We start from the raw sequence: 113,369 nt of genomic DNA, 5'->3' as shown, positions 1-113,369 counted from the left end.
GGTTACGTCGCCGAGCGCGTGAAGCTGGACGGCGCCGAGGTGCTGGACGTCGGCTGCGGCGGCGGGCTGCTGTCCGAGGCGCTGGCGTCGCGAGGCGCTCGCGTCACTGCCCTCGACCTGTCGCCTGAAGTGCTGGAGGCTGCGCGTCTGCACCTCTACGAATCGGGCCTCAAGGTCGACTATCGCGAACAGTCGGTGGAGTCGCTGGCCGAGGAGTGTCCCGCGCGCTTCGATGTCATCACCTGCATGGAAATGCTCGAACACGTGCCCGATCCCGCCTCCGTGGTCGAGGCCTGCGCGCGCCTGCTGAAGCCCGGCGGCCGGCTGTTCCTGTCGACGCTCAACCGCACGCCTGCGGCCTTCGGGCTTGCGATTGTCGGCGCCGAGTACGTGATGCGCCTGCTGCCGCGTGGCACCCACCGCTATGCGCAGTTCATACGCCCCTCCGAGCTGGCCGGCGCGATCCGCGGCGCCGGGCTGGAGCTGGAGGACGTGAGCGGCCTGCACTACAACCCGCTCACCCGCTCGGCGACGGTGGGCGGCCACACCCAGGTCAACTACCTCGCCTGCGCCTTCACGCCGGAGGCCGGCCGTGGCTGAGCGTGGGGCGGTGCTGTTCGATCTTGACGGCACCCTGGTCGACAGCGCGGCCGATCTTCTGCACGCGGCCAACGTGCTGCGCGCCCGGCGCGGGCTTGAAGATTTCTCGATGGCGCCGTTCCGGCCCTTCGTCTCGCGCGGCGCGCGCGCCATGCTGGGTGCTGCGCTGCCGGGATTCACGCCGGAGGATGAGTCCACGCTGGCGGAGTTCCTCGGCGTGTACGCCGAATCCGTGGCCGCGCATTCGCGCCTGTTCCCCGGTGTGGCGACCCTGCTCGATGCGATCGAGGCACAGGGCCTGCGCTGGGGCATCGTCACCAACAAGGCCGAGGGCCTCGCGCGCCCGCTGTGCGAGGCACTGGGCCTGTTGCCGCGCTGCGCGGTGCTGATCGGCGGCGACAGCCTGCCGCAGCGCAAGCCGCATCCTTTGCCCCTGATCGAAGCCTGCCGGCGCATCGAGGCCGCGCCCGCCGCCAGCCTCTACCTGGGCGATGACCCGCGCGACATCGAGGCCGCCCACGCGGCCGGCATGCGCGGCATTGCCGTCGACTGGGGCTATTACGACCCGGCGCATCCGCCGGCGGCCTGGGGCGCGCAGCGGGTGATCAGCGCGCCCGCCCACCTGCTCGACGAGCCCCTGCTGCGGGAGCGCGCGGCATGAGCGAGGCCAGCCTGCAGGCGCAGCTCCAGAAGCTGGAGTCGCGCCGTCCCGAGCTGGCCCTGCAGATGATCTTCCTGCCGGCCGCGCAGCGCGATCGCATCGCGCTCTGGTACGCGCTGCAGGACGAGATCGAGGAGGCCTGCTTCGAACTCTCCGAGCCCTTCATCGCCCAGACCAAACTCGGCTGGTGGGCCGAGGAGCTGGAGCGCGGCGCCCGCGGCGAGGGGCGTCATCCGCTGGTGCAGGCTTTCTTCGACCTGCCGTCGGCACGCGCGGCCGATGCCGCGCTCTGGCGCGGTCTGCCGCGTGCCGCGCTGGAGCTGGTCGAGCGCGAACTGGCGCCCGGCTCGGTCACGCAGGCGCTGGCGGCGCTGCGCCCCTTGGCGTCCGCCTTCGATCAGCTCGAGCGCGCCATGTTCGGCGGCGACAGCGCGGAGTCGCTGATCGCGATCGAACTGCTGCTGCGTCGTCAGCAGCGCGCGGCCATCGGCCATCACGCGCAGGCGCGCCTGCCGCGCAATCTGCTGGCCCGCCATGGGCTGGCGCCGGCGCATCTGGCCGAGCCTGACAAGCGCGCGCCGCGCGCTGCCTTCGCCCGTGACTTCGCGGAGGAGTTGCGCGCTGTGCAGCCCTCGGTGCGCCCCCGCAGCGCACGGCCGCGGGCTCTGCAGAGTGCGGTGCTGGGCTGGCAGCTGGAGCGACTGGTCCGGCATGGCGAGCCGGCGGCGCCGCGCGGTTTCGGCCTGATGCTCTCCCTGTGGCGCGCCGCCCGCGGCAGTGCGCCGCTGCCGGGTTGAGCGGGCTTCCCGCGACACACTGTTGTCGCGAGCGTGCGCGAGCACTCAGCTTGGGGCGGGTATAGTCGTCCGCAGTCCCTGGTACGCCGATCCTGCCCGGCGCCGTGGTGCCTTCCGATCCGCGCCAAATGTGCATGCACGATCGTGAAGGCTTGACGTGAAGGCGACAGCCCCCCACCTAAGGTGCAGCCGGCCAACCCCATGACCGATTACGAGGAGACACCTGTGTCCCCACCCATTGCAGACAACGCCGTACGGGCGATGCCCGACATCGCCTCCGAGGCCAAGCCCGCCGTTGCCGGCGTGCTGGACTGGGTGGGTATGGGCCAGATCGAAGTGCCGGTGAGCATCGCCGCTGCCGACGGCAAGTCGGTGACCAGCGGCGCACGCGTCACCGCCTTCGTGAATCTCAAGCGCCCCGACGTGCGCGGCATCCACATGTCACGGCTTTACCTCCACGTCGACAAGACCCTGTCGAACGAGGCGCTGTCGCCGACCAGCCTGCGACGGCTGCTGAAGGATTTCCTGGAGTCGCACGCCGATCTGTCCGACCGCGCTTTCGTGCGCGTCGAGTTCGAGCACCTGGTGCGCCGGCGCGCGCTGAAGAGCGACAACTCCGGCTGGAAGAGCTACCCCTGCGTGATCACCGGCCTGATGGAACACGGCCAGTTCCAGGTCGAGCTGTCGGTGCAGATCCCCTACTCCAGCACCTGCCCCTGTTCGGCAGCGCTGGCGCGGCAGCTGATCCAGGAGCAGTTCCAGACCGACTTCCCGGCCGGTGCCGGCGTCGAGCGCGAAGCCGTGCTGGCATGGCTTGGCACCGAGCGCGGGATTCGTGCCACGCCGCACAGCCAGCGTTCGACCGCCGAGGTGCGCGTGCGCCTGCTGCCGTCCTTCGCCAACTTCCCGATCATCGATGTGATCGACCGCATCGAGGACGCGCTGAAGACGCCGGTGCAGTCGGCGGTGAAGCGCGAGGACGAGCAGGCCTTCGCGCTGTTGAACGGCGAGAACCTGATGTTCTGCGAGGACGCTGCCCGGCGCATGCAGGCCGCGCTCAATGCCGACGAGCGTATTGCCGATTTCTGGGTGCGCGCCTCGCACTATGAGAGTCTGCATCCGCACAACGCGGTGGCAGTGGCGGTCAAGGGCGTGCCCGGCGGCTACGCCAGCGGCCTCGACTGGATCGGCCGGCTGTCCGATCACCACTGATCGACGTTCTCAAGCACAAACGGAAAACCCCGGCTCATGGCCGGGGTTTCTGTTTTCAGCATGCGTCGATGCTCACCAGAACGGTCGCCACCACGGACCCCAGTAGGGCGAGCGATAGGGATAGGCGTAGCGCGGGTCGATGCGCTCCTCGCGCTCTTCCCACAGATAGACGACCTCGGCGTCCAGCTTCGGATACTTGAATGGATAGGCGCCGATGCTGCGTTCTTCGAAACCGCCGACTCGGCCGGTGAAGGTGACATCGCGGCCCTCGGCGAATAGCGCGGGGTCGTAGAAGCCTCCGCGGCAGGCGATGAAGCGGCCGTCGGTGACCTCGCGCTTGCGCTGCGGCCGTCCGCTCGCGTCGAGCGGACGCGACAGCACGACGAAGCAGGTGCGCGCGGACTCCGGCTCGACCGCGATCAGGCTGCCGCCCCAGCGCACGCTGGCACCTGGCGCGCCCTGCGCGCTCGCCTGTTCCGGGCTGATGGCGCTGAACTCGCCGCGGATTGGCGCGGGGCCCGTGGCGCAGGCGCCGAGGCCCAGGGCTGTGAGAAGTGGAATTGCCAATCGAAGACGAGTGCGCATGGCGATGCTCCGTGGGTGGCGCTGGGTTGGCGGTCGGATCAGCGGTTGCGCTGCGTCCGGAGTCGACGTGGCCGGAAGCTTCGCAGGGCGTGGATCAAGGCTCTGCGAGCCTGCTCATCGACTTCGGCAGCGTAGCGCTGGTCACTGTAATCCCGACTGAGTCGGCGCAGATCCTCGGCCAGAGGGGGCAGGGCCCTCGCCGCGCGCTCGCCGTACGCCAGCGGCGCTTCGTGCGGCGCACGCACCACCCCGCGCCGCGCCAGCCGCGCGCAAAAGCGCAGCCAGGCGGCGACCAGGGGGTCGGCGGGCCGATTGCCGCCGCGCAGCACCAGCCACAGGGTCGCAGCCAGCGCCAGACCGAAAGCGGCGAGCAGGGCCAGGCCGACCTCGCGCCAGTCCGAGGCGTCAACGCCAAGGCTGAGCAGCAGGCTGCGCTGGCGCGCGGCATTGAAGCCGAGGATGACCGTGTTCCAGCCGTGTCGCAGCCAGTCAACCGAGTCGAGCAGCGTGCCCAGCACGGTGAAACTACTGCGGGTGTTGCTGCCGCCGAGCCCTTCGCCGCTGCGGATTCGCTCTGGCGCCACCGCCGCCGTCGGGTCGATGCGCACCCAGCCGCGGCCCTGCATCCAGATTTCGCTCCAGGCGTGGGCGTCGGACTGGCGCACCAGCACGTAGTCACCCATCGCGTTGTGGAAGCCGCCGTGGTAGCCGGTGACCACGCGCGCCGGAATCCCGGCCATGCGCATCATCACCGTGAAGGCCGAGGCGAAGTGCTCGCAGTAGCCCTCGCGCGTCTCGAACAGGAAGTCGTCGACGCTGTCGCGGCCCAGAGGCGGAGGCAGCAGCGTGTAGGTGAACTCGCGGTTGAAGCGTTCCAGCGCCTCGCGTACCAGCTGCGCCTCGTCGAGACCGCGCGCGCGCCAGCCGGCCACCAGCTCGGCGGTGCGCGGGTTGTAGCCGCCGGGCAGGGCCACGAACTGCTGACGGAGCTGGCGCGGCAGATCGGCATCGAAGCGCGCGTCCGGCGCCGAGCGCAGGCGATGGCGGCTGAGCGCGGCCAGCGGTCGCTGGGCAATCAGGCTGCGGTCGCGGTTCAACCGCAGCGGGTTGTCGGCGGTCGCGTCGAGCGGGTCGCCCGGTACGTCCAGCGCCAGCACCCAGCGGCGATCGGTGGGCTCCTGGATCAGTTCATACTCGAGCCACTCTGCCCCGGGCTCCAGCGCCGGCGCCTCATACTGGCGCAGCCACGCCGAAACGGTCCAGGCGCGGCCGTCGAACTCGCTGAGCACGGGCCCGCGCCAGTACAGCTCATTGGGCTCCGGTCGTCGGCTGCTGAAGTTCACCCGCAGGACCGGCGTGTCGTCGATGAACAGCGCGCTGATATCGCCCGGCGCCATCGACTCGCTGAGGCCCGTACGCGCTTCGCCGGCATTGCCAGGCAGCCCCCACAGCGGCTGCGCCAGTCGCGGGAACAGCAGGAACCCGACGAACGCCAGCGGCAGCGACAGCAGCATCAGCAGCCCGGTGGCGCGCAGGCGTCGGGCGAGTCCCGGCGCTTCCGCAGGCGCGCCGGTCTCGAGTTCGCTGGCTCTTGCGAGCGAGGTCAGGATCAGCACCGCCGCGATCAGCGCCAGCACCAGGGTCAAGGGTCCCTGATCTTGCAGAAAGGCCGCCATGATCGCGAACAGGCTGAAGCTCAGCAGGCTGCGCGCGTCACGCAGGCTGTGGGTTTCCAGCAGCTTCAGCGCAAGCATCGTGGCGAGCAGGCCGGCGCCGGTGTCGCGACCGAAACGGAAGCCGTAGGTATAGAGGACCAGCCCGGCCACGCCGAGAGTCAACAGCAGGCGCAGCCAGGCGGGGATGTGGGCGCCGCGCAGGCCGGCGCCAGCACCGGCCAGGGCCAGCAGCAACAGCAGGGGGCCCAGCCAGCCCTCCAGATGAAGGCCCAGCGGCAAGAGGGCCATCAGGCCGGCGGCCGCACACCAGGCGAAGACCGCGATTGGCAGGCGCGGCCGCGGGTTGCCGCCGAGGAGCGTCCGGTTGATCCTCGCGACCAGCACGCTCACGGCAGCAGGGCCAGGGCGCGCAGGCCCGCATGCAGGTGGGCTTCGCCGCGGCCCGGGCCGATGTGCTCGCCGGGCAGGATCAGCTCCGAGCGCAGGCCGCGGCGCTCGGCCTCGACCAGCCAGCGCGCCAGACGCTGGATCCGCAGCTCGGCCGGCAGGTGCAGCAGCTGGGCGTAGTCAAGGCGGACCTCGATGCCGGCCGGGCTTTCGAACTCGCGCACGATCAGGCGACCGAGCTGGGCGCTGCGCTTCCAGGCCATCAGCCGCAGCGGGTCGCCCTGGCGGTGTTCACGCAGGCCGTGAACCTCCTCGCTGGGGCTGCGCTGCCGGCGCTGGCCGCTGAGGCTGCCGTCCCCGGGCAAGGGCGGCGCCTGCGGCTCCAGGCGCGGATACACCAGCACCTCGCCCTGCGGGTTCAGCCAGCTCCAGGCCACGAACAGGCCGAGCGGCCAGCGCGTCGACAGCTTGATGCGACCGATCGGATGCAGGCCGCGGGTCGATGTGTCGTAGGGCAGGGCTGGACTGGCGTAGCGCTCGGGCAGCACCTCGAACACTTGCCCCTGCCCTGCACGCTCGACGCGCAGGCCGCGGCGGATGCGGGAGCCCTCGCCTTCGAAGCGCAGCCGCAGCTCGGTGGATTCGCCGGCATGCACGGGAGGGGCGGACACTTCGACCAGCCGCAGGCCCAGCAGGCCCAGCCATCCGCGCAGCAGGGCGGTATGGACGCTGGAGGCGATCAGGAATACCAGCATCAGGGCCGGGTTGTTGTTGTAGTTCAGGGCGCCCACGAACATCGCCAGCAGCAGCAGGCTGAAGAACAGCCCGAAGCCGCTGGGCAGCACGTAGATCCTGCGGCGGTGGATGGCAATCGGCAGCGCCTCCGGCTGGCGCAGGCGGGTAAGCGCCGGCAGGCGACGCTCGGCCTGCGCCTCCAGGAACTGCCACAGCCGCGCCCGCACGCCGCGCACGTTCGGAGACCTCAGGCTTCGACCGCGACCGCGGCGAGCAGCCGGCGCGCGAGGTCTTCCGGGCTGCCGCGGCCAGACTCCACCACCAGCCGGTGCGCGGTGGCCTCGACGAACAGGGACTGCACGTCCTCCGGCAGGACGTGCGCGCGCCCGGCCAGCAGGGCGTGCGCGCGTGCCGCGCGCAACAGCGCCAAGCCCGCGCGTGGCGACAGGCCGACCCGCAGGCCGACGAAGCTGCGGCTGGCGGCAAGCAGACGCTGCACGTAGTCGACCAGCGCGTCCGAGGCATGTACGGCGCTCACCGCCTCGCGCAGGGCCAGCACGTCCTGTGCCGACAGCTGCGGCGCGCTGCGCTGGATCAGCTCGCGGCGATCCGCGCCGGCCAGCATGGCGCGCTCGAATTCGGCCTGCGGATAGCCCATCGACACTCGCAGCAGGAAGCGGTCGAGCTGCGAGTCGGGCAGGGGAAAGGTGCCCGACAGATCCACCGGGTTCTGCGTGGCGATGACGAAGAAGGGGTGCGGCAGCGCGTGGCAGCTGCCGTCGATGGTGACCTGCTGCTCGGCCATGGCCTCCAGCAGCGCGCTCTGCGTGCGCGGCGGTGCGCGGTTGATCTCGTCGGCCAGCAGCAGCTGCGTGAACACCGGGCCCGGGTGGAAGCGGAAGCCGCGTTGCTCGGCCTCGTAGACCGACACACCAAGGATGTCGGAGGGCAGCAGGTCGGCAGTGAACTGCAGGCGCTGGAACTCGAGGCCCAGCGTCGCCGCCAGCGCGCGCGCCAGGGTGGTTTTGCCGAGGCCCGGCAGATCCTCGACCAGCAGATGACCGCCGGCGAGCAGGCAGGCAAAGGCCAGCTCGACCTCGCGCGGCTTGCCCAGCACCAGGGCATTGACCTGGGCAAGCGCGGCGCTGAGGGCGCTGCGGCTCGCCTCGGGTAGGATCGCGGCCGTTCGGGCGGTGGCAGGCATGGGCAGTCCCTTGGAGCGGTGGCGGGAGAACAGACAAGATGTCGAGTGTAGACGCGCCGTGGTGAGCGCCGCATGCGTGTGCCTAGGCAGGTGGATCTGTCGATGAGCGCTGGGGCTGACGCGACCGAAGCGCGCATCGCGAGGCTGTTCTGGGGCCTGTGGAGCCTGCTGCTGGGCCTGCGGTTTCTGCTTTCCGCGCAGCTTCCGCTGTTCGGCGACGAGGCCTTCTATGCCTGGGAATCCCGCCACCCGGCCTGGGCTTATTCGGATCTACCGGGCTTCACCGCGGCCTCGATCGCGGTCGGGCGCTGGCTGAGCGACGACCCGTTCGGCATCCGCGTGTTCAGTCTGGTGCTGGGTGCGCTGCTGCCGCTGCAACTGCTGCGCATCGCCGATGCAGCGGGACTCGCTGCGCTGCGGTGGCGGGTCGGTCTGCTTGGCCTGCTGCTGCCCCTGCTGTCGCTGAACGGCCTGCTCGCCCTGCCCGAGCCAGCGCTGCTGATGGCTGCCGCGTTCTGCCTGCACGCCCTGCTGCGCCTGCAGGCGCTGGGCTCCGGGGTGCACTGGAAGCGGGCGTTGTGGCCGTGGGCCGAGCTGCTGCTGGGCCTTGCGCTGGGGGCCCTGACCCACTACCGCTTCCTGGCGGTGCTCGCCGCCGGCGGCCTGGCCCTGCTGTGCGTGCCCGCGGCGCAGCTGCTGCTGCGCGATGTCCGCCTGTGGCTGGTCGGGCTGTTGGGCCTGTGCGCCTGGCTGCCGCTGCTGCTGTTCGATGCCGGCGGCGAACAGGCGGGCTGGCGGTTCCAGTTCGTCGAACGTCATCCCTGGGCCTTCCAGCCGACGGCCCTCGCGGTGCCGCTCGAACAGGCGCTGATCGCCACGCCGCTGGCCTGGCTGCTGATGCTGCTCGCACTGCCGCACGCCTGGCGCGAACGCGCCCAGGCGCCGGGGCCGGCCCTGCTCGCGGTGGCGGGCGGTGGGCTCCTGCTGGGGCTGTTCCTGGTCGGCCTGTTTGCCGACCGCGAGCGGGTGTCCTTCCACTGGCCCCTGGTCGGCCAGCTCGCGCTGCTGCCCCTGCTGGCGAGGCAACTGGAGTTGGTCGGGCCGGTTCTGCGCCGCTGGACCTGGGGCCTGCTGGGTGTCGGCACGCTGTGCGCGACCGCCCTCTGCCTGGCGCTGGCTCTGCCGTCCGGGCGTGCCCTGCTCGCCGGGCACACCGATCTCGCCGACAACTTCACCGATGTCCGGCCGCTGGTCGAAGCGATCGATGCCCGCCTGCAGGCGCTGCCGCCATCGACCCGGCTGCTGGCGGACAACTTCCTGCTCGCTGCGCGGCTCGTGCAGCAGCGCGGTGGCGACGCCGGTTTCGGGGTGATGGATCACCCGCGCAACGCCAAGCACGGCCGGGCGCGACAGCTCGAGCTCTGGGGCATGGACGAAGCCGCGTGGCGGGGCCGCGATGACGCTTCCCGCCTGCTGGTGGTCGAGGAAACCGCCCTTGGCCTGCGCATGCGTCAGCCCTGGCAGCAGGCCCTGTGCGAACGCCTGCCCGGCCTTCGCTGGGTCGACGAAGTGCAGGTGCACGGCGGCACGCAGCGCTATCTGCTGTTCGAGCAGCGCCACGGAGGCGATCCGGGCTGCAGCTTCGCGCCGCTGGCCTATCTCGACCATCCGGCGGAGGGGGCGCGTCTTGGCCGACGCTTCCGCCTGACCGGATGGGCCATCCAGGACGGTGCCGGGCTCGACCGCGTCGAGGTGATGGTGGCCGGCATCGTGGTCGCACAGGCCCGCAGCGACGTTGATTTCCCGGGGGTAAAGGCGATGTGGCCGGGCTCCACGGATCCGCGGCATCCGCGGGTCGGGATCGAGGCCGAGCTGGTGGTGCCTCGGCATCTGCGCGGATGGCAGGCGCTGTCCCTGCGCCTGCATGGCCGCGACGGCCGTGTGCGTGAGTTGCCGATGGCGCGGGTCCATATCGCGCCCTGAGCGCGCTGCGACCCGCGGGCGAGCAGGCGACGCGCTCCCGGCGGAAAGGATTGGCCGTCAGGGAGGCGTCGAGGCTCCGGAGGACGCCGCGCGGTCGGCAGTGCCCGGCACGCGCGCCTGGAGCGTGGCGCGCACGCCGCCGACCGCTCAGTCGGGCGAACGGCGCAGCGCTGCGGGCTCCCGTGCGGCCTGCTCGATCGCCGCCTGGGTCGCGTCATCGAGTTCGGCGCCGGCGGTTTCCAGGCGTTCCAGCTGCGCGGCGATGGTCGCGCGGGCACGGGCGAGGGCGCCCTCGGCCTGCTTGAGTTCGTGCAGGCGTGCGGTCGCACCGTGCCGGGAAATCCACAGCCGGTGCTCCAGCAGGTCGCGCAGGGCCTGCTGCACGCGCTGGTCGGCGTCCAGCGAGGCCCGCGCCACCGCACCGATATCGGCGGGGACGCGCCCCACCACGTCCTGCATCGCGCTCATCCGCTCGCGGGTCCGCAGCAGCAGGCGCTCCATTTCGTCGGCGCCCTCCAGCAGCCGGATCAGAGCGCGCTGGCGGCTGGCGGCACGGTGGAAAGGAATCCACGCGAGCAGGCCGATCAGGCCGAATGCGGCGAACAGTGCAAGGATCAGTTCCACGCCGGAGGCGTCCGTCAGGCTGCGGGAGCGGGCCGTCGAGTCTGAACCATCGTCTTCGCCCGCGGCAACGCGGCGGGCTGTGGGGCCGCCAATGTTTGACGCTTCGGCATGCGCCGCCTATCATGGCGCGCTTATGTCCACGAACCTGCCCGAGACGGTCGATGCCGTGCGCATGCTGTCGGGTCGGCGCTGCTTCGAGGGCAGCCTGCCGATTTCGGCCTTCGCGCGCTTTGCCGAGGCGCTTGAACGCAGTGCCGGTGACGTCAGCTACGCGCTGGAGTTCGGACGCGATGCGCTGGGTGTCGACTTCCTCGATATCCGCGCGAGCTGCACGCCCTGGTTGACCTGCCAGCGCACCCTGGAGCCCTACCAGCAGCCGCTGGAAGTGGCCCAGCGCCTCGGTCTGATCAGGCGAGAAGCCGACGAGGCCGGTCTGCCGGAAGGCTACGAACCGCTGCTGCTGCCGGAAGATCGCCAGCTGCAGCTGCGTGAGCTGATCGAGGACGAGCTGATCCTGGCGCTGCCGCTGGTGCCGGCACGGCCCGACGCCGAACTGCCCGAGCAGTACGTCGAAATCGCCGAGAGCGTGGAAGAGCCGAAGCCCAACCCGTTCGCGGCGCTGGCGGCGCTCAAGAAGAACTGACGGAGCTCCCGCTCCGACACCCCGTGAAGCCGACCCATGCACGGGTCGGATTGCCCAGTAAACGTTAGACCTGAAGATTCGAGCTGGAGAGTTCCCATGGCAGTGCAGAAGAGCCGCGTCACCCCCTCCAAGCGCGGCATGCGCCGTTCGCATGACGCCCTGACCGCGAAGCAGCTGGCGACCGACCCGACCACGGGCGAGACCCATATCCGCCATCACATCACCAAGGATGGCTTCTACCGCGGCAAGAAGGTCATCAACGTCAAGTCGGCGGTCGACGCCGAGTAAGGCGTGCGGCGCCCGCTTCGGCGGGCGGTGCTGTCCAGCGTGACCCAAGGCGGCGGGCCGCGAGGCCTGCCGCCTTTGTCGTGTCCGGCGTTTGTCGGCGGTCGCTTGAAGGTCGGATGACAGCCTCGGTGGGCAATAGCTGGACTGCGCCGCGTCCGCTGCCGGTGCTGCGGCAAGTTCGCTCCGACCCGAGCGTGTCCAGCGCTGGCAGCGCTGTCGCATTGCCGTCATCATTCACGACCCGCTGAAAGCCTGACCGGCGCGATCAGGCCAAGGCCCTGAGGCCGCGCGCTCCGGCGCGATTCTGTCGCGGGGTCCACCCGCCATCCACCCAGGAGACACCGATGCCTTTTGCTCGCATTCTCGGAACGGGCAGCTACCTGCCCGAGCGCGTCGTCACCAACGACGAACTCGCGCAGCGCATCGAGACCTCCGACGAGTGGATTCGCGAGCGCACCGGCATCGGCCAGCGCCACGTCGCCGCCGAGGGCCAGACCACCGTCGATCTTGCCGAGCAGGCGGCGCTGCGTGCGCTGGAAGCCGCAGGCGTCAAGGCCAACGAGATCGATCTGCTGATCCTCGGCACCACCACGCCGGATCTGGTGTTCCCGTCCTCGGCCTGCCTGCTGCAGCACCGGCTCGGCGCCAACGGCTGCGCCGCCTTCGACGTCAATGCGGCCTGCTCGGGCTTCATGTACGCGCTGGGCACGGCCAACGCGATGATCCGCAGCGGCATGGCGAAGAAGGCGCTGGTGATCGGCGCGGAAACGCTGACCCGCATGCTCGACTGGGACGACCGCACCACCGCCGTGCTGTTCGGTGATGGCGCCGGCGCCGTGGTGCTGGAGGCCAGCGAAGACCCCGGCATCCTGTCCACGCATCTGCACGCGGACGGCGGCTATGGCCATCTGCTGGCGACCCGGGTTGGCGTGTCCAAGGGCTTCGAGCCCGGCGAGCCCAACGCTGGCCTGCGCATCCACATGACCGGCAACGAAGTCTTCAAGGTCGCGGTCAAGACGCTGGACGCGGTGGTCGAGGAGACCCTGCAGGCCAACGGGCTGGACAAGAGCGACCTCGACTGGTTGATTCCACACCAGGCCAATCTGCGCATCATCAGCGCCACCGCGAAACGCCTCGACATGTCGATGGAGCGGGTGATCGTCACCGTCGATCGCCATGGCAACACGTCCGCCGCATCGGTGCCGCTGGCGCTCGACGAAGCGGTGCGCTCGGGCAAGGTGCAGCGCGGCGAGCTGCTGCTGCTGGAAGCCTTTGGCGGTGGCTTCACCTGGGGCTCGGCGCTGATCCGCTACTGATTGGCGTGGGAGCGGCGCGGGCAAGACCCTACGCCCCGGTACAGACGGGTCGCCATACCCTTCACGTATGATGCGCGGCTTCCCACGGCCAGCCGAGCCAAACGCACGTGAGTTCCAGCGCCATCGCCTTCGTGTTTCCGGGCCAGGGGTCGCAAGCGCCCGGCATGCTCGTCGATCTCGCCGAGCGTCATCCGTCCGTCATCGAAAGCTTTGCCGAAGCCTCGGCCGGTGCCGGCGTAGATCTTTGGGCGATCGCTTCGGCGGCGGACGACGTTCGCCTCAACCAGACCGAATTCACCCAGCCGGTGCTGCTGGCCGCCAGCGTCGCCCTGTTCCGGCTGTGGCGCGCGCAGGGCGGTTGCCTGCCGGCGCGTCTTGCCGGCCACAGCCTCGGCGAATACAGCGCCCTCGTTGCTGCCGATGCCCTTTCGCTTTCTGATGCCGCCGCCCTGGTGCGCGAGCGCGGCCGCCTCATGCAGGCGGCGGTGCCCGCCGGCAGCGGTGCCATGGCGGCGGTGCTGGGCGCCGATGATGCCGTGCTCGAGGACGTCTGCGCGGCGGTTTCCTCCGCGCGCGTGGTGGTTCCGGCCAATTACAACTCGCCCGGCCAGATCGTGATCGGCGGGCATGCCGAGGCGGTGGACGCGGCGATCGCGGCGCTGGCCGAGCGCGGCGTGCGCAAGGCGGTCAAACTGGCCGTCAGCGTGCCCTCGCACACGCCGCTGATGCGCGAAGCTGCGGATGCACTGGCTGCGCGCATCGCGGCGACGCCGCTGCGCCTGCCCAGCCTGCCGCTGGTGCACAACGTAGATGCCGGCATCGCCACCGATCTCGACGCGCTGAAGGCGGCGCTCGTGCGCCAGCTCTACCTGCCGGTGCGCTGGACCGACTGCGTGCAGCAGATGATCGCCGCCGGCGCCAGCCGCTTCGTCGAATGTGGCCCGGGCAAGGTGCTCGGCGGCCTGATCAAGCGCATCGACCGCAGCGTTGAATCGAAATCCCTGGGCAGCGTCGTCGACTTCGAGGACGCGCTGAACGGCTGGGGCGGAAACTTGAGTAAGGAGAGCAACTGACGCAATCAGTTGCTTGGGCGCGTATTGTGTTCTTCGTGTTCAGGTGGTCCGCGCAGGAGATGATGATGAAGTTTCTTTCGAAGCTATCGTTGCTGTTGGTCCTACTCGCTGGGCCTGCCCACGCGTATTTTTCGGTGCCACGGACTGAGCCAATTCAACCCGTCGCTGGTCAAGAATTCGATGTTCTGATCGACGTTGGCGGGTGCCATGGTTTCGTGTTTCCTTTCCCTGGGCAGCCAGGGCCAAGGATTGAGCTGGTTGGGAGCACGATTCGCCTGTTTGAGCCGGGTGCTATTGATCTTTTCTGCAACCTTCCGGATGCAACCAAGCGAATTGGAGTGCCAGCGCTGCCCGAAGGCTCATACACCATTGAGGTTTATATGATTCGATTGCCACAACGGGAAGAGATCCTTCTGTCGACTTTGGCTATATCTGTCGTAGGGGCGCCGCCGCAGTCGCCTGCAGTAGTTCCTACCTATTCGCTTGCTGGCTTGATGATTCTTGTTGTGGCTATGGTCGCGGTAGCTCGTAAGCGCATGTTGAACGTGCTGGTGCTCGGATTAAGTGTGCAGTTATGTGGTCTTGACTTTCGCCCGGCTTACGCACAAGCAACAGCACCTCCTAAGCGAATTCTGGCACTGGTAGACTCGGGTAGCACAGTTACCGCCCAAATAATAGTTAACTCCACCGCGTTCGGGGCCGGTCAGCCTGGGCTGATTACGCCCGGCCTCGCTGTCCAGAGCCCCAGAAAAGCAAATTACCTGCTGTCCTTGCGTGCAGAAGGTCAGTTCCTGCATCACCTTCAGCTTAACCCGGAGCTCCCTCGGTCCATGTTGGAGCGGTATATAGTCATTGACTATCCCGATCAAGCAAATTTGCAGGAGGCGGTGGATGCGCTGCTGGATGATCCTACATTCGCTTTTGCTTATGTGCCCGAAGATGTTTCATTTCACTCTGGGGCAGCGGAGCCTTCCGTTGGTTGGCTATTGGGTACCCCCCAGCAGCCCTGGCGGACGATGTTGGGTTTGGAGAACGTATATAGTGTAACGGGCGGGTGGAGTGTGGTCGGTGTTATTGACAATGGGGTTCAGCCCGACCATCCGGCTCTGCGGGCTTTTTCTGCTAGCGGGCAATTTTGGGGGGGCAATTTATTGCCCGAGTTCTCTGTCCATGTCGCCTTGCGTGCGCCTTGGGGTTGGCCACAGGAATACGTTTACGATTTTGACGTTGATGAGATGCGCCAAGTTGCGGCTCCTCCCGCTTGTGATGACGGTTCAGGACTCATGCAGCCGGCGTTTGCTGGTCACGGCACTCACGTCGCTAGTCTGATTTCTGGGCGCGATGCGAACGGTTCTGGGGTTTCTGGAGTGTGCCGGCATTGCGGCATAATGGCTTGGCGGGTTTCGGAGACCGCCTGCTTTTCTAGCTCGGGCGGGCCTATCGTCGCCTCTGTCCTCGCGGACGAAAGTCGAATTGTTGCCGCCCTCACTCACCTTAGTGACATCGGTGCACAGGTCGTTAACCTTAGCTTCGGATCCGCAATCCAAGAGCGCTGCTCCAGTTCGGCGGGTCAATTGAACGCCTACTGTCTGGCGATTTCGACCGCTTCTTACCGCGGTGTCTTAATGGTCGCGTCCTCGGGGAACAACCGTCTTCCGATAAATTTCCCTGCCGAAGATCCCCGCACGGTTTCTGTGGGCGGTTCGACCGACTTTCCGTCTTTCTGGAGCGATCGAATGGATCTTCCCGGATCGATCCGAGTGGGAGAATGCCCGAACCCCGCGCTGTTTTCTCCTGGGTCGCCCGTGGGCACAGAGTGTGGTTCTAATTACACCGCTCCTGGCTCTGCGGCTCTGGCGCGTCAGGAAGTTGTCTTGCCCGCCCTGAACGTTCGTTCGGCAGTCTACGTTGGCAAAGACTGGAACCCGGTCCTCGGTTGTGGAGACTCTGCTGGCGGGGGCAGTGCAAGTGACGGCTACGGGACTTGCACTGGCACTTCAATGTCGGCGCCGATTTACAGTGGGATTGCCGGGATTGTGCGTTCAGCAAACCCCCTGCTGATGCCTGGTCAGCCGGTTCCGACTGCTGGGGCCGCGAAAGGTGTGCGGACCTTGATCGCGGAGCATTCCAGCATTCCTGGAACTTTTGCCACTTGGGATGCGCGATATGGTCACGGCATTCCTGACGCGTTCGGCTCACTCATCTCGGTGTTTGGATCGCCCAACGGGCGAATGCTTCGAAATCGGTTGACGCCCCTGTTTTCGTTCTATAACGCCAGTGCGCGTGATTGGGCTTATACCAGTACTCCACAGAGTGCGCTCGCGTTCACATTGTATTCTCCCACCACCTATACGCCCACGGGGGCGCCGATAGTGGGCTACCCGTCGTTGCCGGAATCTCCAACGATCGTGCCGCAACCGCCGCAACCGCTCGCACAAGTGTTCGTGATGACAACGCCTCAGAAGTTCTCGTCCGAACAGCCGGGCCTGATTCCTTTATATTGGATGAGTCGCGATTCTTCCTATCCTCCAGGCTGCACTGGCGGCAGTGGATGCAATATGGCGAACAAGGATCATCTGTTATTGACTCAAACCTCTGAGATTGAAACTGCCCGGTTGGCTGGGTACACCTATCGGGGCATCCAAGGCTACGTGTTCCAGCGCTGCGCACCTGAGCCGTCCTGTATGCCGCAAGGTACCGTGCGCCTGCATCGACTTTGCAAAGTGTCCGACAACGACTGCGCGGTATTTCCGGAGCAGGAGCGTCCGGGCATGTGGGCCAATGGCTTCACCACTGTGTTCCCAGGGGGCTCACAAGAGGTCATGGGCTACGCCTATCCCAATATCGATTCTGACGCTGATGGGCTGATAGACGGCTTTGAGTACGTTATTGGCACGCGTCCTGACCTCGCGGATTCAGACGGGGACGGAATCCCCGATGGTGTCGAATTCCCCCTTGCTGGCGTACAGGTGTCAGATCCATGTGTCGGGACGAACGTCCGTTGCAGCGGGCCGCCTGGCCGAATCTTCTTGAACGGTTTCGAGAGCTTTTGATGGAGTACAAGATGCACCAGCCCCTCGCAGGCGAAATCGCCCTCGTCACCGGCGCCAGCCGCGGCATCGGTGCCGCCATCGCCGACACATTGGCTGCCCAGGGCGCCAAGGTCATCGGCACTGCCACCTCGGAATCGGGAGCCGCCGCCATCGGCGAGCGCTTGGCAGCGAACGGCGGCGCGGGCCGCGTGCTTGACGTGGCGGACGGCGCCCAGGTGGAGGCGCTGATCGAGGCCATCGGCAAGGAGTTCGGCGCCATCGGCATCCTCGTGAACAATGCCGGCATCACCCGCGACAACCTGCTGATGCGGATGAAGGACGAGGATTGGCAGGCCATCCTCGACACCAACCTGAGCTCGATCTTCCGCACCAGCAAGGCGGTGATGCGCGGGATGATGAAGGCGCGCCGTGGCCGCATCATCAACATCGCCTCGGTCATCGGGGTCACCGGCAACGCAGGGCAGGCGAACTATGCCGCCGCCAAGGCCGGCATCATCGGCTTCTCGAAGTCGCTGGCCAAGGAGATCGGCAGCCGCGGCGTCACCGTCAACGTGGTGGCGCCGGGCTTCATCGATACCGACATGACCCGCTCGCTGCCGGAAGACGCGCGCAGTGCGCTGCTCGGCCAGATCGCGCTGGGGCGCTTGGGCGAAGCGCAGGACATCGCCAATGCGGTGGCCTTCCTGGCCGGGCCGAACGCCAGCTACATCACCGGCGAGACCCTGCATGTGAACGGTGGTATGTATATGCCCTGACGCGCCCTGCGCGTCCGGGTCGCAGCTGCAAGACAACGAATCGCAAGCCCGTCGGGCGCAGACGGGTGGCCGGAACCGCGCGTTGGTGCGGTCTGGCGGTTCCCACTACAATGCGCCGAGTTTTCCGTCAGAGGAATTGAACCCCATGAGCAGCATCGAAGAACGCGTCAAGAAGATCGTCGTGGAACAGCTGGGCGTCAAGGAAGAGGAAGTCACCCCTAACGCCTCCTTCGTGGACGATCTGGGCGCGGACTCGCTCGACACCGTTGAGCTGGTGATGGCGCTCGAGGAAGAGTTCGAGTGCGAGATCCCGGACGAAGACGCCGAGAAGATCACCAGCGTGCAGCAGGCGATCGACTACGTGAAGGCTCACGTCAAGTCGTAATGCCGCTGCCGCGCGAGGCCCGCGGTGCGAGCCTCGCCAGCGTTTGAAGAGGCCGCCCCCGTCGTCCGACGGGGCGGCTTTCTTTTGCGGCGATCCCGCATCCGTTTCCCGTCGGCGCGTCATGCGTCGGCCACTGAACAGCAGCCGGGCGCGACGAGCGCCGGCACGGAGCCAGCATGAGCAAGCGTCGCGTCGTCATCACCGGCATGGGCATCGTCTCGCCGGTCGGCAATGATCTCGCCACTGCCTGGGACAACATCTCCCACGGCCGCTCGGGCATCGGCCCGATCACCAGCTTCGACGCCAGCGCGTACGCCACGCGCATCGCCGGCGAAGTGCGCGATTTCGATCCTGCCGCCTACATCCCGGCCAAAGAGGCCAAGCGCATGGATCCCTTCATCCACTACGGCGTCGCCGCCGGACTGATGGCGCTGAAGGATTCCGGCCTCGAAGTCAGCGAAGCCAACGCCGAGCGCATCGGCACCATCATCGGCTCGGGCATCGGCGGCATCCTCGGTATCGAGGACACCACCGCGCGGCTGCTGGAAGGCGGCCCGCGCAAGGTTTCGCCTTTCTACGTGCCGAGCACGATCATCAACATGGTCTCGGGCCACCTGTCGATCCTGACCGGCATCAAGGGCCCGAACTTCTCGGCCGTCTCCGCCTGTGCCACCGCCAACCACTCGGTGGGCATGGCGATGCGCCTGATCCAGTACGGCGATGCCGACGTGATGGTCGCCGGCGGCGCGGAGCGCGGCAGCAGCCCGACCTCGGTCGCCGGCTTCTGCTCGATGAAGGCCATGTCCACCCGCAACGACGACCCGACCCGCGCCTCGCGGCCCTGGGACAAGGAACGCGACGGCTTCGTCATGGGTGACGGCGCCGGCGTGCTGGTGCTGGAGGAGTACGAGCACGCCAAGGCCCGCGGCGCGCGCATCTACTGCGAGCTGGCCGGTTTCGGCGCGAGCTCCGACGCCTACCACATGACCGCCCCGGCCGAGGACGGCGAGGGCGCGGCGCGCTGCATGACCGCGGCCCTGCGCGATGCCGGCATCAATGCCGACCAGGTCGGCTACCTCAACGCCCACGGCACCTCGACGCCGCTCGGCGATCTCGCCGAAACGCTGGCGATGAAGCGCGCCTTCGGCGACCACGCCTACCGCACCCTGGTCAGCTCGACCAAGTCGATGACCGGTCATCTGCTGGGCGCGGCCGGCGGCGTCGAGGCGATCTTCAGCATCCTCGCGCTCTACCACGGCCTGGTGCCACCGACGATCAACCTGGATGAGCCCGGCGAGGGTTGCGATCTCGACTACGTGCCCAACGTGGCGCGCGAGGCCAGGATCGAGGTCGCGATGTCGAACGGCTTCGGCTTTGGCGGCACCAACGGCACGCTGGTGTTCCGCCGCGTCTGACGCGCCGGAACCCCTCGCGTCGGCGCGTCCCGCATGCACTGCGTCCTGCCGCCCGCTGCGGTTGATCTGCCCGCTGTCGATCTCCTCGACCTGCATCGGGCCGAGCCGGAGTTCTTCCCCTGTCTGCTGGAAAGCGCGGCCCAGGGCGGCCGCGCCCGCTACCACCTGCTGCTCGCCGCGCCCGAGGGCGGTTTCGCGCTGGGCGCCGACGGCCTGCTGCGCGATCTCGACGGTCGAGTTCTGACGGGCGGTTTCCTCGATCAGCTCGACCGCACCTTCGCTGAAGTAAAAGCGCCTGCGCGCGACGATGGCCTGCCCTTCGGCGGCGGCTGGGCCCTGCTGCTGGGCTATGAGCTCGCCGCCGAGATCGAATCCAGCGTGCCGCGTCTCGCCGCCCCCGGCGACCTGCCGATCGCGCTGGCCCTGCGCTGCCGCGCGGCGATCCTGCGCGACCGCGAATCCGGCGACGCGTACGCCGTCGTCGAAGCCGACCATCCGCAGGCCGAGGTCCTGATCGAGCGCCTGCAGCGTGCGTGGGCCGGGGCCGCGGAGGCACCGATCGAGACCAGGGACGCTTCGTCGGCAGCGCCCGCACTGCCCGCACTGCCCGCCCATCGCATCGACGAAGCCGACGGCGCGCACTTCGAGTCCGGCGTGCGCCGCATCCTCGACTACCTGCGTGCGGGCGACGTGTTCCAGGTCAACCTGTCGCGGCCCTGGCGCGTGAGCTTCGATGCAGCACCCGCGCCGGCGGATCTGTACGCCCGGCTGCGCGCGGCCAATCCGGCGCCGTTCGCGGGTCTGCTGGCCTGGCAGGACTGGGCGGTGCTGAGCTCCTCGCCCGAGCGCCTGCTGTCGCTGCGCTCGGGGCTCGCCGAGACGCGGCCGATCGCCGGCACGCGCCCGCGCCAGCCCGGCGATGCGCTGGACGACGCGCGTCGTCGCGCCGAGCTGATCGGGCACCCGAAGGAGCGCGCCGAGCACATCATGCTGATCGATCTGGAGCGCAACGACCTGGGCCGGGTCTGCGTGCCGGGCTCGGTCGAAGTCGACGAGCTGATGGGCCTCGAAAGCTATGCCCACGTGCACCACATCGTCAGCAACGTGCGCGGTCGGCTGCGTCCCGAGGTCGGGCCGGGTCAGGCGATCGCCGCGGTGTTTCCGGGCGGCACCATCACCGGCTGTCCCAAGGTGCGCTGCATGCAGATCATCGCCGAGCTGGAGGGCGAGGGCCGCGGGCCCTACACCGGCGCGCTGGGCTACCTCGACCGCAGCGGCGATCTCGACCTCAACATTCTGATCCGCAGCCTGTGGCTGCGTGGCGCGCAGGCGGGGTTCCGCGCCGGTGCCGGCATCGTCGTCGACTCCGAGCCTGCGGCCGAACTGGCCGAGACGCGGGCCAAAGCGCGCGGCGTGCTGCGCGCCTTCGATGAACACGCACCGAGTGGCGTGCTGCGCGCAGTCGATGAGTTCGCTGCGCGCGGCGAGCCGCCCGCGTTTGAGGGGCGGGCTCCGCACGGCCCGTCGACGGAGAGCGCAGGGCTCGTCGCCCATCCTGTGGTCGAGTCCGCGGACGCGCCGCCTGCGGCCCTGTCTACTGCCGAGGCCATGGACCAAACCTCTCATCGCCCGCAGCCCGAGCCTGCGCCCGCCAATGCCGGACGCCGCGCCTGATGCGCGTCGGCGTGCTGATCGACGGCGCGCCCGCCGATGCGGTCGGCGTTGACAGTCGTGCGCTCAACTATGGAGACGGCCTGTTCGAAACCCTGCTGGTGCAGCACGGACGTGCGGTCTGGCTGGGCGAGCACCTGGCCCGCCTGCGTCGCGGCTGTGAGGCCCTGGGTTTGCGTATGCCCGATCCCGACCTGCTGGCCTTCGAGGCCGAGCAGCTGTGCGCGGGCCAGCAGCGCGCGGTGCTGAAGATCCTGCTGGCGCGCGAGGGGGCTGGCCGCGGCTACGCGCCGGAGCCCGGGGCGCGCAGCCAGCGCATCCTGAGCCTGCATGCCGCGCCGCCGCTGGTCGCGGCGGATTACGTCGAAGGCGTCAGCCTGCGCTGGTGTGAAACCCGCCTCGCCCTGCAGCCTCGGCTGGCCGGCTTCAAGCATCTGAACCGCATCGAGAACGTGCTGGCGCGCGCCGAACTGGCGAACACCGGCGCGGCCGAGGGGCTGATGCTCGACACCGCGGGTCGCGTCACCTGCGCCACCGCAGCCAACGTGTTTGCCCTGCGTGGCGGTCGCCTGCGCACGCCTTCGCTGCGCGCCGCCGGCATCGCCGGCATCTGCCGCGACTGGGTCATGACCCGCGCCGAGGTCGAGATCGGCGAGCTGCTGCCACAGGACATCGAGCGCGCAGACGGCGTGTTCGTCTGCAGCAGCCTGCGCGGTATCCTGCCGGCTGCCCGGCTGGGTGCGCGGACCTATCGCCCCCAGCCCCTGATTGCCGGCCTGCAGGCCCAGCTCTGGAGCGAGGTTCCGGCGCTGGCGCCGCAGGCCTGAAGGAGCCTTCGTCTTGAGCAAGTCCAAACCGCGGCCGCGGCGCTGGCTGCGTGCCCTGCTCGGCCTCTTTCTGGTCGGCCTGCTCGCCGTCGGCGGCGGCGCCTTCTGGCTGTGGCAGCAGTACCTGGCCTTCGTCGATGCGCCGGTGGCTGGCCTGAGCGCCGAGACCGACGTGATCCTGCAGCGCGGCGACGGCCTGCGCCGCGTGCTGCAGCGCCTCGAAGGCGTCGGGCTTGAAACCGGCCGCGAGGAGCTCTGGCGCCTGCTGGCCCGCGAGATGAACGTCGGCGGGCGCATCCAGGCCGGCGAATACCGCCTGCCGGCGAACGCCACGCCGCGTGAGCTGCTGCAGCAGTTCGCCGACGGCCGCGTGCTGCAGCGCGCCTTCACCCTGGTCGAGGGCAGCAGCTTCCGCGAGCTGCGCCTGGCCTTGACCCAGGCCGAGGCGCTTGAGCAGACCCTTCCCGGGCTTGATGAGACCGAGATCATGCGCCGGCTCGATGCCGAAGGCGTGCCGGCGGAAGGCCGCTTCCTGCCCGAGACCTATTACTACACCCGCGGCATGAGCGATCTCGATGTCCTGCGCCGCGCCAAGCGCGCGATGGACCGCGTGCTCGACCGCGCCTGGGCCAATCGCCAGCCCGATCTGCCGCTGAAGTCGGCCGACGAGGCCTTGATCCTGGCCTCGATCATCGAGAAGGAAACCGGCATCGGCGGCGAGCGCCGCGAAGTCTCGGGCGTGTTCATCCGCCGCCTGCGCATCGGCATGCGCCTGCAGACCGACCCGACCGTGATCTACGGCGCTGGCGAGAGCTACCGCGGCGTCATCACCCGCACGCATCTCGACACCGATACGCCCTGGAACACCTACACCCGCGACGGCCTGCCGCCGACGCCGATCGCCATGCCGGGTCGCGCGGCGATCGAGGCCGCGGTCGATCCCGCGCCCGGCGATGCGCTGTACTTCGTGGCCAGCGGCGACGGCGGACACGTGTTCTCGCGCACCCTGCAGGAGCACAACCGCGCGGTCGCGCGCTGGCGCCAGATCGAGCGCAGCCGGAGGGCGGGGCAGTGAGCCACTGGATCACCCATCCACATTTCGTCAGCTTCGAAGGCGGCGAGGGCGCCGGCAAGAGCACGGTGATCACCGCTGCCGCGGAGTCCCTGCGCACAGCGGGCGAGACCGTTCTGCTGCTGCGCGAACCGGGCGGCACCGCCGTGGGCGAAGCCGTGCGCGCGGTGCTGCTGAACCCCGAGCTGCGCGGCCTGTGCGCCGAGAGCGAGCTGCTGCTGATGATGGCCTCGCGCGCCCAGCTGGTGCGCGAACGCATCCTGCCTGCGCTGGAGCGCGGCGAGTGGGTGCTGTGCGACCGCTTCACCGACGCCAGCTTCGCTTACCAGGGCGGCGGCCGCGGCATCGACAGCGGGCGCATCGCCGAACTCGAACGCTGGGTCGCGGGCTTGAAGCCGGGCCTGAGCTTTCTGCTCGATCTGCCGGTGGAAACCGGGCTGGCCCGCGCCGGCAGCCGCGCGGCGCCGGATCGCATCGAGGCGGAATCCATCGCTTTCTTCGAGCGCGTGCGCGCCAGCTACCGATCACGCGCCGCCGCGGAGCCGCAGCGCTGGTGCGTGCTCGATGCCAGCCGGCCGGCCGAAGCGGTCGCCGCCGCCGTGGTTCAGCGCCTGAACATCCAGCGCGAGGTGTCGCGATGAGCGCATCCAGCTTCGCGCCCTGGCAGCAGCGCGCCTTCGAACGCGTGCTGGCCAGCCATGCGTCGCAGCGGCTGGGCCACGGTCTGCTGGTCTGCGGGCCGGCGCGGTTGGGCAAGCGCGCCCTGGTCGAAGCCATCGCCGCGCGCCTGCTGTGCACCAGGGCAGCGGCAGGTGCGCCCGCCTGCGGCCAGTGCCGCAGCTGCCGGCTGCTCGCGGCTGGCACGCATCCGGATCTGCATCGCGTCAGCTTCGCCTTGAACGACAAGGGCGAGCCGCGCAGCGTGATCGTGGTCGAGCAGATGCGCGATCTGGGCGAGAAGATCAGCCTGACCGCCCAGCTCGGCGGCGCCATTGTCAGCCTGATCGATCCGGCCGATGCGCTGAACCACAACGCCGCCAACGCGCTGCTGAAGACCCTCGAAGAGCCGCAGGACGGGCGCTATCTGATCCTGGTCAGCGACGCGCCGTATCGCCTGTCCGCCACCATCCGCAGCCGCTGCCAGCGCATCGAGCTGCGCCCGCCGCCGCAGGATGAGGCCCGCGCCTGGCTGCTCGCGCAGGGCCTGCCTGCCGCGCGCGTCGAGCAGGCGCTCGCACTCAGCGATGGCCACCCCGGCGAAGCCCAGGCCCTGCTCAGCGAGGGCGGCCTCGAACTGCGCGAGGCCGTGCAGCGCGACCTCGACGCGCTCGCCGCGCGCCGCGTCGCGCTGAGCGAGACGGTCAAGGCCTGGCTGGATGACCGCCCGCAGGAGCGCCTCACCCACGCCGCTTCACTCGCGCGCGCGCGCAGCCGCGAGCGTCTGCTGGCCGGCGAAGCCGCTGCCGTGCCCGAACTCGCCGACTGGTACGACCGCGCCAACCGCGTGCGCGCCCAGCTCGACACCCCGCTCAAGGCCGATCTGCTGCTGGGTGAGCTGCTGATCGCCTGGCGCGAGCAGCGCTGAGCCAGCCCTCGACGCGTGGCTGCGCCCCTTCTGCGCAGCTCTGCTATCTTCCCGCCCAACCCGTCCCAGACCCGCGAGCCCGTCCATGCAAGCTGCCGGAATGATGCGCCAGGGCATCCTGTCGCTGGCGATCAAGGAAAAGCAGGCGCTGTACCAGGCCTACATGCCCTTCATCAAGGGCGGTGGGCTGTTCGTGCCGACGCCGAAGCGCTACAGCCTGGGCGACGAGGTGTTCATCCTGCTCAGCCTGCTGGAAGACAAGGAGCGCCTGCCGGTGGCCGGCAAGGTCATCTGGATCACCCCGGCCGGCGCCCAGGGCAACCGCGCAGCCGGTATCGGCGTGCAGTTCAACGATTCGGCCGAGGGCGAAACCGTGCGCGGCAAGATCGAAACCCTCCTTGCCGGCCTCACCGGCGGCGACAAGCCGACGCACACGATGTAGTGCCTGCGGAAGGGATTCTCGCGAGGCCGGCTGCCGCCCTTTGGCTCTCTGGCTCTTGCGAATCCCGATTCCCGATTCCCGAATCCCAGCTCCTCAGCCAAACGGCGCCACGCCGATCAGCTTGAGATGCAGGTGCAGGGCGAAGACCGCCCACAGCACGGCGCCGACGATCACGCACAGGGCGCTGCGAACGACATTGGCCGGGGCACGCACGAGGCCGGCCGCGCGATCACGGCGGCGCGCCGCGGCAAACGCGATCACCGCCCAGGCGAGAAAGCCCACCAGCAGAACAATGCCGTGCAGCCAGCCCACTGCCAGCAGGTGACCTGCCGCCCACAGCTTCACCGCCAGCAGCATCGGATGGCCGAGCCTGGCCTTGAAGTGGTTGCCCGGCACATAGGCCGCGACCAGCAGGATGAAGGCGGGCAGGGTGAACAGCGCGACCAGATGGCGGAGCCAGACCGGTGGCGACCACAGCAAGACGGGCTCGGCGCGCGCCAGCGCGTAGCCGTAGACGAGCAGCACGAATCCGCCGATGGAGACGAAGCTGTACAGGCCCTTGTAGCCGCCAGCGCCCAGCCGTGCGATCAGCTGCGCACGCGGGCCGGGCGCCAGCGCGTGCAGGCTGTGCACGCCGAGGAAAAGCAGCAGGCCTGCGAGCAGAACGGCCATCGGTAGTTCTCCGGATCAGAGGTCAGGTGCGGCCGGCGACGCAGGCCGCGACCGATGCGCTCAAGCGCCTCGGCGAGCCTGCAGCAAGGCCAGCGACAGCGCAATCTGCAGCGGCAGCAGCAGGGCAACCCACTCCAGATGCTGCTGGGGGTAGACCTGCACCTGCGCCAGCACCACCCCCGCCACGGCGATCACGGCGAGGGCATGCGCGCCGAAGCGCAGGCGACTCTCGCGCGGGCTGCGCCGCTGTCTCCACAGCTGCACGCAGGCCGGCAGCAGCAGCAGGGCCAGCGGATTGAACAGCAGCAGGTTGCGATTGGCCCAGGCCGATTCATGCGCGGTGCCGACCCACAGCAGCAGCAGGCCGAGGCCGATCAGGCCGCTCAGGCTCCAGACGGCGAGCAGCACCGCTGCGCCGCGCGGGCCACGCGCGGCGCGCGCCAGCAGCAGCGCCAGGGCGAGCCCCAGACCGAGGGCCAACCACTGCCACGGCGGCGGCGAGGGCGGCGTCAGCGGGCCACGATGCGGCAGCAGCTCGCGCTCGGCGATCACCAGCGGCTCACCGCTTGGCGTGCGGGCGTCTCGAAGCGCCTCGGCGAGGCGTGCGGGAATGAAGCTCTGCTCCCAGATCGACAGCGGGCGATCGGCATAGGGGCCCAACCCCAGATGCATGCCGAGGTGCAGCCAGGCGATGCCGGCGCCGTGGCGCAGCGCTTCGTGGCGATAGGTGACGCCCATCGAGCGCCCGTCCAGCTGCCGCTTCAGCGCGCCACCCAGGGCCGCGTCGAGCGCATCGCGCACCTTGGTCGAGCAGTTGGAGACGAAATAGTCGTAGCGGTACTCGGCGTTCTCCGGCCGCACGTGCTCGGCCAGGGCGGCGGCGAGTGACTCCGCCTGCTCCGGCTCCAGGCGCAGCCACTGCAGGCGTGCGCCGCGGCCCTCGCTGGCGTAGCTGCCCAGATCGCTGGACATCGGCAGGGCGACCGCCAGGTAGCGCATGTCGCCGCGCAGGAAGCGCGCCAGAAAGCCCGGCTGCTCGAAGTCGAAGTAGCCGAAGTTGTAGAAGATGGGCTCGCTGCCGTCGCCGCGGTCGATCAGCAGGGCGTTGTGGCCGAAGCGCGCCCAGTAGGCCTCGCCGGGGTCCATGGTCACCAGGCCGACCGCCGGCGCGGCGAGGAGCCTCGCCGGGGCCAGCGCGAGCAGCAGCAGGACGGCGAGGGCAGCGCACCAGCCGCGCAGGCGATCAGGCGGCATCCGCCAGCCGCAGTTCGAGGGTGTGCAGACGACGGCCGTCCGACTCCAGCACGCGCAGGTGGAAGCCGCCGAGCTCGAGCTCTTCGCCGACCTCGGGCAGGTGCCCCAGCGCCGCGGTGAACAGGCCGCCGATGGTGTCGTACTCCTCGTCGGAGAGTTCGGCGCCGAAGCGCTCGTTGAACTCCTCGATCGGCATCAGGGCTTCGATTTCGTAGCGGCCCTGGCCGGTCTGCTCGACGTGTTCGTCCTCGGTCGGGGCGTCGTCGTGCTCGTCGTCGATCTCGCCGACGATCTGCTCCAGCAGGTCCTCGATGGTGACGAGGCCGGCGACGCCGCCGAATTCGTCGACCACGATCGCCATGTGGTTGCGCGACTGCCGGAACTCGCGCAGCAGCACGTTGAGGCGCTTGGATTCGGGAATCAGCACGGCCGGCCGCAGCAGTTCGCGCAGCGCCGGGGGCTGGCCGGTGGCGCAGCCGCGCAGCAGATCCTTGGCCAGCAGGATGCCGAGGATCTCGTCCTTGTCCTCGCCGTGCACCGGAAAGCGCGAGTGGCCGCTTTCGACGACGGTCTGCAGCACTTCGGGCGTGGACGAGTCGACCGGTATCGATACCATCTGGCCGCGCGGGACCATGACGTCGCCCACCTGCAGGTCGGAGACCGCCATCGCGCCTTCGATCATGGCGAGACTGTCGGCGGTGAGCAGGCCCGCCGCCTGCGCCGAGCGGATTTCCTCGAGCAGGTCTTCGCGGCTGCGTGGCTCGCCCGAGAGGGCCTGGGTCAAACGACCGAACCAGGATCGGCCGGGCGAGCCGGTGGTACTGCTTGGATCTTCGGACATTGCTCTGTGAACGTCGCCCCTGGGGGGCACCGGCGCCGAGTGTATCGCAACGCGGTGAAGGGTCTTGGCGAGGGCCTTTGGCCGACGGACTCGCCAGAAGGCACAATGCCGGATCCATCGCGCTCGGGGGAGCCATGCAGCCTCGCGTTCTTGCCGCATCCTGTCTGGCCGCGCTCGGCCTCGCCTGCCCGCACAGCCTGCTTGCCCATGGGGCGGGGCCTACGGAGGTCGATCCCAAAGCCGTTCGTTACGAGGTGCTGCGGGTGGAGTCCCGCAACGAGAGCGTGATCCGCGCCCTGGCGCTGGAGCACGGCCACCTCATCGTCGACCGCGACAAAGGCGTGGTGATGTTCGATGCTCCGGCCGGCAGCCGCACCGGCCTGCTGGCCAAGGGCCTGCGGGTCTCGGTGGATCCGGTGCTGAGCGAGGCCCTGAACGCGTCGCAGGCGATCCTGCGGGCAAAGGGCATCAGCGGCTATGCCTGCTACCGCACGGTGGCCGAAACCCATGCGCGCCTGGACAGCCTGGTCGTCGCGCACCCGCAGCTGGCGCAGGTGGTCGATATCGGCCCCAGCTGGGAAGCGCAGGCCGGCATCGTCGGCGGCGGCGAGCGCATGCGCGTGCTGAAGCTCAGCAACAGCCAGATCCCGGGGCCCAAGCCGGCGCTGTTCGCGATGACTGCGGTGCATGCCCGCGAATACACCACGGCCGAACTGGGCCTGCGCTTCGCCGAGCATCTGCTGGCCGGCCATGGCGCGGATGCCGATGCGACCTGGCTGCTGGATCATCATGAGATCCACCTTCTGGTGCAGTCCAACCCCGACGGCCGCAAGCGCGCCGAGACCGGCCTGTCCTGGCGCAAGAACGCCAACCAGGGCTATTGCGGGGCGACCAGCAACGCGCGCGGCGCCGATCTCAACCGCAATTTTCCGTTCTCCTGGGGAACGGTGGCGGGGGGCTCCAGCGGTGTCGCCTGCGAGAACACCTATCGCGGCCCGACTGCAGCGTCGGAGCCGGAGACCCAGGCCATCGTCAGCTACGTCCGCGGGCTGTTCCCCGATCGTCGCGGCGATGCTCTGAGTGACCCGGCGCCCGAGGATACCCAGGGCCTGTTCCTTGATATCCACAGCTACTCGCAGCTGGTGCTCTGGCCCTGGGGCACCACCACCCAGCCCGCGCCGAACAGTGCGTCGCTGGTCGCGCTGGGGCGCCGCTTCGCCTGGTTCAACAGCTACACGCCGCAGCAGTCGGTGGGGCTGTATCCCACGGATGGCACGACCGACGATTTCGCCTATGGCGAACTGGGCGTACCCGCTTTCACCTTCGAGCTGGGCACTGCCTTCTTCCAGGACTGCGGCAGCTTCGAGAACCGGATCTATCCGGACAATCTGCAGGCTCTGCTGTATGCCGCCAAGGTGGTGCGCGAGCCCTACCGGCTGCCGTTCGGGCCCGAGGCTCGCGAGGTGCGCGTGCAGCCCGACTTGGCCGCACCCGGCGAGCCCCTGCAGCTGGTCGCGGTGCTGGACGACAGCCGCAGCAGCGTCGTCAACGGCAGCGTGCCGGTGCAGGCGATCGCTGCCGCGCATGCGTATGTCGACATCCCGCCGTGGGCCGTTGGCGCACAGGGTCTTGCCCTGCAGGCGCAGGACGGCAGCTTCAATGCCGCGGTCGAGACCGCTGTCGCCGACATCGTGGCCAGCCGCACGGGCCGTCAGCTGGTCTATGTGCAGGGCGAGGACGCCAGCGGCGCGCGCGGGCCTGTGGGTGCGGCCCTGGTGGAGGTGCGCGCCGCATCGGAACTTGCCGAGCTGCAGGGGCGAGTGAGCCGCATTGCCGACGGCGCGGCAATCGCGGGCGCGCAGGTCCGCATCGGCGGATTCAGTGCTTCAAGTGCGGCCGATGGCCGCTATGCGCGACGCGTGCCGGCCGCGGCCAGCGTGATCGAAGTCGAGGCCGTGGGCCATGAGCCCTTGCGGATCGAAGGCCTGGCCCTGCAGCCCGCCAGCCTCAATGAACGCGATCTGCAGCTGTTTGCCTACTGCCCGCTGCTGGGCATGGACGCCGAGAGCGGCGCGCAGGGCTGGACGACCGCGCGACCGAGCGGCGGCACGCCGCTGTGGAGCATCGTGCCGAGCTCGCCCCAGGGCGGCAGCCGCGCCTGGCATGACAGCCCCGGCGGCAACTATGCGAACAACGTTGACACCCAGCTGCTGTCGCCGCAGTTCAGCGTTGCGCCCTACAGCGCGCCGCGTCTGCGCCTGCGCAGCTACTGCGACACCGAGTCGGGCTGGGACTTCGGCACCGTGCAGGTGCGCCCCTCGCCAACTGCGGCCTGGGAAACCGTCTACAGCTGCAGCGGCGACGCCAGCTGGCGCAGTCTCGACCTGCCGTTGCCGCAGCTTGAGGGCGCGACCCAGGCGCAGATCCGTTTCCGCCTGACGTCGGACACCAGCCAGGTGCGCGATGGCTGGTACGTGGACGACATCGTGCTGGAAGCCGGCGGCGCTGCGTGCCGCGCCCAGCAGCAGCCAGCGGCTGTTTTCGGGGATGGCTTCGAAGTGCAGTGACGCATGAGGAGCGGCTCGGTTCGGCCGCGGCGTCTCGCGCTCAGGCTCGGGCCGGGCCGGGCAGTTCGCTGCGCCTGACCTTCACCAGCACCAGCTCGCCGCCGCCCTCCAGCTGCACGCGGCCGCCATTGCCGAACAGCAGGGCGCTGTCGCCCTGCGCCAGCTCGATGCTGAGCGCGGCCTCACGCAGCCGCGCCTGGCCGCCGGCCAGATGCAGCAGCCAGCGTTCGCCCGCGCGTGGAAAGAACAGCATGCTGCCCAGCAGCGGGCGCTGGAACAGGCGCGCCTCGACCGCTTCGGGGCGGAACATCAGGTTGATGACCTCGCAGGGCCCGTCGAGGCATTCGGCCCGGGTGTCGGCGGCGCCATCGAATCCGCACAGCGCGTAGGGCGTTTCCAGCTGCGCCGGCTCGTGGCCCTCGACGTGCAGGCGCAGGCCGCCGCCGCGCTGGTAGATCAGCTCGCGCCGATAGCCGGGAAAGCGCGAGAACGGACCATCGGCCTCGATGCGAGCCAGCGAGACGCGCCAGTCCGGTGCCTCGCCCTCGCGCCAGACCTCGCGCGTGCTGCCGCCACCATTGCGCCAGGCCTGGCGTTCGTAGCGATGGGCGGGCAGGGCGATCAGCGGCATGGGGCGGGTCCGTGGTGCGATGCCGGTGAAGTGTAGCCAGAGCCTCGCAGGCTTCGGCGAAAGCCCCGCACAGCGAAAGGCCCCGGCGCGGGGCCGGGGCCTTTCTCCTTCCCTTGGAAGTAGCCGCCGCGCGTGCCACGCGGCGGGCTCCCCCGGGCAGACACGTCCCTGTGCCCACCCGGCGACTTGCGCTGCCGGCCTCCACGCCGGGTCGCGGGGCCTTCAGCGCGCGGGGGCCGGTGCCGCCGGAGCGGCACTGACGATGATCTTGTCGCGATTCTTTTCGACCGTGGCCAGCCCGATGCCGCGCACTTCGACCAGCTGATCGGCGCTGCGGAAGGGACCGTTCTCGGTGCGATAGGCGACGATGGCTTCGGCCTTGGCCGGCCCAACGCCGGTCAGCACGGCGGACAGGGTGGCGGCATCGGCGGTATTGATGTTGACCTTGTCGCTGGCGAAGGCGCTGGTGGCCATCAGCAGGGACAGGAACAGGGCGGCGAACAGGCTGGACAGACGATTCATGACGGCATCCTCGTAATCAGGGGTGGTTGCGAAATTCCCGGCCAAGCCCCGGGATGGCCCGGCGCGTCGGCCGGTGGAAACAGTCTCCGCCTCGACCCGCGCCGGTGGCATCGGCGATCCCCGCGCCCGCGCCTGCGAAATCACGCCGGTGAAGGGTCGGAGTTTTCCTACCCGTGTCGGCTCACTTTGGCGGCTGCGGCTAAACTCACGGGCCGCGGCCATCGGTTCACACCGGCCGCCCACGATTTTCGATTCGAGGAACCGCCATGGACCCGCAGCAGGCCGAACGCTTCGTCAATGAACTCTGGGACGACGAGATCGTCGGCCAGCTGGTCGAGTACATCCGCATCCCCAACAAGTCGCCGATGTTCGACGCCGACTGGGTCAGGCACGGCTACATGGAGGACGCGGTCACCCTGATGGAGGCCTGGGCGCGCCGGCAGCCGGTGCGCGGCATGCAGATCGAGGTGGTACGCCTGCCCGGCCGCACGCCGCTGATCTTCATCGAGATCGAAGGCAGCGACGCCGGCAACCCCGACACCGTGCTGCTCTACGGCCACCTCGACAAGCAGCCGGAAATGACCGGCTGGGCCGACGACCTCGGCCCCTGGAAGCCGGTCATCAAGGGCGACAAGCTCTACGGCCGCGGCGGCGCCGACGATGGTTACGCGCTCTACGGCTCGCTCACCGCCATCCGCGCGCTGCAGGAGCAGGGCCTGCCGCACAGCCGCTGCGTCATCCTCATCGAGGCCTGCGAGGAATCGGGCAGCTACGACCTGCCCTACTACGTCGACCACCTGGCCGCGCGCATCGGCAAGCCCTCGCTGGTGGTGTGCCTGGATTCGGGCTGCGCCAACTACGACCAGCTCTGGTGCACCACCTCGCTGCGCGGCCTGGCCGGCGGCAACCTCAAGGTCAGCGTGCTGGAGGAAGGCGTGCACTCGGGCGATGCCTCGGGTGTCGTGCCGTCCAGCTTCCGCATCCTGCGTCAGCTGCTCTCAAGGCTGGAGGACGAGGTGACCGGCCGCATCCGCGCCGAGGACCTGTTCGTCGAGATCCCGGCCGAGCGCATCGAGCAGGCCAAGCGCGCGGCGAGCGTGCTCGATCGCGAGATCTGGGCCAAGTTCCCCTTCCTGCCCGGCATGTCGCCGATGCACAGCGAGCTGCACGAGCTGGTGCTCAACCGCACCTGGCGTCCAGCGCTGTCGGTCACCGGCGTCGACGGCATGCCGCCGCTGTCGAACGCTGGCAACGTGCTGCGCCCGCATACCGCCGTGAAGCTTTCCCTGCGCCTGCCGCCCACGCTGGATGGCGACAAGGCCGGCAAGGCGCTGCGCAAACTGCTGCTCGACAATCCGCCCTACGGTGCCCGCGTCGAGTTCGAATTGGAGAAGAGCAGCACCGGCTGGAATGCGCCCAGCCAGTCGCACTGGCTGAACCACGCCATCGAGCACGCCTCGCAGGCGGCCTTCGGCAAGCCGGCCATGTACATGGGCGAGGGCGGCACGATTCCGTTCATGGGCATGCTCGGCGAGAAGTTCCCCGGCGCGCAGTTCATGATTACCGGCGTGCTGGGTCCGCACTCGAATGCGCACGGCCCGAACGAATTCCTGCACATCCCCACCGGCAAGCGTGTGACCACGGCAGTGGCGCATGTGATCGCCGAGCACTACGAGGCCAGCGCGCGCGGCGAGACCACCCAGGTCGGCGTGGCCGCGGGCGACACCCGCTTTGGCGATCACGGCTGCTGTTGAGGCATGCTGCGGCACCCGGCGGCCCAAGGCCGCCGGTCAACTCCAAACACTCGAACGAGGTGAGGCATGAGCATCCTTTGGACCCTGCTGATCGGCTTTGTGGTAGGCCTGGTGGCCCGCTTCCTCAAGCCGGGCCGGCAGAAGCTGGGCTTCATCCTGACGACGGTGCTTGGCATCGTCGGCGCCTTCGTCGGCAGCTTCCTCGGCCAGACCCTGGGCCTGTACCAGCCGGGCGAGGCCGCAGGCTTCATCATGTCGGTCATCGGCGCGATCATCGTGCTGGCGATCTGGGGCCTCGTCAGCAAGAGCAAGTAAGGCCATGAAGATCCGACAGATCGTCCTCACGCTCCCGCTGGTGACGGCGCTGGTGGCCTGCGGGCCCGCCGACAGCCCGCCCCCCGCATCCAACCCTGACAAGGCGACCGCCGTGGCCACTGAACCTGCGGCGCCAGCGGGCGCTGGGACGGCAACCGCCCTGCCGCAGCAGCTCGAAGCCCGGCGTTCGTGGACGCTGGCGGGTGCCAGCGACGCCAGCCTGCAGTCGGTGGCCGAGGCCGCCGGCATCTTCATCGAGGTGCAGGAGGGCCGCCTTGTCGGCTACGCCGGCTGCAACCGCTTCAGCGCCCCGCTGACGCGCGGCGAGGGCACGGCGATCCAGCTGGGTGCCGCGGTCGCCACCAAGCGCGCCTGCGTCTCCGATGCCCTCAACGCCGCCGAGCAGCGCTTTCTTGAGACGCTGACGGCGGTCCGCCGCTTCGAGCTCAGCGAGAAGGGCCTGAGTCTCAGCACCGCCGATGGCGCCAGCCTGTCCTTCACCGCCGGCCGCCCGGGCGGCAGCGAAGGCGAGGCCTCGCAGGCCGAGGGCACATGAGCCGCCGCATCCAGCAGCGCCGCTCGCGCATCCACGGCAACGGCGTGTTCGCCGCCGCCGACATCGCGGCCGGTACGCGCCTGGTCGAGTACAAGGGTCTGCGTCGCACCCACGAGGACGCCGATGCGCTTTACGGCGACAGCCTCGACACCGGCCACACCTTCCTGTTCACCTTGAACGACGACTACCTGATCGACGCCAATGTCGACGGCAACGTCGCCCGCTGGATCAACCACAGCTGCGCGCCGAACTGCCAGGCCGTGCTGGAGGAAGACCCCAAGGGCAATCCGCAGCGCGATCGCGTCTTCATCGAAAGCCTGCGCGAACTCAAAGCCGGCGAAGAGCTGACCTACAACTACGGCATCCGCCTGTCGGTGCCGCACACCGCCAAGCTCAAGAAGCAGTGGGCCTGCCGCTGCGGCGCGCCCGAGTGCACGGGGACGATGCTGCAGCCGAAGGGCTGATTCGCGTAGGCCTCGCGCGCCCTGCTGCGCGAGGACCCCTCACAGCTCGATGTGATCCACCCCGCGGCAGGCGTCCAGCGTATCCAGCACCGCCTGCAGCGCCGGTGTGACCGCTTCGGCGTGCAGGCGTTCGCGCTCCAGGCCTTCGATGTGGCCGAACAGGGCCTGGCGCAGGGCGTCGAGGCCGAACACGCGCTGCAGCAGGTCCGCCAGCAGGCGCTCGAACTCGCCGGGCGTGGGGCTGATCCGCAGCTGCTCGAACAGGGTGGACAGTGCCGCGAACAGCGGCAGCGCTTCCGCGCCGAGGCCGTGGTCTTCCGGCCGGTAGTCGAGGTGGGCGCGTTCGGCGTCAGTCCAGATCCGGTAGGACAGCCGCGCCAGCGAGTGGTACAGCGGGCCGTCGCTGATCAGTGCCACCAGCAGGCGTCCGCGATGGGCCAGCACGCTGCCGGCGGCGCTGGTCCATTCGCCGCTGCGGAGGAAATCGGTGAGCTTCAGCTGTTCGGCGAAGGGCGCGGCCTGCAGCTGGTCGAAGATCAGCAGGCTGCGCTCGCTTTCAGAAAACGCACAGGCCTCGGTGATGCAGCGCTCGAAGGCGGGCAGGGGAGCCTCAGGCGGCGCGAGGCTGCCATCCTCCAGCTGCACGGGCAGCAACACGGGGGCAGGCTCGATCTGGCTGAAGTCGTGATAGAGCACGTGCGGATACTCAAGCGCCGCGCCCAGGGCGTTGGCGAAGGCGGTCTTGCGCCGTCCGGCGCTGCCGTCCACATGCAGGCAGCGCACATGATCGATCTTCGCGGCGAACAGGCAGTCCAGCGCGAAGCCGTAGTCGGTATTGCTTTCGAAGCCGTGCAGGGCCAGCGAGCGGCGCAGGTTCATGGCGATCGGAGCGTTCGCGCGACGCCCGCGGAATGGGGCGGCGCGAGTCTAGCAATTGCCGCCTCGCTCGCTGCTTCGTATCGGCTGCGCCTTCAGGAAGCCCTGCCGAGCGGAGCCCACCCGTGGCTCAGCGCCCCAGGTCGGCTTCGAGCACCGCCGCCAGCAGCGCGGCGGCCATGCGCATTTGCGCTTCGGCGAGCGGTCGGCTGCGCTCGACGTAGCTGCGGTCGATGAAGCGCTTCTCGGGATAGATGCCTGCGGACTCGATCAGCGCGCAGGACTGCTCGGCCCAGCGCGCAGCGGCACCCCGGCCGACGCCGCCGTGCTCGGGCAGCGGCTCGCGCGTCAGGTGCTGGACCAGGGCGGGGCGGTCCAGCTCCAGGGTGTCGACCAGCAGGCCGTCCCACAGCGCGTGCAGGTTCGAGCCCATGCGGTTGAAGCGGATCTGGGTGTCGTTGCCGCCGCGGTCGAAACCGTAGCCGGCATGCAGCGGCTGGTGGATGTCGCCGACGAAGTGGGTCACGAACTTGAGCGCCTCGATGCGCTGCTGGCGCGGGCTGGAGGCATTCCTCAACACCGCACGCTGGGCCTCGAGCGCGGCGACGATGCACTGGCCGTCGGCGCAGTCGCGCCGGGGCCGATAGCGGCAGTCGCCCTGCGGGAAGTTGACGAAATGCCAGCGTCCGGTGTGGCGCCAGGCGTCCTCGCTGCGCACTTCATCCGGCCAGGTCGAGACCGCCGCCAGCGTGTTCGAGGGTTCGTCTTTCAGCAGTTCCCGCACGGCCGCCAAGGTCGGCGCCGAGAGCTGCTGTTCGGCCAGTTCGCCGATGGTCTGGTGGCCCTTGAAGCTCCAGGCGCCCGCCGGTGGCGCGGCCGCGAGCGCGACCAGCAGCAGGGCGGCGATTGCATGAGGCTTGGGCAACATCGGGGTTCTTCGAAGCGCGGGCGCGACAGTCTGACAGGACAGGTCCATCACGACTGCAACAGTCGGTGAACTCCGGACAGATCCCCGAGCACCTGTGCTGCGCCGGGTCGCGCGGAGGTGGCTGGCGACCACTCGATGAGCCTTGGCGCGCGAGGCCGTGAACCCGGAGCCGCGGCCCAATCCATCGCAGCGTGAAGAGAGCGAGCGCGCGGCGGCTGCCCTCAATCGAAATGTGAGGGCCCGCGCACTACACTAGCGCGCTTGGCCGGGCCTGCCCGGCTGCTTTCCCGCCACTGGCATCCATGCCCTCACGAGGATTCGAGCAATGACGATCAAGGTCGCGATCAACGGTTATGGCCGCATCGGCCGCAATGTGCTGCGCGCGCTGTACGAGGCCAAGCGCACCAATGAGATCCAGATCGTCGCGATCAACGACCTGGGCGATGCCGAGACCAATGCCCACCTGACCCAGTACGACACCGCCCACGGCCGCTTCCCGGGCGAGGTCTCGGTGGACGGCGGCGACCTGATCGTCAACGGCGATCGCATCAAGGTGTTCGCCGAGCGCGACCCGTCCAAGCTGCCCTGGGGCGCGCACGGCGTCGACGTGGTGTTCGAGTGCACCGGCCTGTTCACCACCAAGGCCAAGGCCAGCGCCCACATCGCGGGCGGCGCCAAGAAGGTGATCATTTCCGCCCCCGGCGGCAGCGATGTCGACGGCACCTTCGTGTTCGGCGTCAACCATGACCAGCTGAAGGCCTCGCACGAAGTCATCAGCAACGCCAGCTGCACCACCAACTGCCTGGCCCCGCTGGCCAAGGTGCTGCACGACGTGGTCGGCATCGAGCACGGCCTGATGACCACCATCCACGCCTACACCAATGACCAGGTGCTGACCGACGTCTACCACTCGGACCTGCGTCGTGCGCGTTCGGCCACCATGAGCCAGATCCCGACCAAGACCGGTGCCGCTGCGGCGGTCGGCCTGGTGCTGCCGGAGTTGAACGGCAAGCTGGACGGCTTCGCCATGCGCGTGCCGACCATCAACGTCTCGGTGGTCGACCTGTCCTTCGTCGCCAAGCGCGCGACCAGCAAGGAGGAGATCGACAGCGCCGTGCGCGCCGCCGCCGAGGGCCCGCTGAAGGGCATCCTGGGCATCAACACCAAGCCGCTGGTCAGCGTCGACTTCAACCACAACCCGCACAGCTCGGTCTATGACGCCACCCAGACCCGCGTCATGCAGGGCACCCTGGTCAAGGTGCTCTCCTGGTACGACAACGAGTGGGGCTTCTCCAACCGCATGTTGGACATGGCCATCGCCCTGATGGCGGCCAAGTAAGCACCTGCAAGCACCGAACGGACCCGCGAACGCCCACCCCGAGCGGTGGGCGTTCGCGTATCTGCGGCGCACTTGGACGCGCGCAGAAGGGGTGACTTGCGATAGTGCGGTCCGTGCAGGTCTTGGCTCCGTCATGGGAGAAGGCCGCCTCCGCGAAACCAGCTTCCTGCCTCGGCACCTCGTGGGCTTCACTCCCCAGGGCCTGCTGTTTGCAGGAGCGAGCTTGCCCGCGACCCGCTGTGGCGAGAGTGGGCGCTGGCCGCGGTCGCCTGCAAGCAGGCTCCTGCAGTGAGCGCGAGCAGACGACTGCAGGTCTCTGAGAACAGCCGCGCCGCGCTGCAACGCTGGGATGCTCCCAGTTGAAGCCGTGCGGGGCTGCGAATCCCAAATCCCAAATCACGAATCCCGGCTCTCAGCCATGAAGAAATTCCTGATCATCGCCGTCGGTGTGCTGATGCTGGTCGTGATCGGCCTTGAGCCGGTCCTGCGCAGCTTCCGCTACGACATCGAAACCGCGCGGCTTGATGCCGCGCCCGAGACTGGCCGCTTCTCCCGCAGCGTCAGCTGCTGGTTTGGAGACGGCTGGCTGGAGCGCAGCGAATGCGCCTGGCTGTATCCGAGCACGCAGGGCGAAGCGATGACCGCGCTGCCGCTGGTGATCCTCCGCCGCGGGCTGTTCACGCGCTCGGACACGGCGACGGTCTATCTCAGCGGCGGCCCCGGTGGTTCGAGCTATCTGTACGAAGAGGCCATGCCCTGGTGGCGCGACTGGATGCAGCAGCGCATGGGGCTCGATCACGACCTCGTGCTCTACGACCAGCGCGGCAGCGGCTATGCGACGCCGCGGCTGGCCTGCCCCGAGTTCGACACGCGCTCGCGCCAGCTGATCCTGGAGGGCGCCTCGATCGATGCCCAGTGGGAAGAGACCGTGCCGCTGCTGGAGGCCTGCGCAGCGGCGGTGCCGGAGAGCGAACGCCGCGAGGGCCTGTACTCCACCGCCACCGCGGCGCAGGACCTGCGTGAGCTGGTGCGCGCCCTGCGCGAGGAGTTCGGCTACCGCGAGGTGCATCTCTACGGCGTGTCCTACGGCACGCGTCTCGCCCAGGTCGCACTGACCGAACCGATCGAGGGCGTCGGCCGCGTGGTTCTGGATGGCTTCTATCCGGCCGGGCTGGAGCTGATGGGCCGCTTCGCCGACGACTATGCGCAGGTGCTCGCCGCCGCACAGACGCAGTGCGAAGGGCAGGGCGGCTGTACGGGCGGCAGCCTGCGCAGCCTGCTGGCGCAGGCGCTTGAGCGGCTCTCCGCCCAGCCTGTGGAACTTGCGCTGCCCGCCTTCGAGGAGGCCGCGGCCACGGCCGGCGCGCAGCCTGAGCGGCTAGGCCTCACGCCCGAAAACCTGTTCGCCCTGGTCGAAGCCCAGCTCACCTTCGGCCTGCCCGTGGCCGAGCTGCATGGCCTGCTGCAGCAGGCCGCGCGCGGTGAGTTCGATGCGCGTTGGGAAGAGCTCGCCGCCGACTGGGTCTACACCCTCGACGATCCCGAGTTCAGCACGCTGGCTCTGATGCTGATCGAATGCCGCGACAACCCGCCGCTGCGCCGCGAGACCGTGGCCGCTGCCATCGAGGCCCATCCCGACTGGGCGGCGCTGCTGTACACGCCTGAGATCGCCTACGCGCAGTGCGGCCGACTCGGCGTGCGCCCGCAGCCGCTGCGCGCCAGCGTGATCCGCCAGCCCACCCTGCTGCTGGCCGCCGAATTCGACCCGCGCACGCCGACCGTTCCGGCGCTGGAACAGTCACAGGCCTTTACCCAGCTGCAGACCCTGGTGCTGCCGCGCAGCGGGCACAGCATGACCGACCTCGATGACTGCGCCGCGGCGGCGGCGGGAGCGTTTCTGAATCGGGGGGCTGCGCCGCCGGAGCGGTGTGCGGTCGCGCCTTGATTGAAGTTGACTCCGACGGCCGTCATACCCAGCCCGAGCCCGAAGCGGGGCCTATTTCCCATGGTTCGGTGGCTTGAGTCGTGCGACAGCTATTCCGTAGGTTGGCGCCGAGCGCAGCGAGGCCCAACGCCGCGGCGCTCGAACATTCCGCCCAACAATGAGCGCACCGTGCTGGATGCGGTCGACGGCTCCGGCGAGGGCGTTGCGTGCGATGTTGGGCCGCGCTGTGCTTGGCCCAACCTACGGGGAACGAAGCCCGGCTCCCCTTGTGAGGGAGGGGGCGGTGGGGGGCGCGTTCGCTCAGGGGTCTGAAAGGGCCTCAAAGATTTGAAGCCGTGACTCGCCCCGCGCATCCAGAACCGCGAGTCCCAGCCCTCAAACCTTCCCGCGCACAAAGCCCTCGACTTCGGCCAAGGCCGCCGCCAGCGCCGGGCCATCCTCGCCGCCGCCTTGGGCCATGTCGGGGCGGCCGCCGCCCTTGCCGTTGATCTTGGCGGCGACGAAGGACACCACGTCGCCGGCCTTGACCTTGCCCATCGCGGCGCCTGACACGCCGGCGGCCAGCGAGGCTTTGCCCTCGCTGCCGGTGGCGAGCAGGATCACGGCGTCGACGAGCTTGTTCTTCAGCACATCGACCGAATCGCGCAGGGCCTTGGCGTCGAGGCCGTCGAGGCGCGCGGCCACCAGCTTGAAGCCGCCGAGGTCGATGGCGCTGTCGGCCAGCTCCAGCGCGGCGTTCGCGGCCGATTTGGCCTTCATCTGTTCCAGGGTCTTCTCCAGCTGCTTCTGGCGGTCCAGCAGCTGCCGCAGCTTGGCGCCGACCTCGGCCTTGGACGCACCGACCAGTTCGGCGATCTCGCCGAGGCGCTGCTCCTCCTCGCGCACATACGCCAGCGCGCCTTCGCCAGTCACGGCTTCGATGCGGCGCACGCCGGCGGCCACGCCGCCCTCGGAAAGGATCTTGAACAGGCCGATGTCGCCGGTGCGCTGGACGTGGGTGCCGCCGCAGAGCTCGGTGGAGAAGTCGCCCATGCGCAGCACGCGCACGCGGTCGCCGTACTTCTCGCCGAACAGGGCCATGGCGCCGAAGTCCAGCGCCTCCTGCATGCCCATGTGGTGCACTTCGGCGGCCACGTTGCGGCGCACTTCGGCGTTGACCATGTCTTCGATGGTCTTCAGCTCCTCGGCGCTGAGCGCCTGGAAGTGGCTGAAGTCGAAGCGCAGGCGGTCGGGTGCGACCAGCGAGCCCTTCTGCTGCACATGGGTGCCGAGCACCTCGCGCAGCGCAGCGTGCAGCAGGTGGGTGGCGCTGTGGTTGAGCACGGTCGACTGCCGGCGCGCCGAATCCACGCGCGCGGTCAGCACCTCGCCGACCTTGAGGGTGCCGCTGCTGACGTGGCCGACATGGCCGTGGAAGACCCCGGCCAGCTTCTGGGTGTCGCGCACTTCGAAGCGGGCGCTGACGGCGCTGAGCTGGCCGTGGTCGCCGACCTGGCCGCCGCTCTCGGCATAGAACGGCGTGCGGTCGAGAATCAGGATGCCGTGCTCGCCTTCGTTCAGGGCCTGCACGGACGCGCCCTCGCGCAGCAGGGCGATGATCTTGAGCTGCCCGCTCTCGAGATCTTCGTAGCCGATGAACTCGGTCGGCGACAGGCTGGCGACCACATCGGCCGAGAGCGTGCCGGCGGAGGCGAACTTGCTGGCCGCGCGCGCCTGCTCGCGCTGCTTCTCCATCGCCGCCTCGAAGCCGGCCATGTCGACGCCCATGCCGCGCTCGCGCGCCATATCAGCGGTGAGGTCGACAGGAAAACCATACGTGTCGTAGAGGCGGAAGGCGTCGGCGCCGGGGATCTCGCCGCTGCTGCGGGCCGCGACCTCGTCGAAGATCCGCATGCCCTGGTCCAGCGTCTCGGCGAAGCGCTCCTCCTCGGCGCGCAGCGCGGCCTCGACCGTCGCCTGCTTCTCGCGCAGGTCGGGGTAGGCCTCGCCCATCTGCTCGACCAGGGCCGCGACCATCTTGTGGAAGAAGCTGCCGCGCACGCCCAGCATCCAGCCGTGGCGCAGTGCGCGGCGGATGATCCGGCGCAGCACGTAGCCGCGGCCCTCATTACTGGGCAGCACGCCGTCGACGATCAGGAAGCTGCAGGCGCGGATGTGGTCGGCGATCACACGCAGCGACTTGTTCTCGAGATCCTGGGTGTTCGTAAGCTCGGCCGCTCGGCGGATCAGGGCCTGGAACAGGTCGATCTCGTAGTTCGAGTGCACGTGCTGCAGCACCGCGGCCAGACGCTCCAGGCCCATGCCGGTGTCGACGCAGGGCGCCGGCAGCGGCACCAGCGTGCCGTCGGGCTGACGGTCGAACTGCATGAACACGTTGTTCCAGATCTCGATGTAGCGGTCGCCGTCTTCATCGGGGCTGCCCGGGGGGCCGCCGGCGATGTGCGCGCCGTGGTCGTAGAAGATCTCGGTGCAGGGGCCGCAGGGACCGGTGTCGGCCATCTGCCAGAAGTTGTCCGAGGCATACGGCGCGCCCTTGTTGTCGCCGATGCGGATGATGCGGTCCTCGGGCACGCCGGCGACATCGCGCCAGATCGCGAAGGCCTCGTCGTCGGTGTGGTAGACGGTGACCAGCAGCTTTTCTTTCGGCAGCTTCCAGACCTCGGTCAGCAGCTCCCAGGCATAGGCAATGGCGTCGCGCTTGAAGTAATCGCCGAAGCTGAAGTTGCCCAGCATCTCGAAGAAGGTGTGGTGGCGGGCGGTATAGCCGACCTGATCGAGGTCGTTGTGCTTGCCGCCGGCGCGCACGCAGCGCTGGCTGGAGACCGCGCGCTTGTAGCTGCGCTTCTCGCCGCCGAGGAACACGTCCTTGAACTGCACCATGCCGGCATTGGTGAACAGCAGGGTGGGATCGTTGCCCGGCACCAGCGAGCTGGACGCCACCACGGCGTGGCCCTTGGACTTGAAGAAATCGAGGAAGTCCTGGCGGATCTGGTTGCTGGTTTTCATGGGGGCGGGCGGCGGGCACAGGGCGGGCGAAGGACCCGGAATGATGCCGCATGCTGCGCTGCGGTGCCATGCAGGTGGCGGGCGCAAAGCCGTGTATCCCGTAGCGCTGACGCGGCGGTGCCGGGACTGGGCCAGGACCGTCGCCCGTGCCTTGCCCGCTGGCGGGCGAGACGCGGCGCGAGCCTGTCGTGCGGCGCTGCCACGGCGGGCGCGTTGCCGGACGCCTCAGGGCGTGCAGGGAGGCGAGTGGAGACGCTCAAAAGCAAAGGCCGGGCAGTGGGCCCGGCCTTTGCGGTGCTGCGGTGGCGCTGGCTCAGAAGCCGCGGCCGATGGACGGATCGAGCTTGCTGAGGGCCTCACCGGCAGAGGTGGCGCCGGTGCGGTCGAGGTCGTCACGGGTGTAGACGCGGCCCGGCGAGCTGCAGCTGCCGCGCTGGCGCTTGATGCGGCTGGCGGTGGCGTCGGGGCAGAAGCGGTCGAGGCGGGCAGTGCGGGTGTCGGTTTCCGATGCGGCCACTGCGTTGGCCGAGTCTTCGGCTTCGGCCGGTGCGGGTGCGGGCTCGGCGGCGCGCAGGCTGCCGGCGGCCAGCAGCAGGGAAACGGCGGAAGCAAGGATCAGTGAGCGGTTCATGCGGAGTTCCTCCACGGGTAAAGATCGCGTCAGCTGACGAAGCTGCGCCCGGGCGCCGGCGAGGTCAAGTGCCGCGTCTCGATTCCAGGCCTGCGCACAGGCAGGCATTGCGGCGGCGCTCAGCTTGATGAACATGCCGTGCGCAGGTCGCGGGTCAGCTGGACCGCCGCAGGGTCAGCTCGGCCAGGGCTTCGAGTTCCGGCGCTGGCTGCGGCAGGCGAGCCAGCGCGGCGCGCATGGCTTCGCCCTGCTCCTCCAGCGCGGCGCGCGCGCCCTCCACGCCCAGCAGGGCAGGGTAGGTGGGCTTGCCCTGCTCGGCGTCCTTGCCAGGCGTCTTGCCCAGCGCTTCCGCGCTGCCTTCGATGTCGAGCAGGTCGTCGCGGATCTGGAAGGCGAGGCCCAGGGCCGATGCATAGGCATCCAGCGTCGCCAGCGTGGCGGCATCGGCGCCGGCGCAGAGCGCGCCCATACGCACCGCCGCGCGGATCAGCGCGCCGGTCTTCAGCGCGTGCATGCGCTTCAGCTGTTCGAGGCTCTGTTCGCCGCCGGTGACGGCGAGGTCCAAGGCCTGTCCGCCGCACATGCCGGCCGCACCACTCGCGCGGGCCAGCGTGGCCAGCAGCTCGACGCGGATGGCGGCGTCCAGCGGTGCCTGTGCCAGCACCTCGAAGGCCAGCGTCTGCAGCGCGTCGCCAGCGAGGATGGCGGTGGCTTCGTCAAAGGCGATGTGCGCCGTCGGTCGGCCGCGGCGCAGGCTGTCGTCGTCCATCGCCGGCAGGTCGTCGTGCACCAGCGAATAGGCGTGGATGAACTCCACCGCGGCAGCAGCGTGATCGAGCGCGCGTTCGCCGGCCCCGCAGCTCAGGCCGCTGGCGTAGACCAGCAGCGGCCGCATGCGCTTGCCGCCGCCGAGGCTGGCGTAGCGCATGGCTTCATGCAGCCGGCGCGGCTCTGCGGAGGCATCGGGCAGAAGGGCTGCAAGGACGGTTTCGCTGCGTTCCGCCCAGGCGCGCAGACGCGCCTCAGGGCGCATCGGGCGTGAACGGTTGGGCGCTGGCCGGATCTTCCGGGTCGCTGAGCAGACGCACGCGCAGCTCGGCCTGGTCCAGCGCGGTCTGGCAGTTGCGGAACAGGGCGATGCCGCGCTCGTAGGCCTGCAGCGATTCATCGAGGCTCAAATCGCCCTTCTCCAGCCGCTGCACCAGACTTTCCAGTTCGTCGAGCGAACGTTCGAAGCCGGCGACGGCGCTGCCGTCGGTCGCGGCGGCGGAGGCGGGAGCGGTGGGATCGGGCGTCGACATGCGCGGCAGTGTGCCGAAGCCCCGCGAGCGCGGTCAATGTGAGGAAAGTCGAGGGCGTGGTCTCAAATGTCGCGCGCGGCGAGATCGTCGACGCCGGCGACGCGCTGCAGGCCGAAGGGCCCCAGCCAGCGCAGGCACAGGCCGTGGCCGATCAGCGCGTCGCGGAAGTCCTCGCGCTGCAGCAGATCGGCGACCGCGATCAGCTCGCCCTCGGCACTCCACAGAAAGGGCAGATGCGGTCGCTGCCATGGCGGCACGCCCAGGGCCTGCAGCAGGGTCTTCACGCACTGGCTGGGCCGCGTCGGCGACAGCCGGATGCGCTCACCGCCCTGGCGTGCGCGGATGCGCAGCGGCCGCGGCAGTCGCGCATCGGGCTGGACCTCGCCCACGCCATTGCAGAGCGCCAGCGCATGGCCGTCTGGCAGCGCCAGCGGGCTTGCGCCGTCCCATTCGAGGTCTAAGTCCGCGGGCAGCGGTCGCAACCCGGGCAGCAGATGCAGCGCGTCACGCCACGCGCGCAGACGATGCCCGCGCCAGCGCGCTTCGGCTTCGCTGTCACCGCGTGCCTGCAGCAGCTCGCGCTCGATCTGCGCAAGCACGCTGGGTGGCGGCAGCGCACAGCCCAGCGACTGCAGCCAGACGCGCAGCACGCGCGCCCGGCGTGTGGGCTCCCAGCGGCGCAGTACGGCGAGATCCAGCACGCGCGGGTCGAGCTGCTGCGCGCGCGCGAGGTCGATGGCGTCGAGCGATGCAAGCCGCGCATCCGCCTGCGCGCTAAACCTCGCCGACAGTGCCAGCGACTCCGCCGCCTGCGGCCAGCGCTGGCGCAGCAGGGACAGCACGGCATGGCGCAGGAAGTTGCGGTCGTGGCGCGGGTCCAGGTTGCTGGGGTCGTCGATCCAGCGCAGGCCGCGCGCGCGGGCGTAGTGTTCGAGCGCGCTGCGTGGCGTCGCCAGCAGCGGTCGCCACAGCCAGCCGGCTCCGAAGCTGCGCAAGGCTCGCATGCCGCCCAGGCCGCGCTCGCCGGCGCCGCGCAGGGCGCGCAACAGGAAGGTCTCGGCCTGGTCGTCCTGGTGGTGGGCCATCACCAGCACCTCGCCCGGCCGCAGCGCGGCCTGCAGCGCGGCGTGGCGGGCACGGCGCGCACGTTCCTCCAGGCCGCTGCCGTCGCCGGGGATATCCACACGCAGAAGGCCGACGTCGAGGCCAAGCCCGAGGGCTTCGCGATGGCAGTGCTCCGCCCAGCGCGCCGAATCCGCATGCAGGCCGTGGTCGACATGCAGGACGCGCAGCCCGCGCGCGCGCGCCCACTTGGCTTCGGCCAGGAGCTGCAGCAGCACGCGTGAATCCAGCCCACCGCTGAAGGCCACGGCAAGGCCTGCTTCGGGCGGCAGGGCGCCGGCATCAAGCGGGAGGGTGTGGGTGTCGGGCATGCGCGGCATGGTAGCGAAGCGCGGCACGGGCGCCTGTCGGTATGCGCCTGGTCAGTAGCTGCGGGAGCATCCGTCCCCACGGGCCACGGGCCACGGGCCACGGGCTCCCCGAGCGCGGCCGTGGACGGAGGCCAGCGGTCAGTCCGTCGACGGAGTGAAGACCTGCGATCACGATCGCCGTCGCCCCCGCGAAGGCGGGGGCCCAGATGCCCTGCCTTGTAGACTCACATGCCCATCCCGGACACGACGAAGTTCAAGCCGCAGCGCGACGACGCCTGCAGGCCTTCGTTCGCGCGACGCTCCTCATTCCCTGCAGGCCCCTCATGCGTGCATCGCCCTACATCGTCGCCGTCACCGGCGGCATCGCCTCCGGCAAGTCGGCCGTGACCGCGCGCTTCGAGCAGCTCGGCGTGCCGGTGATCGACGCCGACCTGATCGCCCGCGAGCTGGTCGAGCCCGGCGAGGCCGCGCTGGGCGAGATCGTGCAGCGCTTCGGTGCCGGCGTGCTTGATGCCGAGGGCCGGCTGGACCGGCGTCAGCTGCGCCAGCACATCTTCAGCGATGCCGGGGCGCGTGGGGATCTCGAAGCCATCCTGCATCCGCGCATCCGCGAACGCATGCGCGCGCGCGCGCGCGCCGCGGCTGCGCCCTACGTGGTGCTGGCGATCCCGCTGCTGACGGCCGGTAGCCGCTACCCCTTCATCGACCGCGTGCTGGTGGTGGATGTGCCCGAAGCCCAGCAGATCGAACGGCTGACGCGGCGCGACGGCGTCGACGAAACCGGCGCGCGTGCCGCGCTGGCGGCGCAGATCGGTCGGACAGAGCGGCGGGCGCTGGCGGACGACGTGGTCGACAACAGCGGCAGCCTGGCATCGCTGGCCGCGGCGGTCGATGCGCTGCATGCGCGCTATCTGGACCTGGCCGCGGCGCGCTGAACGCGCAGGTGCTACAGGTACTCGCCGCGCACGTCGACGCTGTCACGCACGCCCAGCGCCTCGAAGTTGGCCTCCAGCCATTCACGCGCCACCTGTCGTCCGCTGTCGCGCAGGCCGAGCAGGAAGCGCCGGTCCGGGCTCAACTTGCTGGAGACATCGAGCGTGGCCATCAGCGCGTCGGCGCGGATCGCGTGCAGATGGATGCGCTTCAGCCGCTGCTCGAATTCCGGCTTGAGCCAGCCCTCGTCCTTCAGCTTGGCGACGAAGGCGACTGCGCGCATCTCGCGCATCAGCGAGGCGTTGAAGCTGATCTCGTTGACCCGGTTGGCGATTTCCATCGGCGAGCGCGGCGTCTGCTCGCGCACGATCGGGTTGATGTGCACCACCAGGATGTCCGGGCTTGCGGTTTCGTAGAACAGCGGGAACAGCACGGGGTTGCCCATGTAGCCGCCGTCCCAGTAGGGCTCGCCGTCGATTTCCACCGCCTGGAACAGTTGCGGCAGGCAGGTCGAGGCGAGCAGGGCGTCGACGCTCATCTCGTCGTTGCCGAACACCTTGACCCGACCGCTGCGCACGGCTGTTGCGCCCACGAACAGTTTCAGACAGCCGGGCGCACGCAGGGCTTCGAAATCGATGCGCCGGCCCAGCACCTCGCGCAGCGGATTGAAGTCGAAGGGATTGAACTGGTAGGGCGAGAGCAGGCGCGTCCAGGTCTCGAACGCGGCGAATCCAAGACTGCGCGCCCAGCCTTCGAAGGCCGGCGGCAGAGGTAGCGTCGGGCGCGTCGGGCTGAACAGCAGGCCGCTGGCGGCGACATCGCCCCAGAAGCCGTCCAGCGCCTCGCGCGCGCCATCGATGCCGCCGCGCAGCAGGCCATCGGCCAGCACCGCCGCATTCATCGCGCCTGCGCTGGTGCCGCTCAGGCCCTCGAACTCGATGCGGCCGTCCTCCAACAGCGCATCGAGAACGCCCCAGGTGAAGGCGCCATGCGCGCCGCCGCCCTGCAGGGCGAGATTGATGCGGCGCGTGCGCGGCTTCGCGCTCACTCGGCCGCCGCGCGCACGAAGTCGGGCAGCAGCATCGAGGCGCCGCTGCGGTCCACCCAGACCAGCACGGTGTGGCCGTCGGCGTAGAGCACGTCGGCTTGCGTCGCGCTTTCGATGCGATGGCTGAGGGTCAGGCTCTTGCCGCCAAGCCGTTCGGCGCCCATCACGATGCGCAGGCGTTCCGGCCAGCCGATCGGGCGCCGGTAGTTCATCTGCGCGGCGGCCAGGATCGGCGCGCAGTCGGGATCGGCCCAATCGGGGCTGATCTGCTTGAACCAGAGCACGCGCGCTTCCTCGATGTAGCGCAGGTAGCTGGCGTTGTTGACGTGGTTGAAGGCGTCCATGTCGCCCCAGCGCACGTCCATCTCGCTCTCGAACACGGGCTTCATCGGCGTCTCGTTCATGCCAGCTTCCTGCGGCCGCGCTGCATCGGTTTGGCTTCGCCCACGCCCTCGGACTTCGCGGGCTTCAGGCTGGGCAGCAGCTTCTTCAGGAACACGCCGGTGTGCGAGGCCGGATTGGCAGCGACGGCTTCGGGCGTGCCTTCGGCGATGATCTGGCCGCCGCGGTGGCCGCCCTCGGGGCCGAGGTCGATGAGCCAGTCGGCGGTCTTGATCACATCGAGGTTGTGTTCGATCACCACCACGGTATTGCCGTGCTCGCGCAGGCGGTGCAGCACGCCCAGCAGCAGCTCGATGTCATGGAAGTGCAGGCCGGTGGTGGGCTCATCGAGGATGTACAGGGTGTTGCCGGTGTCGCGCTTGGCCAGCTCGCGCGAGAGCTTGACGCGCTGTGCCTCGCCGCCCGACAGCGTGGTCGCCTGCTGGCCGAGCTTGATGTAGGACAGGCCGACCTGCATCAGGGTCTCCAGCTTGCGGGCGATGGTCTGCACCGGCTCGAACAGTTTCAGCGCGTCCTCGACGGTCATGTCGAGCACGTCGTGGATGGTGTGGCCCTTGTAGGTGATCTCCAGCGTCTCGCGATTGTAGCGCTTGCCTTGGCAGACATCGCAGGGCACGTAGACGTCGGGCAGGAAGTGCATCTCGACCTTGATCATGCCGTCGCCCTGGCAGGCCTCGCAGCGCCCGCCCTTGACGTTGAAGCTGAAGCGCCCGGCCGTGTAGCCGCGGGCGCGCGCTTCCGGTACCTGGGCGAACAGCTCGCGCAGCGGCGTGAACAGGCCGGTGTAGGTCGCAGGGTTGGAGCGCGGCGTGCGCCCGATCGGGCTCTGGTCGATGTCGACGACCTTGTCGAACTGCTCCAGGCCCTGGACCTCGCGGAAGGCCTCGGGCGTGTGGCTGGCATCGTTCAATCGATTCGCCGCCAGCCGGAACAGGGTGTCGTTGATCAGGGTCGACTTGCCCGAACCCGAGACGCCGGTGATGCAGGTCAGGAGACCGGCGGGCAGATTCAGATCGACGTTCTTGAGGTTGTTGCCGGTGGCGCCGAGCAGCCGCAGCCAGCGTTTGGCGTCCGGCGCCTTGCGCACCGCCGGCACTTCGATCGCGCGCCTCCCGGACAGATAGGCGGCGGTCAAGGAGCGCTCGGACTTCAGCACGTCCTTCAGCGTGCCCTGGGCGACGATCTCGCCGCCGTGCACGCCGGCGCCGGGGCCGATGTCGAGGATGTGGTCGGCGAGACGGATCGCGTCCTCGTCGTGTTCGACCACGATCACCGTATTGCCCAGATCGCGCAGGCGGGTCAGCGTGCCCAGCAGGCGCTCGTTGTCGCGCTGGTGCAGGCCGATCGAAGGCTCGTCCAGCACGTACATCACGCCGACCAGGCCGGCGCCGATCTGGCTGGCCAATCGGATGCGCTGCGCTTCGCCTCCCGAGAGTGAATCGGCCTGGCGGTCGAGGGTCAGATAATCCAGGCCGACATCGACCAGGAAGCGCAGGCGCTCGCGGATCTCCTTGACGATCTTGACCGCGATCTCGCCGCGCCAGCCGGGCAGGGCCAGCTGCTCGAAGAAGTCCATCGAAGCATCGATCGACAGCGCGCTGAGCTCGGGCAGCGTGCGTTCGGCCACGAACACATGCCGCGCCGGGCGGTTCAGGCGTTGGCCGTCGCATTCCGGGCAGGGGCGATTGCTGATGTACTTCGACAGCTCCTCGCGGACCATCTGCGACTCGGTCTCGCGGTAGCGCCGCTGCAGGTTGTTGACGATGCCTTCGAAGCGGTGGATGCGGGTCTGCGAGCGGCCGTTGTCGCCGGGGTAGCTGAACTTGATCTCTTCCTTGCCGCTGCCGTACAGCACCGCCTGCTGCACCGGTTCGGGCAGACGCGAGAAGGCGACATCGACGCTGAAGCCGTAGTGCTTGGCCAGCGAGTTCAGCATGGCGAAATAGTAGGGGTTGCGCCGGTCCCAGCCGCGGATCGCGCCGGCCGCGAGACTCAGTTCGGGATGGGCGACGATGCGCGCGGGGTCGAAGAACTGGGTGACGCCGAGGCCGTCGCAGCTCTGGCAGGCGCCGATCGGCGAATTGAACGAGAACAGCCGCGGCTCCAGCTCGGACAGCGAGTAGTCGCAGACCGGGCAGGAGAAGCGCGAGGAGAACAGCACTTCGGCGGCATTCGCGTCGTCCATGTCGACCAGCTTGACCAGGCCGTCGCCGAGCTTGAGCGCGGTTTCGAAGCTCTCGGCCAGTCGCTGCTTGAGATCCGCGCGCGGACGAAAGCGGTCGATCACCGCCTCGATGGTGTGCTTGTTGCGCAGGCCGAGCTTGGGCACCTCGTCGATTTCGTGGACGGTGCCGTTGACCCGCACGCGCACCAGACCCTGCGCGCGCAGCAGTTCGAACACCTGCACATGCTCGCCCTTGCGCTCGCGCACCACCGGCGCCAGCAGCATGTAGCGCTGGCTTTCCGGCAGCGCGATCGCGGCATCGACCATCTGGCTGACGGTCTGCGCTTCCAGCGGGTGGCCGTGGTCCGGACAGCGCGGCGTGCCAACGCGGGCGAACAGCAGGCGCAGGTAATCGTGGATCTCGGTGATGGTGCCGACGGTCGAGCGCGGATTGTGCGAGGTCGACTTCTGCTCGATCGAGATCGCCGGCGACAGGCCCTCGATGTGGTCGATGTCGGGCTTCTCCATCATCGACAGGAACTGCCGCGCGTAGGAGGACAGCGACTCGACGTAGCGCCGCTGGCCCTCGGCATAGATCGTGTCGAAGGCCAGCGAGCTCTTGCCCGAACCGGACAGGCCGGTGATCACGATCAGCTTGTCGCGCGGCAGCTCAAGGCTGAGGTTCTTCAGGTTGTGCGTACGCGCGCCGCGGATGCGGATGGTGTTCATGCTGGGCCGGGGAGGGCTTGGGGAACTGGGCATTGTAGGAGGCGGGCGTGAGGCCGGGGCGAGCGCGCCCCGGCCGGGATTCGGGATTGGGGATTCGGGATTCGCTAGAGCAGGCTCCGCGAGACCCGGGGTGGCGCGCAGGTAGAAGGCACGACCTTGTTGCTTGGCTGCTGTCATCGTGATGTCAGTATGTCGGGGGCGCAGCGCCCCCGCCCCGGGATTCGGGATTGGTGATTCGGGATTCGAAAGAGCGCGTCCGGCAGGCTTCCGGGGTTGGCTCTCGGATCTGGCGCATGACGCGGCAGCGCAGGGTCGCGCAAGGGGATGCCGATCGAATCCCGAGGCCCTCGCGCGCTGCGCTCGCGCGTTCATCGGCGCGCGGACCAGTGGTCCGCAAGCGCGCCTCTTCACTCCCGAATCCCGAATCCCGCTGCGACCGGGTTTGACCCGGGCGCAGCACGAACCTATACTCCCGCGGCTGTCCTGGCGCCCTTGCGCCGTCCTTCCCGTGTTTGCGGGGTCCAAGGACGGGGTCACGGGGTCTCCCCGGCCCAGGCAGCCGACAATAACTACAGAGGAATCCGCAACATGTACGCAGTCATCGTTACCGGCGGCAAGCAGTACCGCGTGATGCAGGGCGAGACCCTGCGCGTCGAGAAGCTCGACGTGGAAGCCGGCAGCAGCATCGACCTGGACCAGGTCCTGCTGGTGGGCTCGGGCGAGAGCGTGACCGTCGGCACCCCGACCGTCGCCGGCGCCAAGGTCACCGCCACCGTCAAGGCCCACGGCCGCGGCGAGAAGATCCGCATCATCAAGTTCCGTCGGCGCAAGCACCATCGCAAGCAGATGGGCCACCGCCAGCACTACACCGAAATCGAAATCACCGGCATCAGCGCCTGATCGGCGCCGTCTGAAGCCCCAAGCAAGGAGAGTCTTCCATGGCACATAAAAAGGCAGGCGGCAGTACCCGTAACGGCCGCGATTCCAACCCGAAGTACCTCGGCGTGAAGATCTATGGTGGCCAGGCGATCGAAGCCGGCAACATCATCGTCCGCCAGCGCGGCACCCAGTTCCACCCGGGTCCGGGCGTCGGCCTCGGCCGCGACCACACCCTGTTCGCGCTGAAGGACGGCGTGGTCAACTTCGCGGTCAAGGGCCCGAAGAACCGCCGCACCGTGAGCGTCATCGGCGAGTAATCGCGCCGCGCAGCACACGCGAAAGGCCCCGCCTCTAGTGCGGGGTTTTTCGTTTAGGGGCCGGGAATCGGGAATTGGGAATGGGGAATCGTCAGAGCAGGCCTCGCGTCGGCGGCGCTGATCCTGTGTTTGCCCTGCTTGTCGATCTGGCATGCACCTCCCAAGCTTGCCGCAACCCGCTCCTACGATTCCCCATTCCCGATTCCCCATTCCCGGCTCTCAAATGAAACTCGTCGACGAAGCAGACATCCGCGTCATCGCAGGCAACGGCGGCAACGGCTGCGTGAGCTTCCGCCGCGAGAAGTTCATCCCGCTGGGCGGGCCGGATGGCGGTGACGGTGGTAACGGCGGCAGCGTGTTCCTGGTTGCCGACGAGAACCTCAACACCCTGATCGACTTCCGCCACCAGCGCATCTTCCGCGCCAAGCGCGGCGAGAACGGCATGGGCCGGCAGATGTACGGCAAGAAGGGCGAGGACGTGGTCATCCGCGTGCCGGTCGGCACCGTGGTCACGGCGGTCGACACCGACGAGGTGATCGGCGACCTCACCGAGCACGGCCAGACGCTCAAGGTCGCCCAGGGCGGCGAGGGTGGCCGCGGCAATATCCATTTCAAGACGTCCACCAATCGCGCGCCGCGCCGGGCCACGCCGGGCAGCGAGGGCGATGACCGCGAGCTGCGGCTGGAGCTCAAGCTGCTGGCCGATGTCGGCATGCTGGGCTTTCCGAACGCCGGCAAGTCGACCTTCATCCGCGCGGTGTCGGCGGCGACGCCGAAGGTGGCCGACTACCCCTTCACCACGCTCTATCCCAACCTCGGCGTCGTTCGCGTCGAGCAGGACCGCAGCTTCGTCATCGCCGACATTCCCGGCCTGATTGAGGGCGCCGCCGAAGGCGCCGGGCTCGGCGTGCAGTTCCTGAAGCACGTGCAGCGCAACCGCCTGCTGCTGCACATCGTCGACATGGCGCCGATGCTGGAAGGCGACGAGGCCGTGGATCACATCGTCGGCGAAGTCCACGCGATCGAGCGCGAGTTGGAGCGCTACGACGCCGAACTGATGGGCCGACCGCGCTGGCTGCTGCTGAACAAGGGCGACCTGCTCGACGAGGACACCCGCCGCGAGCGCGCGGAAGCCGTGGTCAAGGCGCTCGACTGGAAGTCGCCCTGGTTCCTGATCTCGGCGATCAGCCGCGAGGGCACCTGGCCCGTGGCCCAGCAGGTCATGGAGTTCTTCGACGCCGAGAAGCGCGCGGCGATCAAGGAAGACGAGGACAGCCGGCCCTGGAGCCCGCTCGATTGATCCGATCCGCCAAGCGTGCGCTTGGCGGCAACCGCGTCGGCAAACTGTTAAAGTCCCGCCGCTTTCCACCCGGAGTTCACGCATGAATCGTTTCGTTTCACTGGCCGCTGCTGGCCTGTTCTCGCTCGGTCTGGCTGCCTGCGGCGGCGGATCGTCCAGCCCGGCCGAAGCCACCGCCACGCCGGACGCGGCCGTCAAGGCCTCCGCCGATGCGCTGCGGCAGAACGACATCGGCCAGTTCGTCAAGCTGGTCCTGCCGGAAGCCCGCTACAACGAGGTCAAGGCCAAGTTCGAGTCGCGCGAGCGCACTGCACCCGAGGCCGGCGAAGCCGCCGAGTTCTCGGAAATGATGGCCAAGCTGACCGCGGCTGACGCCGAGACCGCGCTGATGGCCGAGCTGGAGCCGCACATCGCGCAGTTCGAAGCCGAGATGGCGCCGCAGATGCCGATGATGATCGGCATGGGCCGCGGCATCGCCGTGCAGGGCATCCAGCAGAACGCCGAGATGAGCGAGGACCAGAAGCGCCAGGCCACCCAGCTGGTCGACGCCATGGGCAACTGGTTGAGTGGCGTCAAGCTGGGGGATCGCGAGCTCGCCAAGCAGGCGATCGCCAAGACTGTCGCCGCGGCCCGCAAGCTCGACCTCCAGACGCTGGAGCAGGTCAACGCGCTGAGCTTCGACCAGGCCATGGAAAAGGCCGGCATCGCCTTCGGCGGCCTGAAGGACGTGCTGGGCGTGTACGGCTTCGACGTCAATGCCGCGCTGGACAGCACCCAGGTGGAAGTGCTGAAGAGCGAGGGCGACGCCGCCCGCGTCAAACTGAGCTACACCTTGCTGGGCACCGCGATCACCAGCGAGCAGGACATGGTGCGTGAGAACGGCCGCTGGTACGGCAAGGACACCATGAAGGCGCTGAGCGACGCGCTGGACCAGCCTGCCGCCCCCGCCGAGATCGCCGAAGAGGAAGTGACCGAAGAGCCGGCACCGATGGAAGAAGACGACGAGGAAGTCACCGAGTAAGTCGGGACTCTCCCGTTCGGATGCGACGGAAGGGCGGCCCCAGGGCCGCCCTTCCTCGTTCCGGGCACGCATCAGCAAACGACCGCCTAACGGTTGGTTTCCCTGCCTTCGGCGATAATCCCGCGATGAGCCCAAGCCCTGCCGTCAAAGAACCCCTGCTGATGCGCCTACTCGGTCGCCTCATGCACCCCTGGATCGCGATCCGTCGCGAGCCCTCGACGCCGGTCGAGCAGCTGCTGCGCCCCGAGCTGCCGGTCTGCTACGTGGTCGAGCGCTACGGCCTGTCCAATACCGCGATCCTGGCGCGGGCCTGCGCCGAAGCCGGCCTGCCCTCGCCGCTGCTGTCGATCGGCGCGCATGCGGCCTTCGGCGACGAGCGCGCCCTGGTGGCGCTGTCGCGCCGGCAGAGTACCTGGTTCGGGCGTCCGCGCTCGCGCACGCATTCGGCCAGCCTCGCCAAGCTCGTGCAGGCGCTTGAAGAACACCCCGACCTGGACGTGCAGATCGTGCCGGTATCGATCTTCGTCGGCCGCGCACCCGACCGCGAAAGCGGCTGGTTCCGCGTGCTGTTCTCCGAGAACTGGGCGATGGTCGGCCGCTTCCGGCGGGCGCTTTCGGTGCTGCTCAACGGCCGCGGCACGATCGTCCAGTTCGCGCCCGCCGTGTCACTGCGCGAGGCCTTGTCCGAAGGGCTGCCGCGCGAACGCACGGTGCGCAAGGTCTCGCGCGTGCTGCGCGCGCATTTCCGCCGCGTGCGCACGGCGGTCATCGGCCCCGACCTCTCGCACAAGCGCACCCTGGTCGATGCCGTGATCTCGGCCGAAGGCGTGGCCGCGGCGATTGCCGACCAGGCGCGGCGCGATGGCATCAGCCTGGAGCAGGCGCGCGGCAAGGCGCGCCGCTATGCATTGGAGATCGCCGCCGACTACTCGCACCCGGCGGTGCGCTCGGCCTCGTTCATCCTCACGCCGTTCTGGAACAAGCTGTACGACGGCGTGACCATGCACCACTTCGAGACCCTGAAGCAGGTCGCGCCCGGGCACGAGGTCATCTATGTGCCCAGCCACCGCAGCCACATCGACTACCTGCTGCTGTCCTACCTGCTCTACGTCAACGGTATCGTGCCGCCGCACATCGCCGCCGGCGTCAACCTCAACCTGCCGATCGTCGGGCCGATCCTGCGCCGCGGCGGGGCGTTCTTCCTGCGCCGCAGCTTCAAGGCCAATCCGCTGTACTCGGCGGTGTTCAGCGAGTATGTGGCCAGCCTGATCACCCGCGGCGTGTCGATCGAGTACTTCATCGAGGGCGGTCGCTCGCGCACCGGCCGCCTGCTGCAGCCCAAGGCCGGCATGCTGGTGATGACCCTCCGCGCCTTCCTGCGCCAGCCGCGGCGGCCGGTGGTGTTCCAGCCGGTCTACATCGGCTACGAGAAGGTGATGGAGGGCAGGAGCTACATCGCCGAACTCTCCGGCGCGCCCAAGGAGAAGGAATCCCTGTTCGGCCTGTTGCGCGCGGTTGGCAACGTGCTGCGCAAGCGCTATGGCAAGGTCGCGGTGAACTTCGGCGAGCCGATCTTCCTGGATCGCGTGCTCGACGAGCACGACGCCGAGTGGCGACGTTTCGCCAGCGCGCCGGACGAGAAGCCGCAGTGGCTGAACCGTGCGGTGGATGATCTTTCGACCCGCATCCAGCGCCACATCAACCAGGCCGCGGACGTCAACCCGGTCAACCTGCTGGCGCTGTGCCTGCTGGCGACGCCCAAGCATGCGATGGCCGAAGCCGACCTGCTGTCGGCACTGGATCTGATGAAGGCGCTGCTGGAGCGCGCACCCTACTCCGAGCGCATGACCGTGACCGCGCTCGGTCCCGCCGAGATCGTTCGCTACGGCGAGTCGGTGCAGGTGCTGGAGCGGGTCCAGCATCCGCTGGGCGACGTGCTGCGTTTCCCGGCCGACCTCGCGGTGCTGCAGACCTACTACCGCAACAACGTCGTGCACCTGTTCGCCGCGGCCTCGTGGGTGGCCTGCTGCTTCCAGAACAATCGGCGCATGAGCCGCTCGGCGGTGGTGCGGCTGGGGCGCCTGCTGTATCCCTTCGTGCAGGAGGAGCTGTTCCTGCCCTGGACCGGCGAGGAGTTCGGGCAGCGCATCGAGGCCACCGTCGATCTGCTCATCGAACGCGGGCTGTTCGTGCTGGATGAGTCCGGCGCCCTGCAGCGCGGCCCGGGCCAGACCGACGAGGTGTTCCAGCTGCGCATCGTCGCGCACAGCCTGCAGCAGGCCTTCGAGCGCTACTACATCGCGATCGCGGTGCTGGTGAAGAACGGCTCGGGCACGCTGTCCACCGGCGAGCTCGAGAACTTCTGCCAGCTCACTGCGCAGCGCCTGTCCCTGCTGTACTCGCAGGCCGCGCCGGAGTTCTTCGACCGCGCCCTGTTCCGCGGCTTCATCGGCAAGCTGCGCGAGCTCGGCCTGATCCGCCTGGATGCCAACAGCAAGCTCGAGTACGACGAACGCCTGGAGGCCTGGGCCAAGGACGCGCGCCTGATCCTGTCGCGCGAGCTGCGTCATTCGATCCTGAAGATCACGCCTGAAGTGGCGCGTCAGGTCACTGCCGAGGCCCCGTCCGAGGCGGCCTGAGTCGAGAGCCTCAGACGCCCGGGCGCAGCAGCGCGTCGAAAGCGCGCGGGTCGCCCTGGTGTTCGGCGGGCGCGATGCCCAGCAGGCGGCAGAGCAGGGCGTAGACGTCCACCGAGTGCGCGCGATCGATGCGCGTCCCCGGCGCGAAGGCGGGACCATGGCCGATGAAGAGGGCCTGCATGTCGGGCAGGGCGGGGTCGTAGCCGTGGCCGCCGCGCTTGCGCTTGCGTCCGGGCATTTCGTACACGCGGCGCGTGCCGACCACGAACGGCGGCTCCGCCTGGCAGGTGATCGCCGGAATCCGCGGATGCTCACCGAAGCGCCACTCGGCGGGAAACTCGTCCGGGCGGAAACAGCGCATGTGCGCGTGCGGGCGCAGCAGGGCGGCTTCGACGTCGGCGCTGCGCCCGCGCCGGGGCTGGATGCCTGCCGAGGCGCCAAAGCTGACCAGCTCGAAGCTGCGCGGATCCACCAGCTCGTCGAGCAGGATCGGCCGCGATTCATCGATCGCGGTCATGCCGTGGTCTGAGACCAGCACCAGGTTGATGCGATCGGCCCAGCCCGCGGCCGCGATACCCGCCAGCAGTTCACGGACCGACCTGTCGACGGCACTGACAGCGCGCCGCAGTTCGGGCGCATCGGGGCCGACATCGTGGCCGATGCTGTCGACCTGCTCGAAGTAGAGCGTCATGAAGTCGGGCCGGCTCGATTGCGGCCGCGCGAGCCACTCCAGCACCTGCTGCACGCGGCGCGCGCTGCCGAGGCTGGCGTCGTAGGGCAGCCACTCGTCGGGGTGCTGGCCGGCCACGTCGGCTTCGCTGCCCGGCCAGAACAGGGTGGCGCTGCGCAGACCGTGGCGCTTGGCGGTAATCCACACCGGCTCACCGCCCCACCAGCGACCGTCAGCAACCGCCGCCCGCAGATGCATGGCGAAGCTGCCCAGGTCGGGGTCGCGCATGCTGTTGTTGATGATGCCGTGGCGGTCCGGATGCAGGCCGGTGACCAGGGTGTAGTGGTTGGGGAAGGTCAGCGAGGGATAGGCGGGCTGCAGGGCCTCGGCATGGCCCCCACCCTCCGCCAGTGCGCGCAGGGTGCGCGCCTCCGGCAGGGCTAGGTAATCCGGGCGGAAGCCGTCGATGCCGATCAGCAGCACGGGCAGCGGCCGTTCCCGAGGCAGCTTGGGTTCGGGCGCGCGGCTGGCACAGGCCACCAGCGCCAGCAGCAGCGGGATCAGCAGCAGAAGGGTGCGGAATCGACCCGCAAACGAGCCGCCAGCGCGGGCGTGGCTATCAGGAGTGGAGAGCATCCGTCGGAGTATGACGCGCCCCTGATGGGCGCAAGAACCGCCGAAGGTCACCGCTGTGTGAAAACAGTGCTTGGGCCTTGTTGCGGCCTCGCGCGGTTCAGGGCACCGGGCGCAGCTGCGGCCGCAGCCAGCGCTGGCCGTCGCCGGCCAGCCAGGCTTCGATGTCCGAGGCCGGCATCGGCCGCGCGTAGTAGTAGCCCTGTGCGACCGGGCAACCGGCCTGCAGCAGGAACTGGTGCTGCTCCAGGGTCTCGACGCCTTCGGCGACCACGGTCTGGCCGAGGCTGCGGCCGATGCCCATCACGGCGGTGGCCAGTGCGCGGTCACCTTCGTCGGTTTCAATATCGCGCACGAAGCTGCGGTCGAGTTTGAGCTCATCGACCGGCAGGCGCTTCAGGTAGGACAGGCTGGAGTAGCCGGTGCCGAAGTCATCGACCGAGAGATGCACGCCGAGCCTGTTCAGGCTGTCGAGGTCGGCGCGGATGCGCGGTTCGTCGATCAGCATCAGGCGCTCGGTGATCTCCAGGGTCAGCGCGTTCGGCGGCAGGCGGTAGCGCTGTAGCACCAGGCGTACGTGCGCAGGCACATCGTCTTGCCGGAATCGCTGCGCCGACAGGTTGACCGCCACCGCGGGGATCGGCAGCCCCTGCGACTGCCATTCGGCGAGCTGTGCGCAGGCGCGCTCCAGCACCCAGGCGTCCAGCGCATTGATCAGGCCGCAGTCCTCGGCCAGCGGAATGAACTGGTCGGGCGGTACCCGGCCCAATTCGGGATGGGTCCAGCGCACCAGCGCCTCGACGCCGGCCAGCCCCGGTCGCCCCAGCAGCACCTTGGGCTGGTAGTGCAGCTCCAGTGCGTCGCGGCTCATCGCGTTGCGCAGCGCGCTTTCCATCTGCATGCGCCAGCGCGCATTCTCGTTCATCGAGGCGAGGAAGAAGCGCACGCAGCCGCGGCCATCGCGCTTGGCCTCGTACATCGCGATGTCGGCGTTGCGCATCAGGGTTTCGTAGTCGCGGGCATCATCGGGGAACTGGCTGATGCCCATGCTGACGCTGGGCATGAGCACCTGGCCGCCGATCTCCAGCCGCTGGGCGACGGCGCGCAGGGCTTTCTCGGCGGCGACCGCGCTTTCATTGGCGTCGCTGTCCGGGAACAGGATCACGAACTCGTCGCCGCCGACGCGGCTGATAGTGTCGGAGTCGCGCAGTGTGCGGCGCAGGCGCTGGCCGACCTCGCGCAGCAGTTCGTCGCCCGCGGCGTGCCCCAGCGAGTCGTTGATGTTCTTGAAGCGATCGATATCGAGCACCGCCAGGCTCAGCTTGCGGCCATCGCGCGCGGCCTGCTGCAGTGCCATGCGCGCGCGATCCATCAGCAGGGCGCGGTTGGGCAGCCCGGTCTGCGGATCGAAGAAGGCGAGGCGCTCGATCTCGGCCTGGTTGTCATCGTGCTGGATCGCGACGCGGCAGAGCTGGATGCAGGCGTCGACCATGCGCCGATGGAAGCGGCTCGGACCGCGCGGCTCGCGGTAGTAGAAGGCGAAAGTCGCGATGACCTTGCCCTCGCGGCCCATCACCGGTGTCGACCAGCAGGCCGCAAGCCCGATCGGAAGGGCCAGGTGCCGGTAGGGCGCCCACAGTGGGTCGCTGGCGATGTCCTGGACTTCGACCTCCTCGCCGCGAAACGCCGCCGTGCCGCAGGAGCCGGCAACAGGCCCGATCGCCAGGCCGTCCAGTGCGCCCGAGTAGGCGATCGGCAGGCTCGGCGAGGCCAGCGGCCGCAGCTTGCCTTCGCCGTCGATGCGCAGCACCGAGCAGACGACTTCGGGTGCCAGCGCCTCGACCTGGCGGCACAGCAGATCCAGCACCGCGCGCAGCGGCCGCCCCAGCGCCACCGACTCCAGTACATCGCGCTGCAGCAGGTTGACGGCGGCCTCCTGCTGGCGATCCAGCAAGGGGAACACCAGCCCGAGCACGCCGTTCAGACGCGGATGCCGACACAGTCGCAGCTCGATGGCTTCGAGTCGGCCCTCACTCCCGTTCAGCGCCGCGGGCGCCATCAGTGCGGTCGGGCTGGTTTCCATGCCGGCCATCAGGCGCTGCCAGCGATCGCGGTCGAGGTCAGTGACCAGCTCGCCAACGGTGCCGGGCTGCAGCATGCCGATACGCTCGACCAGGGCGGTGTTCATGCCGCGCAGACGGCCGTCCGGATCGGCGAGGAAAGCGCCCACGGACGTGCCCTCGAACAGGTCGAGCCCGTTGGCCGGCGCGTGGTTCCTGGCCTGCTTCACGGCCTGGACCGCTGACGGTGGTGGTGCCGCGCCGGGTTGCACGTCTTCGCAGCGGCAGGGCCAGGGTCGGGCGTGTTCATGGCGTGAGGCAGTGCAAGCACCGTGCCCCGCGGGGCGCCGGGGGATCGGCGGCGCGTCTAAACAGGGGCTGAATCGCGCAAATGGATCGCACCTATTTCTGTACAAATCGTTCTGTACAGTTCCGCGCCCATGACGCGCCCCCCCAAAGCCCGCCAACGTGTACTGCACGCCGCCCGTCGCATCGTCGAAGAGCGCGGTGCCGGCCATCTGACCTTCGAGGAACTGGCCCGCGTCAGCGGCGTCACCCGCGGCGGCATCACCTACCACTTCCCGACCAAGGAAGACCTGCTGCGCGGCCTGATCGAGTCCGACATCGAGCAGTGGGAGTCGGCCTCGGTGCCGCCGGAAGACCTTGCCGGGTCGTGCCCCTGCCCGCGGACGGCGGCAGCACTCGGCCACCTGCGCTGCCATCTCAGCGAGGACGAGGGCCACAAGCGCTTCGTCAGCGGGATGCTCAGCGCAGGCATGGTCGACGACAGCCTGCTCAACCCGATCCGTGAGCACCAGGCCCGCGACTTCGCAGACTGGAGCTGGGACGAGGCCGACCTGCGGCGCTACCTGCTGCTGGCGGCGGCCGAGGGCCTGTTCTGGCAGGACATGTTCAACCTCAACCCGGTGCCTGCCGAGGCGCGCAAACGCCTCAAGGCGCTGATCGAACGCCTGCTGCTCGACTGGGCCAGCGGTGTCGAAAACCCGACTCCCCCGCACGACAACGACACGCGAACGGGCTGATTCCCGTCAGCGTCTACCCTTCCCCAAGGACAATTTCCATGACTGCAGCTCCGCGATTCCGGATTGATCCGCGGCTTGCCCTTGCCTCTCTGATCGTCTTCGCACTGACCGCCTGCTCCGGCGGCGGTGCTGGCCCGATGCAGATGCCGCCCACCCAGGTCAACGTCGCCACCGTGGTCTCCAAGCCGGTGACCCAGTGGGACGAATTCACCGGCCGCATCGAGGCCGTCGAGCACATCGAGGTCCGCCCGCGCGTGGCCGGGTATCTCACCGGCATCCATTTCCAGGAAGGCCGAGCGGTCAAGGCCGGCGACCTGCTGTTCACCATCGATGACCGCGAATACAAGGCGGCCGTCGCCAGCGCCCGCGCCGATCTGGCTCGCGCCGAGGCGCGGCGTGCACTGGCCGACACCGAGTTCAAGCGCAGCCAGACCCTGGTCGAGGCGCGTGCGGTCAGCACCGGTGAGCTGGAGACGCGGCAGAACGAGGCGCGCCAGGCCGAGGCCGATGTGCTGGCCGCCCGCGCCCGCCTGGAGCAGGCCGAGTTGAACCTGGGCTTCACCCGCATCACCGCGCCGATCGACGGCCGCGCCAGCGTGGCGCGCCTGCGCGTCGGCAACCTCGTCTCGCCCGGCGAGCCGGTGCTGACCACGGTGGTCTCTCTGGATCCGGTCTACGTCAGCTTCCAGGGTGACGAGCGCGCCTACCTGCGTCACCAGGCGCTGGCCCGCAGCGGCGAGCGCGCGAGTTCCCGCGAGGCGCCGAACCCGGTGCGTGTCGGCCTCGCCGACGAGCAGGGTTTCCCGCACGAAGGCCGCATGGTCTTCCTCGACAACGCCGTCGACCCCGCCACCGGCACGATCTATGCGCGCGCCGAGCTGCCGAATCCCGATGGCGTGTTCACCCCCGGCCTGTTCGCGCGCGTGCAGCTGCTCGGCGAGCAACTCGACAATGCCCTGCTGGTGCATCCGCAGGCGGTGCTGACCGATCAGGATCGCCGCTATGTCTATGTGGCCGACCAGGTGACCCTGCCGCCGGAGATGGGCGGCAATGGTCAGCCGCACCTCGGCGCGGTGCGCAAGGACGTGGTGCTCGGGCCGACCATCGACGGCCTGGTGGTGGTCGAACAGGGCCTCGATGCCGACGACCGCGTGGTGGTCAACGGCATGCGCAAGATCTTCTTCCCCGGTGCCCCGCTGGCCCCCGTCGAGGTGCCCATGGACCAGCCGAACACGGTGCAGCCAGCGCCCGCGGCAGCGCCTGCCGCGGCCGGCAGCGAGGGCTGATGATGGCCCACGCCGACCTTTCCCGGATCTTCGTGGACCGGCCGATCCTGGCCGCGGTCCTGTCCATCGTCATCTTCGTCGCCGGCCTGATCGCCATCCCCAACCTGCCGATCACCGAGTACCCGGAGGTCTCGCCGCCGACCGTGCAGGTCACCGCGATCTATCCGGGCGCCAACCCCAAGACCATCGCCGACACCGTTGCCGCGCCGCTTGAAGAGGCGATCAACGGCGTCGAGAACATGATCTACATGAAGTCGGCGGCGTCCTCGGACGGCACGCTGTCGCTGTCGATCACCTTCAAGCTCGGCACCGACATCGACCTCGCCGCCATGCAGGTGCAGAACCGGGTCAACCAGGCCCTGCCGCGCCTGCCCGAGTCCGTGCGCCAGCTCGGCGTCACCACCGCCAAGGCTTCGCCCAACATCACCATGGTGGTGCACATCGTCTCGCCGGACGGGCGCTACGACGGTCTCTACCTGTCGAACTTCGCCACGCTCAACGTCAAGGACGAGCTGGCGCGGCTCGACGGCGTCGGCCAGGCCCAGGCCTTCGGTGCCGGCAACTACGCCATGCGCATCTGGATCGACCCCGACCAGGCGGCGCAGCGCGGCCTGACCGCGCTCGACATCGTCGGCGCGATCCGCGAGCAGAACGTGCAGGTCTCGGCCGGCGCGATTGGCGCTTCGCCGCAGCCTGCCGGCGCGTCGATCCAGCTGCTGGTGAACGCGCGCGGCCGCCTGGAGAGCGCCGAGGAGTTCGGCGACATCGTGCTGAAGACCGGCGACAACGGCGCCATCACGCGCCTGCGTGACGTGGCCCGCGTCGAGCTCGGCTCCAACACCTATGCCCTGAACTCCTACCTCAACAACCAGCAGGCCGCGGCGGTGGTGATCTTCGAGGCGCCCGGCGCCAACTCGATCGCGCTGTCGGACGCGGTGCGCGCGCGCATGGCCGAGCTGGCGAAGACCTTCCCCGAGGGCATCGCCTGGGAGGTCGCCTACGACCCCACGGTCTTTGTTCGCAAGTCGATCGATTCGGTCATCATGACCCTGCTCGAAGCCATCGCCCTGGTGGTGGTCGTGGTGGTGGTGTTCCTGCAGACCTGGCGCGCCTCGATCATCCCGCTGCTGGCGGTGCCGGTGTCGATCGTCGGCACCTTCGCGGTGCTGCTGCTGCTCGGCTACTCGATCAACGTGCTGACCCTGTTCGGCCTGGTGCTGGCGATCGGCATCGTGGTCGACGACGCCATCGTCGTGGTCGAGAACGTCGAGCGCCACATCGAGGAGGGCATGAAGCCGCTGGATGCGGCGCACAAGGCGATGCAGGAGGTGTCGGGCCCGATCGTCGCGATCTCGCTGGTGCTGGCCGCGGTGTTCGTGCCGATCGCCTTCATCGACGGCGTCACCGGCCAGTTCTACCGCCAGTTCGCGGTGACCATCGCGGTCTCGGTGCTGATCTCGGCCTTCAACTCGCTGACCCTGAGCCCGGCGCTGTCGGCGGTGCTGCTCAAGCCCCAGGGCGCGAAGAAGGACCGGCTCGCCCGCCTCATCGATCGCGTGCTGGGTCGGTTCTTCAATTGGTTCAACGCGAAGTTCAAGCGCAGCAGCGAGCGCTACTCCGGGCGCATCGGCGGCACCATCGCCCGCGCGCCGCGGCTGCTGGTGATCTACGGCCTGCTGCTGGTGGCGACCGTGTTCGGCTTCCTGCAGGTGCCGGCGGGCTTCATTCCGACCCAGGACAAGCAGTACCTGTTCGCAGGCGTGCAGCTGCCCGAAGGCGCCACGCTGGAGCGCACCGAGGCGGCGATGAAGCGCATGGGCGAGATCGCGCTGGCCACCCCCGGCGTCGCCGACGTGGTGCAGTTCCCGGGCCTGAACGCCATCCACTTCGTCAGCACGCCCAATGTCGGGGTCATGTTCGTCGGCCTCGACGAGCCGCACCTGCTGCCCAAGCCGGCGGCGGCGATCGCCGGTGAGCTCACCGCCAAGTTCGGCGGCATCCAGGACGGCATGGCTTTCGCCTTCATGCCGCCGCCGGTGTTCGGCTACGGCAATGCGGCCGGCGTCGAGGCCTATGTGCAGGACCGCCAGCGCATGGGCTATGGCGAGCTGAACCAGCAGACCCAGGCGTTTGCCGGTGCCATCAGCCAGCTGCCCGGCTTCGGCCCCGGCTCGGCCTTCTCGTCCTTCCAGGCCAACGTGCCGCAGATCGACGCAGTGGTGGATCGCAGCAAGGTCAAGGAAAGCGGCCTGCGCCTGACCGACGTGTTCGATACGCTGCAGGTCTATCTCGGCTCGGCCTACGTCAACGACTTCAACCTGTTCGGCCGCACCTTCTCGGTGTACGCGCAGGCCGATGCGGGTTTCCGCGATGAAGTCGGGGACGTGGCGCGGCTGCAGGTGCGCAACGACCAGGGCCAGATGGTGCCGCTGGGCAGCGTGGTCGAGATGGTGCCGAGCTTCGGTCCGGATCCGGTGGTGCGCTACAACGGCTACCCCGCGGCGGACGTCACCGCCACGCCGTTCAGCACCGACGTCAGCGCCGCGGCCGCCGTGCAGATGGCGCGCGCCACCGCCGACCAGGTGCTGCCGCGCGGCATGACCATGGAGTTCACCGGGCTGACCTACCAGCAGGTCAACCAGGGCATCGCGCAGTTCCTGGTGCTGCCGCTCTGCGTGCTGCTGGTCTATCTGGTGCTGGCCGCTCTGTACGAGAGCTGGAGCCTGCCGCTGGCGGTGATCCTGATCGTGCCGATGTGCATGCTCTCGGCCTTCGGCGGGATCTGGGTGCTCAACATGATCAACGGCCTGTGGTTCGGCGCGCAGATAGGACTCGGCTGGATCAATCCGATGACCGCAGCGCCACCCACCATCATCGACATGAACGTGTTCACCCAGATCGGCCTGGTCGTGCTGATGGGCCTGGCCTGCAAGAACGCGATCCTGATCGTCGAATTCGCCCGCGACCTGGAGGAGCAGGGCCGCGGCATCGTCGACGCCGCGGTGGAGGCCTGCCGCCTGCGCCTGCGGCCGATCCTGATGACCAGCTTCGCCTTCTGCGCCGGCGTGCTGCCGCTGGTCTTCGCCAGCGGCGCCGGCGCCGAGGTGCGCCACGTCATGGGCGTGACCGTGTTCTTCGGCATGCTCGGCGTGACCTTCTTCGGCCTGTTCTTCACTCCGGTGTTCTATGTCGTCATCCGCAAGCTGGTCGAGCGCCGACGCGCGCGACTGGCCGCCGCCGAGGAGGCGCCCGCCCATGCCTAAGCATCCGCTCGCCTTTGCGTTGGCAATCGCCTTCTCCCTGGGCGCCTGCACGGTCGGGCCGGAGTACGTCCGGCCCAGCACCGAGCTGCCCCAGCGCTTCGATCAGGCCGGCAGCCATGCCGCCACCGAAGCGGTGCAGCCGGCACTGTGGCGCGCCTTCGGCGATCCCGCGCTGGACGCGCTGATCACCCGCGCGCTGGAGGCCAATACCCAGCTGGCGCAGGCGCTCGCCCGCCTCGACGAGACCCGCGCATTGGCCGGCCTGTCGACCTACAGCCTGTTCCCGACCGTCGATACCGGCCTGAGTGGCGAACGCAGTCGCCCCAGCGGCCGCGACCCCTTCCTGCCGCCGGAGCAGGGCCGCACCGACACCTACCGGGCCGGCTTTGACGCCCGCTGGGAGATCGATCTGTTCGGCACCCTGCGCAATCCGAAACGCGCCATCGACCGGCGCGTGCAGGCCGACGCCGCGGCGCTGGAGCATGTGCACATCAGCGTGGTTGCCGAAGTCGCGCAGGGCCTGTTCGAACTGCGCGGTGCGCATGCCCGTCTGCGCCTGCTGGAACAGAACCTGGAAGGCTGGCAGCGCAGCGTCGACCTGATGACCGCGCTCGAGCGCAACGGCCGCCGCAGCGGGCAGGACGTCGCCGCGGTGCAGGCGCAGCGCTCGGCCCTGGCGGCGCAATACGCCCAGACCGAGGCCTCGGTCGTGCGTGCCGAGCAGCGTTTGGCGGTGCTGACCGCGCAGCCGGTGGACGCCGTGCGCGCCCTCGTCGATGCCGAGCTGGGCATTCCCGACCTGCCGCCGTTGGTGGCGGCCGGCACGCCGGAGGACTGGCTGAAGCGCCGGCCCGACGTGCGCGAGGCCGAGCGTCGCCTGGCGGCGGCCTACGCCGACATCGGTACCGAAGTGGCCAACTACTATCCCAAGCTGACCCTGCTCGGCGGTTTCGGCTGGACCTCGCAGAGTTTCGGTGAGCTCGGCGAGGAGGCGTCGGAACGCTGGAGCTGGGGGCCGTCGATCAGCTGGAGCATCCTCGACTTCGGCCGCACACGGCAGCGCGTGCAGGCCGCCGAGGCCCGCGCCGACGGCGCCGAGGCGCTGTTCCGCGAGACCCTGCTGAGGGCGCTTGAGGAAACCGAGAACGCGATGGCCGGCTACCGTGCCGCCAATCGCGTGGCCTTCGACCTCGGCGCTGCGGCCGAGTCCGCCGGTGAGGCCGCGCGCCTGGTGCGCCTGCGCTTCGATGCCGGCAGCGAGGACGCGCTGAGCCTGCTCGACGCCGAGCGCACGCGCATCGACTTCGAGCTGCGGGCCGTGGACGCCGAGGTGCAGCGGGCGACCGCGCTGGCGGCGCTGTACAAGGCCCTGGCCGGCGACTTCGCCGGGCTCGATCCGGAGGCGTTGGCCGCGCGACGTTGAGCCAGCACTGCCGGCGGACCGATCCGCCGGCAGCCTGTAGTTCGTGAGCGGAGCGATCCGCGCACGGGGCCACGGAAGGCCCACCTTCCTTATCGCAGTCAGTGGACGGGCGACTGCGCTCCGTCAGCCTTGCGGTAGCGCCCCGCGTGCGACAGTGGGCGCCGGGATCGCAGCAGGCTTCCTCGCATAGCGGCGATCCAGCAGCACGCCGGCGATCACCGAGACCAGCACGGGCACGGCCCAAGGCGCCAGCTGCAGATAGCCGCTCATCTGCAGGCCGAAGGCGGCCAGCAGGCTCTTCAGGCCGATCGCGAAGAAGGCGATGTGGGTGGCAGTGCCGCAGCCCAGCATGGCGCCGTAGTGCTCCTGCAGCCACCAGTTGCCGGCGTCGATCGGGCGCCACAGGCGACGCAGCATGCCCGCACCGAGAAAAGCGCCGACGGCCGAGAAGCCGATCAGCAGGGGGTTGCCCTTGGCGATGCCGACCGCGAGCACCAGCAGCGCTGTCGCCAGGTTGAGCGCGCCGACGACGGCGTAACGTCGATCGCGAAACGACGCCTGGTCGCGCTTGCGGCGGATCGCCCGCCAGCCCAGCCACATCGAGGTCGCGGTGATGACCACCAGATAGGCGAGGAAGGTGCCGATGCCGCTCTGCCCGCGCAGGAAGAACGTGGCGGCCATCGGCAGCGCGGTGATGCAGATGCCCAGCATCGCGACCAGATAGACCTTGCCGCTGCCGCGATGCAGCGGACTGCCCTTGCGGGCGAAGGCCGCCATCCAGAAGGTCAGCAGCGACACGGCGCCGGCCAGGCCGTGCAGGCTGACGAGGATCGGATACAGGCTTTCCATGGTGCGGCTCCGTCGCGGTGGGTGTGGCCACAGTCTCGACATCTACGGTCACGGCCAGCAGGTGCCCGCGGTCATCCGCAGGGGGTGAGTAAAGTCACCTGGGTGCCCAAACCGGTTTCACCGCGGCGCGGCCGCTGCCATGCTGCGGCCATGGACATCACCCGCACCGCGCCCGAACGCGCAAAGGCGCCCGCCCAATGGTCGGGCTGGCTCGCCCCGCTCAGCTTCGCGGCCTACATCACCTGGGCGGCGATCACCTTCGCTGCCGTCGATGTCGACAAGCTGCAGTCCGGCCTGCTCCGCGAATGGAGCGGCCTGGCCTGTCTCATCGGCATGCTTGGCCTGTTCGTCTGGCGCAGCCTGCGCGACAGCGGCGTCGACTGCCGCGGCGCACGCTGGAACAGCGTGGCGCAGGGCGTGCTGGTGGTGCTGGCCGAGCGCCTGCTGATGGAGGGCCAAGTCACCGTGCTGCTGGTGATCGTGTCGGCCCAGCTGGTCCTGCTGATGCCGGTGCGCTGGGCCTTGCTTTGCCTGCTCGCATTCAACGCCGCAGTGGCCCAGCGCTGGATCGGCAGCGGCTGGTCGCCGCTGCAGGCGCTGTTCAATCTGGTGCCGCTGCTTGGCTTCCAGGCCTTCGCCACGCTGACCGGCTACTACGCCGGCATGAGCGAACGCGCGCGGGATCATCTGGCCCAGGTCAATGCCGAGCTGCTCGCCACCCAGCGCCTGCTGGAGGAAAGCGCGCGCAGCGGCGAGCGCCTCAAGCTCTCGCGCGAGCTGCATGACGTCGCTGGCCACAAGCTCACCGCGCTGAAGCTCAACCTTGCGCGCCTGCAGCGCGATCCCGCGCTGGCCGCGCGCGAGGAGGTCAGCGTCAGCGCGCAGCTCGCCGATGAGCTGCTCGCCGACATCCGCAGCGTGGTCAGCGCGCTGCGCCAGCACGACGGGCTGGAGCTTGATGCCGCCCTGCGCGCATTGGCCCGTCCGATCGCCGGCACCCACATCGAGGTCGACGTGCAGGAGGGCCTGCGGGTGGAGTCGGTGGCTACCGCCGAAACCCTGCTGCGCTGCGCGCAGGAGGCCATCACCAATGCCCTGCGCCACGGCCGCGCCAGCCACGTGCGGCTGCGCTGCGCGCGCAGCGGCGAGGGCCTGCTGCTGGAGGTCGCCAATGACGGCGAGCCGCCGCGCCGCATCGAGTTCGGCAACGGCCTGACCGGCATGCGCGAGCGCCTGCAGGCGATGGGCGGCCGGCTTGAGCTCGATGCCGGCGCCGAGCGCGGCCTGCGCCTGCGCGCCTACCTGCCGGAGCAGGCTGCATGAGCGCACGCATCGCGTTATGCGACGACCAGGCCCTGGTGCTGCGCGGCCTGTCCGCTCTATTGAGTGACCTCGGAATCGAGATCGCGCTGGAGGCGCCCGATGCCGAAAGCCTGCTCGCGGCGCTGCCGCAGCGGCCGGTCGACGTGATCGTCAGCGACATCCGAATGCCCGGCATGGGCGGGATCGGCCTGATCGGCGCCCTGCGCGAGCGCGGTGACGCCACACCGGTGATCCTGCTCACCACCTTCGACGACAGCGAGCTGCTGCTGCGCGCGGTCGAGGCCGGCGCCCAGGGCTTCCTGCTCAAGGACGCCTCGCCCGAAGACCTGCGCGCTGCGATTGTTCGCGTCGCCGCCGGCGAGACCCTGCTGCAGCCGATCAGCCTCGGGCCCGTACGCGCCGGCTGGAGCGCGCCCGAAGCCACGCCCGGTCAACGCATCACCGAGCGCGAGCAGAGCATCCTGCGGCTGGTGGCCGGCGGCTACAGCAACAAAGAAATCGCCCGCGTCCTGCACCTCTCGGAAGGCACGGTGAAGAACTACATGTCCGAGATCCTGCTGAAGCTCGACTGCCGCGACCGCACGCATGCGGTGCTGAAGGCCATCACCCAGAAGCTGTTGTGATCCTTGCGGGTGAATGCCGGGATGCCTCGCCTTGAGCTGATCCTGCTGCCCGGACTCGACGGCACGGGGCGATTGTTCGCGCCATTGATGGAGTCGCTTGCTGGGTGCGGCGTTTCGGCGAGGGTCATCGGATATCCGACGCATGACGCACTCGACTACGTCGCGTTGGAGCGACACGTGCATGCCGAGTTGCCCGAGTCCAGCGCCTTCGTGCTGCTCGCGGAATCCTTCTCGGGGCCCATCGCTTTGCGAATTGGTGCGGCGCCACCCGACAACATGAAGGGTGTCATCCTTTCGACGACTTTCGCTGCCCGCCCGACCTCCCTGCTCGGTCCGCTGTCGGGCTGCCTGTGGTGGGCGCGAGTGCGTCCCCCGATGTTCCTGCTCGACTGGTTTCTGCTCGGGCGCTGGTCGAATGAAACCCTGCGATCCGAACTCGCCGCAGCCTTGGCTGGCGTTCCCGTCAGCGTGCTCAGTCGCAGAGCCTTTGACGCGCTGCAGGTGGACGCTGTTGAGGCGTCAATGAGTATGAAGCGCCCTGCCATGGTGCTCTGGGCCAGACAGGACCGACTTCTGAGCGCGAATGCACGCAGGCAGCTTGCGAACGCGCTGCAGACGGCGCACATGCGAGAGGTGGAGGGGCCGCACCTGCTGCTGCAGACCCAGCCCCGGCTATGCGCAGGGCTGATCGTGGAGTTCATGCGGACGCTGACGGTCGAGTAGGGGTCTCTCGACCAATCTGCTCAATACATTGGGTGCGCCTGCGGCGCACCGCTTCACTTCGGCGTGCGCGCGCGGGTGAGAACAGAAGACGCACCTGCCGTGGGCGAGGCTTGGGCTCTCACTCGGCGCCCTTCGCGAGGGCAGGTGCGCGACACGCGCACCCTACGACGTCGAGTGACGCGTGGCGAGAATCGAAGCCGATGTCGTCATCGCGTAGGGTGCGCCTGCGGCGCACCGCTTGGCTTCTGGCTCCAGAGCGACCGCAGGCCCTCGACCCAGTGATCCTTCGCCTAGGCCGCGACCCAAAGCGCAGGCAAGCCAGGCAGAGCGCGCAGCAGCGGGATCAGTTCGCCGCGCTTGACGATGGCCGCGGCGCGCTCGATATCGGGCGCGAGGTAGCGATCGATCTCCACGCTCGGACACTGTGCGCGCAGCAGGGCATGTGCGGCTTCCAGCGTGGTCGAGCTGGTCAGCGGACGCAGGAACTCGACGCCCTGCGCCGCAGCGAGGTACTCGACCCCGAGGATGTGGGCGACGTTGTCGATCATGGCCTGCAGGCGGCGCGCGGCGAAGGTGGCCATCGACACATGGTCTTCCTGGTTGGCACTGGTCGGCAGACTGTCGACCGAGGCCGGATGCGCCAGCGACTTGTTCTCGCTCGCGAGTGCCGCCGCGGTGACGTGGGCGATCATGAAGCCGCTGTTCAAACCGGCGTCGCGGGTCAGGAAGGGCGGCAGGCGTGAGACGCCGGCATCGATCAACATGGCGATGCGGCGTTCGGCAATCGCGCCGACTTCGGCGATGGCGGTGGCCATGGCATCGGCGGCCAGCGCTACGGGTTCGGCGTGGAAATTGCCGCCCGACACCATCAGGCCTTCGTCGGCGAACACCAGCGGGTTGTCGGTGACCGCATTGGCTTCGCGCAGCAGCACGCGGGCGGCGTAGCGCAGCTGGTCGAGGCAGGCGCCGACCACCTGTGGCTGGCAGCGCAGGCAGTACGGGTCCTGTACGCGGTCGTCGCCTTCTGCATGCGAGGCGCGGATCGCGCTGCCGGCGAGCAGGGCGCGGTAGTACTGGGCGACATCGATCTGCCCCGGCTGGCCGCGCACGGCGTGGATGCGCGGATCGAAGGGACCATCGCTGCCGCGCGCGGCATCCACCGTGAGCGCGCCGATGACGAGCGCTGATTCCAGCACAGGCTCGAAGGCGAACAGCGCGTGCAGGGCCAGCGCAGTCGAGGTCTGGGTGCCATTGATCAGGGCCAGACCTTCCTTGGCTTCCAGCGTCAGCGGCTTGAGCCCGTGGTTGGCCAGCACCTCGGCCGCCGGGCGGCGCTCGCCGTGGACCAGGAACTCGCCTTCGCCGAGCAGGGCCAGAGTCATGTGCGAGAGCGGCGCGAGATCGCCCGAGGCACCGACCGAGCCCTGCGCCGGCACATGGGGAACCAGGCCCTCGTTGTAGACATCGAGGATGGCGTCGATCACCTCCTCGCGCACGCCGGAATGCCCGCGCGCCAGGCTGGCCGCCTTGGTCACCAGCATCAGTCGCACCACTTCGGGAGACAGCGGAGATCCCACGCCCACCGAGTGCGAGCGGATCAGGTTCAGCTGCAGCTGGGCGAGGTCGGCCTTGCTGATGCGGGTGGAGGCCAGCTTGCCGAAGCCGGTGTTGACGCCATAGACCGGCGCATCGCCAGCAGCGTGGCGCTGCACCAGCTCGGCGCTGGCGCGGATGCCGGCGCGGGCCTGGTGATCCAGCTCGACGCGCACGCCGCCGGCATGGATGGATTGCAGCTGCTCAAGGCTCAGGTGGCCGGGGGTGAGGGTGAGGGTCATGGCGAGGTCCGCGCTGAAGGTGGCGTTCGAAGGTGGGCTGCGTTCGAAGGTGAAGCGTCAGTTGCACGGCAATTCCGTGGAACGGAGGCGAGCTTGAGCCCCTCTCCCCGTGGAGCGGTTCGGGGCCGGTTATCGGCTGCCGGTGGCAGCCGATGGGCCCGAGAGCCCGAGCGAAGCGAAGGAGGGGTTGGGGAGAGGGTCCGGGCACCCCTCGGTGGAAAACATCGCATGCACAGTTCTGACGCTGATCAAACGTGGGGGATTGAGGGCTCCCGAACCCTCTCCCCCGACCCCTCTCCCATTGGGAGAGGGGAGCAGGGCTGCGCGTGATTGATTTGTGGCGATGACGGATTGCTACTGTCAGCGTCACCCCTCTGCGACGAGCGAGCCGGGTGAAGGCACGCCTCACCCCAACATCGGCAAATCCAGCCCCTGTTCGCGCGCGCACTGCTGCGCGATCGCATAGCCCGCATCCGCATGGCGCATCACTCCGGTGCCCGGGTCGTTCCACAGCACGCGGGCGATGCGCTGGTCTGCTGCCTCGCTGCCGTCGCACACGATCACCACGCCGCTGTGCTGGCTGTAGCCCATGCCGACGCCGCCGCCGTGGTGCAGGCTGACCCAGGTGGCGCCGCCGGCGACGTTGAGCATCGCGTTCAGCAGCGGCCAGTCCGACACCGCATCCGAGCCGTCGAGCATGGCCTCGGTCTCGCGGTTGGGGCTGGAGACAGACCCGGAGTCGAGATGGTCACGCCCGATCACGATCGGCGCCTTCAGCTCACCCTTCCGCACCATCTCATTGAAGGCAAGTCCGGCGCGATGCCGTTCGCCCAGGCCGATCCAGCAGATGCGCGCGGGCAGGCCCTGGAAGGCGATGCGCTGGCCGGCCATGTCCAGCCAGCGGTGCAGGTGGCGGTTCTCCGGGAACAGCGCCTTGATCTTGGCGTCGGTCTTCGCGATGTCCTCGGGGTCGCCCGAAAGCGCCACCCAGCGGAAGGGCCCCACGCCGCGGCAGAACAGCGGGCGGATGTAGGCCGGCACGAATCCGGGGAAGTCGAAGGCGTTCGACACGCCCTGGTCCTTCGCGACCTGGCGCAGGTTGTTGCCGTAGTCGAAGGTCGGCACGCCCATCTGCTGGAAGGCCAGCATGGCGCGCACATGCTCGGCGCAGCCGCGCGCTGCGGCGGCGCGGAGCTCGGCATGCTTCGAGGGATCGCGCTGCGCGGCCTGCCATTGCTCGACGCTCCAGCCCGGCGGCAGGTAGCCGTTGACCAGGTCATGGGCCGAGGTCTGGTCGGTGACGAGATCCGGCTTCATGCCGCCAGCCTGCGCGCGGCGCACCAGCTCGGGCAGCACTTCGGCCGCATTGCCGAGCAGGCCGATCGACACTGCCTTGCCTTGAGCGGTGTAGCGGCGGATGCGATCCAGCGCGTCGTCGAGATCGCTGGCCTGCTCGTCGAGGTAGCGCGAGCGCAGGCGGAAATCGATGCGCGACTGCTGGCATTCGATGTTGAGCGAGCACGCCCCGGCGAAGCTCGCCGCCAGCGGCTGCGCACCGCCCATGCCGCCCAGGCCCGCGGTCAGTACCCAGCGGCCGCTGAGATCGCCGCCGTAGTGCTGGCGACCGGCTTCTACGAAGGTTTCGTAGGTGCCCTGCACGATGCCCTGGCTGCCGATGTAGATCCAGCTGCCGGCGGTCATCTGTCCGTACATCATCAGGCCCTTGCGATCGAGCTCATCGAAGTGCTCCCAGCTGGCCCACTTCGGCACCAGGTTCGAGTTGGCGATCAGCACGCGCGGGGCGTCCGGGTGGGTGGGGAACACGCCCACCGGCTTGCCGCTCTGCACCAGCAGGGTCTGGTTGTCCTCAAGCCGCTGCAGCGTCTTCAGGATCGTCTCGAAGCTGTCCCAGTCGCGCGCCGCCTTGCCGATGCCGCCGTAGACCACCAGCGCATCCGGGTTCTCGGCGACCTCGGGGTCGAGGTTGTTCTGCAGCATCCGCCAGGCGGCTTCGGTCAGCCAGCTGCGGCAGTGCAGAGTGTTGCCACGGGGCGCGCTGACGCGGCGCGGCTGGGCCTTCGCGGTGGAGGAACTCATGCGTGACTCCTGCGGCCGGGGGCCGGGTGGGGGCATCGAACGCCGCGTTGCGGAACGGCGACTGCGCTGGCGGTGGGTCTCGGGAAGGTCTACGCTACCTGTCTAGACAAGACCCGGCAAGTCGAGGTGCAGCATGGGCGCGGAATCGAAGCTGCCGCCGTATGCGCGGATCAAGGCCGTGCTGAAGGATGCGCTGGCGCGCGGCGACTACGCGCCGGGCGCGCAGCTGCCCAGCGAATCGGCCCTGGTGGCCGAGTTCGGGGTCAGCCGCATGACCGTCGGTAGGGCGCTCAACGAACTCGCCGCCGAAGGCCTGATCGAGCGGGTTCAGGGCGTGGGCAGCTTTGCGAGCGCGCTCGATCGCGTGTCGAGCACGCTGACCCTGCGCGACCTGCACGAGGAGATCGCTGCCCGCGGCCACACCCACACGGCCGAGGTGAAGCTGCTGCGTGAGGAAGTGCCCAAGCCCGCGCTGGCCGAGGCGTTCGGCGTGTCCGCCGGGCGTGCGCTGTTCCACAGCGTCATCCTGCACCTCGAAGCAGGCCGCGCGCTGCAGCTGGAGGACCGCTGGGTGAATCCGGACGAGGCGCCGGACTATCTCGCGCAGGACTTCAGCCAGGTGACTCCCACGCACTATCTGTTCGGCGCCACCACCCTGTGGCGCGCGCGCTATGCCATCGAGGCGGTGCAGCCGAGTGCGCAGGAAGCGCGCTGGCTGGGCATCAGTGCGGAGTCGCCCTGCCTGCTGATCACCCGCGAAACTTTCAGCCGCAGCGCGATGATCACCCGCGCGCGCCTGCTGCACCCCGGTGACCGCTACGCCATCGAGGGCGAGTTCAGTCCCTGAGGCTTGGGCCGCGCCGCGCCACTACGGCAAGCATGGAGTGGGCCCTGGTCAGCGCAGTGTGGCATCTGGCTTGGGCCTGAGCGATCCATGATTCGTCCGTTGCGTAAACTTGGCGTCCACCCGTCAGCATGCAGCGCGCCGAGGCAACTAGTGAAGCGATACTCCCTGTTTTGCCTACTTCTGATGATCGGCCTGCTTGCGGATACGCGTTTGGCCCAGGCCCAGGCGCAGGTCGCGCCCGGATACAGCCTGCGTGCGCTGGATGGGATCAACCGGTTGGGTCCGCACTTCACCATGCTGCAAGGATCCAATGGGGATCCCGCCCTCGGCTTCGTCTACCTTGAAGACGAGGGCGCGCTGTACAGGGCTTCCTGCTACCCCAAGTGCAGTGCGAGCGTGCGCCTGACGCATGGCTCCGACCGCGGCAGCTTTGTCAGTGCCGATGTGCGCACCGCTCTGAACAATCGCCCGTTCGTTGCCTTCTACAATGCTCACAGTGGCGATCTGGAAGCGATTGACTGTCTCGACCCATTTTGCAGCTTTGCGGAGGCTCGCGTTCTGGAGACGGTTGGCGACGTGGGGGCGGGCACCGCGACCACCGTTGACCCTGTCAGCGGCCTGCCGCGTATTGCCTACTACGACGTCGGCAATGGTGACCTCAGGCTGTACCGCTGCGACACGCCAGGATGCCAAAGCGGCAGCAGCGTGCTGGTGGATGGCGAGGGCGACGCCGGTCGCGCGCCGGTCGCGCGCTTCCTGCAAGGGAGCCTGGTCATCGCCTACCAGCGCGGCGGTGAGGTCTGGCTGGCCAGCTCGGGGCCGCCCTTCGTGGCTTTTTCAACCGTTCGATTGGCAGTCGGCAGCGCACCGACTCTGGTCGAGTGGAACGGCGTCGCCGAGATCCTGTTCAGCGGAGCGAGCGGCGCGCTTGAACGGCGTCGCTGCAACGATGGGGCCTGTGCGCTGCCCTTCGATCCAGGTGCGCTCACGCTCGACGCTGGCAGCGGCGGCGCGCCGTCCGCTCACGTGCTCGCTGATGGACGCCTTTTCGTCAGCCACCGGGTCAAGACTGGAGACCTCAAAGGGCTGATCTGCGCAGATTCCGCGTGTACCAGCCCGCAGACATTCTTGCTGCAGCCAGGCGCCGATGTCGGCCAGCGTTCGCAGGCGATGGGCTTTTCAGATGGCCGCCCGTTGGCCTTTTTCGATGGCAGTGACCATACCCTGCGCCACAGCCATTGCAGCTCGGCGGAATGTGTCAGCGTAAGTCGCGGAATCAGCAGCAACGGCGTGGACGCCGGCTTCCCGCGTCTTGCCCTGCGCAGCGACGGACGCGCGGTAGCGATCTGGATGCGCGCTCGCAGGCCGCGAATGGCGCTGTGCGGTGACCCTGCGTGCAGCGTTGTGACAATTCGCGAGGCCCCGCAGGCTCCCGACAGCTTCACCTCAGCGCCTTCGCTCGCGATCCGTCCTGACGGTCGCCCCATTGCCTTTTACAGCTACTTCGGGGGCTACCTCGTGTGGGACTGTGCTGACGCCGAATGCAGCAGCAGCACGCTGCGCGAGGTGGGCGCAAGCGGCAACCCGAATGGCGGCGGAACCGAACTCGTGATCCGTGCCGACGGCAGGCCGCTGTTGGCATACCTGAGCACTCAGAGCGACGGGCGTGTGGTACGCGTATTCAGCTGCGCGGACGCGAACTGCAGCAGTGGAAGCGAGCATCTGGTCGCTGACGAGTCTGCCGACAGCACCTTCATCCTCGGCCTCAATATGGTGCTTGGTACAGACGGCCGCGCTCTGCTGGCGTGGAACCGGATCCAGGGCAGTCTGCGCCTGGCGCAGTGCGCCGATCCTGACTGCAGCAGTGCAAGCGTCCGCTCGCTGAATGCGTCCCCCACGTTTGGGCGGGTGCCCATCGCGGTGCGCAGCGACGGGCGACCGGTGCTGCTGGAACAGTTGAGCCAGGAGCGCAGTCTTCTGACCTGCGATACCCCAGCCTGCCTGAGCCTTGCCCGTTCGCCTCTTCCCAATCCCTTCGACGGGATCGAAGCGCTGGTGCTGGACGCCAAACAGCGCCCGGTCTACAGCTCTGGCTCGATCGGACATGGCGGCTATTGGCAGTGCGTCGACGCTGCCTGCAGCAGCGCCCAGCGCCACATCATCATCAGCGATGGCGGCGCGCCCAATCGCGGTTTCACGGGTCCGCTTGCCCTGGACCCGAAGGGGCGGCCGGTCATGGCGTTCCGCGAGCAGGATCTTGAGGACGTGTGGCTGCTCACGCCCCAAGGCGACGCAGTGTTCAAGGACAGTTTCGAGGGCTGAAGGCGTCGCGGGCCGCCATGGCAGGCCGGCGGCCCGCTGACGGCTTCACGCCAACAGCGAGCGCAGCATCCAGGCGTTCTTCTCGTGGATGTTGAGGCGCTGGGTGAGCAGGTCGGCGGTCGGCTCGTCGCCGGCTTCGCCCGCGGCCTCCAGCACCTTGCGGGCGGTTCGGCAGACCGCCTCGTTGCCCAGCACCAGCTGCTCGACCATGGTCTTCCAGTCCGGCACCACCTCGCTGTCCTGCTCCTTGATGCTGCTGAGCTTGCCGAACTGCGCGTACGAGCCCGGGGCCGAGAAGCCCAGCGCGCGAATGCGCTCGGCGATTTCGTCGAGCGCGTTCCAGGCCTCGGTGTACTGGGTCTGGAACATCAGGTGCAGGCTGTTGAACATCGGCCCGGTGACGTTCCAGTGGTAGTTGTGGGTCTTGAGATACAGGGTGTAGCTGTCGGCGAGGAAGCGCGCCAGGCCTTCGGCCACCTTCTTGCGCTGCTTGTCGCTGATGCCGATATCGATCTTCATGCAAACCTCCAAGGCTGGGAAGGAAAGGTGGACGCTGACGCTTGGGCATGGCTGCCGCGCGCATGCCGGTAGAATCGCCGACCCATCAAGGCCAGGCCTTGCGCCGGATCAAGCGTGAGCAGTACATCCGAACTCCCGCCGGACCCCAGCGTGTCCAACACGCAGGAAAGCCAGCGCGCCCTGTCCAGAGCGCGCAGCGCGCTGGTGCGTGCACTCTCGCGCGACCAGCGGCGGCTGCGTCAGCTTCTCTCGAACTGGGAGCGCGAACCGGAAAATGCAAGCCGGCGTGAAGCCTTTGGCAAGGCCATCGTGGTCTCGACCGCTGCGCGCGAGGCGCGTGCGCAGGCCCTGCCCAAGCCCGAGTTCGACGCCGAGCTGCCGATCGCGCGCGAAGCTGACGCGATCCTCGCAGCGATCCAGCAGCACCAGGTGGTGGTGATCGCCGGCGAGACCGGCTCGGGCAAGACCACCCAGCTGCCCAAGCTCTGCCTCGCGGCGGGTCGCGGCGCGGCCGGCATGATCGGCTGCACCCAGCCGCGGCGCATCGCCGCGCGTTCGGTCGCCCGGCGCGTCGCCGAAGAGCTCGGCACCCAGCTCGGCAGCGCGGTCGGCTTCCAGGTGCGCTTCACCGAGCAAGTCGGCGAACAGACCTACATCAAGTTCATGACCGACGGCATCCTGCTGGCCGAGATCCAGTCGGACCGCATGCTCTCGGCCTACGACACCCTGATCATCGATGAGGCCCACGAGCGCAGCCTCAACATCGATTTCCTGCTGGGTTACCTGAAGGACCTGCTGCGCCGGCGCCGCGATCTCAAGCTGATCGTGACTTCGGCGACCATCGACACCGCGCGCTTTGCCAAGCACTTCGACGGCGCACCGGTGATCAATGTCGAGGGCCGCAGCTATCCGGTGGAGATGCGCTACCGGCCGCTGGAACTGCTGGGCCGCGACGAGGGCGGCGGCACGGTGCCCGAAGGCATCGCCGCGGCCATGGACGAGATCAATCGCGAAGACCCTAGAGGCGATGTGCTGGTGTTCCTGCCCGGCGAGCGTGAGATCCGCGAGACCCACCTGTTGCTCAGCCGGCGCAACTACCGCGAGACGATCGTGCTGCCGCTGTATGCGCGGCTGTCGGCGCGCGACCAGGACCGCGTGTTCAACCCCGGCCCGCAGCGCCGCATCGTGCTGGCGACGAACGTGGCCGAAACCTCGCTGACGGTGCCGCGCATCCGCTATGTGATCGACCCCGGCCAGGCGCGCGTCAAGCGCTACAGCCCGCGACAGAAGCTCGACCGCCTGCAGATCGAGCCGATCAGCCAGGCCAGCGCCAACCAGCGCGCCGGCCGCTGCGGTCGCACGGCGCCGGGCGTGGCCTATCGCCTCTATGCCGACAGCGATTTCGCGTCCCGGCCCGAGTTCACCGACCCCGAGATCCTGCGCTCCTCGCTGGCCGGGGTGATCCTGCGCATGCTGGCTCTCGGCCTGGGGCGCATCGACGACTTCCCCTTCATCGACGCGCCCGACGAGCGCGCCATCCGCGACGGCTGGCAGCAGCTGATCGAGCTGGGTGCGGTGGCGCCGAACCGGCAGATCACGCCGCTGGGCCGACAGATGGCGCGGCTGCCGATCGATCCCAAGCTCGCGCGCATGCTGATCGCCTCCAAGGATTACGGCTGCACTCGCGAGCTGGTCACGATCGCGGCCTTCCTCAGCATCCAGGACCCGCGCGAGCGTCCCGGCGAAGCGCGCGAGGCGGCCGACAATGCGCATGCGCTGTTCGCCGATCCGCGCTCGGAGTTCGTCGGCCTGCTGAAGCTGTGGGAGGCCTACCAGACGGCGCACGAAGACCTCACCGCCAACAAATTGCGCGACTGGTGCGGCAAGCACTTCCTGAACTTCCTGCGGATGCGCGAGTGGCGCGAACTGCACCGGCAGCTGCTGCTGAACTGCGCCGAGCTTGGCATCGACACCAGCACTGCCGCGCTGGCGCATGAGGCCGAGCCCGCGCCAGGGGCCGTGGCCAGCGGCTACGCACGTCTGCACAAGGCCATCCTCACCGGCATCCCCGCGCAGATCGGCAAGCGCGTCGACAAGGGGCCGTTCGAGGCGCCGCGGCAGCGCAAGTTCGCGCTCTTCCCGGGCTCGAACCTGGCCCGCAAGCCGCCGCCCTGGGTGGTGTCGGCGGTGGTGATGGAAACGCAGAAGGTCTATGGCCTGATCAATGCCAGCATCGAGCCTGAATGGGTGATCGAAGTGGCCGATCACCTGCTCACCCGCAAGCACTTCGACCCGCACTGGTCGCGCAGCCAGGGCCGGGTGATCGCCTCCGAGCAGATCAGCCTGCACGGACTGGTGCTGGCGCCGAAGCGGCCGATCAGCTACGCCGGCATCGACGCGCGGCACGCGCGCGAGATCTTCATCGCCGAAGGCCTGGTGCCGGGCGAGGTCAACCTGCGCATCCCGCTCTTGGAGCGCAACCAGCGCGTGCTGCAGCAGGCCATGGAGGAAGAGGCCAAGCTGCGCCGCGTCGGCATCGTCATCGACGCCGATGCGCAGGCGGCCTGGTACGGCAAGCGCCTGCCCGAGGACGTCAACACCGCGCAGGGCCTGGAGGCCTGGTACAAGCGGCTCTCGCCCGAGCAGCGGGCGGCGCTGGAGTGGTCGCTGCCTGACCTGATTCCTGCGGACGAAACCGATGCCGCTCGCTTTCCGAACAGCTTCCGGATCGGCGATGTCAGCCTGCGCCTGTCCTATCGCTTTGAGCCGAAAGCGTCTGATGACGGCGTGACCCTGCATCTGCCCCTGCATCTGCTCAATGCGCTGGATGCCACGCGGCTGTCCTGGCTGGTGCCAGGGCTGCTGGAGGACAAGGTCGCCGAACTGCTGCGCGGTCTGCCCAAGGCCTTGCGCCGCAATTTCGTGCCGGTGCCGGACTTCGCCCGCGCCTTTGTCGAAGCGGCGGGTGCGCATTCCCATGACCGTCCCGTCACCGACGCGCTGGGCGAATTCCTGAAGCGCAGCACGGGCGTCGACGTGCCGGTGTCCGAATGGGACGAATCCGCGGTGCCGGCGCACCTGCGCTTCAACCTGCGCCTGTCCGAGGGCAAGCGGATCCTTGAGGAGTCGCGCGATCTGGCCGATCTGAAGGCGCGATTCGGCGAGCGCGCGCAGACGGCGTTTGCGGCGGAAGCGGGCCGCAGGCTGGATGGCCAGGCGGTCGATGAATTCCCCGAGGCGGGTGTGGCCGAGCAGATCCGCGGCGCGGCTGGCGTGCCTGCATTTCCGGCGCTCAGTGCGGAAGGCGAAGGCGTGCGGATCCGCGTCTACGCCGATCGCGAGCAGGCGCAGGCCGCGCACCCCGGCGGCGTGCAGGCGCTGCTGCGGCGCGCGCTGGCCGACAAGCTCAAGCAGGCGCGCAAGCAGCTGCCGCTGTCGCCCAAGACCGGCCTGATGTATGCCGCCATCGAGAGCAGCGAACGCCTTCGCGAGGACCTGGTCGAGGCCGCGCTGAACGCGCTGGCCGGCGAGCGGCCGGCGCGCATCCGCACGCGCGAGGCCTTTGACGCCCTGGTCGCGGACGTCTCACGCGGCCTGTTTGCCGAGGCCATGCGCCGGCTGGAGCTGACCGAACGCATCGTCGCTTCGTACGCCGAGCTGGTGCCGGCGCTGGAACAGAAGCTGATGGGCCACGGCACCGCCAGTTACGAGGACCTGCGTGCGCAGCTGAAAGCGCTGGTGCATCCGGGCTTCCTTCGCGACACGCCCTACGAGCGCCTGAGCGAACTGCCGAGGTATCTGAAGGCCATGCGACTGCGCGGCGAGCGCCTGCGCCAGGATCCGATCAAGGACCAGGCGCGCATGCTGGAGCTGATCCAGTTCCGCGAGGCCTTGGACGAAGCGCGGCATCGCGGCGTGGATGGGCGAGCGCCCTGGCAGGCCCTGCGCTGGGCGCTGGAGGAACTGCGGGTCTCGCTGTTCGCGCAGGAGCTGGGCACCCGCGACACCGTGTCGGCCAAACGCCTGGCGCGGCTGCTGGAGCAGGCGCGGGCGGCGGGGTGAGTCGCCGAGCGCGGATCATTCCAGGCGACGCACCTTCGCGCGCGTGTTGTAGCCCTCGACGCTCAGATACCAGGCACCGAACAGGCTCTTCTCGATCTTCACCTCCGGCGAGTCCAGATTGACTCCGGCCAGCCGACCGCCATCGGTCTGCTGCCAAACCTGTCCGTTCTCGAGTCGGAACACGGTGTTGCCGGTCCAGCCGCGGAAGCTGCCCAGCAGCCGGCTGCGAACCTCGTCATTCGCCGCATTGCGTTCTGCCGGCAGGCCGATCCGGTCATTGCGAACCGTCTCGGCCGGCATGGCTGTCAGCCCCTTGTCGACCAACCAGCGATTGAGGAAGGCGAGTTCTTCTGCGCTGAGCTTTTGCAGGCCGGCACGTTCGAACTCACGCTGGCTCATGCGCTCCTCCAGGCTGGAGAAGTCCTGCGCATGCAGGCTCAGGCTGGCGCCCGCAAGGGCGAAGGCGAGGGCGAGGCGGGTGGCGCGCATGAGGGAACGGTCCTGAAGATCGGGAGCGCCGAGTCTATGCAGTCACCGCAGCAGCCGCCAGCCCACGAAGCCCGCGCGGAGTGCCGCAGGGCCGGCAATCAGCTGACCCTGCGGGACGCGCCCGCCAATGCGCCCGCGGTGGCGGCGGTCAGAAACCGACGCTGAAACCCAGCACCACGCGCGATTCCGCCGTCTCGCCGAACAGGGCCTCACCCTTGGAGTTGGTGTCGTGATAGCTCAGGCTTGCGCTCACCGGACCGAAGTCGCGCGAGAGCCCCAGGCTCCAGTCCACGTAGGACTCGCTGCTGTCGCTGAGCGAGCCCGCAGCGAACCGGGAATAGCCGACTGCCGGGGTCAGGGTCAGTTCGCCCGGAAGCGCGATGTCATAGCCCAGGCCGACGTAGTAGCCGTCCACGTCGTAGTTGTAGATGTCGTCGGTGTAGGCCAGGGTGGCGCTGAGGTTGTCCAGTACCGTCAGGGTGAAGATCAGCTCGTTGTAGTTGAGCGCGCCTTCGTCCGGATAGACGTAGCGCAACACCTGCACATCGGCGGCGATGTTGTCGCTGATGTCGAACGCGTAGCCGGCGAAGAAATCGACCTCGGCATCGGCCTCGCTGTTGAAGTCCACTTGCGAGGCCCAGGTGCCGACATAGAAGCCGTTGTCGAAGCTGTAGCTGAGGCCGGCCTGGACTGCCGGATTCTGGTTGCTCTGGGATACGCCGCGGAAGACGTAGTCGGACACCACGCCGAGGTCGCCCGACAACTCGCCGGCGCTGGCGGGGCCTGCGATCAGGGCGGAGAGGGCGAGGGCGCCCGCGGCCCCGCGAATGGAACGTGCAAGTCGGTTGTGCATGCTGGCCTCTTTGCCCCTTGGAGCGCTGTTCATGGGTATCGGGAGGGGGCTGGCCGGTTTATCGCACTGCAGCATGGATGTTTCAAGCAGCGGTCCGGGCCGTGTCCGCAGGGTCGCAAGCGCGCGCGGGCAGCGCAAGCGGCCCCAAGCGTTCGCCTGCGGGCGTTCGGGAGGCGCGTGTTCGCCTGCTAGGCTTGCCCTCGCATGGATACCACCGAGCTGCGACATCTGCTGCACCTGCTGCTGGATCGAGGGCGGCTGCAGGCTTTCGCCCGCTTCCTGGCGCGCCGTTTCGTCGAGGATCGGTGCTTCGAGACTGCAAGCGGTCTGGCGTACGCGACCGTTTTCGCGATGGTGCCCTTTGCGGCGGCTGCGTTCGGCGTGATCAGCACCTTCCCGGTCTTTGAGGCCTGGAGCGAGCGGCTGACGGGCTTCCTGTTCAGCAATTTCGTGCCGGCAGCGGCTCGCACGGTCGAGGTCTGGGTGCGCGAATCGGCGGCCAGCGCTTCGAAGATGACGCTGGCCGGCGTGATCGGCCTGCTGGTCGTCGCGCTGCTGCTGATGAAGGGCATCGAGGACACTTTCAACCGGATCTGGCGGGTGCCGAGCGGCCGCGGGCCGGTGGCGCGCTTCCTGATGTACTGGGCCGCCTTGACCGTGGGGCCGCTGCTCGTGGTTGTCAGCCTGGCGCTGTCGTCCTACCTGTTCTCGCTGCCCATGCTTGCCGACGGCGCGCGCGCAGCGGGAACCCTGCTCCGGCTCACGCCCTTTCTTCTCGCCCTGTTCGGCTTCAGCTGCGCCTATCTGATCGTGCCCAACCGTCGGGTTCGCCTGCGCGATGCGCTGGCGGGCGGCCTGCTCGCGGCCCTGCTGTTCGAAGCCAGCAAGAGCGGACTCAGTCTGTATCTGCGCCAGGTGCCGACCTATGAGCAGATCTATGGCGCGCTGGCGGTGATTCCCATCTTCCTGCTCTGGGTGTACCTGGTATGGATTGCCGTGCTGCTGGGAGCGTCACTGGCGGCTTCACTGAGCGCCTTTCGCTACCTGCCGAGCGAGCGTCGGCTGCCCGAGGGGCTGGAGCTGCTCGGCCTTCTGCGCTTGCTGGGGCGATTCGCCCAGGCCCAGATCTATGGTCGTGCGCTTGAGGTGGATGAGCTGCGTCGCCTGGAATCGTCGCTGTCGGATGACACGCTCATGCGCATGCTGGAGCGCCTGACAGAGCTGAAGGTGGTGCAGCGCGCGGAGGCCGGTGGGTGGCTTCTGGTGCGCGACCTCGATCACCTGAGCCTGGGGGAGCTCTACCGTGGCGCCCGTCTGCGCGTGCCTCTGGAAGCGCCACCTGCGGAGCTGCTGGAGGACGCCATCGGCCAGCGCATCGGCGCGCGCCTGCAGTCCCTCGCAGACGATGTCGCAGCGGCACTGGACACGCCGCTCTCGCACTGGCTGCGCGACACTCCGGCCATCGAGGCCATGCCATCAGTGCCGCCTCAAGCCTTCGAGGACACCGCCCGATGAGTCTGCTGCCTTTGCCCCTGTCGAGTCTCCCTTCCTCTGCGCGGTCCGATCTCGACCCGCAGGGCGATGCTGCGCGGAGGGGCGGAGTCGCGCGCGGCCTGCTGCTTGCGGCAGGGCTTGCCCTTGCGACGTGGGCCGCGGGTGCCGTCGGCGCTCCACCGCTGCCTGAAGACGGCGCAGCGATCGAGCTCGCGCTGCCGACCCTGGAGCATGGCGAGTACGACATTGGCGATGCGCGCGGCCGTTGGGTGGTGGTGAACTACTGGGCGACCTGGTGCGCGCCTTGCCGAAAGGAAATGCCTGAGCTCGATGCCCTGCATCGCGAGCGCGAGGACATCGAGGTGCTGGGTCTCGCGTTTGAGGAGATCGAGCCGGCCGACATGCGCGACTTCCTCGCCGGGCGCCCGGTCAGCTACCCCATCGCGATCGTCGATGTGTACGCGCCGCCGGCGGCTTTCGAGGTGCCGCGCGGCATGCCGATGACCTACCTGATCGATCCCCAGGGCCGCATCGCCCATCGCTGGCTGGGGCCGGTGACCCAGGCCGAGATCGAAGCGCGGGTGGATGCGAGCGGGGATTAGGGATCGGGGATTCGGGATTCGAAGCCCGTGCAATCAAGGTTGCAGGCGCCGTAGCTGGCGCGTCGAGAGGCGGCCGCAGCCAGCGGGGTTCTCGCATGCCCTCAGCGTGAAAGGGTGCGGATCGCTTCGTCCAGGCCGCGCAGGCTCATCGGATACATGCGCTGCTCGATCAGCTGACGCACCAGCCCGACCGTGACCGTGTAGTCCCAGGCGGGCCGGGGCAGGGGATTGATCCAGGCCGCGCGGCGGAAGTGGGCAAACAGGCGCTGCAGCCAGGCGGCGCCGGCCTCGGCGTTGTCGTGCTCGACGCTGCCGTGGACGTGGGTGATCTCGTAGGGCGCCATCGCGGCGTCGCCGACGATGACGAGGCGCCAGTCCGGCGGCAGGCGATGGATCAGGTCGAGCGTCGGCGTGCGTTCGCTGCGGCGGCGCGCATTGCTGCGCCACACCGACTCGTAGACGCAGTTGTGGAAGTAGTAGTGCTCGATGTGCTTGAACTCGCTGCGCGCAGCCGAGAACAGTTCCTCGCAAACGCGCACGTGGTCGTCCATCGAGCCGCCGATGTCGAGCAGCAGCAGCACCTTGACCGCGTTGTGGCGTTCGGGACGCAGCTGGATGTCGAGCAGGCCCGCATTGCGGGCGGTGCCGGCCAGCGTGCCGTCAAGATCCAGCTCGGTGGCCGCACCCTCGCGGGCGAAACGGCGCAGGCGGCGCAGGGCCAGCTTGATGCTGCGGGTGTTGAGCTCTACGCTGTCGTCTAGGTCGCGGAAGCTGCGCTGCTCCCATACCTTGACCGCGCGGCGGTGGCCGGCCGACTGCGAACCCAGGCGGATGCCTTCGGGGTGGTAGCCGTGCGCGCCGAAGGGGCTGGTGCCGCCGGTACCGATCCAGCGGTTGCCGCCGCTGTGCCGGTCCTTCTGCTCGGCGAGGCGTTCGCGGAAGGCCTCCAGCAGCTTGTCGAGCCCTCCCAGCGATTCGATCAGCGCCTTCTCCTCGTCGCTGAGCTGTCGCTGTACCGCGCGCTGCAGCCACTCCGGCGGCACTTCGGCACGCAGGCCTTCGCCGATCACCTCCTGCGCCGCCAGCCACTGGCCGAAGGCGCGGTCGAAGCGGTCGAAGTGACGCTCGTCCTTGACCAGCAGGGCGCGCGCCAATGCGTGCAATTCCTCAAGGTCGGCGAAGGCCAGTCCCCGCTCAAGTGCAGCGTGCAGGTCCAGCAACTCGCGCAGGCTGACCGGCACGCCGCTGCTGCGCAGGCGTTCGAACAGGCCGATGAACACAGGCTCAGCCCTGGCCGCGGCGGGTCATGAAGGCCAGCCGCTCCAGCAGCTGCACGTCCTGCTCGTTCTTGACCAGGGCGCCGGCCAGCGGCGGAATCGCGCGCCGCGGATCGCGCTCGCGCAGCACGGCCTCGGGCACTTCGTCCGCCAGCAGCAGCTTGATCCAGTCGATCAGCTCCGAGGTCGACGGCCGCTTCTTCAGGCCCGGGATCTCGCGAAGCTGGAAGAACACCTCCAGCGCCTCGCGCACCAGGCTCCCCGAGATGCCGGGAAAGTGCACGTCGACGATGCGCTTCAGGGTCTCGCGGTCCGGGAAAGCGATGTAGTGAAAGAAGCAGCGGCGCAGGAAGGCGTCGGGCAGCTCCTTCTCGTTGTTGGAGGTGATCAGGATGATCGGTCGATGCTGCGCACGCACGGTCTCGCCGGTCTCGTGCACGAAGAACTCCATGCGGTCGAGCTCCTGCAGCAGGTCGTTCGGGAACTCGATGTCGGCCTTGTCGATCTCGTCGATCAGCAGCACGCAGCGGCGCTCATGGGTGAAGGCTTCCCACAGCTTTCCAGGGCGGATGTAGTTGCGCACCTCCTCGACGCCGGCCACGCCCAGCTGCGAGTCGCGCAGGCGGCTGACCGCGTCGTACTCGTAGAGGCCGTGGATGGCGCGGGTGGTGGACTTCACGTGCCAGCTGATCAGCGGGGCGTCGAGGCTGGTCGCGAGCTCTTCGGCCAGCAGGGTCTTGCCGGTGCCCGGCTCGCCCTTGATCAGCAGCGGACGCTGCAGGGTGATGGCGGCATTGACCGCCTGCTTCAGTTCGGAGGTCGCGATGTATCGCTGGGTGCCATCGAAGCGCATGTCGAAGGGGATCTCGTCGAAGGGGTTTGACGCGGGCGTGCCGGATCATTATGCTTCCGCGGCTCACGGTATGGCGCGCAAGCGCGGTGCCGGCTGCTGCGCAAGCCCCGGGGTATAGCACAGCTTGGTAGTGCGTCTGCTTTGGGAGCAGAAGGTCGGGGGTTCGAATCCCTCTACCCCGACCAGCCGCCGCGAAAGCGTCGGTCTGGCCAGCGATCTTCCGGGCAGCGCCGAGGGTTTGGACACCGATATCTGCCGATTGCATGCGCCTGTAGCTCAATCGGATAGAGCACCGGCCTTCTAAGCCGGTGGTTGCAGGTTCGATTCCTGCCAGGCGCGCCAGCAGTACAGATTCAATGGTGGATGTAGCTCAGTTGGTTAGAGCACTGGATTGTGATTCCAGATGTCGCGGGTTCGAGTCCCGTCTTCCACCCCAGCACCCGGATGCGGCACAATGCGCGTCCGCCGCGGCAGCAGGTCCCTCGCAGGGGCGCTGACGCGGTTACAGTCCAGGTCGGGCCGTTAGCTCAATTGGTAGAGCAGCGGACTCTTAATCCGTAGGTTCTAGGTTCGAGTCCTAGACGGCCCACCACCCTCTTCTCCGCGCTCGCGGAGGCACCCCGGACCGGATCAGGCGAAAGTGGCGGAACTGGTAGACGCGCTGGATTTAGGTTCCAGTGGGGTACCCCGTGAGAGTTCGAGTCTCTCCTTTCGCACCAGTCCGACGGCGTCGAACACGAGCGCGGCGTGGCAGCGGCGGGTGCCCGGCCTGTGCCTACCAGCTTGAGAGTGGGCGGCTGCGCGATCCGGGCGAGCGATCCCGGAGCGGCGGCTGCCCTTGTCCATTCCAGGAGTCGTCATGCAAGTCTCGGTTGAAAACGTCGGCAAGCTCGAGCGCAAGCTCACCGTCCGCCTTCCCGCTGAAGGTCTGAAGTCGCAGGTGTCCAATCGCCTGCGCGAGCTGGGCCGCACCGTGCGCCTGGCTGGCTTCCGCCCGGGCAAGGTGCCGCCGAAGGTGATCGAGCAGCGCTTTGGCGCGCAGGTGCGCGCGGAAGCCCTGGGTGAAGTCATCCGCCAGGGCTTCAGCGAAGCGGTCGAGCAGCAGAAGCTGCGTCCGGCCGTGGCGCCGAGCATCGAGGCGACTTCCACCGGCGAAGATGGCGAAGTGGCCTTCATCGCCACCTTCGAGGTCATGCCCGAGATCGGCACCATCGATGTGTCCGGCCTCAAGATCGAGAAGCCGGTGTCGAGCGTCGAAGACGCCGACGTCGATCGCATGATCGAGACCCTGCGCCTGCAGCGCCGCAGCTGGACCCCGGTCGAGCGCGCCGCCGAGGCCGGCGACATGGTGATGTTCGAGTCCAGCGCCAGCACCGACGCCGGCCGCGTGCCCGCCGAGGGCGTCGAGCGCGCCGGCACCATTATCGGGTCCGGCGCCATCCTGCCGGCACTGGAGGAAAAGCTGATCGGCCTGGCGGCCGGCCAGGAATCCGAGTTCGAGGTTGCCTTCCCGGCCGACTACCGCGCCACCGCGCTGGCCGGCAAGACCGCGAAGATGAGCGTGAAGATCGTCCGCGTCTCCGAGCCGAAGCTGCCCGAGATCGATGCCGACTTCATCCGCAGCTTTGGCGTGGCCGAGGCCGATGTCGACAGTTTCCGCCGCGAAGTGCGCGCCAACCTGGAGCGTGAGCTCAAGGGTGCGCTGATGGCGCGCCTGAAGACGCAGGTCGTCGACAAGCTGCTGGCGGCGCATGCCGATCTTGAGCTGCCTTCGCGCATGATCGAATCCGAAGCTCAGGCCCTGGCCCGCCAGGCCGAACAGCAGGCCGCACAGCAGGGCAACCCGGGCGCCAAGGCCGACCCCGCGCTGTTCCTGGACACCGCCAAGCGTCGCGTCGCCGCCGCCGTGCTGCTGGGCGAGCTGGCCCGCCAGAACGAGCTGCGCCTCGACATGGGCCGCCTGACCGAAACCCTGAACCTGATCGCTTCGACCTACGAGGACCCGAGCGAGGTGGTTGAACTCTACAGGCGCGAACCCCAGTTGATGCAGGGTCTGCAGAGCCGCGTCATCGAGGATCAGGTCATCGACTGGATCGCCGATCACGCCGACCTCACCGAGCAGAAGCTGGACTTCCAGGACGTGATGCGCCCGATGGCGGCCTGATCGACCTCCGGCTCCTGATCGCAACGGCCGCCGCGCGACCCGCTGGCGGCCGTTTCGTTTTCGGCTAGGCTGAAACGGCAAGCGACACTGGCACATGTACATCAAGGCCGGCCCATCGAAACCCGCACCTCGACGCCGGCGCATCGAACACGCCCACGAAGGACGCATTCCCATGAGCATCACCAACCTCAACCTGGTGCCGATGGTGGTCGAACAGACCAGCCGCGGCGAACGCGCCTATGACATCTACAGCCGGCTGCTGAAGGAGCGCGTGATCTTCCTGGTCGGCCCGATCGACGACCACATGGCCAATGTGGTGGTGGCGCAGCTGCTGTTCCTGGAGTCCGAGAACCCGGACAAGGACATCCACCTCTACATCAACAGCCCCGGCGGCGTAGTCACCGCCGGCATGGCGATCTACGACACCATGCAATACATCAAGCCGGACGTCAGCACCATGTGCATCGGCCAGGCCGCGAGCATGGGCGCGCTGCTGCTGGCTTCCGGCAAGGCTGGCAAGCGCTACGCGCTGCCGCATTCGCGGGTGATGATCCACCAGCCGCTGGGCGGCTACCAGGGCCAGGCCAGCGACATCGAGATCCACACGCGCGAGATCCTGACCATCCGCGATCGTCTGAACAACATCCTCGCCCACCACACCGGCCAGCCGGTCGAGCAGATTGCCCGCGATACCGATCGCGACAATTTCCTGTCGGCGGTGCAGGCGCGCGACTACGGCCTGATCGACGCAGTGCTCGAGCGCCGCGCTGACGACACCGTCAAGGCCGGCTGAGGCCTTGACCTGGCCAGCGCGGGCTTCGCGCAGGCGTGAAGCCTGCGTCGGAGCGCGCCGGGAGGCCTGTGCTATTCTCCGGGCCATTCGCCCGCAGCACGGCCTCCAGCCTGCCTCCGGTGATCCAAGTTATTGAACAGGCTGCAAATCGGGGCGCATCGATGGGCGCCACCGGGAGGCCAAGGCGGCCTCCGACGCATCTCCACAGGTCCATCGGGACGACAGACGAATGAGTGACGAGCGACAGGGCAGGACGGGCGAAGGCGGCAAGATCCTCTACTGCTCCTTCTGCGGGAAGAGCCAGCACGAGGTGCGCAAGCTGATTGCGGGGCCCAGCGTGTTCATCTGCGATGAGTGCGTCGAGCTGTGCAACGACATCATCCGCGAAGAGCTCGAAGAGAAGGGCGCTGCCAGCCGCAGCCATCTGCCCAAGCCGCGCGAGATCATGGAGGCGCTCGACCAGTACGTGGTCGGCCAGGCGCGCGCCAAGCGTACGCTGGCGGTGGCGGTCTACAACCACTACAAGCGCGTCGAGAGCCGCTCGCGCAACGATGAAGTCGAGCTGTCGAAGTCGAACATCCTGTTGATCGGCCCGACCGGTTCGGGCAAGACGCTGCTGGCCGAAACCCTGGCCCGCCTGCTCAACGTGCCCTTCACGATCGCCGATGCGACCACGCTGACCGAAGCCGGCTACGTCGGCGAAGACGTCGAGAACATCATCCAGAAGCTGCTGCAGAAGTGCGATTACGACGTCGAGAAGGCGCAGACGGGCATCGTCTACATCGATGAGATCGACAAGATCTCGCGCAAGAGCGAGAACCCGTCGATCACCCGCGACGTGTCCGGCGAAGGCGTGCAGCAGGCCCTGCTGAAGCTGATCGAAGGCACGGTCGCGTCGGTGCCGCCGCAGGGCGGGCGCAAGCATCCGCAGCAGGAGTTCCTGCAGGTCGACACCCGCAACATCCTGTTCATCTGCGGCGGTGCCTTTGCCGGGCTGGAGAAAGTCATCCAGCAGCGTTCGCTGGACAACTCCGGCATCGGTTTCGGCGCCAACGTGCGCAGCAAGGACCAGAAGCCCAATGTCGGCCGCCTGCTGGCCGACGTCGAGCCGGAGGACCTGATCAAGTTCGGTCTGATCCCCGAATTCGTCGGCCGCCTGCCGGTGCTGGCGACGCTGGAGGAACTCGACGAGGCGGCGCTGGTGCGCATCCTCACCGAGCCGAAGAACGCCATCACCAAGCAGTTCAAGCGTCTGTTCGAGCTGGAAGGCGTCGAGCTCGAGTTCCGCCCGGACGCGCTGACCGCCGTCGCCCGCAAGGCGCTGGCGCGCAAAACCGGCGCGCGCGGCCTGCGCACCATCCTGGAGCAGGTCCTGCTCGATACGATGTTCGAGCTGCCCTCGCTGGAGAACGTGTCCAAGGTGGTGGTTGACGAAAGCGTGATCAACAACCAGTCCGAGCCCTTCATCATCTACGAGAACACCGCGCCGGCCCCGGCCAAGGCGGCCTCTGAGTAGCGGCCAGCAGCGCCGGCGGCAGCGAAGAGTCCAGCCCTCGCGGGCCCACCGCGGGGGCTTTTCTTTTCCGCAGTCCGATCCGGGCGGGCGACGTGCCGGTTCAGGCAGCTGCGGTGGAGTTCTTGCATGCTGGCCGTGCAGCTCCAAGGAGCCATGGCCCGCCCCTTGCGTGTCGCGTTCGCGCCCGCATCTGATAGGCCCATGGGCCGCGGCGATCTCGCCGTCGGCCGAACAGGAGAATCTCATGAGCGATGCATCCATCACCGCGCGCGTCGAGCTGCCCGTCCTGCCGCTGCGGGACGTGGTGGTCTATCCGCATATGGTCATCCCGCTGTTCGTCGGGCGCGAAAAGTCCATGCTCGCCCTGGATGCGGCGATGGCCGGCGACAAGCAGATCCTGCTGATCGCGCAGAAGGCGGCCGATATCGATGACCCGTCGCCCGCCGACCTCTACGCCACCGGCACGCTCGCGCAGGTGCTGCAGCTGCTCAAGTTGCCCGATGGCACGGTCAAGGTGCTGGTGGAGGGCGTCGCCCGCGCCTGCGTCGAGCACGTCGAGGTGCGCGAGGGCGCCCTGTATGCGCGCGCCGATGTCGTCGACTCGATCCACGACCGCGAGCCGCGCGAGCTGGCGGTGATCCAGCAGTCCCTGCTCGGCCTGTTCGAGCAGTACGTGAAGTCGAACCGCAAGATCCCGCCGGAGCTGCTGTCCACGCTGGGGGGTATCGACGACGCCTGTCGCCTGGCGGATACCGTCGCTGCGCATCTGGGCGTGCGCCTGTCGGAGAAGCAGAACCTGCTGGAGGCGCTGGAGATCGGCCGCCGCATGGAGCTGCTGATCGGCCTGGTCGAAGGCGAGATCGACGTGCAGCAGATCGAGAAGCGCATCCGTGGCCGGGTCAAGTCGCAGATGGAGAAGAGCCAGCGCGAGTACTACCTCAACGAGCAGATGAAGGCCATCCAGAAGGAACTGGGTGAGCTCGACGACGCGCCGAACGAGATCGAGGAGCTGGCGCGCCGGATCAACGCTGCCGGCATGCCGAAGGAAGTCGAGGCCAAGGCGCGCACCGAGCTCAACAAGCTGAAGCAGATGTCGCCGATGTCGGCCGAGGCCACCGTCGTGCGCAACTACATCGACTGGATGGTCGGCGCGCCCTGGAAGCTGCGCACCCGCGTCCGCCGCGACCTGCGCAGCGCCCAGCAGGTGCTGGACGCCGACCACTACGGCCTGGAGAAGGTCAAGGAGCGCATCCTCGAATACCTTGCCGTGCAGCAGCGCGTGCGCACCATGAAGGCGCCGATCCTGTGTCTCGTTGGCCCGCCCGGCGTGGGCAAGACCTCGCTGGGACAGTCGATCGCGAAAGCCACCAACCGCAAGTTCGTGCGCATGAGCCTGGGCGGGGTGCGCGATGAGGCCGAGATCCGCGGCCATCGCCGCACCTACATCGGTTCGATGCCTGGCCGCATCATCCAGAACCTGTCGAAGGTGAAGAGCCGCAACCCGCTGTTCGTGCTCGACGAGATCGACAAGATGAGCATGGACTTCCGCGGCGACCCCAGCTCGGCCCTGCTGGAGGTGCTGGACCCGGAGCAGAACAGCGCCTTCGCCGACCACTACCTCGAGGTCGACTTCGACCTGTCGGAGGTGATGTTCGTGGCGACCGCGAACTCGCTGAACATTCCCGGCCCGCTGCTGGACCGCATGGAGGTCATCCGCATCCCGGGCTATACCGAGGACGAGAAGCTCAGCATCGCCCAGCGCTACCTGCTGCCGAAGCAGATCAAGGCCAACGGCCTGAAGCCCAGCGAGCTCAGCGTGGATACCGAAGCCCTGCGTGCGGTGATCCGCTACTACACGCGCGAATCCGGCGTGCGCAACCTTGAGCGCGAGGTGTCCAAGATCTGCCGCAAGGTGGTGAAGTCGCTGCTGCTGCAGCCTTCGGCCGCCAAAGGCGCGGAAGCCAAGACCGCAAAGGGCAAGGCGAAGAAGCTGCCGAAGCTGCGTCCGGCCAAGGCCAGCGTGGCGGTGACGGCCGACAACCTGTCCGACTTCCTGGGCGTGCGCCGCTTCGACTTCGGTCGCGCCGAGAAGGACAACGAGATCGGTCTGGTCACCGGGCTCGCCTGGACCGAGGTGGGCGGCGACCTGCTGCAGATCGAAGCGACCGTCGTGCCTGGCAAGGGCGCGCTGATCCACACCGGCCAGCTCGGTGACGTGATGCAGGAATCGATCAAAGCCGCGCAGAGCGTGGTCCGTTCGCGTGCTGAACGGCTGGGGCTGGATCCGGAGTTCTATCAGAAGCTGGACATCCACGTGCACGTGCCCGAGGGCGCAACGCCGAAGGACGGTCCCAGTGCGGGCATCGCCATGTGCACGGCACTGGTTTCCGTGCTTACCCGTGTGCCGATCCGGTCCGACGTGGCGATGACCGGTGAGATCACCCTGCGTGGCCGCGTGCTGCCGATCGGCGGCCTGAAGGAAAAGCTGCTGGCGGCCCTGCGCGGCGGCATCCGCACCGTGATCATCCCCGAGGAAAACGCCAAGGACCTGGCCGACATCCCCGCCAACGTGACCGAGGGGCTCGACATCCGGCCGGTGCGCTGGATCGACGAGGTGCTCGACATCGCCCTCGTGCGGCCGGTCGCGCAGCCGGGCAAGCCGGTTGCGCCGACGGCTCGCGCCGCGCGCAAGCCTGCCAAGGTGGCCAAGACGGTGGCGCGTCGGCGGGTGGCGGAAAAGGCGCGTCGACCGCATTGACATGGGAGACGCGCGCATTTCGCCGCGCGCATCTCGACGTGGAAATCCAATGTTGGCTTTGCCGCGCGCTTGCTGTAAGCTGCGCGGCCTTCTCGGGTGCTTAGCTCAGTGGTAGAGCGTCTCCCTTACAAGGAGAGGGTCGGGGGTTCGAAACCCTCAGCACCCACCACGGAGTCATCCGGGGCGCTGTCGAAAAAAGTTGTAGACAGCGGTAGAGTTGACCAGCATAATGCTGGGCTTAGCGCGGAGTGGTAGTTCAGTCGGTTAGAATACCGGCCTGTCACGCCGGGGGTCGCGGGTTCGAGTCCCGTCCACTCCGCCATCTCTTCAAGGGCGCCCGCGTGGCGCCCTTGTTTTTTTCCGGGCACGGTTCCCGTGCCCGCAACCCGAGCACGGTCGAATTCGCATGCTGCAGACACTGCGTGAGAAAACCACCGGCTGGGTCGCCGTCGTCATCGTCGGTGCACTCGCCATCCCCTTCGCGTTCGTCGGCATCGAGAACTATCGAGCCGACTCGATCGCTGACTATGTCGCCAAGGTGGGCGACATCGAGATCAGCCGGGACGACTTCAACCGACGCTTCGAGAACTACGTCGCGCAGGCGCAGCAGATGATGGGCGAGTCCTTCCAGCGCAGCCTGGTGGATACACCCGAATCGCGCCGCCAGGTGCTGGACAGGATGATCGACGAGGCCCTGTTCCGCAGCGCCGGCCAGGAGCTCGGCCTGCAGGTGACGCCGGAGCGACTGCGCGATGAAATCCAGGGCATTCCCTCGCTGCAGGTGGCCGGCCAGTTCAGTCCCGAGCTCTACCGCGACCTGCTGTCCCGCGAGCGCCTGACGGCCAGCGGCCTGGAGCAGCTGCTGGCGCGCGACATCCAGTCCTCGATCCTGCCGGAAACCATCGGCCGCAGCGCGATCGTGCCTCCCGCCTACATCGATGGCTTCATCGCCCTGCGGGACCAGAAGCGCAGCTTCCGCTACCTCGAACTGCCGGCGCCGGTGCTGGCGCAGAGCCCCGACGAGGAGGCGCTGAAGGCCCACTACGAGGCCAATGTCGACAAGTACCGCAGCGACGAGACCGTCAGCATCGAATACATCGTGCTCGACCCGGCCAGCGTGCCGGTGGTCGAGGAAGTCGACGACGAAACGTTGCGCCAGCGCTACGAAGAAGCCGGCCGCCGCTTCGTCGAGCCGGAGCAGCGCCTGGCCTCGCACATCCTGATCCGCGTGCCCGCGAACGCCGATGCCGCCACCGAGTCCGAAGCCCTGGCCAAGGCCGAGGCGGCACTGGCCCAGGCGCGCGCCGAGGGTGCCGACTTCGCCGCGATTGCGCGCGAGGTTTCCGAAGATCCCGGCTCGCGCAACACTGGCGGCGATCTCGGCTGGCTGGAGCGTGGCTTTACCGATGCGGCTTTCGAGGAAGCGCTGTTCGCGATGTCGGCCGGCGCGATCAGCGAGCCGGTCAAGTCGGCCGAGGGCTGGCACGTCATCCAGCTGCGCGAAGTCCGCGCGGAAGTCGCCAAGCCCTTCGAGGAGGTTCGCGAAGAGCTGCGCGCCGAGTACATCAGCTCCGAGCGTGAGCGTGAACTCAGCGACCGCGCGGCGCGCATGTACGACCTGATCCTGAAGGATCCGACCGCGCTGGAGTCCACCGCCGCCGACCTCGGCCTCGAGATCAAGACCGCAGGCCCGCTGACCCGTGAGGCGGGTGTTGATCCGATCACCCAGGAGCCGCGCGTGCGAGAAGCCGCGTTCTCGACGCCGGTGGTGGAGGACCGCCTGGTCAGCGATGTGCTGGAACTTGCCAACGGGCAGCGCGTCGCGCTGCGCGTCACCGAGCATGCCCGCCCGGAAACCCTGGCCTTCGACGTGGTTCGCGTACGCGTGCTGGCCGAAGTCAGCGAGGCCATGCTCGCCGAGCAGGCTGAGGCCGAGGCCGCCGCCTTGCTCGCCCGGATCGAGAGCGGTGAGCTGACGCTCGATGCCGCCGCCGAGGCGCGCGAGTTGGAGGTGAAGACTGGCGATGCCCTGGGCCGCAACGCGTTCACCGTCAACCCCGCACTGCTGCAGGAAGTGTTCCGCATGCAGGCCCCCAGTGCCGAGGCGCCGACGCGCGCGCAGTTCGATGTCGGCGGCTCGGCGCATGCGCTGGTCGAGCTCACTTCGGTGCAGGCGGGCGATGCGGCCGCTGTGCCGCAGGCCGAGCGCGATGCACTGGCCGAGCAGATCGCGCAGGCGCTGGGCGAGGCCGAGGCCAAGGAGCTCGCCGCGGCGCTGCGCCAGCGCGTACCCGTCACGCTGGCGGAAGAGCGCCTCTGATCTCCGGCACACGCTACGCCTGAAACGCAAACGGCCCGCATCGCGCGGGCCGTTTGCGTTTCGCGATTCGCGGGACGCGTCGTCGATCAGACGTCGATGCCGGTCATGCCCAGCACGTTGTAGCCGCAGTCGACATAGGTCACTTCGCCGGTGACGCCCGCCGCGAGGTCGGAGCACAGGAAGGCGCCGACATTGCCGACATCCTCGATCGTCACGTTGCGACGCAGCGGCGCGTACTCGGCAACATGGGTGAGCATCTTGCGCAGGCTGCCCACGCCGGACGCGGCGAGCGTCTTGATCGGGCCCGCGGACACCGCGTTGACGCGGGTGCCTTCCGGGCCGAGGTTCAGGGCCAGATAGCGCACGCAGGACTCGAGGCTGGCCTTGGCCAGGCCCATCACGTTGTAGTTGGCCAGCGCGCGCTCGGCACCAAGGTAGCTGAGGGTGAGGATGCTGCCGTTGCGACCCTGCATCAGCGGACGGGCGGCCTTGGCGAGGGCGGCGAGGCTGTAGCTGGAGATGTCGTGCGCGATGCGGAAGTTCTCGCGGGTCAGCCCGTCGAGGAACTGGCCATCCAGCGCTTCGCGCGGTGCGAAGCCGACCGAATGCACCAGCACGTCGAGGTGGCCCCAGCGCTGGCCGAGCTCGGCCATCACCGCGTCGATCTGGTCATCGTGGGCGACGTCGCAGGGCAGCACCGGGCCACCGCCGAACTCCGCTGCCGCTTCCTCGACGCGCGAGCGCAGCTTTTCGCCCTGGTAGGTAAAGGCCAGCTCTGCGCCCTGCTTGTACATGGCTTCGGCGATGCCCCAGGCGATCGAACGCTGGCTGGCGATGCCGACGATCAGCGCGCGTTTGCCCTGCATGAATCCCATAGTTCCTCCTGCTGTGCGAGTGCGGCGGCGGGCCGTTCTTCAGGAGCTGGCGCCGCTGCCGGTGGATGCGCTTGCCGCTGCGCGGCGAATACGCTGGCGTATGCGGTCGTACGTCCGTCCGCAGGCGCGCAAGTGTGCACGCAGCGGCCGGCAGGCGCTATCCGAGCACTGCTTTGCTCAGTCTCCGGAGCCCGCGGTGTCTGCCGTTTGCAGTGATCCCAGGACGCGCGCAAGAACCACGCGTCGCGGCAGCAGCCACTGCCTGGGGGGCGCTCTAGGGAGCCTCTGATTTGTTCGGAGGTTCCGCCGGCCATGGAGGGCCGGCTCGCGAATCAAGCACGTAAGTGCTTGATTCGTGCAAGCCGCGTCCGGACATGCGCCGGACGCGGCGTGGGCTGGCAAGTCCAGGATGGACTTGTTCAGACCTTCACTAGCGGGCCTGCGGCGGCGCTTCCAGATGCAGCTGCTGACCGATGCGCAGCACCCACTTCGCCGACAGTTTGTTCCACTGCTGAAGTTCCGCGACGCGCACGCCGTGCCGGCGCGCGATCGTCGACAGCGTGTCTCCGGCCACGACGGTATACACGCGCGGCTCGGGCAGCGGGATTGCGCCGCTCTGCACGCGATCGACGAAGGCCAGCAGTTCGGCCGCGGCGTTCTCGGGCAGCAGCAGTTCGCTGTCGCCGCGCGCGGGCGTGTTCGGTCGCAGCAGGGGGTTCAGGCTCCGCAGGGTGTCAGCCGGTACGCCCGAGGCCTCGCTCAGCAGATCCAGCCGCTGCAAGCGCCGCGGCGCTGCCACCCGCGCCAGCGGCTCGAAGCCCTGCGGATCCGGCAGTTCAATGCCGAAACGTTCGGGTTCGCTGAGCATGCAGGCCCAGGCCTTGAGCTTCTCGACGTACTCGTAGGTGCCACGGGCGAGGCCCTGCGGAAGCTGTCCTGGCGGCGGCGGGGCCTCGAGTCGCTCCAGCAGCTTGCGCAGCCGGAACGCACCGGCGTTGTAGCCGGCTGCGGCCAGGGCCCAGTCGCCGTGATCGGCATGAAGGTCTCCGAGGAAGTCGAGCGCGGCTTCGGTGGCATCGACCACCGAGTAGCGCTCGTCGCGCTCGGCTGAGACCTGCAGCCCGAAATGACGCGCGGTGTCGGCGGTGAACTGCCACATGCCCGCCGGGCCCTGCGCCGAGCGTGCCTGCGGGCGATAGGTACTCTCGATGATCGGGATCAGCGCGAACTCGCCCGGCAGCCCGGCGGCTTCGATCTGGCCGAGCACGTAATCGAGCAGGGGCAGCATCGATTCGATGCGGCTGCCGAAGCGCGCGGGCTGCGGTGCGTACAGGCGCACCCACTGCGCCTGCTGCTGCGACCCCTCGCAGTGGCTTGAGCCGAGACTCGCGCGCAGGCGCTCGAACAGATCCGGTGGCGGTGGTGGTGGGCTGGGTGGCGGCGTTGGCGCTGCGGAGGGGGCGGGTGCGGGCACCGATGGCGCCGTTTCCGCAGGCTCCATGGGAGCCGCGGGCTGCGGACGCAGCGGCGCCTGGCAGGCGGCGAGCAGCAGCGCCAGCACGGCGCCGCCGGCGGGACGCCAGCGCTTGGCGATGTGTCTCAGCCCTACACGCAAGGATGGGACGGGGTGGCGACCGCGACTCATGCGACCGCACTCATCGGAAGCCGTCCTTCCAGGCGCGCAGCGCGCCGAAGACCTGCTCGGGCAGAGGCAGCTCGCGCCCGCACCAGGCTTCGGCGGCAGCGCGTATCTCGGGCCGATCGACGCGAAGAAAGGGATTGCATGCAAGCTCCGAGGCGAGGCTGACCGGCAGGCTGGGCTGCCCCGCAGCGCGCGCCTCGGCGATCGCCCGCTCGCGCTCACGCAGCGCCAGGTTGTGCGGATCGACGGAGCGTGCGAAGCGGGCATTGCTGGCGCTGTATTCGTGCGTGCAGCAGACCAGGGTGTCGCCTGGTAGCGACGCGAGGCGCTGCAGCGAAGCGTGCATCTGCTCCGGACTGCCCTCGAACAGTCGACCGCAGCCCAGACTGAACAAGGTGTCGCCGCAGAACAGATGACCGGCGCAGACATAGCTGAGGTGCGATCGCGTGTGGCCGGGCGTGGCGATGACCTGCACTGGCGCGTTCCATCCTGCGATCGCCAGCGCTTCGCCGTCGCGAACCACGTTGAGGTCACCCGGAATCCGTGCGTCGTCCGGCGCGAAGCAGGGCAGGCCGATCCGCGCCTGCAGCTGCTCGACGCCACCGACGTGGTCCGCATGGTGATGGGTGACCAGGATCGCCCGGATGTCCAGACCCGCGGCCTGTGCGCGCAGCACCGGCTCGGCGTCGCCGGGATCGACGACAATGGCCGAGCCGTCGGCTGCGGAGAGCAGCCAGACGTAGTTGTCGTCGAAGATGGGCAGGGCAGCGAGTGTGAGCACGCGGGAAGGCACAGCATCGAGGGGCGCAGAGTCTGGCAGATGCCCGGCAGGCACGCATGACGCGCTGCCAACAGCGCTGGCCTTCCATGGTGCCGGTGGCGGCGCCTGGGAATGGGCGCAGTGGGCGCGCGCCTGGCAGGCCCGTGGTGGCCGCTTCCGGGCGGCCGACTTCAGTCGCGCCGCAGCGCAGCCGGACATCGAATGGTGTCATCTCCTGGCGTCATTGCGACAGGTGCATGCCGGGCATTCCGCATCCGTATTGCTAGGCGCGAGCTTCGGCGGCCTCGTCGCCTGCGCGCTCGCGGCGGACCTTGGTGCGCGCGCACTGGTGCTGCTGAATCCGCTGCTGCCCAGCGGCGATCACTCTGCTGCACCGCCGCAGCGCGGTCCGATGCGGGCCTGGGGCCTGCGGGCGAGCGCAGCAGGCACGCGGCGGGCCATACCGGAGCTGTCCGACGCCGAGGTCGCCATTGGCTTCCGCCGCTGGAGCGACTTCAGCGCCCAAATGATCCAACAGGTGCAGATGTTGCCGATGCCGGCGCGGCCTGCCTGTCCCGTGCTGATCCTGTCTTCGCGTGAGGATGCGGAGATCGACCGCGCCGCGCTGTCGGCGCTCGCGGCCGCATGGTCGGCGAGCCTGGTCGAGTTGCCCGGTTCGCACGTGTCGCCGCTGCTGGGCCATGCCTGGTCGGCAGCGTTCAATATCGTCGAGGCATGGCTCGCGACGCTTGATCTGCCCAGCGCTTGAGCACTGTGTCGGGTGCATCGCAGGAAGGGCGGTGCCGTCTGCGCGCATCAGCGCATACGGCGCGCCCTGCAGGTTTCCGTCGCTCCCCTGGCAGCGTTGTTCAGCCGCGGCTTGCCTTGCTTCCTGCGCGCTGAACACTGCTGGCGGAGTTCACTGGTGATTAAGTCCCGCGACCCTAGCGTCCCCCTCGCCGGAGCCCCGGCGATCGACAGCGTGGAGTTCGTCATGAAGCGTACCGGACTGCGTGTCCTCACCCTCGGTGCCACTGCATTCGCCCTCGTGTTCGCCAGCGCCGCCTCGGCAGGCGGGCGCTATCAGCACGGCGCGCACGAGTACGCGCGGGTGGTCGAGGTGCGACCCATCATCGAGAGCTACCGGCAGCCCGTCAGCAGCGAGCAGTGCTGGAGCGAGCCGGTGACCTACCGCGAGCCGGTGCGCTATGCCGGGGGTTCCCGCGATCGCGCGCCGGCGATCCTCGGCGGCATCATCGGCGGCGCCATCGGCAACCAGTTCGGCAGTGGCCGTGGACGCGACGCGGCGACGGTGGCGGGTGCCGCACTCGGCTATGCGGCAGTGCGTGATTCCCAGCGCCACCGCGGCGGCTACGTGGGTGGCCGCGAATACACCCGCTACGAGGACCGCTGCCGCGTGGTCACCGACTACCGCCACGAGGACCGCGTGGTCGGCTACGACGTCGCCTACCGCTACAACGGTCGTACCCACTGGACGCGTACCGACTATCACCCCGGCGATCGCATCCGCGTCGAAGTGGACGTACGACCTGTGCGCTACTGAGTTCCAATCGGAGTTCGCACCCGACAAGCCGCGCAGCGATGCGCGGCTTGTCGCTTTCGGGGCGCTGCGGCAGAGTGACGGCCCATACCCGCCACGCGAGTTCCGCATGTCGATCCGCGCACCTTTCCTGCTCCTTGGGCTCATCGCTGCCAGCAGCACGTGCGCGGCGCCGACCCTGCTCGTCGACGCGCGCATCCACACGCTCGACCCTGCGGCGCCCCATGCCGAAGCCATGGCCTGGGACGAAGACGGTCGGCTGCTGGCGCTGGGCACGCAGGCCGAGTTGCGGGAGCGCTTCCGCGGTGCGCGCGAGGTTTCGCTGGGCGGGCAGACGGTGATCCCGGGGCTGATCGATGCCCATGGCCATCTGATGAACCTCGGACACGCCCTGCTGCGCGCCAATCTGATGGGCGCCAGCAGCAAGGCCGAGATCGTCGAGCGGCTGCGTCAGCACGCGCAGGACCTGCCGACCGGCGCCTGGCTGCTCGGCCGCGGCTGGGACCAGACCCTGTGGCCCGAGGCCGAGTTTCCGACTGCAGCGGATCTCGATGCGCACTTCCCGGATCGCCCGGTGTGGCTGGAGCGCGTCGACGGCCACGCCGGCTGGGGCAATTCGCTGGCGCTGGCGGTGTCGACGCGTGACCTGTCGGGCGACTGGCAGCCCGAAGGCGGCCGCATCCTGCGTGACGACCAGGGACAAGCGACCGGCGTCTTCATCGACAGCGCCGAGCAGTTCATCGTCGAAGCGATTCCCGCGCCCTCGGAAGAGGTCGATGCGCTGGCCTTGGAGCGCGCGCTCGCGGAGTCCGCGCGCTTCGGCCTGACCGGCGTCCACGATGCCGGCGTGTCGCTGAAGCAGCTCGCCCTGTACCGGCGCTTCGCCGACAGCGGGCGCCTGCCGCTGCGCATCCATGCCATGGCCAATGGCGATGCCGAGGCGCTGGATGCGCTGTGCGCGATGGGCCACTACCGGCATCCCTCGGGTCGCCTGCAGATGCGCAGCGTGAAGCTTTACATCGACGGCGCGCTCGGCAGCCGCGGCGCCGCCCTGCTGGAGGACTACAGCGACGAGCCCGGAAATCGCGGCCTGCTGTTCGCCGAGCCGCCGGCCTTCGAGAAGATCCTCGCCAAGGCCCATGCCTGCGGCGTACAGGTGGCGGCGCATGCCATCGGTGATCGCGGCAACCGGGTCGTGCTGGACGGCATGCAGAGCGTGCTGGGCGAGGCGCGCGGCACCGACCATCGCTGGCGCATCGAGCACGCCCAGGTGGTGGCCCTGGGCGACATTCCCCGTTTCGCCCAGCTCGGTGTCATCGCCTCGATGCAGCCCACCCATGCGACCAGCGACATGCGCTGGGCGCAGGCGCGGCTGGGCGAGGATCGGCTGGCCGGCGCCTATGCGTGGCGGCGGATGAAGGAGGCCGGCGCCGTGCTCGCACTGGGCTCGGATTTCCCCGTCGAAGCCGTCGATCCGGTACTGGGCCTACATGCGGCGGCGACCCGCCAGGACGCGCGCGGCTGGCCGGAAGGCGGCTGGATCGCTTCGCAGAAGCTCGATCTGATGGAGGCGCTGCGAGGCTTCACCCTGGATGCCGCGCATGCCGGCTTCGCCGAAAGCGAAGTGGGCAGCCTGGAGGTGGGCAAGCGCGCCGACTTCGTCGTGCTTTCACGTCCCCTTGAGGATCTCGCCCCCGCCTCCATTCTGGACCTCAAGGTGGAGTCGACCTGGGTGGACGGCGTGCGGGTGTACCCGGCGCGCTGATCCCCGCGGCGTGCGCCACCGACCCCGCCTGCGGAGCAGACTCGCCCTTGAATCCGAACATGAGCCCCCTCGACGCGCCTGGCCATGGCGAAGGCCGACCGGCTGACAGGCGGGCGGGCTGCGCATGAAGGCGCGGCTGCGGCGCTGGCTGCCCAAGCCCGAAGCGATCCGCAACGCCCGCTGGGCGCGCTGGCTCGGGCCCTGGCTGCACCATCCGCGGCTGTGGCATCTGAGCCGCAAGGGCATCGCGCTGGGCTTCTCGCTGGGGATCTTCTTCGGGCTGCTGATCCCGGTGGGGCAGATCCCCCTGGCCGGTGGCGCCGCGATCCTGCTGCGCGCCAACGTGCCGGTGGCGATGGCCAGCACCTTCATCAGCAATCCAGTGACCTTTCCGGCGATCTACTACCTCGCCTACAAGCTGGGCGTGCTGCTGGTCGGCGTCGACGAGTCCGCGCCGCCGCCGCCCGGTTTCGAGGACCACGGTGCCTGGCCCGACCCCTTGCTGCTCGAACAGCATGTCACCGAAACCCGCGAACTCGGTTTCTTCGCCGCCACCTGGGCGCGGGTCGAGGCGCTGGGCAAACCGCTGCTGGTCGGGCTGGTGGTGATGGCCGTAGCGGGAGGGCTGCTCGCGCACGGGCTGGTCAATGCGCTGTGGCGCCTCAACGCCCGCATCGCCTGGCGCCGCCGCCTGCGCGAGCGCGCCGGTCGACGCGCTGCGCAGGCTGCAGAGCGGGCGCTGGCGTCGCTGCCCGAAGCGAAGTGGAGCGGGGCCGATGCCGACCCATCCGCGGACGACGCCAGGGCCGCCGGGCACCCGCAGCGCAGGGATGTCGCGGCGCGCGGCACCGATGCGGACAGGCCCGGCGCGACCGGCTGAGTGTGTTTCAGCGCGGCAGCGCGAGCGCGCCCGCCGCGGGCGGGTGCCAGCACCAGTGCCAGGGCTCGTAGACGATCCCGTGCGGGTTGTCGCGCGGATAGCTCAGTCGGAAACCGAAGCGCCCGGCGTTCGCCTGCAGCCAGGCGAAGGCCGCGGTGTGTTCGAAGCTCTCCTCGGCGGGTGGCTCGCCCGGAGAGCCGATGTCGAGGGCGCGACCGCCGTGGTGCTCGGAGTAGCCGGGTGCGGCGTTGACCGCGAGGATGGACTCCACGCTGAGGCCCCGACGACGCTTCCTGCGGATGATCTCGCCCTGGTAGGCGACGCTGCGGAAGCCTGAGATCGCCTGCAGCGGGACTCCATCGCGGTCCGCTGCGGTCCGCATGCTGCGCCAGGCGCGTGCGGCCTGCGGCGCCAGCCACAGCGGCCTGCCGTAGCGATCGCGGCCGGCCAGCCACAGTTCCGTGGGTTCCGCACAGGGCCGCAGGCCGCCGGCGGCAGCGTCCGAGTGACGGATGCCCAGCTCACGCCACAGCACCTGCAGCCCGGCGCCGGCCGGTCGCTGACGCAGGGGGTGGCTTGCCGGCCCCCGCAGCAGCAGCGCCAGCTGGGCCTTGCCATCTACCGTCGCCAGATAGACGCCGGTGGCGGCGTCGCGCAGCAGCCATGGGGCATTGGCCAGCGCGCGCTGGGTGGCGAGCCCGCGCCCGCGCATCAGCGTGGCCGGCAGCAGTTCGAGCCGGCCCTGCCCGAGTCGGCGCATCGGCAAGGCATGTGCGGCGCGCGTCAGCGCGGGTCGCAGGGACTTCAGGGCGGGCAGGGCAGGCATGCGGTGGATGGTGTTGTCCGGCGACGGCCGGTGCAAGCGCCGCTTTCGTCGCCAGGGGAGGTCAGTATTTACAGGGGGTTCAGTCGATTCCCGGCGTCCGGGCTACACTCGCAGGGTTGCCGGACGACCACGGCCGCCCATGGCACGCGCCACGGCAACCCCTTACCCTATGCGTACTTAGCTTTCGGAGCCTTCCATGACCTTCTTTCCTGTCCGCCGTTCCACGCTCGCGCTCGCCTTGTCCACCTGTGTCTTCTGTCTCGCCTCGCAGGCGGCAGTGGACAGTCGGATCGGGGAGCCCACCGATGGAGCAGCGACGGTCAGCAAGGCTGCCCCCGGCATCGCCGGAGAGTTGCTGTGTGCGCCCGGCCAGGACAAAGCCCTGGCAGACGGTTTCGGCTGGTACGACACCGGCCGCGGACTGACCCTCGGCACCGTCAAGGCTGGCCAGAGCTGCACCCTGCTGGCCACCGGCGCCGGCCTCAACGTGCAGTTCCCGGGGCAGAGCGCCCTGCTGCTGGCGGGCCCCGTCAACTACCGCCTGGGCGCGACGCCGCGCTCGGCCGAGTTCTCGCTGGCCGAGCCCGTGCTGTGCGAGAGCTACTACGCCGGCAACGACGAACTGGCGATCCAGCTGACCGACACCAATCTCGTGCAGCAGACCCTGCGCGGCTTCCGTCGGATCGACTACACGCCGGGCACCGCGCGCTTCGTGCCCGAGCCGGTGGCCGGCAGCGTGGGCTCGATGGTCCAGTGCCACGCCTTCCCCTTCGCCAGCCTGATCGCCAACCCGCCTTCGGTGCCGCCGCCGGCGCCGGTCAATCCGGACCTGATCTTCCGCTCGGGCTTCGATGACGGCGCCAACCTGGTGTTGGACCTGCGCACCGGCGACGGCGCGCTGTCGATTCGCCAGCTCGATGTCGCCCGCGACCAGGCCTTCGCCTACCAGATCCGCATCAGCAATACCGGCGCGGTCGCTGCCAGCGGCGTGCGCGTGCGCGAGTTCGTGCCGACCAATGCCCAGCAGTCGCTGATCCAGCCGGTCGTCAGCTCCGGCGCCTGGACCTGCAGCACCGGCGCAGCCCCCTGTCCGGGTGCGGCGTCCGGCACCGGCGTGCTCAACCTGAGCAACCTGACCATCGGCGCCGGCGAGACCTACACCTTCACCTTGAGCCGCACGGTCAGCGACGGCGCGCCGCCGCAGAAGACCCTGCTGGGTGCGGCGCTGTTCTTCGACCCGCAGGACACCGCCGGCGGCGGCGACCGCGTGCTGACCGACAACAGCGCGCCGCTCATCCTGACCCTGGTGCCCAACCAGGTGCCGCAGTTCGCCTGCAGCTACCCGGCTCGCGTCCTGCCGGTCGACCAGGCCCTCTGGGTCTGGAACAGCGACCTGCCGGTCAATGTGGTGATGGACGAGGCGGGTGCGCCGGTCGAGTTCGAGTGCCGCGTCCGCGATCTGGATGCTGAGGCCTTCACCCTCGCCGCCGCGCCGACCAACACCAACCCGACCCTGGTTCCGAACGCTGGCCTGATCACCTCGCTCGGCACCGGTCACTTCGACGTGCGGATCGCGCCGCCGTCGGATCAGATCGGCACCGCCCTGATCACCCAGACCGCCACCGATGTCCGCGAGGGCACGGGGCGCGTGCGGATCAATGTCGAAGTGCGCGATGTGAATGCGCCGCCGAGTTTCGCGCTGCTTACCCCCACGCTGCAGGTTTCGGCCTCGGCGACAGGTGGCGCGATTCTGGACGACCAGAGCGTCGTGATTCCGAACGGCGAGTACACGAGGTCGAGCACGTGTTTCAGTTCTGGTGAGGGGATCTGTGCGGTCACGTTCAATTCGTTCCTGCGAAGCGTAAGCGTTGGCGCACAGCCGGAATCCCCGGGCCAGCAGGTCATCGCTTCGCTGGAGTCCTGCTCCGACCCGACGGGCATCCTGCTCAATCCACCGACCATTTCGCCGACGACGCCGACGAGTGCGAGCACAGCATTCTCGTTTGCTTTCACGCACTTCAAGCTGCCGTACAAGGATCTGAATTCGGCAGCTACTGTCAGCTGTACCGTGCGCCTGACCGACACTGGCAGCCCCGCCCAGTCGGTCACCCAGACGGTCACGATCCGCTACCGACCTTGACTGCCAACCCGAGCGATCAAGTTCAAATCGTTTGACGTAGACGCCGGAGCTTGCTCCGGCGTTTGCTTTTGAAGTCCACTGTCGCGCATGAGCAAGCCCGCCCTTTCCTCGCCTGCCGACTGGCTGTCGTCGCGCACTCCGCAGACGGCCCGGCTGGGGGAGGACGTGTGCGCGTGGATCCGCGAGCGTGGCCCGACCCTGCCTGCGCCCGCCGAGCTGGCCGACACGCTGGCCCTGCTGGATCGCCTGGGTGCCGATGCCGAGACCCTGCAGGCGGCGCTGCTGTATGCCGCCGCACCTGCTGCGGCGCCCGTGGGCGTCGGCGCGCAGGCCGCGCCCGCTGCGAGCACGGAATCGGCTGCCCCCTGGCCGGTGTCGCCGGTGGTCAAGGCCCTGCTCGATGGCCAGCACGAGGCCGAGAAGGTCTGGGCACTGTGGGGCGAGCGCGGCGCGCGCAGCAGCGCCGAGGGCCTGCGGCGCCTGCTGCTGGCGATCATCCGCGACCTGCGCGGGGTGCTGATCCTGCTCGCGCGGCAGCTGGCGAAGATGCGCGCGGCCGCCGAACTGGACGAAGAGTCCCGTCGTCGCCTCGCCCAGCTCACCGCCGACATCCACGCGCCGCTCGCCAATCGCCTGGGCATCTGGCAGGTGAAGTGGGAGCTGGAGGATCTCGCTTTCCGCTACCTGCAGCCCGACACCTACCGGCGCATCGCCAGGCTGCTGGACGAGAAGCGCGGCGACCGTGAGCGCTTCATCGAGGATGCCAAGGCACGCCTGCGCACGGCCCTGGCCGAGGCCGGCATCCGCGCCGACGTGGCCGGTCGGCCCAAGCACATCTACAGCATCTGGAAGAAGATGCAGCGCAAGGACGTGCCGTTCTCCGACCTGTACGACATCCGCGCGGTGCGCGTGCTGGTCGACGACCTCACCGCCTGCTACGCCGCGCTCGGCGTGGCCCACAGCCTGTGGTCGCCGATTCCCGCCGAGTTCGACGACTACATCGCCAATCCCAAGGGCAACAACTACCGCAGCCTGCACACCGCGGTGCTCGGGCCCGAGGGCAAGACGCTGGAGATCCAGATCCGCACGCACGAGATGCATGCGCACGCGGAGCTCGGCGTGGCCGCGCACTGGCGCTACAAGGAGGGCGGCGGCGGTGACGCCGAGTTCGAGCGCAAGATCGCCTGGATGCGCCAGCTGCTCGAAGGCAAGGAGGGCGAGGAGGACACCGCCCTGCTGGCCGGGCTGTCGACCGAGCTGATCGAAGACCGCGTCTACCTGCTGACCCCGCAGGGACAGGTGATCGACCTGCCGCGCGGCGGCACCGTGCTGGACTTCGCCTACCACGTGCATACCGAGGTCGGGCACCGCTGCCGCGGCGCCAAGGTCAACGGTCGCATCGTGCCGCTCACCTATGCGCCGCGCTCGGGCGACCGCGTCGAGATCCTCACCGGCAAGGTCCCGGAACCGCGCCGCGACTGGCTGCTGCAGGGCGCCGGCTATCTGATCTCCGGCCGCGCCCGCGACAAGGTGCGCGCCTGGTTCCACAAGCTCGACCAGGCCCGCAACCTGCAGGAGGGCCGCGAGGTGCTGGACAAGGAGCTGAAGCGCCTCGCCCTGCACCAGCTGGATCTGAACCTGGTGCTGCCGAAGTTCCGGCTGCCGCGGGTGGAAGACCTGTACTTCGCGGTAGCGCTCGGCGACATCAGCCCCAGCCAGGTCGCGCGCGCCCTGCACGAGGTCACCCACCCCAAGGCCGAGGTCGAGCAGCACCGGCCGCTGGTGTCGGCGGCCAAGCCGCCGAAGCCCGATCGCGGCCTGACCATCGAGGGCGTGGGCAATCTGCTCACCCAGCTGGCGCGCTGCTGCCAGCCGGTGGCGGGCGACCCGATCATCGGCTTCCTGACCCGCGGCCGCGGCGTCAGCATTCATCGCGAGGACTGCCCCTCGATGCAGCATCTGGCCGCGCGTCACCCCGAGCGCGTGCTGCCGGTGGAGTGGGGCCGTCGCGGCGGCCAGAGCTACCAGGTCGACGTGCTGGTGCGCGGCATCGACCGCAAGTGGCTGCTGAAGGACCTCAGCAACGTGATCGGCGTGGCGAACGCCTACGTGCTGGGGGTGAACAGCCGGGTCGATCCCGACACGTCCAAGGCGGAGCTGCGCTTCTCGCTGCGCGTGAACGACTTCCAGCAGCTGGGCGAGCTGCTCGGCAAGATGGCGGCGGTGCCGGGCGTCAGCGACGTGCGCCGCACGCCCTGAGGCGGGGCGAACAGCCCGCGCCTTGCCGCGGCGTCGCCCAAAGGCGGAGGAATCGCCGACAATGCCGCCGATGCCTGCCACCTCCGCCGCCGCGATCGCGCCTTCGCTCGACTGGTTCGCCAGCGCCGCCGGCGCGCGCTTGCTGGCCTGCGAGGCGCCGGGCCTGCAAGAGCTGGGCAGCCGCTGCGTCGGCAGCCGCGCCCTGGTCCTTTGCGGCAGCCGCGCCGCCGGATTCGAGGTGGCGCTGGAAGGACCGCGCGCCGCACTGTCGGTGGGCTTCGAAGCCCGCAGCGGCGTGCTCGCCGGGCCGCTGCGGGCAGGCATCGACGGCCTGCCTTTCTGCCGCGAGAGCTTCGGCCTGATCCTCGCCTGGCATCTGCCCGCGCAGGCCGCTTTCGAGCGCTTCGATTTCGCCGAGGCCGCGGAGCTGCTGCAGCCGGAGGGTGAGCTGGTGCTGGTCGGCCTGAACGGGCTGTCGGCCTGGCGCCTGCACTGGCAGCGCTATGGCCTGCTGCCGCTGTCGGTGAACCGCATGCGCCAGCGCGCGCAGGCCGCCGGCTTCGAGCTGCGCGCGGTGCGTGGCTTGGGCCCGCGCTGGCCGTGGTCGCTGGGCAGCGAGCCGGCGCCGGCGGTGCTGCAGTCGACCACGCTCTGCGCCAGCCTGCTGATGCAGCTCAAGCGCCGTCGCCCCGGCCTGACCCCGCTGCCTGCGCGCCGCGCGCTGGCGGCCGCACGATTGGGAGCTCCATGAAAGAGGTTGAGATCTACACCGACGGCGCCTGCCTCGGAAACCCCGGCCCCGGCGGCTGGGGTGCGCTGCTGCGTCATGGCGAGCACGAGAAGGAACTCGCCGGCGGCGAGCCCGACACCACCAACAACCGCATGGAGCTGCTGGCCGCGATCCGTGCGCTGGAAGCCCTGCGCGAGCCCTGCCGGGTGGTGCTGCACACCGACTCGCAGTACGTGCAGAAGGGCATCAGCGAATGGATCGGCGGCTGGCAGCGACGCGGCTGGAAGACTGCCGACGGCAAGCCGGTGAAGAACGACGATCTCTGGCGCGCGCTGCTGGCCGCGCAGAAACCGCACAAGGTCGACTGGCGCTGGGTGCGCGGGCATTCCGGCCACGTCGAGAACGAACGCGTCGACCAGCTGGCCCGCGAGGCCGCGCTGCGCATCAAGGAGAAGGCCGCATGAGGCAGGTTGTGCTGGACACCGAAACCACCGGCATGCCGGTCGAGCGCGGCCACCGCATCATCGAGATCGGCGCGGTCGAGATCGTCAACCGGCGCCTCACCGGGCGCACCTTCCACCACTACATCCACCCCGAGCGCGAGATCGACGAGGGCGCGCAGGCGGTGCACGGCATCAGCCTGGAATCGCTGGAAGGCAAGCCGCGCTTCGCCGGCATCGCCGACGAGCTGATCGAGTTCCTGCGCGGCGCCGAGCTGATCGCCCACAACGCGGCCTTCGACGTCGGCTTCCTCAATGCCGAACTGGCGCGCCTGCCGAACGGCCCCAGCGTGCGCGACCTCGCCATCGTGACCGACACCCTGGCGATGGCGCGCGAGCGCTATCCCGGCCAGCGCAACAGCCTCGATGCGCTGTGCAAGCGCCTCGGCGTCGACAACGGCCACCGCAACCTGCACGGCGCGCTGCTCGACGCCGAACTGCTCGCCGATGTCTATCTCGCGATGACCTCGGGCCAGACCGACCTCGGTCTCGCGGTCGCCGTCGAGAGCGCGGCTGCGGCCAGCGCGCGCCGGGTCAGCTTCGATCCGGCCCTGCTGCGCGTGGTGGCCGCGGCGCCCGAGGACCTTGACGCCCATCGCGCCTGGGTCGACAAGCTGCGCGGCGCCAGCGGCGGCCGCAGCCTGTGGCCAGAGGCCACCGAGGCGTGAAGCGCGAGGCGCGCTCGCTGCCGGTGGACACGCCGCGCGAAGTCGCCGGCTTCCGCATCCAGCGCCTGCTGGGCGGCGGCAGCAGCACGCGCGTCTACCTCGCCGAGCATCCGCTGCGGCATCGACCGGTGGCGGTCAAGCTGGTCCGCGGCGACCTGCAGGCGGATGCCGACAGCCTTGAGGAACTGCTGGGCGCGGTGCAGCTGGCGCGCGGCCTGAAGCATCCGAACCTGGAGCGCCTGATCGAAGTGCAGCGCGCCGAGGACAGCGTGCAGATCGTCAGCGAGTACCTGCCGGGCGGCAGCCTGCGCCAGCGCATCGAAACCGACGGCGCGCTGCCGGCCGCGCAGGCGCTGAACCTGCTGCGGCAGGTGCTGGCGGGGCTCTCCGCGCTGCATGCGCGCGGCCTGGTGCATCGCGACGTCAAGCCGGGCAACGTGCTGTTCGACGCCGAAGGGCGCGCGGTGCTGGCCGACTTCGGTCTGCTGCAACCGATCCGCGTCGAGGGCGCGCCGGCGCCCGCCGACAGCGTGCTGCCGCCGGCGCTGGGCGCGGGCTCGTCACGCTCGGGGCAGATCGCCGGCACCGCCGCCTACATGGCACCGGAGCA

General features: G+C 68.9%; 91 protein-coding genes, 7 tRNA genes and 2 pseudogenes (2 of these 100 only partly in view). 66 read left to right on the top strand and 34 right to left on the bottom strand.

Annotated elements, in window-relative coordinates; genetic code table 11:
• From ubiG to folE2, 4 genes are all read left to right on the top strand, one after another.
• Positions 1-600 carry the 3' portion of a bifunctional 2-polyprenyl-6-hydroxyphenol methylase/3-demethylubiquinol 3-O-methyltransferase UbiG gene (ubiG, locus tag Q0654_RS03330; RefSeq protein WP_298850451.1) on the top strand. 144 nt of this gene lie to the left of the window's left edge, so the window shows 600 of its 744 coding nt (coding positions 145-744); the start codon falls outside the window, past its left edge; the stop codon is at positions 598-600.
• Positions 593-1,261: a phosphoglycolate phosphatase gene (gene gph / locus Q0654_RS03325; RefSeq protein ID WP_298850449.1), complete on the top strand. Its 669-nt coding sequence runs from the start codon at positions 593-595 to the stop codon at positions 1,259-1,261. The genes ubiG and gph overlap by 8 nt, the downstream gene beginning before the upstream one ends.
• Positions 1,258-2,058, top strand: coding sequence for a squalene/phytoene synthase family protein (locus Q0654_RS03320; protein ID WP_298850447.1), 801 nt, complete (start codon positions 1,258-1,260; stop codon positions 2,056-2,058). Before gph ends, Q0654_RS03320 begins: the two co-directional genes overlap by 4 nt.
• 261 nt (positions 2,059-2,319) lie before the next feature.
• Positions 2,320-3,270: a GTP cyclohydrolase FolE2 gene (gene folE2, locus Q0654_RS03315; RefSeq protein WP_298850711.1), complete on the top strand. Its 951-nt coding sequence runs from the start codon at positions 2,320-2,322 to the stop codon at positions 3,268-3,270.
• 72 nt (positions 3,271-3,342) lie between these two features.
• Here folE2 and Q0654_RS03310 read toward each other — a convergent pair whose 3' ends face one another.
• The 4 genes from Q0654_RS03310 to Q0654_RS03295 are packed head-to-tail and all read right to left on the bottom strand — an operon-like array spanning position 3,343 to position 7,857.
• On the bottom strand, positions 3,343-3,855 hold the full coding sequence (locus tag Q0654_RS03310) for a Slp family lipoprotein (RefSeq protein ID WP_298850445.1): 513 nt from the start codon (positions 3,853-3,855) through the stop codon (positions 3,343-3,345).
• Positions 3,856-3,893: 38 nt separating this feature from the next.
• Positions 3,894-5,921: a DUF3488 and transglutaminase-like domain-containing protein gene (locus Q0654_RS03305; protein ID WP_298850443.1), complete on the bottom strand. Its 2,028-nt coding sequence runs from the start codon at positions 5,919-5,921 to the stop codon at positions 3,894-3,896.
• Entirely contained in the window at positions 5,918-6,889 is a 972-nt protein-coding gene (locus Q0654_RS03300) for a DUF58 domain-containing protein (RefSeq protein WP_298850441.1), read from the bottom strand. Before Q0654_RS03300 ends, Q0654_RS03305 begins: the two co-directional genes overlap by 4 nt.
• An 11-nt stretch (positions 6,890-6,900) precedes the next feature.
• A complete protein-coding gene (locus tag Q0654_RS03295) occupies positions 6,901-7,857 on the bottom strand; it encodes an AAA family ATPase (RefSeq protein WP_298850439.1) in 957 nt (318 codons plus the stop codon).
• Positions 7,858-7,959: 102 nt separating this feature from the next.
• Between Q0654_RS03295 and Q0654_RS03290 the strand changes: the two genes are divergently transcribed.
• On the top strand, positions 7,960-9,840 hold the full coding sequence (locus tag Q0654_RS03290) for a glycosyltransferase family 39 protein (protein ID WP_298850437.1): 1,881 nt from the start codon (positions 7,960-7,962) through the stop codon (positions 9,838-9,840).
• 147 nt (positions 9,841-9,987) lie between these two features.
• Here the strand turns inward: Q0654_RS03290 and Q0654_RS03285 are convergent, their stop codons facing one another.
• A complete protein-coding gene (locus tag Q0654_RS03285; protein WP_298850435.1) occupies positions 9,988-10,464 on the bottom strand; it encodes a hypothetical protein in 477 nt (158 codons plus the stop codon).
• Positions 10,465-10,597: 133 nt separating this feature from the next.
• Here Q0654_RS03285 and Q0654_RS03280 point away from each other — a divergent pair, with 133 nt between their 5' ends.
• The 14 genes and pseudogenes from Q0654_RS03280 (at position 10,598) to Q0654_RS03215 (ending at position 24,989) form a co-directional block, all read left to right on the top strand.
• Positions 10,598-11,107, top strand: coding sequence for a YceD family protein (locus Q0654_RS03280; RefSeq protein WP_298850433.1), 510 nt, complete (start codon positions 10,598-10,600; stop codon positions 11,105-11,107).
• A 96-nt stretch (positions 11,108-11,203) separates the two neighbouring features.
• Positions 11,204-11,395, top strand: coding sequence for a 50S ribosomal protein L32 (gene rpmF, locus Q0654_RS03275; RefSeq protein WP_298850431.1), 192 nt, complete (start codon positions 11,204-11,206; stop codon positions 11,393-11,395).
• A 344-nt stretch (positions 11,396-11,739) separates the two neighbouring features.
• Positions 11,740-12,711, top strand: a complete 972-nt coding sequence (locus Q0654_RS03270; protein ID WP_298850429.1) for a beta-ketoacyl-ACP synthase III — start codon at positions 11,740-11,742, stop codon at positions 12,709-12,711.
• Between the two features lie 107 nt (positions 12,712-12,818).
• Complete coding sequence (gene fabD / locus Q0654_RS03265) at positions 12,819-13,784, top strand: ACP S-malonyltransferase (RefSeq protein ID WP_298850427.1); 966 nt, start codon at positions 12,819-12,821, stop codon at positions 13,782-13,784.
• A 65-nt stretch (positions 13,785-13,849) separates the two neighbouring features.
• Positions 13,850-16,837 (top strand): S8 family serine peptidase, encoded by a 2,988-nt coding sequence (locus Q0654_RS03260; protein WP_298850425.1) that lies wholly within the window; start codon positions 13,850-13,852, stop codon positions 16,835-16,837.
• Between the two features lie 11 nt (positions 16,838-16,848).
• Positions 16,849-17,592 carry a 3-oxoacyl-ACP reductase FabG gene (gene fabG, locus Q0654_RS03255; protein ID WP_298850424.1) on the top strand — a complete coding sequence of 248 codons (744 nt, stop codon included), beginning with the start codon at positions 16,849-16,851 and terminating at the stop codon, positions 17,590-17,592.
• Positions 17,593-17,737: 145 nt separating this feature from the next.
• On the top strand, positions 17,738-17,977 hold the full coding sequence (gene acpP, locus Q0654_RS03250; protein ID WP_091237514.1) for an acyl carrier protein: 240 nt from the start codon (positions 17,738-17,740) through the stop codon (positions 17,975-17,977).
• 176 nt (positions 17,978-18,153) lie between these two features.
• Positions 18,154-19,392 carry a beta-ketoacyl-ACP synthase II gene (gene fabF, locus Q0654_RS03245; protein ID WP_298850423.1) on the top strand — a complete coding sequence of 413 codons (1,239 nt, stop codon included), beginning with the start codon at positions 18,154-18,156 and terminating at the stop codon, positions 19,390-19,392.
• A gap of 33 nt (positions 19,393-19,425) precedes the next feature.
• Positions 19,426-20,817: pseudogene (locus Q0654_RS03240) on the top strand (aminodeoxychorismate synthase component I); the annotation flags it as partial.
• A gap of 248 nt (positions 20,818-21,065) precedes the next feature.
• Positions 21,066-21,890 carry an aminodeoxychorismate lyase gene (gene pabC, locus Q0654_RS03235; RefSeq protein ID WP_298850422.1) on the top strand — a complete coding sequence of 275 codons (825 nt, stop codon included), beginning with the start codon at positions 21,066-21,068 and terminating at the stop codon, positions 21,888-21,890.
• 13 nt (positions 21,891-21,903) lie between these two features.
• Complete coding sequence (mltG, locus tag Q0654_RS03230; protein WP_298850421.1) at positions 21,904-22,965, top strand: endolytic transglycosylase MltG; 1,062 nt, start codon at positions 21,904-21,906, stop codon at positions 22,963-22,965.
• Entirely contained in the window at positions 22,962-23,603 is a 642-nt protein-coding gene (tmk, locus tag Q0654_RS03225) for a dTMP kinase (RefSeq protein ID WP_298850420.1), read from the top strand. The genes mltG and tmk overlap by 4 nt, the downstream gene beginning before the upstream one ends.
• Complete coding sequence (gene holB, locus Q0654_RS03220) at positions 23,600-24,547, top strand: DNA polymerase III subunit delta' (RefSeq protein ID WP_298850419.1); 948 nt, start codon at positions 23,600-23,602, stop codon at positions 24,545-24,547. The genes tmk and holB overlap by 4 nt, the downstream gene beginning before the upstream one ends.
• Before the next feature lie 85 nt (positions 24,548-24,632).
• Positions 24,633-24,989, top strand: coding sequence for a PilZ domain-containing protein (locus tag Q0654_RS03215; RefSeq protein ID WP_298850418.1), 357 nt, complete (start codon positions 24,633-24,635; stop codon positions 24,987-24,989).
• Between the two features lie 93 nt (positions 24,990-25,082).
• On the opposite strand, the gene Q0654_RS03210 is transcribed toward Q0654_RS03215, so the two are convergent.
• From Q0654_RS03210 to Q0654_RS03200, 3 genes are read right to left on the bottom strand one after another with little or no spacing between them, the layout of a single operon-like run.
• On the bottom strand, positions 25,083-25,661 hold the full coding sequence (locus Q0654_RS03210) for an NnrU family protein (protein WP_298850416.1): 579 nt from the start codon (positions 25,659-25,661) through the stop codon (positions 25,083-25,085).
• A 60-nt stretch (positions 25,662-25,721) separates the two neighbouring features.
• Positions 25,722-26,915 carry a DUF4105 domain-containing protein gene (locus Q0654_RS03205; protein WP_298850414.1) on the bottom strand — a complete coding sequence of 398 codons (1,194 nt, stop codon included), beginning with the start codon at positions 26,913-26,915 and terminating at the stop codon, positions 25,722-25,724.
• Positions 26,905-27,756 carry a transporter associated domain-containing protein gene (locus Q0654_RS03200; RefSeq protein WP_298850412.1) on the bottom strand — a complete coding sequence of 284 codons (852 nt, stop codon included), beginning with the start codon at positions 27,754-27,756 and terminating at the stop codon, positions 26,905-26,907. The genes Q0654_RS03205 and Q0654_RS03200 overlap by 11 nt, the downstream gene beginning before the upstream one ends.
• Positions 27,757-27,890: 134 nt before the next feature.
• On the opposite strand from Q0654_RS03200, the gene Q0654_RS03195 reads away from it, so the two are divergent.
• On the top strand, positions 27,891-30,323 hold the full coding sequence (locus tag Q0654_RS03195) for a M14 family zinc carboxypeptidase (protein WP_298850410.1): 2,433 nt from the start codon (positions 27,891-27,893) through the stop codon (positions 30,321-30,323).
• 40 nt (positions 30,324-30,363) lie between these two features.
• Here Q0654_RS03195 and Q0654_RS03190 read toward each other — a convergent pair whose 3' ends face one another.
• Positions 30,364-30,954 carry a HutD family protein gene (locus Q0654_RS03190; RefSeq protein WP_298850408.1) on the bottom strand — a complete coding sequence of 197 codons (591 nt, stop codon included), beginning with the start codon at positions 30,952-30,954 and terminating at the stop codon, positions 30,364-30,366.
• 222 nt (positions 30,955-31,176) lie between these two features.
• On the bottom strand, positions 31,177-31,476 hold the full coding sequence (locus tag Q0654_RS03185; protein WP_298850406.1) for a ComEA family DNA-binding protein: 300 nt from the start codon (positions 31,474-31,476) through the stop codon (positions 31,177-31,179).
• Positions 31,477-31,742: 266 nt separating this feature from the next.
• Here Q0654_RS03185 and Q0654_RS03180 point away from each other — a divergent pair, with 266 nt between their 5' ends.
• The 4 genes from Q0654_RS03180 (at position 31,743) to Q0654_RS03165 (ending at position 34,565) form a co-directional block, all read left to right on the top strand.
• Positions 31,743-33,230, top strand: coding sequence for a M20 family metallopeptidase (locus tag Q0654_RS03180; RefSeq protein WP_298850404.1), 1,488 nt, complete (start codon positions 31,743-31,745; stop codon positions 33,228-33,230).
• Between the two features lie 66 nt (positions 33,231-33,296).
• On the top strand, positions 33,297-33,545 hold the full coding sequence (locus Q0654_RS03175) for a GlsB/YeaQ/YmgE family stress response membrane protein (RefSeq protein ID WP_298850400.1): 249 nt from the start codon (positions 33,297-33,299) through the stop codon (positions 33,543-33,545).
• Positions 33,546-33,549: 4 nt separating this feature from the next.
• Entirely contained in the window at positions 33,550-34,101 is a 552-nt protein-coding gene (locus Q0654_RS03170) for an META domain-containing protein (RefSeq protein WP_298850398.1), read from the top strand.
• Positions 34,098-34,565: an SET domain-containing protein-lysine N-methyltransferase gene (locus tag Q0654_RS03165; protein WP_298850396.1), complete on the top strand. Its 468-nt coding sequence runs from the start codon at positions 34,098-34,100 to the stop codon at positions 34,563-34,565. Before Q0654_RS03170 ends, Q0654_RS03165 begins: the two co-directional genes overlap by 4 nt.
• A 39-nt stretch (positions 34,566-34,604) precedes the next feature.
• On the opposite strand, the gene Q0654_RS03160 is transcribed toward Q0654_RS03165, so the two are convergent.
• Positions 34,605-35,444, bottom strand: a complete 840-nt coding sequence (locus Q0654_RS03160) for a hypothetical protein (RefSeq protein ID WP_298850394.1) — start codon at positions 35,442-35,444, stop codon at positions 34,605-34,607.
• Positions 35,445-35,571: 127 nt separating this feature from the next.
• On the bottom strand, positions 35,572-36,369 hold the full coding sequence (locus Q0654_RS03155; protein ID WP_298850390.1) for a S1/P1 nuclease: 798 nt from the start codon (positions 36,367-36,369) through the stop codon (positions 35,572-35,574).
• A 325-nt stretch (positions 36,370-36,694) separates the two neighbouring features.
• Here Q0654_RS03155 and gap point away from each other — a divergent pair, with 325 nt between their 5' ends.
• Positions 36,695-37,708: a type I glyceraldehyde-3-phosphate dehydrogenase gene (gene gap, locus Q0654_RS03150; protein WP_298850387.1), complete on the top strand. Its 1,014-nt coding sequence runs from the start codon at positions 36,695-36,697 to the stop codon at positions 37,706-37,708.
• 418 nt (positions 37,709-38,126) lie between these two features.
• Positions 38,127-39,653: an alpha/beta fold hydrolase gene (locus Q0654_RS03145; RefSeq protein WP_298850386.1), complete on the top strand. Its 1,527-nt coding sequence runs from the start codon at positions 38,127-38,129 to the stop codon at positions 39,651-39,653.
• A gap of 375 nt (positions 39,654-40,028) precedes the next feature.
• Here the strand turns inward: Q0654_RS03145 and alaS are convergent, their stop codons facing one another.
• The 5 genes from alaS to tilS all read right to left on the bottom strand — a co-directional run bounded on the left by alaS (position 40,029) and on the right by tilS (position 46,024).
• Positions 40,029-42,659 carry an alanine--tRNA ligase gene (alaS, locus tag Q0654_RS03140; protein WP_298850385.1) on the bottom strand — a complete coding sequence of 877 codons (2,631 nt, stop codon included), beginning with the start codon at positions 42,657-42,659 and terminating at the stop codon, positions 40,029-40,031.
• Between the two features lie 313 nt (positions 42,660-42,972).
• On the bottom strand, positions 42,973-43,290 hold the full coding sequence (locus tag Q0654_RS03135) for a hypothetical protein (RefSeq protein ID WP_298850383.1): 318 nt from the start codon (positions 43,288-43,290) through the stop codon (positions 42,973-42,975).
• A 154-nt stretch (positions 43,291-43,444) separates the two neighbouring features.
• Positions 43,445-44,323, bottom strand: coding sequence for a polyprenyl synthetase family protein (locus Q0654_RS03130; RefSeq protein ID WP_298850381.1), 879 nt, complete (start codon positions 44,321-44,323; stop codon positions 43,445-43,447).
• Positions 44,313-44,591 carry an exodeoxyribonuclease VII small subunit gene (locus Q0654_RS03125; protein ID WP_298850378.1) on the bottom strand — a complete coding sequence of 93 codons (279 nt, stop codon included), beginning with the start codon at positions 44,589-44,591 and terminating at the stop codon, positions 44,313-44,315. Before Q0654_RS03125 ends, Q0654_RS03130 begins: the two co-directional genes overlap by 11 nt.
• Positions 44,592-44,653: 62 nt before the next feature.
• A complete protein-coding gene (tilS, locus tag Q0654_RS03120) occupies positions 44,654-46,024 on the bottom strand; it encodes a tRNA lysidine(34) synthetase TilS (protein ID WP_298850376.1) in 1,371 nt (456 codons plus the stop codon).
• A 323-nt stretch (positions 46,025-46,347) separates the two neighbouring features.
• Here tilS and coaE point away from each other — a divergent pair, with 323 nt between their 5' ends.
• Positions 46,348-46,959 (top strand): dephospho-CoA kinase, encoded by a 612-nt coding sequence (gene coaE / locus Q0654_RS03115; protein ID WP_298850374.1) that lies wholly within the window; start codon positions 46,348-46,350, stop codon positions 46,957-46,959.
• Positions 46,960-46,970: 11 nt separating this feature from the next.
• Here coaE and Q0654_RS03110 read toward each other — a convergent pair whose 3' ends face one another.
• The 3 genes from Q0654_RS03110 to uvrA are packed head-to-tail and all read right to left on the bottom strand — an operon-like array spanning position 46,971 to position 51,300.
• The gene (locus Q0654_RS03110; RefSeq protein ID WP_298850373.1) at positions 46,971-48,005 is read right to left on the bottom strand and encodes a patatin-like phospholipase family protein; all 1,035 of its coding nucleotides are present in this window, start codon (positions 48,003-48,005) and stop codon (positions 46,971-46,973) included.
• Positions 48,002-48,409 carry a thioesterase family protein gene (locus Q0654_RS03105; RefSeq protein ID WP_298850371.1) on the bottom strand — a complete coding sequence of 136 codons (408 nt, stop codon included), beginning with the start codon at positions 48,407-48,409 and terminating at the stop codon, positions 48,002-48,004. Before Q0654_RS03105 ends, Q0654_RS03110 begins: the two co-directional genes overlap by 4 nt.
• Positions 48,406-51,300: an excinuclease ABC subunit UvrA gene (gene uvrA / locus Q0654_RS03100; RefSeq protein ID WP_298850370.1), complete on the bottom strand. Its 2,895-nt coding sequence runs from the start codon at positions 51,298-51,300 to the stop codon at positions 48,406-48,408. Before uvrA ends, Q0654_RS03105 begins: the two co-directional genes overlap by 4 nt.
• A gap of 588 nt (positions 51,301-51,888) precedes the next feature.
• On the opposite strand from uvrA, the gene rplU reads away from it, so the two are divergent.
• The 5 genes from rplU to plsB all read left to right on the top strand — a co-directional run bounded on the left by rplU (position 51,889) and on the right by plsB (position 57,456).
• Entirely contained in the window at positions 51,889-52,200 is a 312-nt protein-coding gene (gene rplU, locus Q0654_RS03095) for a 50S ribosomal protein L21 (protein WP_298850368.1), read from the top strand.
• 38 nt (positions 52,201-52,238) lie between these two features.
• On the top strand, positions 52,239-52,496 hold the full coding sequence (gene rpmA / locus Q0654_RS03090) for a 50S ribosomal protein L27 (protein ID WP_091237580.1): 258 nt from the start codon (positions 52,239-52,241) through the stop codon (positions 52,494-52,496).
• A 223-nt stretch (positions 52,497-52,719) separates the two neighbouring features.
• A complete protein-coding gene (cgtA, locus tag Q0654_RS03085; protein ID WP_298850363.1) occupies positions 52,720-53,796 on the top strand; it encodes an Obg family GTPase CgtA in 1,077 nt (358 codons plus the stop codon).
• 82 nt (positions 53,797-53,878) lie between these two features.
• Positions 53,879-54,817: a hypothetical protein gene (locus Q0654_RS03080; protein ID WP_298850361.1), complete on the top strand. Its 939-nt coding sequence runs from the start codon at positions 53,879-53,881 to the stop codon at positions 54,815-54,817.
• Positions 54,818-54,837: 20 nt separating this feature from the next.
• Positions 54,838-57,456: a glycerol-3-phosphate 1-O-acyltransferase PlsB gene (gene plsB / locus Q0654_RS03075; protein WP_298850359.1), complete on the top strand. Its 2,619-nt coding sequence runs from the start codon at positions 54,838-54,840 to the stop codon at positions 57,454-57,456.
• A gap of 10 nt (positions 57,457-57,466) precedes the next feature.
• On the opposite strand, the gene Q0654_RS03070 is transcribed toward plsB, so the two are convergent.
• Positions 57,467-58,762, bottom strand: a complete 1,296-nt coding sequence (locus tag Q0654_RS03070; RefSeq protein WP_298850357.1) for an ectonucleotide pyrophosphatase/phosphodiesterase — start codon at positions 58,760-58,762, stop codon at positions 57,467-57,469.
• A gap of 97 nt (positions 58,763-58,859) precedes the next feature.
• Positions 58,860-61,049 carry an EAL domain-containing protein gene (locus tag Q0654_RS03065; RefSeq protein ID WP_298850355.1) on the bottom strand — a complete coding sequence of 730 codons (2,190 nt, stop codon included), beginning with the start codon at positions 61,047-61,049 and terminating at the stop codon, positions 58,860-58,862.
• Between the two features lie 210 nt (positions 61,050-61,259).
• On the opposite strand from Q0654_RS03065, the gene Q0654_RS03060 reads away from it, so the two are divergent.
• The 4 genes from Q0654_RS03060 to Q0654_RS03045 are packed head-to-tail and all read left to right on the top strand — an operon-like array spanning position 61,260 to position 67,834.
• Entirely contained in the window at positions 61,260-61,862 is a 603-nt protein-coding gene (locus Q0654_RS03060) for a TetR/AcrR family transcriptional regulator (protein WP_298850353.1), read from the top strand.
• 38 nt (positions 61,863-61,900) lie between these two features.
• Positions 61,901-63,148 carry an efflux RND transporter periplasmic adaptor subunit gene (locus Q0654_RS03055; protein WP_298850351.1) on the top strand — a complete coding sequence of 416 codons (1,248 nt, stop codon included), beginning with the start codon at positions 61,901-61,903 and terminating at the stop codon, positions 63,146-63,148.
• Positions 63,149-63,150: 2 nt separating this feature from the next.
• Positions 63,151-66,411 carry a multidrug efflux RND transporter permease subunit gene (locus Q0654_RS03050; protein ID WP_298850349.1) on the top strand — a complete coding sequence of 1,087 codons (3,261 nt, stop codon included), beginning with the start codon at positions 63,151-63,153 and terminating at the stop codon, positions 66,409-66,411.
• A complete protein-coding gene (locus Q0654_RS03045; protein WP_298850346.1) occupies positions 66,404-67,834 on the top strand; it encodes a TolC family protein in 1,431 nt (476 codons plus the stop codon). The genes Q0654_RS03050 and Q0654_RS03045 overlap by 8 nt, the downstream gene beginning before the upstream one ends.
• Positions 67,835-67,957: 123 nt before the next feature.
• On the opposite strand, the gene Q0654_RS03040 is transcribed toward Q0654_RS03045, so the two are convergent.
• Positions 67,958-68,683, bottom strand: a complete 726-nt coding sequence (locus Q0654_RS03040) for a hypothetical protein (protein ID WP_298850345.1) — start codon at positions 68,681-68,683, stop codon at positions 67,958-67,960.
• A 150-nt stretch (positions 68,684-68,833) separates the two neighbouring features.
• Here Q0654_RS03040 and Q0654_RS03035 point away from each other — a divergent pair, with 150 nt between their 5' ends.
• Genes Q0654_RS03035 through Q0654_RS03025 form a run of 3 tightly spaced genes read left to right on the top strand, consistent with a single transcriptional unit; the run spans position 68,834 to position 71,352 of the window.
• On the top strand, positions 68,834-70,006 hold the full coding sequence (locus tag Q0654_RS03035; RefSeq protein ID WP_298850343.1) for a histidine kinase: 1,173 nt from the start codon (positions 68,834-68,836) through the stop codon (positions 70,004-70,006).
• Positions 70,003-70,629, top strand: a complete 627-nt coding sequence (locus Q0654_RS03030; RefSeq protein WP_298850340.1) for a response regulator transcription factor — start codon at positions 70,003-70,005, stop codon at positions 70,627-70,629. Before Q0654_RS03035 ends, Q0654_RS03030 begins: the two co-directional genes overlap by 4 nt.
• Before the next feature lie 21 nt (positions 70,630-70,650).
• Complete coding sequence (locus Q0654_RS03025) at positions 70,651-71,352, top strand: alpha/beta hydrolase (protein WP_298850338.1); 702 nt, start codon at positions 70,651-70,653, stop codon at positions 71,350-71,352.
• Between the two features lie 290 nt (positions 71,353-71,642).
• On the opposite strand, the gene hutH is transcribed toward Q0654_RS03025, so the two are convergent.
• Together hutH and hutU are read right to left on the bottom strand one after the other, a co-directional pair.
• Positions 71,643-73,187 (bottom strand): histidine ammonia-lyase, encoded by a 1,545-nt coding sequence (gene hutH / locus Q0654_RS03020; protein WP_298850336.1) that lies wholly within the window; start codon positions 73,185-73,187, stop codon positions 71,643-71,645.
• A gap of 405 nt (positions 73,188-73,592) precedes the next feature.
• Positions 73,593-75,284: a urocanate hydratase gene (gene hutU / locus Q0654_RS03015; RefSeq protein ID WP_298850334.1), complete on the bottom strand. Its 1,692-nt coding sequence runs from the start codon at positions 75,282-75,284 to the stop codon at positions 73,593-73,595.
• Between the two features lie 133 nt (positions 75,285-75,417).
• Between hutU and Q0654_RS03010 the strand changes: the two genes are divergently transcribed.
• A complete protein-coding gene (locus tag Q0654_RS03010) occupies positions 75,418-76,131 on the top strand; it encodes a UTRA domain-containing protein (protein WP_298850332.1) in 714 nt (237 codons plus the stop codon).
• Between the two features lie 183 nt (positions 76,132-76,314).
• Positions 76,315-78,453 (top strand): hypothetical protein, encoded by a 2,139-nt coding sequence (locus Q0654_RS03005; protein WP_298850330.1) that lies wholly within the window; start codon positions 76,315-76,317, stop codon positions 78,451-78,453.
• Between the two features lie 45 nt (positions 78,454-78,498).
• On the opposite strand, the pseudogene Q0654_RS03000 reads toward Q0654_RS03005, so the two are convergent.
• Positions 78,499-78,966 (bottom strand): annotated as a pseudogene (locus Q0654_RS03000) (Dps family protein); the annotation flags it as partial.
• A gap of 156 nt (positions 78,967-79,122) precedes the next feature.
• Between Q0654_RS03000 and hrpA the strand changes: the two are divergent.
• On the top strand, positions 79,123-83,034 hold the full coding sequence (gene hrpA / locus Q0654_RS02995) for an ATP-dependent RNA helicase HrpA (protein ID WP_298850709.1): 3,912 nt from the start codon (positions 79,123-79,125) through the stop codon (positions 83,032-83,034).
• A gap of 15 nt (positions 83,035-83,049) precedes the next feature.
• Here the strand turns inward: hrpA and Q0654_RS02990 are convergent, their stop codons facing one another.
• On the bottom strand, positions 83,050-83,523 hold the full coding sequence (locus Q0654_RS02990; RefSeq protein ID WP_298850328.1) for a hypothetical protein: 474 nt from the start codon (positions 83,521-83,523) through the stop codon (positions 83,050-83,052).
• A 148-nt stretch (positions 83,524-83,671) separates the two neighbouring features.
• Positions 83,672-84,376 (bottom strand): TorF family putative porin, encoded by a 705-nt coding sequence (locus Q0654_RS02985; RefSeq protein ID WP_298850326.1) that lies wholly within the window; start codon positions 84,374-84,376, stop codon positions 83,672-83,674.
• Positions 84,377-84,580: 204 nt separating this feature from the next.
• On the opposite strand from Q0654_RS02985, the gene Q0654_RS02980 reads away from it, so the two are divergent.
• Together Q0654_RS02980 and Q0654_RS02975 are read left to right on the top strand one after the other, a co-directional pair.
• A complete protein-coding gene (locus tag Q0654_RS02980; protein ID WP_298850324.1) occupies positions 84,581-85,891 on the top strand; it encodes a YihY family inner membrane protein in 1,311 nt (436 codons plus the stop codon).
• The gene (locus tag Q0654_RS02975; RefSeq protein ID WP_298850322.1) at positions 85,888-86,472 is read left to right on the top strand and encodes a TlpA disulfide reductase family protein; all 585 of its coding nucleotides are present in this window, start codon (positions 85,888-85,890) and stop codon (positions 86,470-86,472) included. Before Q0654_RS02980 ends, Q0654_RS02975 begins: the two co-directional genes overlap by 4 nt.
• 101 nt (positions 86,473-86,573) lie before the next feature.
• Here Q0654_RS02975 and Q0654_RS02970 read toward each other — a convergent pair whose 3' ends face one another.
• Together Q0654_RS02970 and Q0654_RS02965 are read right to left on the bottom strand one after the other, a co-directional pair.
• On the bottom strand, positions 86,574-87,752 hold the full coding sequence (locus tag Q0654_RS02970) for a VWA domain-containing protein (protein ID WP_298850320.1): 1,179 nt from the start codon (positions 87,750-87,752) through the stop codon (positions 86,574-86,576).
• A gap of 4 nt (positions 87,753-87,756) precedes the next feature.
• Entirely contained in the window at positions 87,757-88,602 is an 846-nt protein-coding gene (locus tag Q0654_RS02965; protein WP_298850318.1) for a MoxR family ATPase, read from the bottom strand.
• A gap of 108 nt (positions 88,603-88,710) precedes the next feature.
• Between Q0654_RS02965 and Q0654_RS02960 the strand changes: the two genes are divergently transcribed.
• The 12 genes from Q0654_RS02960 to Q0654_RS02905 all read left to right on the top strand — a co-directional run bounded on the left by Q0654_RS02960 (position 88,711) and on the right by Q0654_RS02905 (position 98,153).
• Positions 88,711-88,787 (top strand) — tRNA-Pro (locus Q0654_RS02960).
• A gap of 80 nt (positions 88,788-88,867) precedes the next feature.
• Positions 88,868-88,944 (top strand) — tRNA-Arg (locus tag Q0654_RS02955).
• Between the two features lie 17 nt (positions 88,945-88,961).
• Positions 88,962-89,038: transfer RNA gene (locus Q0654_RS02950), tRNA-His, on the top strand.
• 80 nt (positions 89,039-89,118) lie between these two features.
• Positions 89,119-89,194, top strand: a tRNA-Lys gene (locus Q0654_RS02945).
• Between the two features lie 42 nt (positions 89,195-89,236).
• Positions 89,237-89,321, top strand: a tRNA-Leu gene (locus Q0654_RS02940).
• A 140-nt stretch (positions 89,322-89,461) separates the two neighbouring features.
• The gene (tig, locus tag Q0654_RS02935) at positions 89,462-90,766 is read left to right on the top strand and encodes a trigger factor (protein ID WP_298850316.1); all 1,305 of its coding nucleotides are present in this window, start codon (positions 89,462-89,464) and stop codon (positions 90,764-90,766) included.
• 172 nt (positions 90,767-90,938) lie between these two features.
• Positions 90,939-91,559, top strand: coding sequence for an ATP-dependent Clp endopeptidase proteolytic subunit ClpP (clpP, locus tag Q0654_RS02930; RefSeq protein WP_298850314.1), 621 nt, complete (start codon positions 90,939-90,941; stop codon positions 91,557-91,559).
• 229 nt (positions 91,560-91,788) lie between these two features.
• Positions 91,789-93,075, top strand: a complete 1,287-nt coding sequence (clpX, locus tag Q0654_RS02925) for an ATP-dependent Clp protease ATP-binding subunit ClpX (protein WP_298850312.1) — start codon at positions 91,789-91,791, stop codon at positions 93,073-93,075.
• A gap of 244 nt (positions 93,076-93,319) precedes the next feature.
• Positions 93,320-95,833, top strand: a complete 2,514-nt coding sequence (gene lon, locus Q0654_RS02920; RefSeq protein WP_298850310.1) for an endopeptidase La — start codon at positions 93,320-93,322, stop codon at positions 95,831-95,833.
• 94 nt (positions 95,834-95,927) lie between these two features.
• Positions 95,928-96,002 (top strand) — tRNA-Val (locus tag Q0654_RS02915).
• A 76-nt stretch (positions 96,003-96,078) separates the two neighbouring features.
• Positions 96,079-96,155, top strand: a tRNA-Asp gene (locus Q0654_RS02910).
• Between the two features lie 84 nt (positions 96,156-96,239).
• Positions 96,240-98,153 (top strand): SurA N-terminal domain-containing protein, encoded by a 1,914-nt coding sequence (locus Q0654_RS02905; RefSeq protein ID WP_298850309.1) that lies wholly within the window; start codon positions 96,240-96,242, stop codon positions 98,151-98,153.
• Between the two features lie 86 nt (positions 98,154-98,239).
• On the opposite strand, the gene Q0654_RS02900 is transcribed toward Q0654_RS02905, so the two are convergent.
• From Q0654_RS02900 to gloB, 3 genes are all read right to left on the bottom strand, one after another.
• Complete coding sequence (locus Q0654_RS02900; RefSeq protein WP_298850307.1) at positions 98,240-99,028, bottom strand: enoyl-ACP reductase; 789 nt, start codon at positions 99,026-99,028, stop codon at positions 98,240-98,242.
• Positions 99,029-99,458: 430 nt separating this feature from the next.
• Positions 99,459-100,673 carry a transglycosylase SLT domain-containing protein gene (locus Q0654_RS02895; RefSeq protein ID WP_298850305.1) on the bottom strand — a complete coding sequence of 405 codons (1,215 nt, stop codon included), beginning with the start codon at positions 100,671-100,673 and terminating at the stop codon, positions 99,459-99,461.
• Positions 100,674-100,683: 10 nt separating this feature from the next.
• Positions 100,684-101,451, bottom strand: a complete 768-nt coding sequence (gloB, locus tag Q0654_RS02890) for a hydroxyacylglutathione hydrolase (RefSeq protein ID WP_298850303.1) — start codon at positions 101,449-101,451, stop codon at positions 100,684-100,686.
• On the opposite strand from gloB, the gene Q0654_RS02885 reads away from it, so the two are divergent.
• The 4 genes from Q0654_RS02885 to Q0654_RS02870 all read left to right on the top strand — a co-directional run bounded on the left by Q0654_RS02885 (position 101,426) and on the right by Q0654_RS02870 (position 105,636).
• The gene (locus Q0654_RS02885) at positions 101,426-102,199 is read left to right on the top strand and encodes an alpha/beta fold hydrolase (RefSeq protein WP_298850707.1); all 774 of its coding nucleotides are present in this window, start codon (positions 101,426-101,428) and stop codon (positions 102,197-102,199) included. The genes gloB and Q0654_RS02885 overlap by 26 nt on opposite strands.
• 225 nt (positions 102,200-102,424) lie before the next feature.
• Complete coding sequence (locus Q0654_RS02880; protein WP_298850301.1) at positions 102,425-102,994, top strand: glycine zipper 2TM domain-containing protein; 570 nt, start codon at positions 102,425-102,427, stop codon at positions 102,992-102,994.
• Positions 102,995-103,100: 106 nt separating this feature from the next.
• On the top strand, positions 103,101-104,756 hold the full coding sequence (locus tag Q0654_RS02875) for an amidohydrolase (protein WP_298850299.1): 1,656 nt from the start codon (positions 103,101-103,103) through the stop codon (positions 104,754-104,756).
• Positions 104,757-104,880: 124 nt separating this feature from the next.
• Positions 104,881-105,636 carry a DUF2062 domain-containing protein gene (locus Q0654_RS02870; protein WP_298850297.1) on the top strand — a complete coding sequence of 252 codons (756 nt, stop codon included), beginning with the start codon at positions 104,881-104,883 and terminating at the stop codon, positions 105,634-105,636.
• A 7-nt stretch (positions 105,637-105,643) separates the two neighbouring features.
• Here the strand turns inward: Q0654_RS02870 and Q0654_RS02865 are convergent, their stop codons facing one another.
• The gene (locus Q0654_RS02865) at positions 105,644-106,396 is read right to left on the bottom strand and encodes a M15 family metallopeptidase (RefSeq protein ID WP_298850705.1); all 753 of its coding nucleotides are present in this window, start codon (positions 106,394-106,396) and stop codon (positions 105,644-105,646) included.
• Positions 106,397-106,658: 262 nt separating this feature from the next.
• Between Q0654_RS02865 and Q0654_RS02860 the strand changes: the two genes are divergently transcribed.
• The 6 genes from Q0654_RS02860 to Q0654_RS02835 form a co-directional block, all read left to right on the top strand.
• The gene (locus tag Q0654_RS02860; RefSeq protein WP_298850295.1) at positions 106,659-108,602 is read left to right on the top strand and encodes a hypothetical protein; all 1,944 of its coding nucleotides are present in this window, start codon (positions 106,659-106,661) and stop codon (positions 108,600-108,602) included.
• A gap of 87 nt (positions 108,603-108,689) precedes the next feature.
• Entirely contained in the window at positions 108,690-110,861 is a 2,172-nt protein-coding gene (locus tag Q0654_RS02855) for a bifunctional (p)ppGpp synthetase/guanosine-3',5'-bis(diphosphate) 3'-pyrophosphohydrolase (protein WP_298850293.1), read from the top strand.
• Between the two features lie 70 nt (positions 110,862-110,931).
• Positions 110,932-111,612 carry a hypothetical protein gene (locus tag Q0654_RS02850; RefSeq protein ID WP_298850291.1) on the top strand — a complete coding sequence of 227 codons (681 nt, stop codon included), beginning with the start codon at positions 110,932-110,934 and terminating at the stop codon, positions 111,610-111,612.
• Positions 111,609-112,055, top strand: coding sequence for a ribonuclease HI (gene rnhA / locus Q0654_RS02845; protein ID WP_298850290.1), 447 nt, complete (start codon positions 111,609-111,611; stop codon positions 112,053-112,055). The genes Q0654_RS02850 and rnhA overlap by 4 nt, the downstream gene beginning before the upstream one ends.
• Complete coding sequence (gene dnaQ / locus Q0654_RS02840) at positions 112,052-112,759, top strand: DNA polymerase III subunit epsilon (protein ID WP_298850289.1); 708 nt, start codon at positions 112,052-112,054, stop codon at positions 112,757-112,759. Before rnhA ends, dnaQ begins: the two co-directional genes overlap by 4 nt.
• Positions 112,756-113,369 carry the 5' portion of a serine/threonine-protein kinase gene (locus Q0654_RS02835; RefSeq protein ID WP_298850288.1) on the top strand. Its footprint extends 412 nt past the window's final position, so only the first 614 of its 1,026 coding nucleotides appear in the window; the start codon lies at positions 112,756-112,758; the stop codon falls past the right edge of the window. Before dnaQ ends, Q0654_RS02835 begins: the two co-directional genes overlap by 4 nt.

The organism is uncultured Aquimonas sp., from assembly GCF_937888285.1.
Taxonomy (GTDB): Bacteria; Pseudomonadota; Gammaproteobacteria; order Xanthomonadales; family Xanthomonadaceae; genus Aquimonas.
The sequence above is the reverse complement of the archived record's forward strand: the minus strand, read 5'-3'. Positions and strand labels throughout refer to the sequence as shown.

What these genes read in the sequence shown, in the direction of transcription:
- Q0654_RS02880 (WP_298850301.1), top strand. Translation starts at nt 102,425, where the DNA reads ATGAAGCGTACCGGACTGCGTGTCCTCACCCTCGGTGCCACTGCATTC.
- Q0654_RS03195 (WP_298850410.1), top strand. Translation starts at nt 27,891, where the DNA reads ATGCAGCCTCGCGTTCTTGCCGCATCCTGTCTGGCCGCGCTCGGCCTC.
- Q0654_RS03125 (WP_298850378.1), bottom strand. Translation starts at nt 44,591, where the DNA reads ATGTCGACGCCCGATCCCACCGCTCCCGCCTCCGCCGCCGCGACCGAC.
- Q0654_RS03025 (WP_298850338.1), top strand. Translation starts at nt 70,651, where the DNA reads ATGCCTCGCCTTGAGCTGATCCTGCTGCCCGGACTCGACGGCACGGGG.
- lon (WP_298850310.1), top strand. Translation starts at nt 93,320, where the DNA reads ATGAGCGATGCATCCATCACCGCGCGCGTCGAGCTGCCCGTCCTGCCG.
- tig (WP_298850316.1), top strand. Translation starts at nt 89,462, where the DNA reads ATGCAAGTCTCGGTTGAAAACGTCGGCAAGCTCGAGCGCAAGCTCACC.
- clpP (WP_298850314.1), top strand. Translation starts at nt 90,939, where the DNA reads ATGAGCATCACCAACCTCAACCTGGTGCCGATGGTGGTCGAACAGACC.
- Q0654_RS03040 (WP_298850345.1), bottom strand. Translation starts at nt 68,683, where the DNA reads ATGGAAAGCCTGTATCCGATCCTCGTCAGCCTGCACGGCCTGGCCGGC.
- Q0654_RS03060 (WP_298850353.1), top strand. Translation starts at nt 61,260, where the DNA reads ATGACGCGCCCCCCCAAAGCCCGCCAACGTGTACTGCACGCCGCCCGT.
- Q0654_RS02905 (WP_298850309.1), top strand. Translation starts at nt 96,240, where the DNA reads ATGCTGCAGACACTGCGTGAGAAAACCACCGGCTGGGTCGCCGTCGTC.
- folE2 (WP_298850711.1), top strand. Translation starts at nt 2,320, where the DNA reads ATGCCCGACATCGCCTCCGAGGCCAAGCCCGCCGTTGCCGGCGTGCTG.
- Q0654_RS03070 (WP_298850357.1), bottom strand. Translation starts at nt 58,762, where the DNA reads ATGCTCTCCACTCCTGATAGCCACGCCCGCGCTGGCGGCTCGTTTGCG.
- rpmA (WP_091237580.1), top strand. Translation starts at nt 52,239, where the DNA reads ATGGCACATAAAAAGGCAGGCGGCAGTACCCGTAACGGCCGCGATTCC.
- Q0654_RS03190 (WP_298850408.1), bottom strand. Translation starts at nt 30,954, where the DNA reads ATGCCGCTGATCGCCCTGCCCGCCCATCGCTACGAACGCCAGGCCTGG.
- Q0654_RS03170 (WP_298850398.1), top strand. Translation starts at nt 33,550, where the DNA reads ATGAAGATCCGACAGATCGTCCTCACGCTCCCGCTGGTGACGGCGCTG.
- rplU (WP_298850368.1), top strand. Translation starts at nt 51,889, where the DNA reads ATGTACGCAGTCATCGTTACCGGCGGCAAGCAGTACCGCGTGATGCAG.
- Q0654_RS02875 (WP_298850299.1), top strand. Translation starts at nt 103,101, where the DNA reads ATGTCGATCCGCGCACCTTTCCTGCTCCTTGGGCTCATCGCTGCCAGC.
- Q0654_RS03105 (WP_298850371.1), bottom strand. Translation starts at nt 48,409, where the DNA reads ATGAACGAGACGCCGATGAAGCCCGTGTTCGAGAGCGAGATGGACGTG.
- tilS (WP_298850376.1), bottom strand. Translation starts at nt 46,024, where the DNA reads ATGCCCGACACCCACACCCTCCCGCTTGATGCCGGCGCCCTGCCGCCC.
- Q0654_RS02975 (WP_298850322.1), top strand. Translation starts at nt 85,888, where the DNA reads ATGAGTCTGCTGCCTTTGCCCCTGTCGAGTCTCCCTTCCTCTGCGCGG.
- Q0654_RS03310 (WP_298850445.1), bottom strand. Translation starts at nt 3,855, where the DNA reads ATGCGCACTCGTCTTCGATTGGCAATTCCACTTCTCACAGCCCTGGGC.
- Q0654_RS02980 (WP_298850324.1), top strand. Translation starts at nt 84,581, where the DNA reads ATGGATACCACCGAGCTGCGACATCTGCTGCACCTGCTGCTGGATCGA.
- Q0654_RS02870 (WP_298850297.1), top strand. Translation starts at nt 104,881, where the DNA reads ATGAAGGCGCGGCTGCGGCGCTGGCTGCCCAAGCCCGAAGCGATCCGC.
- Q0654_RS03145 (WP_298850386.1), top strand. Translation starts at nt 38,127, where the DNA reads ATGAAGAAATTCCTGATCATCGCCGTCGGTGTGCTGATGCTGGTCGTG.
- Q0654_RS03210 (WP_298850416.1), bottom strand. Translation starts at nt 25,661, where the DNA reads ATGGCCGTTCTGCTCGCAGGCCTGCTGCTTTTCCTCGGCGTGCACAGC.
- Q0654_RS03030 (WP_298850340.1), top strand. Translation starts at nt 70,003, where the DNA reads ATGAGCGCACGCATCGCGTTATGCGACGACCAGGCCCTGGTGCTGCGC.
- cgtA (WP_298850363.1), top strand. Translation starts at nt 52,720, where the DNA reads ATGAAACTCGTCGACGAAGCAGACATCCGCGTCATCGCAGGCAACGGC.
- Q0654_RS02885 (WP_298850707.1), top strand. Translation starts at nt 101,426, where the DNA reads ATGGGCAGGGCAGCGAGTGTGAGCACGCGGGAAGGCACAGCATCGAGG.
- Q0654_RS03205 (WP_298850414.1), bottom strand. Translation starts at nt 26,915, where the DNA reads ATGCCGCCTGATCGCCTGCGCGGCTGGTGCGCTGCCCTCGCCGTCCTG.
- Q0654_RS03045 (WP_298850346.1), top strand. Translation starts at nt 66,404, where the DNA reads ATGCCTAAGCATCCGCTCGCCTTTGCGTTGGCAATCGCCTTCTCCCTG.
- Q0654_RS03080 (WP_298850361.1), top strand. Translation starts at nt 53,879, where the DNA reads ATGAATCGTTTCGTTTCACTGGCCGCTGCTGGCCTGTTCTCGCTCGGT.
- Q0654_RS03180 (WP_298850404.1), top strand. Translation starts at nt 31,743, where the DNA reads ATGGACCCGCAGCAGGCCGAACGCTTCGTCAATGAACTCTGGGACGAC.
- Q0654_RS02990 (WP_298850328.1), bottom strand. Translation starts at nt 83,523, where the DNA reads ATGCGCGCCACCCGCCTCGCCCTCGCCTTCGCCCTTGCGGGCGCCAGC.
- Q0654_RS03290 (WP_298850437.1), top strand. Translation starts at nt 7,960, where the DNA reads ATGAGCGCTGGGGCTGACGCGACCGAAGCGCGCATCGCGAGGCTGTTC.
- Q0654_RS03165 (WP_298850396.1), top strand. Translation starts at nt 34,098, where the DNA reads ATGAGCCGCCGCATCCAGCAGCGCCGCTCGCGCATCCACGGCAACGGC.
- rpmF (WP_298850431.1), top strand. Translation starts at nt 11,204, where the DNA reads ATGGCAGTGCAGAAGAGCCGCGTCACCCCCTCCAAGCGCGGCATGCGC.
- Q0654_RS02855 (WP_298850293.1), top strand. Translation starts at nt 108,690, where the DNA reads ATGAGCAAGCCCGCCCTTTCCTCGCCTGCCGACTGGCTGTCGTCGCGC.
- alaS (WP_298850385.1), bottom strand. Translation starts at nt 42,659, where the DNA reads ATGAAAACCAGCAACCAGATCCGCCAGGACTTCCTCGATTTCTTCAAG.
- Q0654_RS02895 (WP_298850305.1), bottom strand. Translation starts at nt 100,673, where the DNA reads ATGAGTCGCGGTCGCCACCCCGTCCCATCCTTGCGTGTAGGGCTGAGA.
- Q0654_RS03135 (WP_298850383.1), bottom strand. Translation starts at nt 43,290, where the DNA reads ATGAACCGCTCACTGATCCTTGCTTCCGCCGTTTCCCTGCTGCTGGCC.
- Q0654_RS03200 (WP_298850412.1), bottom strand. Translation starts at nt 27,756, where the DNA reads ATGTCCGAAGATCCAAGCAGTACCACCGGCTCGCCCGGCCGATCCTGG.
- Q0654_RS03295 (WP_298850439.1), bottom strand. Translation starts at nt 7,857, where the DNA reads ATGCCTGCCACCGCCCGAACGGCCGCGATCCTACCCGAGGCGAGCCGC.
- hutU (WP_298850334.1), bottom strand. Translation starts at nt 75,284, where the DNA reads ATGAGTTCCTCCACCGCGAAGGCCCAGCCGCGCCGCGTCAGCGCGCCC.
- fabF (WP_298850423.1), top strand. Translation starts at nt 18,154, where the DNA reads ATGAGCAAGCGTCGCGTCGTCATCACCGGCATGGGCATCGTCTCGCCG.
- Q0654_RS03010 (WP_298850332.1), top strand. Translation starts at nt 75,418, where the DNA reads ATGGGCGCGGAATCGAAGCTGCCGCCGTATGCGCGGATCAAGGCCGTG.
- Q0654_RS03320 (WP_298850447.1), top strand. Translation starts at nt 1,258, where the DNA reads ATGAGCGAGGCCAGCCTGCAGGCGCAGCTCCAGAAGCTGGAGTCGCGC.
- Q0654_RS03185 (WP_298850406.1), bottom strand. Translation starts at nt 31,476, where the DNA reads ATGAATCGTCTGTCCAGCCTGTTCGCCGCCCTGTTCCTGTCCCTGCTG.
- Q0654_RS03055 (WP_298850351.1), top strand. Translation starts at nt 61,901, where the DNA reads ATGACTGCAGCTCCGCGATTCCGGATTGATCCGCGGCTTGCCCTTGCC.
- hutH (WP_298850336.1), bottom strand. Translation starts at nt 73,187, where the DNA reads ATGACCCTCACCCTCACCCCCGGCCACCTGAGCCTTGAGCAGCTGCAA.
- Q0654_RS03155 (WP_298850390.1), bottom strand. Translation starts at nt 36,369, where the DNA reads ATGTTGCCCAAGCCTCATGCAATCGCCGCCCTGCTGCTGGTCGCGCTC.
- clpX (WP_298850312.1), top strand. Translation starts at nt 91,789, where the DNA reads ATGAGTGACGAGCGACAGGGCAGGACGGGCGAAGGCGGCAAGATCCTC.
- rnhA (WP_298850290.1), top strand. Translation starts at nt 111,609, where the DNA reads ATGAAAGAGGTTGAGATCTACACCGACGGCGCCTGCCTCGGAAACCCC.
- gap (WP_298850387.1), top strand. Translation starts at nt 36,695, where the DNA reads ATGACGATCAAGGTCGCGATCAACGGTTATGGCCGCATCGGCCGCAAT.
- Q0654_RS03130 (WP_298850381.1), bottom strand. Translation starts at nt 44,323, where the DNA reads ATGCGCCCTGAGGCGCGTCTGCGCGCCTGGGCGGAACGCAGCGAAACC.
- pabC (WP_298850422.1), top strand. Translation starts at nt 21,066, where the DNA reads ATGCGCGTCGGCGTGCTGATCGACGGCGCGCCCGCCGATGCGGTCGGC.
- Q0654_RS03215 (WP_298850418.1), top strand. Translation starts at nt 24,633, where the DNA reads ATGCAAGCTGCCGGAATGATGCGCCAGGGCATCCTGTCGCTGGCGATC.
- uvrA (WP_298850370.1), bottom strand. Translation starts at nt 51,300, where the DNA reads ATGAACACCATCCGCATCCGCGGCGCGCGTACGCACAACCTGAAGAAC.
- Q0654_RS02965 (WP_298850318.1), bottom strand. Translation starts at nt 88,602, where the DNA reads ATGCGCTTCGATGGCACCCAGCGATACATCGCGACCTCCGAACTGAAG.
- Q0654_RS02900 (WP_298850307.1), bottom strand. Translation starts at nt 99,028, where the DNA reads ATGGGATTCATGCAGGGCAAACGCGCGCTGATCGTCGGCATCGCCAGC.
- fabG (WP_298850424.1), top strand. Translation starts at nt 16,849, where the DNA reads ATGCACCAGCCCCTCGCAGGCGAAATCGCCCTCGTCACCGGCGCCAGC.
- Q0654_RS03050 (WP_298850349.1), top strand. Translation starts at nt 63,151, where the DNA reads ATGGCCCACGCCGACCTTTCCCGGATCTTCGTGGACCGGCCGATCCTG.
- Q0654_RS03175 (WP_298850400.1), top strand. Translation starts at nt 33,297, where the DNA reads ATGAGCATCCTTTGGACCCTGCTGATCGGCTTTGTGGTAGGCCTGGTG.
- Q0654_RS03270 (WP_298850429.1), top strand. Translation starts at nt 11,740, where the DNA reads ATGCCTTTTGCTCGCATTCTCGGAACGGGCAGCTACCTGCCCGAGCGC.
- dnaQ (WP_298850289.1), top strand. Translation starts at nt 112,052, where the DNA reads ATGAGGCAGGTTGTGCTGGACACCGAAACCACCGGCATGCCGGTCGAG.
- Q0654_RS03160 (WP_298850394.1), bottom strand. Translation starts at nt 35,444, where the DNA reads ATGAACCTGCGCCGCTCGCTGGCCCTGCACGGCTTCGAAAGCAATACC.
- Q0654_RS03280 (WP_298850433.1), top strand. Translation starts at nt 10,598, where the DNA reads ATGTCCACGAACCTGCCCGAGACGGTCGATGCCGTGCGCATGCTGTCG.
- Q0654_RS03260 (WP_298850425.1), top strand. Translation starts at nt 13,850, where the DNA reads ATGAAGTTTCTTTCGAAGCTATCGTTGCTGTTGGTCCTACTCGCTGGG.
- plsB (WP_298850359.1), top strand. Translation starts at nt 54,838, where the DNA reads ATGCGACGGAAGGGCGGCCCCAGGGCCGCCCTTCCTCGTTCCGGGCAC.
- Q0654_RS02850 (WP_298850291.1), top strand. Translation starts at nt 110,932, where the DNA reads ATGCCTGCCACCTCCGCCGCCGCGATCGCGCCTTCGCTCGACTGGTTC.
- holB (WP_298850419.1), top strand. Translation starts at nt 23,600, where the DNA reads ATGAGCGCATCCAGCTTCGCGCCCTGGCAGCAGCGCGCCTTCGAACGC.
- Q0654_RS02865 (WP_298850705.1), bottom strand. Translation starts at nt 106,396, where the DNA reads ATGCGCCGACTCGGGCAGGGCCGGCTCGAACTGCTGCCGGCCACGCTG.
- acpP (WP_091237514.1), top strand. Translation starts at nt 17,738, where the DNA reads ATGAGCAGCATCGAAGAACGCGTCAAGAAGATCGTCGTGGAACAGCTG.
- Q0654_RS02860 (WP_298850295.1), top strand. Translation starts at nt 106,659, where the DNA reads ATGACCTTCTTTCCTGTCCGCCGTTCCACGCTCGCGCTCGCCTTGTCC.
- Q0654_RS03035 (WP_298850343.1), top strand. Translation starts at nt 68,834, where the DNA reads ATGGACATCACCCGCACCGCGCCCGAACGCGCAAAGGCGCCCGCCCAA.
- Q0654_RS03005 (WP_298850330.1), top strand. Translation starts at nt 76,315, where the DNA reads ATGATCGGCCTGCTTGCGGATACGCGTTTGGCCCAGGCCCAGGCGCAG.
- coaE (WP_298850374.1), top strand. Translation starts at nt 46,348, where the DNA reads ATGCGTGCATCGCCCTACATCGTCGCCGTCACCGGCGGCATCGCCTCC.
- Q0654_RS02985 (WP_298850326.1), bottom strand. Translation starts at nt 84,376, where the DNA reads ATGCACAACCGACTTGCACGTTCCATTCGCGGGGCCGCGGGCGCCCTC.